We start from the raw sequence: 115,343 nt of genomic DNA on the forward strand, positions 1-115,343 counted from the left end.
TATAATGGGGAATACGATTATTATACTTCGATTAACTGGGGCTTGTTAGAACAGTTATCTTTTGCTGAAATAGGAAAAGATGATACAGAAAAGGCACAATCAGCAGAAACAGATAAGTCTGTGATAAATAATGCAATAACAGATAAGGCCCAGGAAGCAACCCAGGAAAATACACAAGAAACCAACCCAGGGGAATCGACTGGAAATTAATATACATAATAATGTGAGGTAAAAACAATGAAGGCAGTACAGATTCTGTTTGCACTTGAAAATTATGAAGAAGAAAAGCTGCAAAAGGGTATAGAGATATTAAGTATGATGGGAATAGAGGTAAATGGTGTATACAAGGCACAGTCCAGAGATGAAATTACAGAAGCTATTCTATCATATCCGGAAATAGATGTTATCATTGTTTCAGAGCAATTAAAGGGGTTTTTCACAATTAATGACTTTAGAATACTTCAGGCTGTTAACAGAATAATTATTCCTGTTATCAGCCGGTTAAAAAAAGGAAACCCGGAAGCTGTCGGTTATTATTTTAATTATAATTTTTACAACCTGTTGTTTGATGAAGAAAACCTCATGAGCGAGATTGGAGATATTATATTAAATGGCAGGACAATAGAAGAAGCAGCATTATATGCTGGTATTGGCCAGGAAGATTTAAATAAAGAACACAACCAGACAGGAGAAAGAAAGAGTATAGCAGGTTTATATACGGAGGACATTAAATTTATGGTATCCGATCCTGGTGAGAGAATACAGCCTATATTCAGCAGCAAAGCAGTATCGATAGGATTCTGTGGCACCGATTTTGACTTTGAATGTACCCTTACAGCAATTTCCGCCGCGAATTATATTGCAGCGGTTGGGTATAAGGTTGCTTTAATTGAACCGGATTTTTCGAAGGGTAATCTGTTAGATCAGTTAATACCCTGCCTGTCCGAAAATAATGCAGTCAGTTGCGGCAAAGTAGATTACTATTCCTCGTGGAATCTGGACGAGAATATAAAACCTGCCGATGTAATTATAATGGATTTTAGCGGTATGAACAGTGAGGATTCCTTGTATTTGGGTAAAATGAATAAAGTGTTCACATGTTCCGATATTATTTTATCAAAGATAAACCGTTCTGCAAAGCACCAGAATAATAGCAGCTTTAAATATTCGTTATTGTATAGGGATCATACGAAAAACAGAGCTGGAATCAAAGAAGGAGAATTTGATGTATTTAGACAATGTTCCCAAGAACTGGTTCAATTGCTTAAGGTTACATTAGCAGCATACGGAATAAAACTGGAGGATTACACCACGAACACCAGTTACAGCAGTAGAATAAAGAAAACCAATGACTTAAACAGAGCAGATTTTATTGAATACAACAGGAATATATCTCTGGTGGAACGACAGACAAAGGATAATGTTGATGACGATATGCAAGAAGAAATCGAAAATCCGGTTAGGATACCTCAGCCTGTTAAGCCAATATCGAGTCTACCAAAGCAAGTACCGAATCCGGTAATGGAAAAAAACAATGCAGAAAAGGAAAATAAATTAAGAAAACCAGAGGCATCTCAGCCGCTGCAGCAAATAAAAACAATGACTGAAAATACCCAAAATAACAGATCTTTAGATGGGAATAGGAAATATGATGCATCAGAGAGTGGGCATGATAAGGGTATGCAACATAATACAGATATGCAACATAATACAGGTTTGCAACATAATACAGGTTTACAACATAATACAGGTTTGCAATATAATACAGGTTTACAACATAATACAGGTTTGCAATATAATACGGATTTGCAACATAATACGGGTCTACAGTATAATACTGTGAATACAACTTATAAAAGCAATCCTCGGTTTGACGAAGATAAAAAAGCTCTGCAGATGCCTGAGAGTTCCATGGACAAAGGAAAAAGGGCTGGCAATAACACTGTTTATACAAATGGCAGTCCAGAAGAATATGCGGGCTACAATTATAATGAGGTTGACAGGGATAAGTATAAACGGTACCAGGATGAAGAATATCAAGATAAAGAATATCAAGATGAACGATATCAAGATGAGCGTTACGAAAATGAGCGTTACGAAGATGGACGACACGAAGATGACAACTTGGTGAAGGAAACCACCATGCTGAATTATATAGATGAAACCAGAAACAAATTCAGAAGAAAACTTACCTCAAACCAAGTGTTATGCGGAAAGGAAACTATCTTCATAACTGGTTTAAAGCATGGCTGTGGTTGTACACACACAGGAATCAGTTTTGCACACTATATAATTAAAAATTTCCCGGAGAATATCTGTATATGCCATAAGAAAGGTGCCTATGATCTGGAAAATAAAGATATAACGGAATATACCAAAGATACGGATTACGACAGTGTATTCGGTACAAACCGTTTTATAATCTATGATTGCGGTATTTTGGGTGAACTTAATGCAGATCAGTTGGTTGAATTAAAACGTTGTAATATTAAAATTATGATATGCAATGGAGATGAGAAATACCTTGGTATCTTATCGAATTTCATCAGACAGCTTGGAAATACATCAAATGAATGGATTTTTGCGTTCAACCTGGTAACTTCCAGGGAGAAGGAGATGTTGATAAGAAGAATAATGGATGGTTATAAAATTTGTTTCATACCCTTACATGATAGCGAAATTCCACCTAAAAAAGTTTCAAAAATGTGGGATTCTGTTTTAAAAAGAAATTTATTATAATACACTATTAATTTCTGGTAAATTATTTCGACGAGAATCTGTATATTAATAAAGAGTTCGACAAATATGGGAATATATTACTATTGAATATGGTGATATTTTTTGTGTATATTTTATATAGTTAATCATGTAGCTAAAAAACTAAACAAAAATTAAAAAAACTTAAACCATTATTTATTGTTTTATGTTATAATATAGATATTAATTAGTGAGTATTCTTACCAACCACACCCCAATCCTTTAATGTAGTTATCATTGGACTTACAGTATAAACAGGTAACAGCTATGATAATTAATTGACAGAATCATACACTAATGCAATTCTGATTCATAGATAACAGTATATCTATGTATAATAGCATAAAGAAAGGAGTATAATCCAATGGATAATACTGTTACAAAAATTAATTATCTGGATATGATCAGCGATAGCTTATGCGAATATGTTATTGGTAAGTTTTACAGTCAAATGACTTATAAAATTATAACAGCCTTTCTTATTAACGACAAAGCAATTATTCATACATCCAATGGTCAAACTATTATAGAACATGGGCTTGAGCCTAGTGTTAATATAATTAACAGGATGAAAGAGGTAAGCGGAAATGATACCATTGAGGACAAAGCAATAAGCATACATATTGGTGATTGGGAAATAACGGCTCTGGAAAATGAAAATGCAGTTCATATAACTCAAAAATAAAATAATGACAAAAAAGAGAATTTTAAGTTTCTCTTTTTTACTACATACAAGTGTAAATGTTAAAGCATATCATTAATGCTTAAACATTTACACTTATTTTTTATGCCAAATAACAAAATTAAACAAAGTTGTTAATTTGTTGTAGAAAATATTTACTTTTTTATCGACTTTTGTTATACTATGTTTATAAAAGGAAAAATTTATCTTTAAATTTGTCTTTTTATGAAGAAATTAAAAGGCAAATCACATCTAGAAATCTTTAAAATTCTCTGGGGGGGCTTAACAAATGAAAAGTCAGTATAGCGAAATTTGCGATGACGAAGTGGTAAATGATGTAATTAATGTTATGAGTACAGGAAGTTTAATGGAAAAATTAGACACCTTAGAGTTTGTGTCAGGTTATTTTAATAAAGACTTTAGAATGACAAAAATTCTTGTTGAAGCCGCAAGAGATGCAGAGAATCCATTACTGAGTGACAGAGCAAAAGAATTATTTGTAAAAAATATGGATAAGTTCATAACGAAATTCGTATCCGAGCAATATCCTACATTTATTGGTGCTCATTATGAAGATATGATACAGGCTGCAAGGATGGGCATTATAATCGGGCTGGAAAAATATAATCCGGAAATAGCAAAACCAACTACTTTTTTTGTGTTATATATTAAACATGAAGTCAGTCAGTACATAAACAATTATGTAAATGGTTTATCTACATATTATGCCAATGAAAAGTATAAGATAAATAAAGCCATCAGTTTATTGGAAAGCGAAAACAAAGAACCCAATGATATAAACATTTCTGAAATAACGGGCATAACTGTAGAGAATGTAAAGCAGCTTAGAAATATGATAACTTCATCATCAAATGTTGTATATGATGAGGTATTTATGAATAAAGCAGACGAACAAGATACACCGGAACAGATAGTTTTAAAAAAGGAACTTGGGGAAACAATAAACAATACAATTGAAAAGCATCTAACAGATATAGAAAAGAAAATTATTACAATGTATTATGGTCTGTCAGATAACAGTTTTAAAGATGAACAGACAAAGATATTTCCTACTAAGAAGGCATTTCGGAATATCAGCGAAACATTAGAAATACCGTATGATAAAGTACGTAAGTATCATGCCAGTGCTTTAAGAAAACTGCATATTGCAGTAAACAAGGCTAATGTGATAACGGAATTAAGTAAATCCGAAAAAATATTAAATGCCGGGTATATACCTATTATATCGGAAGAAGAGGGAAAAGAAATTATGAATTCCGATTTAACAGGGAACAACCGGATGAAAGATTAATTTTTCCTAATAAAACATATAAAAGTAATCTAAATGAAAAAAGGCTGTTGAAAGGATAACCGGAAGAACGTTATAAATAGTTTTCTGGTTAGATTACCGGAAAACAACAGCCTTTTTTACGAAGAACAACACAAATTCTATTACAAATATATGCTGTACAAAGGCAACATTAATTATGTTGCCTTTGTACAGCATATAAGCTATCTCTATATATATTGCCTATATTATTTTTATTCTTTATATACATAGAAATATCTCATAATTCACCCTGAAAATAAAGTTTATATGTCATATTGTAGGTAAAATGAGTGTTTTGTTTACAAACAAAAAAATTCGTGAAATAATTACTATTTTGTTATTAGTATGTTTGTAATTTTAAATGAATGCAATTTATGCAAAATGCTATGAACCTGCAAGAGATACAATAAATCAAAATGGGGAGATAAGATTGGATATTTTCTGGGCACACATCAACACATTTGTTACTTTTGATACAATTGATTTTACTGATAGAACGAATCAGGTTAATATCATAAATATTTAGGAGTAAAAGTATTTAATTTAATGGAACAGTTTGGAAATATTGTGTTGATATTTCACATAACGTATTGTATTATTTATTAATAACAGTATAAATTTATTTATATCGAGAGATATTTGAAATACCAAAGTTTAATGATTTTTTAAGGGAGGACTGCTTAGAGGAAATAGTACTATTATGCAAAGATGGTAAGTGTATAGTATATTAAATATATATATCCTTTAAAGAAAAAACTACTAAATATATTTTCTAAAGATAAAAATAATATGATAAAGGGGATAAACATGTATAAAAAAATAGTAAAATATTTATTAGGAGCAACATGGATTCTTTTTCTAATGTTTCAGTGTTCTAATGTTAAAGCCAATGACGAAAATATTGTAACTGACGCAGAAGGTTTTGTTATTCAAGATGATTATCTACTGGTTGATTATGTTGGAACTGCAAAAGATATCGTAATTCCGGATACGGTTTCTATCATGTTTGAAGCTTGTCTGGGATCAACTGATATAGATAGTGTAGTCATACCAAGCACTATAGAAGCAATGGATGAGTACGTATTTACACATAGTAACGTAAAGAAAGTAGTGTTTGAGGAGGGGAGTGAAATTGAAGAACTTCCAAAAGGAACATTTGATTCATGTGAGAACTTAAAGGAAGTGCAATTACCAAAAAGTCTTAAATCTATTGGAATAGAAGCATTTGCTGATACTGGTTTAATATCTATAGAGATACCTGAGGGAGTTACCATAATACAAGGAGGAGCTTTTATCGGTTCCACTTTAACGAAAATTGCTTTCCCTGATAGTCTTGAAGCAATTAATTCCTCAGTATTCTATGAATGTACACAACTAAAGGATTTACAGTTACCAAAAAATCTAAAAAAAATAGGGTATGGTGCATTTCAAGCATGTTTTAAACTGACTTCCATTGAACTTCCTGAAAGTACAACGGATATAGGTCAATATGCATTTTATATGTGTACTGGTATAAAAACTGTAAAGATAAAAGGAAATATCAAAGAATTACCAAAAGGAATATTTAGTGGATGTGAAAGTTTGAGGAGTATTACATATCCGGATAGTATCGTGAAAATAGGAGATTCGGCATTTGCAGATACTAGCTTTAAGACGTTGCCTATATCTAAGAATATAAAAACTATTGGTGTTAGTGCTTTTATTAATAATACGGTTACATCTGTTAAAATACCGGATAGCGTTGAAACTATTGAAGCTTATGCATTTTATAATTGCTCGGATTTGAAGACAGTATATGTACCTAAAAGTGTTACTTCCATAGAAAGCAGAGCATTTGGTCAGTGCTGGAACCTGGAAAAATTAACAATTATGAATCCTTTGTGTAAAGTGTATTCATATCAGAGTGATAACATGTTCTTTAAAGGCAGTAAAGCAAATATGCTGAAAAAGGTAAAGGTATACGGATATAAAGGATCTGCGACAGCGGAACTGTGTTCCTTGTATAATATAAAATTCATATCAATTGATAAAACAGAAATGGATTACCCTGAGCTTAAAAATGTAAAGGAAACTAAGATTGAAATAAAGAAAGACAGCTATTCGTTAAAAATGGGCAAAGAATTAAAGATACCATATAAAGTTATAAACGCAAATGGATACAAGGTTAAGGTTACGGGAGGTGTTGAATACTTTGATGGGTTGGGCTATGAAGTTGTCAAAGTCGTTAAAATAACTGATGATTATATACTTGTTAAAGGAGGTATATGGCCCGGGACCGTGACAATATCCATTCGAGTAGGTTTTACCTCCAAAGCGATTAAGATCAACGTAAAATAATAGAAATATTGCTAATTGGCTTCTTTGTAATGAAGCCAATTTTTTTGTCTAAAATTCAAGAAATTTACTATAGAAGTAAAAATATTAATCATATTATATATGGCAAACATGAATATAAACAAAATGTAAAGAAAGGAGGCAAACAAAATGTTTTACGATTTACGGAGAATATCTGAAGTTCTAAAGAAATCAAACAGAAAGTCAAGACATAAATTGATAATAGCAGTTGCTTTATCCATTATTAGCCTGATATTTCTGTTACTTATAACAGAAAACCACGCACAATCAAAGTCAGAATCTTATGTCCTTGGTAAACAGGGAGGAGCAGTAGTTGCAGGAACAAAAAGTGGTAATGCTTCGATTTGGCCGATAACGCATCCCGCATTTATAGTAAGTTTTTATCCGACAAAAATATCTACAGCAGAAGCGGATGGTTATGATAAAACAGTAAAAGCAATAAAATCAGTTATACCATATGCTAATTCGAATGCATTGTGGATATGCTCCAATACTTTATCGGAATATCTGGAGGATAAAGGATTTAATACAAAAAAGCAGGTATACAAGGCAAGAAGAAGCAGTCTAAATGGTTCTATGATGTTATACGGAGGAGTCAACGATCCTGAAACGACAAAAAGCATAATTGATTTTGATGCAAGCCACAGAACAAATAAGAATCCTGCCCCAAATGGGGTTTTCTATCAGAATATACTGGGGTTATATATTAAGAATAACCGTAATTTTGCAGCTCTTTCCAAAGATCCGGATTTTGCGAAATTATTAGAGAAACCTTCTGCTGCAAAGATAGACGAATCGTTAAAGGTGTGGTCATTTATAACTGATACAAATACACAAGGAACCAGTTCCACAGGCTATACTTACACTGTAGATATTAAAAAGAAAATGGAAGAATTTATGAATTACAATTCTTTCCCTAAAAGATTTCTAGTTTCTAATTGGGTAGAAGAACGTAAGACAAATTATGATACCAAGGGAATTGACAGTAATGGAAAGTTAAAAGTATACAGCATAACAGTTATTGAAGAGTTAGACTTGAGATACCTGGATCTATTAATGACACTAAATGCAATGGCTAATAACCGTACATATTGGCAGAACGGTATAAAAAGCTATATGAAGGATAACAAAGGAGCGGCCACTCTATCTATTACCCATAGTATGGTTGCGAGGCTTGAAAGTTTAAGTACAAAAGGTGGCGATGTGGAACCGGCAACCGTATTTGTCTCTAGCAATGACCTTACTCAGACGGCTTATAATGTTAAGAGTGACTTTAATTTATCAGATTTAGTTTCGTCCTTTAAAGTTGCAAATGTTGCAAATAGTAAAGTCTATAATAAAAGATTAAAAAAGGCGGTAGAATTATCAAAACCAAGTACCTATAAGAATACGGGAATCTATTCCACAGCTATAATTAGCCGTATTTTATCCGAAGAAGTAAGAAAGGTAAAGGACGGTAAGCTGGTTTGGGGCGATTCTTATAATGATGCAGAATTAATAAAACTTCTTAGATTTCAGGTAGATGAAAATTCCACTCCGTGGTATGGTACCAATTGGGCTTTGGAGCCGCCTATCGCAGGTTCCACCGTTAACTATGGGGTGAAATTGCAAACGGATTCAACGGTTTATAATACAATTAATAAGAAAACAGGGCCTTTATATGATGAGAAAACAAAAAATATTAACCTAAGAAAATATTATGAACTAAAAGATCCTAGCAAATTGCAAGATGATACAGTGCCTACAGATGATACCGTAAAAGTTCAAGTATTATTAAATGCTCTGAACATTAAAGGTGAGAAACCTGGTGAAGAATCAAGTATTAAAGAATGGGATACATTTATAAAACAAAATAATATCAGTAATTTTAGAGTTAAAATATTGCTGTACAGAGATAATGACGGTGCTAAGTTTGATACTTTAAGCGATAAAAAATATACTCAGATTCATACAGGGACTAATACCTGGTGTACCTCTAATTCCTGGGTAAAAATAACGGCTAATGATATGAAGGAATTATTAAAAGGTAAAAAGGCCATTAATCAATGGGTTGATACCTCAATTGCTTCTATGTTAGTTAGAGAAGAGGATGGTGAAAAAGCTGTTAAATATGCTGCAAGAGTATATATTCAGTACCAGGCACAGGATAAGAAATGGTATTATACAACAGGTAAGGCAGACACAGATACAGGGAATCTAGTGATAAGTAGTAAGAATACAACTCTTGCAGAGGTTAGGCAAAGCAATAATGTTTATCATAAATATAAATGGAATCCTCTTACTCCGACTCCTGAAGATTTGGACTACCCTACAGATTCCTGGTCTTCCAGGGAGCCATCGCTTGCCTATGCAGAGATTAAGGAAGGAACTATTTACAATGAGACCTTTGAGGCAATGGCAGGTGTTCCTTCAACCAGAACCTTATATTTTTCCTCAGGTGGCAATGAATTCATGGCTGACCTGCAGGTGAACTATGAGCATGATACAACAGCTACCAGAGAATATATCACTCATTACAACGGAACAGAATGCGAATATAAGGAAAATGACAAGTTAATAGGAGGTACAGGCAAGTATTCCGAAAATCTGACCTTTGTAGGAGATTCGACAGGTAAAACAATCAGTAAGTCCGTAACAGCGGAAGCTTCTCAGATTGCAACACCTGAAGGCAACAGCTCCGGCAACATTACCGTAAGCGATCATACCGGAGAAACTACTTTATGGGCAGAGTGGACAGGCAGTATAGACAATGGGACACAGGAGCCTTCCGATAACGGATCCTTTGACAAAGGAAAAGCCGGCACACCTTGTGCCGGAAAGGACTTTGATGTAGGAAAGCTTAGAACAAAAAAAGACCCCTCCACAGACTGGAAGGTCGATGCTTACAATAAAGCATTGGAACAGGCAACTAAGTGGGCAACGGATATGGAAGCCACCAACAGCAGCTATACCGTCCAGAAAATCGCCGACAGTGACGGACAGGTCAGACAGTACAAGGTGGGGAATGCCATTATTACAATTACCTTAACAGGGGGAAGTAATGGATACACTGTTACAACCCCAAGAAGCTATGGCGGCGGGACTTATTCTTCCTCCAGTGCTTCAGCAGCTTCCTTAAATAGCAATGATAAAGGAAAATTAGGCAGTGGCTGGGGGTGGAGCCCCGGTAAATTGGGCTTTGGAAGCGGTTACTCTGATTGTGGTCATGGTCACGGAGCTACAGGCTGGCATACAGCACCGATAGCAGCCGTTCCGCCTGATAAGGACGGGAACGGCGGCAGGCCTGCGGTTCCGGGTGTTGAACACACACATAACTGTGGAAGCTTTACAGATGCCGTGGATATAACCCAGGGTGCCTCTGCTACGATTAATTATACAATCAAGGTGACTTTCCAAAATGGTACCCTTACCTCAAGCAATTCCGATGGGAATGCTACAGACGTGGCAGCAACTACAAAGACCGGGCTTCCAAGCTTACCAGCACATGCTTTATGCGGCCCCTGCTGTGTCCATGATCTGCCGGCTATCGAAGATGTTTGGTCCCAGGATCTTACCTATGATACCATTAAGATAACAAAGAGTAATGTTTACAAACTTCAGAACGGTTATGTCACTGAGATGTCGGATATCACCTACGACGGAAAAGAGAACATTATTGCCGGTATAACCCAGGGTGACCCGAATATCTTTTACAACATAGCAGCCTATAATAATCCAGCCTATAACACAGACAAGAAATTGACGAATGGCTCGCAAATCGGCAGAATCAGATATTCACTGCAGGAAGCGCAAGGGGATAAGGTGTATTATGAAGAAATGTCAAGCGGAGAATATAAGAGAACAAATAAATGCGATGGTCTAGCAAAGGTACAGAGCCCAATGAACCCGGCTCCACCGGCTAAGACTGGACATGAACTGGGGTATGCCTCCGGTATATTGTATAGTAACGGCAAGACCACAGGCTTTGGAACAGCACCGGCAGTAAACATAACCACAGAAGACTTCATATCAGACAATACTGCAACGGTTGCCACACCCAAAACCGCATATGGAAATAAACTGGATTCCAGGGATCTGACAACAGAGGAATGGAAGCGCTTCTACACAAGGCGTACCCAGCCGGTAACGGCTACTGTAATCTCAGATATGCTTATCTTACAGACCTCCAGCGGAGACCAGAGTCCGGTCTATTATGAAGAAAATACCAAAGCCGTAAAAGCCCAGGAGGATTTCAATTCCTTGCAAGCTTCGGGAGATGTTAAAAAAGCTTCCACCCAGGAGCAGGTTGATGCGAAATGGAATAAGATGTGGACCAATAATGCCACTACCTTTGCAAAAGCAATAGAGACGGCGATTAATGTAGGTTCCTATAACGGGAAATATGATCAGACTTCATCTAAATATAAGGGGACAGGAGATAATGCCAGAATAGCTACAAGATTCGACAACGACATATCCGTCTTCGCATCGCCCAAGGATGAATTGGGACTGGCCCGCGTAACAAGTAACCAAACCTTTACAAGGCCTGCCTACGGCACTTCCAATATAGCCTCTCCGGGAAAGGCGCAAACGCGTATGAACCGAAAAAATGACTTGCTTCTGTACATAGATAAGATAAAGCAGGATCCGACAAATGGTAATGATGAATATATAACCGGTGATTCTTTTGTATTCTATATCCCTGTTTTGAAGTATAAGGTAGTCGGAGATACTGTAGTAACAGTACCGGAGGATGCAGGAGAAAGTAAGAATGCTGGGGACGGAGAAGAGAACGCCGATGACGGAACTGCCGATGAGGATGAGATACCGGATGCCTTTGAGGAAAAAGAAAGCGATATATTGGTAGAGGGTGGATATCATTATGGTCCAGGGCTAATCTATGAGTCGAAATATTCAGCCTACGATGATAATTCGGACTATAAAGTGAACAACTTTATTGTATTGAATGCAGTCTCTGCACAGGATGCAATGATTGTCAAATCAGAGGTTGAGGATCAGCGTACAGAAGAAGGAATTGTAAAGGATGCTATGGAAACCCTTAAGGCACTTGAGAAATGCCCGGGGACACCTGCTCTGTGTGAATACAGGGTACTAAATTGTAAGTATACATTGGATACCACAAGCCTTTCCTTTAATTTTGATAAAAAAGAAACAGAAAATGTATTTGATGATGATGCATCTGGTACAGCGGATGAATACATAACAAACAATATCGTCAATACAGACGGTGCCCATACGACTTATAAGCTGCCAGAAGGATTCTCATTGACGTCAGGTGATGAAACTTATTCCGGCTTTGGTACAGGACAATTTCTGAAAGTGGCAGGAGCAGGGACCAGCCTTAATTTCTCCTACAATGACTGCAAGATTTACATGACACCCACCTCCAGAGTCAGAATATCCGCGGATGTTTATATACCGGCCGCACCGGCATCCAATACCATGCTGTTCTCAATAGGTGGTGTGGGATTGTATCTTCCCGCAAATACCGGTTCTCCGATGTTCATAACAAGTTCAGGAGAAAAGAGGACTTCATCAGCAAATATCCTGGGACGTAAAGTCAAAGTAGTAGCTACCTTTAGTCTTGGGTCCTTATATGACTGTGAATTATCCATAGATGGTACAAAGGTCATAGCACAGATCACAACAGGACTTACGGAGGCTCAGATTGCAGCCGCTGCTATTGATGAGACCATGAGAGGTGAGGGTCTTAACATTGGTTGTTGGGAATACAATGCATCATATGCAACGAATTTCTATACAGATAATATAGTAATTACCAGATGCGGAGGTACTCTGGAACATACGGCAAGCTGTTATACTACCTATAAGAAGGCTAATCCGGTTTATCAGGATTTGTATAACGGTATACCGATAAAGAAAGTTACCACTATCGATTGGGCAGGCACCTTCAACGACGGATCCTATGGCATCATATCCAATTTCTCTAAGCACATCCACGACTCCTCCTGCCTGACCATAGGTAGTGAAGGATACCAAATTGCTTTGGCAGAAGCAAAAGCCGGTAACTGGACGTCTTTGAAGAAAGAGCTTGGAACGGAATTGTTTAATAAAGTTGTTACACAATTTAATATTAATGATACCAATATACCGGAGGGAATGCTGACCAAAACATATAATGGAAAACTGTGGGGGCGTGTATACTATCATGATTCCACAACCGGTCAATATTTTGCCGATGAAACGGAGGCTTTAAATACTAATAGTACATTCAAGTATTCCTGCTTAAATCAGATACAGAATTTAAAAACAGGTTCCAAATATGAATTTATGCTATATTATCCAGAGAACGGGCAAACCAACATATGGAAGCAGACGAACAGGCCGCAGGATGAGTTGGAAACCAATTCTGATGGTTCACAATCGGCTGCAGGATATGAAGCTGTAGCTATTCAGATGAACGATAACTTTTGGGGAGGATTGGTCAAATCCACTTCAGGTGCTTCTCTACTAGATGGTTCAACCTATCACGGAAACTGGTGGTATGCAATTGGTTCTTATGCTCCTTATGTTACGGCAACCGGTATACCGGGTGGAAACACTACAATTGTAAATAAAGTGGAATTGTGGATGGCAATTGGAACCAGCAGCGGAGTAAGTAATGTTGACAGTAACACCAGCAAGACCGCGGTTCTTGATACAGAAACAGAGAAGGTAACCCAAGTACCCACTGTCCCGTCAGGTACTGCATATAATTTTGGATATACTGGCAGTTATCAGATCTTTACGGCACCGACAGCAGGTACCTATACGTTTGAGACCTGGGGTGCGCAGGCCAGTGGTTACTATTCTGGCCTTGGCGGGTATTCAAAAGGAAATTATACACTAACCTCCGGACAGCAAGTTTATATTTATGTAGGAGGTCAGTACGGCTATAATGGCGGCGGTACTTCTACCGGTAACGGTGACAGTAATTCAACTACCTATGGTGGCGGTGCAACGGATATACGTATTGGCGGCACAGCACTAAATAACAGAGTAATTGTAGCCGGCGGAGGCGGAGGAGGTAATTACAGTGGCAGCTGGTATAACGGCACAGGTGGTAATTATGCCTCAGCATCATATTCTCTTGGTCAGGGTCAGGGTTATTCCCATGCATGTTCAAATTATGTAGGAGCTGGTGGCGGAGGATATTATGGCGGTGCGGCCAGTTACGATGGAGCATCTTACGGAGGTCAGGGGGGTTCGGGATATATTGGAGGTGTTACCAATGGAAGCATGACCTCCGGCACGAGAAGCGGTAATGGTTATGCTACAATAACTCTTTTATCCGGTGAAACAGTTACCTCCTATGATACGGTGATTACGAACAACACCATCCAAAATCCCACAGGAGTGGTAAAAGCAGGACAGACATACACCTACGGTTACACCGGTGGGGTACAGGCTATAACACTGCCTGCAGGAACCTATCAGCTGGAAGCCTTTGGTGCAGCTGGCGGTGGTAATACAGCAAGTGGAACTTCCAGGGGATCCCGTGGCGGTAAAGGCGGATATACTTCAGGAACCGTAACTTTAAAAGAAACCACGACCCTATACATCTATGTAGGAGAAAAAGGAACCACCAATACCGGTACGGCAGCCGGTGGCTGGAATGGCGGTGGAAATGCTGTCTGGGCTTCCACTACGAAAATCGGCGCTGGCGGAGGCGCCACGGACTTCCGTATAACAGCCGGTAACTGGAACGATCTTAACAGTTTAAAAAGCAGGATATTAGTTGCCGGAGGCGGCGGTGGTTCGGATGATATAGGTGAAGCATCCGGTGCTTATCACTCCAAACAGCCGGGAACTTACAGCACGCCTTTGGCAAATGATAACGATGAAACCGGAGGCGCCGGCGGAGGTATTAACGGCGGAGGAGCTGTAACCAGCGGGTATGAAGCGAATTATGGATATGGTACCCAGACAGGCGGTGGAGCTGCCGCAGCCGGAGGCGTTAACGGTGGTTTTGGCTATGGTGGTGCTAATACGAATTCTGCTGCGGATTACGGCGGTGGCGGAGGTGGCTACTATGGCGGTGCTTCCGGCGGAGGTGCTTACCAGGGTGGAGCCGGTGGAGCCTCTTATGTATCCGGTTATACCGGCTGTGACACCACTTACCGGGCAAATCAGAAGTATGCAGCCTTTACCAACGTCACACTGCAGCAGGGAGTCAGAGCAGGAAATGGGTATGCCAAGGTTACCGTCCTTGATGTTAAGACAATACCGGAAGATAATGAGCTGTTTAACTTTATTAGGGCCAACATGAATCTGATTCCTGATAAGGTAACCACAGATGGAGTGACCATCGTTAACCCTATCTGGAATTGCAAGACCAGGAACAACACCGGAATAACCTATACCGAACAGACCATCCTGACCTGTACCGAACCCCATCATTCCGGCGGTCATTATGACTATGCCAGTGATATATGCTGGGATCCCTGCGGTAACGATGAAAATCATAAGCATACAAAGCTGGAAGTAATCGATGCCAATGGTACCAAAGTACAACAGGCTACTTATATTACCCTTGATAACTTCTTCAAGATCTATTTCCCGAATGCTGGAGATTTCCAGGGAAAGGATTCTTACGGGATACTGCAGCCTTCCGTATACCGGGGAAAAGGTTATAAACAGGGAATGGATACCACGGAATGGACAAGAGAAAAGTATGTGAAGTTTGACTTTGATGTCCTGTATGAAAGAAGGGGTGTCTGGGAAAGCTATCCGGCGGGCAACTGGATCCCTTTAGAGATCATAGATGCCTCCACTACCAGAAAATATGCTTTGACCGATGGGACCAATCTTACGATTGACGGCAATACCTATGTGTTCGATAGGGCAAACGGTCTGATGCGGTGCAACGGAGGCAGTACGACCCTGATTGAAGGAAATAATATGGCGGTAATGAATGGGAAGATATTTGTATTGAACAGTGATGGTACGGTAAATGTAAGTGACCCCTGCAAGGAATACAATTTCTACTGTTTGTTGGAAAACAACGAGCATGCCTGCGTGGAGGCCCAGTTTGCCGTAGAAGGTATTAACTACGACGGGCAAAGCACAACAGAGGATCCTTATTCCGGCAATGACAGCTATGAAGAGGAGTATGACATATACTATTATGGCAATACCTATTCGACCAACAAAGACAGATTCAATGACTTCACCGCCAATCATACTGCAGCTAAAATGGCTTATCTGGATGTGATCGGGCGTATCGGAAATCTTATTGTGGAGGATTCCGATGATATGAGGTTTAGTAATTACTTTAAGAAGTCAATCGCTGAAACCAATGAGGACTGGCTGGTGCAGGGAATAATCTCACGGGTGGACAGTTCGATCTCAGAGCATTATCTGTCCTGGCACAGAAATACAGCCGGATATCCTTTGGCAGTAGACGTAAGGGGGGAACAGGTCAGTAAGGAGAAAGGGTATTATAATACCTGGGGTGCACAGGAATGGACCACCAAAGCAGAAAGCAGCGGCTTAAGCTTATCGGCGGATAAGAACTCCAAGTCGATCCTGCAGAAAGAACAGCTGAAACTTGGTTATAATGTCCTTTTCGATGTCACAACCATGGGAGACTACAACCAATACCTTCAGGTTATCCCTTATTTCTACGCGCTGAATAAAACAAGCGGTGAACTGACACCTGTGGATGTTTATATCAACAATGACGGCAATACACAGCCCATAAATTATTTCGGTCTTTATTCAGAATACATGGATGACAACGGGAATTACAAGGAGGGGTATGATACCCTTGCTGACAAGCTCTATAAGTATACCATGTATCTGAACTGGACAGATGAAGCGGCAAGGCGTAACTACACAGCAGGCGGAAAGGAAGCCAGTAATACGGATGCGGTAAGAGACTACTTCATTGAGCCGGTAAGAGACTCAGAAGGAGAGATTACCACCTACAAGTATTTGACGGTTCCCTTTGGAAATTTCTATAACCTGGGTTCACTGCAATGCCTGCAGCCGGGTGTTAGAGCCAGAACGTTTGTCGGCAGCAGCCAGATTTCAGCGATAAAAGAGCAGGCATCAAGGCTTGGAATTACCGCTAATGGTATTAACGGAGGGATAGAAACTAACTTAGACAATGAGTTTGTCAGTGAGATGTTCTATCATCAGGCACAGAGATGGCATCTCTCCATCGGAGTTCCCTCCTCTTCGACTTTTGTAGCCTACCGGGAAAAAGGAATCCACCTAGCACCGGAGGACAACTGGTATGTGGCATCTTATGTTGAAGACGGTGTGACAAAGACAAAGCAGTTTTCTAAGGCTTTTCTGACTGCTAAAGTGGCTGATAAAGAGTATGATGTAGGCACTGCCTTCCTGATTTCAGGGACAGAGTATACGATTACAAACGAATATCAGGCAGGGAAGGAATATAACGATAATGACGATTATGTCATCCTAATGACTGCAGACATCAAAGCAATCGGTGATGAATGGAACCTAAAATACAGTACAGGAAACGATAATGGCTATATAACAGTGGATGGTACTACTTATACCTTTGATGGTACGATTCCCACCTTTATCGCAGCTTATGATACGAAATCATCCCTGGTAGATATTTCAACCCAGCATACACATTAAAAATAGAAACTCCGGAGAGATGGGGATATAACACTTACAGTAGATGGTTTACAGGATAGTAGCTATTGTTAGAGAATATATCTTCTCTCTCCGGAGTTTTTTATTTAAACATAAATGTATTGGGTTTAATGCTTTATATAAAAACTATTTAGCAAACTGGTTAGCAAATAGGTGAAAGATGAAAAGTCGAACGGAAAATTTCAATTTTCATAAAAGTAAATGATTGAAGGTAGTAATAAATTTGAAAACCACATAAATCAACGTTAAAAATTTGCACAGTTAGTCATTTTAAATCACAAGCACTTTACACGTTAATAATTTACTTTTTTATAATCTAAGAAAAAATCAATAAATGGTGAATTACAACAAATGAGAAAAGGAGGAGATTATATTGGATTTACAATGGTCACACATCCGCACTTTTATCCGAATTGCTTCTAATGGTAATAAAGCATATCTGGATTTAGCTCAGCTGAACCTTAACCTGTCGGCGGCAGGAAGCTTCCTGGAGGAACTGTCATGGTAAGACAACTGGAAAGAGAAGTAATACATAAGTACACCTGGCTGGAGAGAGCCAATATTACATCAGGATATGGGGTTAATCTCCTCTTTGATTTTGCAGATCTTGATGAGCTGTGCAAGGACATTGAAGGAGAGTTGGACTCCAAATCCATAGGTGCAGGTTTTCTTTCACAAGGGCAAAGAATCGATGAGTTTGCAGAACATAGATGTTCTTTGTTAACCTATATTAATGATGTGTTGTATGACATTGATAATTACCTGGAGGATCCTCTGTATAAAGGCTTTAACGAAGCGGTGGATATTATGGCTACCATCGATATGACAGACGGAAAGACGGATAATACCCTTGGGGTTCAGAAAAATGTCACTGTAAATGGAGGAGGAAGAGGGTATGGATTTGAGGTAGAGATGCCGGAGCTCAACCTGGAGGATTTTATAGGAAGCCGTTACGAGGAAACCGAAGGCGGGTCCTATGAAAGAAGTACCTATAACCAAAAAGTTGATGACTTTGCGGATTTGTTTGCAAAAGACTATGAAGATTTGGTCAATAGTGGTAAAATAGATTCAGATGAGAAAAGCCTGCAGAAGTATCTGGATGAGCTTATCTTAAGAGAATTCACCCACAAAAAAGACGCACCGTTCTGGAAGGAATTATTGGGGCAGTTAAGTGATCTGACCATCGTGATACCCATATATGAAGCAGCAACCGGTAAAACCCTGATTACAGGAGACTATTTAACGGACACGGAAGGAACTTTTAAACTGGTATCTGCGACAGTAAGCCTGGTGACCTTAGGACAAGGTGCCCTTGCCAGTAAGGGAGGAGTGGCTTTTGCGAAACTGTTTGCGGCAGAGGTCGTATCAGAAGCTGCTGCAGGTACAACCGTTATTGTATGTGACAAAGCGGGAGTACCTTCGGCTGTGACCATTTCCTTAGCAATGCTGCTTGGTACAACAGCAGGTATGGCAGCCAATAAAGCCCTGATACCAGAAGATTTCAGTAAATGGATGACAAAAGAAGAGGCAAGCCGGTATAATCAGTATTGGTCTGATGTGCAAGGCAGACAGGGGCTTAAAGATTATAATTATTATAGTGCACTGGAAGATGGATATTATAAGGATCTTACTGTTGCGGGAAATTATAAGAACTTTGATTTTTCTGCTTTTGAGGGTTCGGGTAACTATAGTACCATTGCTCAAGATAAATTAAATAATATTAGAAGCCAAATGCCAAACAATGACCTTGCTAAACGTGGAAATATGGCAATGGCAGATGTGAAAATTGAAGGGATTAAAAGTGAATTTAGTGCCCATAGCAAAATTGATTCTATGAGTGATAAAGGTGCAGATATAGCAGATTTTTCTTTGAAAAAGTCTGAGGCTGAACGAATTTTTAAGACGTATGAACCAGCAGCGTCAAAGATCGATGGAAAGCCTTTTGACCGATTTCATGATACTGAAGCTAAAATTTTAGAGGATATTGCATCACAAATTACAGATCCAAAAATATCTGGTACAATTAATCTTTATACTGAGTTACCAGCGTGCCAAAGCTGTACAAATATAATTTTTGAATTTAGAAGGAAGTTTCCAAATATTAAACTTAATGTGTATACAAAATAGGAGGATTATATGGTATTAACTTATTATGAGATTAAAGAAGCGGTACAAGATTCATATGAAAGATTGCATATTAGAGGTGATTATAATGAGTATAATACCTTTTTTGCATCACTTAATGATTATGACCAAGCAGAAGATTTTAGTCTAACAGAGGAATGCTGTTTGTATATAAATTTTGCTATTCTTTTTATAAGAAATAATGCAAACTTTGATTTTATGAAAGAGCACTTAACTGAATTAATTAAAGAAGAGAATTTAAAAACCTACAAGGGTGAATTGAAAGAAGAATATATTAGTTTTGAAAAAGATTTGAATGAGTTAAAATCAATCCTATACAAGTAAATATATAAACCAAGCTTATTATTAAGCTATAATGTAGAAAGTGAATTAAAATTATAGAGAGAAGAAGTCAAAAAGGTAAATGTTGTGTATTGGTGAGAATAAGTTAAGGATATTTTATGCATTGAATCTGCACAGCAACTTTTTAAAATGCTTAAAAACAATCTGGTACAGCCCCTTAAAAAAGTTAGAATGGACTGTGCCAGGGTGTATTCTAAGCCTTTTTACAAAGCTATAATTTGGTCTATATATTTAAAAACCTTTACGCCATCCATGAATCCATACCCATACAGAAAAGCTTCTTCTAAAGTTTGCAGAACATAGATGTTCTTTGTTAACTTATATTAATGATGTGTTATATGACAACAGGTGAAATTGTACCTAAAATAAGGTGTGAACACTGCAGATATTTAACAGATGGAATCAATATTTTAAATCATAATTAATAAATGCAAATAGGAGGTCTAGTATGCAAAAAGTAGATTATAATGAACTTTTTACAGATACAGACGTTAACACTGGAGAAGATATGTTTTTTATGGATGATAGGTTGGAAAAACCATATTCCGGATTAGTCGTAGATTATTTTAAAGGAACACCATCTTGGGAGTTTGAAGTAAAAGACGGATACAGGACTGGAATAGAAAGAAAGTTTTACGATACAGGGGAACTAATGGAGGAAAATGAAACAGATCATAATACGATCAATGGCATGGCTAAAGAATTTTATAAAAATGGAAATATTAAAAGTATAAGTATTGTCATACGTAATATATTTATTGATAGTATATTATATAATGAATCAGGAGAAATAATTCGAAAAACTTCAATAAGCGAAAGCAATAGTAGTTTCTTTTTAGTAGAAAAGAAAATTGAAAAATACAGAGAAAAGTATCAAATAGATAACTATATCAAAAATTAAGTAGGAAATAATTATTTTTGAAAAATGTAATTTTATGAGAGAGAGAAAATGAGCAATAAAGAACTAGAGCGCTATTATAACCAAATTCAACTGAACTTAATAGATAAGGTTGTTCTGAAAGATAGTTTTAAAAAAGAGGAATTAAATAAAATATCTGGGGTTGATTTAGCTTACTGGAATGAGAACGGTATGGAATATGCTGTTTGTAGCATTGTAACGATTGATTGTAATTCCAGAGAAATAATTGAAGTAAGATCCCTATATGATAAAATCAGTGTGCCCTATATTCCGGGGTATTTATCATTTCGAGAATTACCATTAATTATTAATACGTATAAATTACTTAATCATAATACAGATTTAATAATTTTCGATGGCAACGGATATTTACATTATAGAAATATGGGGATAGCGACTCATGCCTCCTTTTATCTAAAAAAACCAACTATAGGAGTAGCCAAGAGTTATTTAAAAATCAAAAATACGAACTATATAATGCCAAAAGATGAAGATGGTGCTTATACTGATATTATTATAAATGAAAAGGTTTACGGAAGAGTACTGAGAACACATACAGGAGTTAAACCTATTTTTGTATCATGTGGAAATTGGATTTCACTTAATACTGCGACAGATCTTGTTTTTTGCTTGGTAGATAAGAACAGCAGGCAGCCGTTACCTACTCGATTGGCTGACATAGAAACAAAAAAACAAAGAGGATATATTATAAAGGCTTTACAGGGCTAGTATTAGGATAAAAAGTATTAGAGGTGTAGAATGAACTGTAGCAGTTATTGGATTTATATGTAAGATAATTATATAATATAAGTTATAGCTTTAAGCTCCTTTAAAGAGGGGGGCTACGGATTTTGTCTGATTCAAAAGAGTTATTAACAATGAACGATTCACGCCAGTTGACAGGAGTACAGGGGATGAATTAATCTGTTTACCCAAGGCGGTCAAAGATTAATAATTAGGGGTCAATGAAACCGAAGTAGTGTCCACATGAAATGTATGATGATTTACTTAATGGTGTTTATGGGAAATTTTCTGGACATACTCATCCTTTTGGGTATTCGCTTGAATCCAGTCCAGCAGATGAACCAATTTTGAAATTGCTAGGTCAAAAAAGAAGTTCCGTTTGGGGTGCTGAGGGTGATGGGTGGTTACCATTTGGACAAGAGCCTTGGTTAACTGAGGATGTTAGGCAGGAAATTAGACGTGAAGCTATGGCAAAACTATATGTGGGCAACAATAATTAAGTTTGGAGGCTAATAATGAATGAAAATTTAGTTAAAAAAGATATAAAGTGTGATTATGATATGGCTATCAAAATTGCAAAGGAGACATTTGAGAAAAAACATCCTAAAGAATTGCAACCCAAATGGTTGGAAAAATGTATGTCAATTGACGGAAACAGAGATGAATACAATAATTGGGAAGTTAAATAACATTATTGCCTAAAACAATAAAACCTAATTTTCATTGGAAATGGAGAAATGCTCTCTTATATTAGTTGAAGTTGATTCAATAACAGGAATAGAGTATATTGTTATTAATGATGGTCCTGAAGAAGCTATTGATGTTATTTTCAAGGTGGAAGTTGACCTTGCTATGAGTTTGACAAAAATACTTGTGGATACTGATCTGAACACGCTTGATGGGACTAAGTATATAGAAAAAAGATAGTATATTTGAAATGTTGATTTTATGAACAACTCATAATGGATTTTACTATTATACAACCATTTTGATAACTGTTTAGAGGCATAACGAAGCGAAACACTTGGGTGTCTACCTAAAAAGGCGTTGTGGTTTTTTGAAATGGTTAAATATGTAGATAATCAGTAAATGTTTTATCTCCAGCAAGTAGTATGAGGAGGGCTGAAATTATTAAAAATTTAGGTTTTATTTAGAAGAAATGAAAGGCAAGAGAAACTCTACTTCCGGAGAATTCTTTTGCCTTTTTCATAAGGAAAAAACTTTATATCATATAAAGGGTTTTTCAAATCTATCTGATAGAGTTAACATTATAAACAAGTAATTATTATAAACATATATCCACCCCGGACAGATATGGTTATCTAACTCTTGCTTCAGAAAGTCTATGTGACTTGAATCTCTGCAGCAGGAGTTAGATAACCTTCCCTCCGGGGTTTTGTATCATTATGTGGTTTTCTGCAATTTTTGCCTGAAATATCCCGTTATAGAGGGGAATAAAAAAATATTCTATCATATTAAAAATAAAACAACTGAAAAGGTGAGTATTTGCAATGTATAAAAAAATTCGGATTTTTCTAATAATGCTGCTTCTGGCAGTATTAATTCCAATAAAAGTGTATGCTGCCGATGCATATACCACAGATGATCTGAGAGAATTGATGGGGATGAACAGATTAACGGATGACGATTCCATGGCAGAGATCAAAGGTATTTTAAGTACCTGTTACAAGCAGAAAGAGTGGAATGAACTGGTTCTGGCACTGGGAGACATTGATGAGGTACAGTTGAAAGAGTTCAAAGAAACAGAAGATGCCTGGTATCAGGCAAAAGAGATTTTGGAAGAAGATTTTAGCAGTAATAAACCCATAGAAATTATTCTGGATGATTATGTGGAATACGAAACAGCTGCATCTCTCAGAACGGAATATACGGAAAAGAATTCTTCTGAATTATCTCTAATCGATGATACTGATATCGAAGCTAAAATTGCTTATGCCAATTCTTTACTGAGCGCTGTAAATGATTCTACCAATATTGGAGTTATCGGTAATAATATGAAATCCTTCACCAAGGATAAATTAATGGTATTAATACCTTTTGGCAAGTCCTTTTCCATTGAGAGCGGAAAGAAGCAAACCAATGACGGACTTACAGTTTCAATCCAGCAGGAACATAAGATTTATTCCCAGTTTAATGGTAGGGTAACGGCAGTTACGTCAGATTCTGTTACTGTAAGAACCGGTAATTCTATTGAAATTGAGTATACGGGTATCCAGCCAATGGTAGAAACAAAACAAAAAGTTAAACAGTATAGCACACTAGGAAAAACAAAAAATAAAACTATGACGGTCAGATTTAAGCTCAATACGGTATATTTTGATCCGCTTTTATTGTATGGCACAAGGAGCGCTGCCTGGTATGAACAATGGCAAAATGCTAATCCCGGCTGCACAATTGAAAAAAGTGATTATTCCCGTTTACTGGATAAGCTGTCAGAAAATGAATCAGTAAAGGCATCTGACCTTAATCAGGCAGGAGCTATGACAGACAAAGATGGTACTGCAGCACCAATAATAATCCAAGGTGATAACAAATACACCGATACTCCCGACAATATAATAACAGAGACGACAGAACCCGGAATTATTGTTAATGGTGAATAACGGGAGGGAGAGGAGATAATTATGAAAAGTAAATTGCATATTACCAAAAAACGAATTTTCATATTTGTTTTATTACTACTACTGCTAATCATATCAATAATTGCAATTTCACGTAAAGCGAATAAAAGTCAGGAGGTTATAAAAGAAGAAAATATGAAGGACTACATAGTTACAGAGTCGTTTACGGAAAAAAGCGGAGATGCAGCAAAAAGTTATGAGAGTCGTTATTATGCAGGAGAGAAGAAAACATATCTGATTCTTAGTGAAGAAAATAATGTTAGGACAGATACAGTCCTGGATGAAATTGAAACGGATTTTACACGGGAAATCAGTGGTTTGATTCTTGGCAGCACCTATAATCCAGACTTTAAGAATCTTGAAAAATATGCAGATGCTTCCGGATTTATCTATAAGTGCAGAATTGATGAAAGCAGGGAATTTTTAAGTAATGAAGCTTTAAGCGGAAAAATCAGATTTCTCCATGAAGCTCCGTCTTACTTTGAATGTTATATTGAAAAGGAGGATGGAAGTATAATGAGAGGTTTGCTTTTATATGACGCTGATATGAAAAAAGGAACACTTATTTACAGGCAATGTAATAGTGACATTAACATTCCTATGGTGCTGGATATGGTTACTATAGTTGAAGGCAGTGATTAATGGTAATTGGACAAGATTTAAAAATTATCTGTCATATTATTGATATAACAAAGAATTCAGAGATTTATTTTTCGTGGACAAAACAAATATTACAGGCCAATAGGAAGGAGGTATCCCGTAGATTTATTTTACGGTGATAACAGTTATGTACTCAAAGAAAAAATATTTTATAATGGCCACATTGCTTGTAGTGTTACTGGCGGCTGCAGGAGTGTTCATTATGAAAAAAAACTATGATAATATCATAGCCCGCAGGGAGGATGAAATAAACAATCTGCAGCAGCAGCTTGATGAAATTGGAGAACTGGTTGCAGTTTATCAGCTGAATACAAGTGCTAAGAGCGGGACCCAGATGCAGGATTTTCAATTTTCTATGATTGAGGTTCCGGAATATTCATTGCCTCAGAATGCAGTTATCTCATTGGAAGATATAGAAGGATACTATTATAAAATATCTTTGAGCAGCGGCACGATCGTAACTTCTGATATGCTGATGCAACAGAAATTAACAGATGATGAAAGAACCTTGGATGTGGTATTGGACGAGATACCCATTGGAATTGAAATCGGTGATTATGTGGATATCCGTATTGCCTTTCCATTGGGACAGGATTTCATTGCCATGACACATAAAGAAGTAGTGGAAATTAACGGGTCAACCTTGAAGTTAATAGTGTCTCAGCAGGATTTTTATTCTTACCAGTCCATGCAGACAGATGAAGCCTTATATTCCAGTACGAAGGCATACGGTTCTACCTATATAGAGGGTGGGGTGCAGGCAGCGGCACAGCAGTACTATCCGGTCAGTCTGGATGTTTTAAAGACTATGCTTTTAGATCCCAATATTGATACTTCCGATTACAGTGATGTTTTAAAGAGAAGAGAGCAGCTGGAAGCACAGCTGACCAGTTCTGACAAGGTGACAATTAATGAGAAAGTAACAGGCGGAAAGCAGACCCTGGCTGATAAATTTAAAGAAGCTAAAGATGACTATGATGCTTTACAGGCCCAGAAGCAGGCAGAAGCAGATTATCAGGCACAAAACCAGACTCAGGATACTGAGGACAGTTCTTCGGACAGTAACTAAAAGCTATTGCCATAAGCAGGGGTGTACATACGGATTGTCCGACGTTTTGTGCATCACCTGTTTCATTTTATTAACCAGGCAAGGGGAACTGGTCAAATCTTAGAATAAATAATTCTACGTATTGCGGCTGATAGAGTAAGTACACCAAGGATACAGACGGAGTCGGAGTAAAAGGAGAAAACAATTGTATGATTAAAATAGCTATAACGGGCAAAGCCGATAAAAGAATTTTGGCATACCCATTTATGAGAGCATGTTCAATAGCCGGTCGAACCAGTGTTATTACGGATGATATGGCTTATAAGAGATTATATGCTGGAACAGAAAATCACGGTGTAATAGAAGAAATAAAAATAAATATATTACCTCTTTTATCAGAACAAAGCCTTGCAGAGATTGAAGAGCAGGAAATAAACAGAGAGACTGAATATCTCATTTATATATCAGATACTTATTATCCCAAAGATGCAGGTCATGTTCTGATGCTTTGTGAATATAACAGTACCTTTATGGGGACCAGCATGGAAGATATCATTGAGGAGCAGGAAAATATTACTTTTGGGACACTGACTCTGACTCCCCGGAAGAATAAGTCCGTTATACCAAAGGGGGTACAGTTTCATCAGATAATCTGGAAGCCTGAGTATTCCATTTACTTATTCCAGACAGAAGAACTTCGGCAACTGCAGCCGTTAAAAGATAAACTGGTTTCTGCTTTTCTGGTTAATGCCTTTGCCGGAATACTAGATATAAAACCTGCTACCTTTTACGAATTGTTAAAAAGAAAGAGATATGCATATACGAAAAAAGATAAATGAAAGGAATACGAATCATGAATATATCGATAATTTCACCACATATTAACGGGAATGGGAATACTACTGTGGCAGCTTTATTGGCTTTTGAACTGGCATCCCGCAATAAAAGTGTCTGCCTGACGCATGTAACCAGTAAATCCGATTCCATGTTTCCATATTTGGGCTTTGAAGAGACAGATGACCAGACCAATAATCCTCTTCAGCTTATTAATCTGATAAGAGAAGGAGGGCTTAGAAGAGATGATATCGGAAATTATTGCAGAGAAGTAACAGAGAAGCTGGATTTATTCAGTCTCGATACATTTATTACTAAGAACGGGAAGGAAACAAACGTTAATCAGGAGCAGATGCAGACGGTACTTTCATTCATCTGTAGAGAATTTCCTCACGATTATGTTGTTTTTGATATAGATGAAAATGACCTTGAAAAAGAAAATGTCAAACTGGTGCTTGCCCATACGGATTGCCTGATTTTCGTGCTGACACAGTCTGTAACAGAGCTGAAAAGATTTACAGCGCAAAAGACTAAAATACAGAAACACACAGCTAATATCCCAAACCTGGTTGTTGTAAATAAATATTGCGACATTATCGGTAATCTAAAGGATACGGCAGGAATCCTTGGAATCAAACGTCCGAATAAATGGTATCAGCTGAGGTTCAATCAATGGATTCCTTACTGTGCAAACAGAGGGCAATTTAAGTATCTGGCGGAACAGATTCAAAAGAGAAACGCAGATGTTATTGAACTGGATTCTGATATTAAGCACCTGGTCAGTGGGATACAAAGTATAAAACAGGCAACCAGAGAAGAAAAAAGAAGGGTTAGGAGTTATTAAAAAGAGGAGGCATATATTATGAGTAACTTCAATCTTGGATTAGCTTCCATTATAGTCATTACACTAATACTTTTTTTTCTGTACATACGTGCGAAAGCTAAAAAACAGGTTGTGATAGAAGAAGATTTATCTACCTTTGAAGAAGTTTTAGATGCCTTAAAAGTCTATATTGTTAATCTGACAAAAGAGGATTCCATTAACAGTCAGGAATCTGATGAAGATTTAAAGCGTCTTGTTAAAAGAAAAGCCCAGAGAAAAGAAGCCTTGAAAAACTCAGTTTATGGTATCGACAGTGCAAAGCTGATGGTGAAAGAAATGATTCATACTTTTCTGGCAGAACATATGAAGCCTGAAAAAATCAGGCAGATTGTAGGACTTGATAAGGAAAGTGAACCCAATACCAATACCATGTTTGAAATCATTATGTACAAATATAAAAAACAGTATGGCAGGGATGCATTAACTAAGTGGATTCTTGAAAACAGTTTTTATAAAGAAAGACCGGCTGTTGGTATAGGTAGCGAAAACGATACCGCTTATTATATAACAAAAGCCGATTTGGAAGGAAGTTATTTTGCATTGGAGTACCATTTAACCGATGACGAAGTCACAGATATATTTACTACTCTTTTATACCAGTCATATAAAGGATTTGGTTGTATTGATACGTTGTCAGAGATGAACATCAACGGATATAATGTGGGTGTTTCTGGTTCAGTTATGGATGCTATTAATGTAAATTACGGACAGTCAGAGGAGGAAGAAGAAAATGAGGCGTTCAGTGAAGCTACAAATGCTTTATGGTTGTATTATAGAGGCTCCTACATTCACCTCCAATTCCTTGATTTCGGCTCGGAAGATGAAGTGAGACGGGTAATCCAGCTGCTGATTCGATGGAATTCACCCGGCCCGCTGTCTGCAAAACGCGGATATCTGGTAAATACCATGCAGGATAAATCACGTATTCTCGCAGTAAGACCGCCTGCAGGTGAAATGTGGGCAGCTTTTGTCCGTAAATTTACGCTGGATATTATCTCGCCGGAAGCTCTTATTATAAAGCCGGGGGTCACGGACGGTGAAATAGCAATCCGCCTCATTGAGTTTCTAATGAGAGGGCAGATAACCACTGCCGTTACCGGGCGTCAGGGCTCTGGTAAGACGACACTTATGAAAGCAATAATCGCTTATATGGATCCCCGCTATAATATCCGTGTACTGGAAATGGCACCGGAAATGTATCTTCGTGAAATTTATCCGAACAGAAATATTTATTCCGTTCAGGAAACCGATACCGTCTCAGCAGAATCTCTTCAGGATGCACTTAAAAAATCCGATTCCGCTATTACAATTATCGGAGAAGTTGCTACCGATCCGGTAGCGGCACGTATGATTCAGCTGGCAATGACCGGTTCCCTGTATACCCTGTTCTCCCACCATGCAAATGAAGCAAAGGATCTTGTACTGACTTTAAGAAATTCCCTGGTGAATGCCGGCGGCTTTGATAATATGACAACGGCTGAAAAGCAGGTAACAGATGTATTAAAAATAAATGTGCACCTGGATTTCACACCTGAGGGAAAGCGTTATATCAAACGTATAACGGAAATTACCCAATTGGATGAAGGTGTACCATATCCGGAATACAACCAGGACAAAGGAGCAGATGAATTAAAATATGATCTGGATAAGGAGTATTATACAAGACAGACCGACCGTATATCCTTTTCTACCAGAGATATCATGGTTTATGACACAGATACGGATACCTATCTGCCCAAGGAAGAATTCAGTGATGGTTTAAGGGAAAAAATCAGAGGAGCACTTTCCAAAAAGGAGCGGGAGGAATTTGACAAATTCATGGCTTATTATTGGAAGGGCGAGATTGTTGAAGATTACCATGGAGTGGCCAGAAAAGCAGCTTATGATGATACAGCCAAATTCGAGAATGCAAAAGAAGCGGAAGAGAATGCAGTTGATTTTAATTCAGCGGTTGCCTTCTTAAGCAGTCGGAGCCTGGTTGCCCAGCAATTCAATATGGGAGAATAACGGCAATGTACAATAGGAGGCAGAGAAAACAATGAAATATTTATCAGAAATAATGGCTTCTCCTGTTATGATTGCCGGATTGGTAATTTTAGTATTAACCTTTATCGCAGGGGCAGTTATATTATGGCTTGCTAAACAAAAAACAAATTATAAAAAGCAAACAAAACAGGAAGCTTTTTATTGTTGTTTGTATGAAGAATATAAAAAAATTCCTGTATTAAAGACTTACATAAGAGTAATGACGAAGAAGCTTTCCTCCATGTCTGTATATAGTAAAAATGAAGTGAAAGCTATTTTATCAAAATACCTGACAGCCACCATCGCCTGTGTTGCTGCAACAATTTCCGTTGCATTAATTATATTCAGTGATATTACCAGCGTAATTTTATGCGGGGTATTGGCATATATCCTCTTAACGACGATGCTGGAAAAACGAATGGAGAGCATTAACTACATCGTATACACGCAGTTAAAGTATGCAATGGAATCCATCCGACTTGAATATATGAGATGCAATGATGTGGTGGAATCCCTTGAGACGGCGGCTTATGGGAACCGGATAGCTAAAATAATGGAGAATATTCATAGTGTTCTTATTTCAACACATGGGGAATTAAGGCTTAAGGAGTTTTTTGAAACTACTCCCTTTAAACCCATCCAAACCCTTGCATATGTCTGCTATTCCATCAATAATACCGGGGATGAATATGATGCGGAAGGGAATTCTACCTTTATATCTACCTTGCTGATTATGAACAAGGACATTAATCAGGAATTGGAAAGACAGGATTACCAGTTTATGAAGTTTGGTAAATTGGAATATCTGACACTGATACCAATACCCTGTATCCCCTTTGTTCAGTGGTTCCTGCTAAAGTATATGCCAGGAACTTCCATTATTATAGAAGGTATGGCAGGTTATATCATCAGAATATTGATTATAGTTGCCTGCATTTATTGTTATGATTATATATCAAAAGCAAACAGCATGCATGTTGTAAAGGAAGATGACAGGATTTTATTTATTCATAATCTGTTAAAGAACAGAAAAATATATCACTTTATTAAAAACATTGCTCCCAAGAACCGGAAACGCCGGATTTTAAAACAAAAGCTTGAAAACGCCTTTTCAAAAAAATCAATTGAAGAGTTTTATGTTGAAAAACTTTTATATGCAGTTGTTATTTTTTGTTTTGTTATTTTGCTGTTTTTTAGTGCAACAATTGCCGGCAGGAACTACATGCTTCATTATACAGGTTCCTTATCGATGATATCTGATGAGAAGGAATACAAGGATAAAAACGGAGAGCCTTTGTATACCCAGGAAGAATTGCTTAAGATGGATCTGACTTACATTGGTTTAAGGGACAGAGGTAAATTTAATTTTGAACGGATGAAAGGGACTTTAAAGGAAACAGAACAGGAAGAATTGACCCAGTTAATCAGGGGAACCATGCCGGATATTAATAATTTACAGGTGGAAGATCAGAAAACAAGACTTGCTAAAAAATATGACTGGCTTCAAAAAGTTCATTTCTACTGGTATTACATCAATATCGCTTTTGTCATTGCAGTAGTTGGTTATTTTCTTCCGAATATAACTTTGAGAAAACGAAACAGCTTCCTGAAAGAAGAAGAGGAAGAGGAATTCCTGCAGCTGCAGACAATCATGACCATTTTAATGTCAATGAATTGTGATACCATGGAGGCCCTGGAGCATCTAACCCAAATTTCAACCATACATAAGGATATGCTGACCTATTGCTATCAGGGGTATGCCTCCAATCCAATCGCAGAATTGAATACAATGATTGAAAAAACACCGATTCCGGATTTTAAACGTTTTATCGAGAAGATGAAAATGACAGTAGATGAATTATCACTGAAAGAAGCCTTTATTGATTTGATACAAAACAGGGAGCATCTATGTAATACCCGTGATGAAGTACTAAAGAATAACATTGATGACCGCCGTAACAAATGCGGACAAAGGGCAAAAATGCCGTTTATGATGACACTGATTCTGCTCTTTGTATTTCCTCTGATGTATATGGGATTTACAGAAATGATGTCGGGTATCAATGAACTGCAGAATATATAAAAGAAAAAGTTGTAATTAAGTAAAATAGTGTTGAAGTTTAAAAATTAAGCTCTAAAAATCGGAGAAAAAATACAGTTTTAAAAAATCTCTATCATATTAACTATAGAATTACAAACAAAACAAACCGGCCTTAACATCAGCAGCCGGTCCGGTTATTATTACTTCCCAGGATAATAACTTATATCTGCAAAAATTAAACAAAAGAAAGGAATGATAATAATATGGCAGGAATGGGAGACGAGAGTATTGACCTATCGAAACTAGGAACGGCATTATTTGCCTTTGGTTTTGTTTTGGTAATCGGTCTTACAATTTTTACAGTTGGTAAATCTATAACAAATTCAGGTGCTGATAAGGTGACGACTCAGCTTAATACGGTGGAGCAATCGGAGTTTGAAGATTATGACCAGCAGACAGTATTGGGTACTAAGGTAAAAGCAGCATACTCAAATTTTGAGGGTAAACCATTTGCAATTATTGTGACAACTAGAAGTATGGTTGATAATAAGGATTCTGCAACAAGTTGTCCAGGTTTGGATATGACAGGTTCGAAAGTGGGAAAAGATAAGGTAAAACAAATTAATTTGGAAGGTTTGTCAGCAACTAATAGCAAAGGAGATAGTGTTGATAAATTCTGGGGTGTAAATTATAACGCCGTTCTTGAAAATGCAGATCTAGTTATGGAAAATGGAGCTTTTGTGACAAAGGGTACATTTGTAACAGAAAACAGTTCTATTCAATATTACAATCAGGTATCTAACATGCGAAAGCAGGGCCAGGGAGAATTTATACCTACAGGTGCCAAGTATATGTCTACCTTAATCAAGGACTCTACCGGTTCTACTTGCGGTGTTGTATTTGTTCAGACATCATCTAACTAAGACGCTGTGTACAAACTAAAGGATGGGTTGGGAAAGTCAGTTGTTCCCAACTCGTTTTTTTAAGGAGTGGTTGATATGACAAGAGAAACACTGGAGGAAATGATTACTATCGGTGTTGAATTTTTAACTATTGCTGTATTTTTAGTTTTTGTCGTTAACTTTGTAGGCATAAAAAATGATTTTGCCGAAGTTAAGAACAATAAGATTGTAACAGCTCATAATATCAGGCAGTACCGGGAATTTGGTAAATATGAAACCGGCTTTTCAGATATATTTGATGATGCAGCTTATAAGAGTGAGTGTCTATACGCCGATGATGTTGTGGAAGCTATAAGAAATTATAGAGATGGTAGCATTGAAGTTTATGTAGATATACCGAATGCTTCAGGGAAGCCCATTCATCTGACCAGAAAGGATGCAGAACAGAATCCTTCAAATTATACCATGGAAGCATTAATGTCAGCTGACAGAGGTATTGATTTGAATGCACTGTTTCATCCGTACCTGATTTACAACGGAGATGATGTTAAAGACCTTCAATTTTATGATAATGATTCCTCCGGAACTGTTACTGGTATTGCATTTATCAGATATTAGCGTAGTTATCAATTTAGAAAGGCACAGGTAATTATATGAGAAGAGAAGAGTTACAGGATGTTATCAGATTGGCAGTAAATATGGCAGCCATGGGTATATTCTGCATAATCCTGTTCTTCTTATCAATAACTGCCAGACATTTATATAACCGGGAAGCCTGGATAACCAATCAGGGAGAATTGCTGCGTAATGAAGCGGCAGATTATTTATTTGAACATGGTGAGAGTGTATCTGGTAATGATATTGTTGAATTCATTTTAAAGTATGATAACCAATATGATTATTATATAACGATAGATGCCAAAACATTTCCAATAACCAATGATCTATACCTTTCATATCTTCAGAACCCGGGACTGGCAGAATTTCCTACAATTTTATGGACACAGGATTATCTTGTAAATAAAGTAATGAAGGACGATATCTATGATAACTTCTTTGTTACCATTGATAAAAGTAAACTAAGGAAAATATACAGGTTTGAAGCACAATAGGAGGAAGACAGATGCAGCGTGGATTTGGATATGAAGGCATTGATGTAGTTAAAATCGGTGTAATGATGGGTTTCATTTCCATATTGCTTGTTTATGTAATTTATGGCATCAATGTTGGGAAGCAGATGGGAGACAAAGTTTATACAACGATGGCAGAAGCGGAATTAGAAACCAACAATGCCAATTTGAGATCATTGTCTTACGGCAAAGTAGTATTGCCGACTGCTGCAGTATATTCACTAACACAGTATAATTCTACGGAAATTCACGACCTGACTTGCTTTATATGTGATAATGTACATGGTAAATATGAGTTAATCAGTGACAGTCCGTGTCTGCTGGAGCATCTTCAGGGCAGGGTTAAGCTGGAAACCATATATGATGAAATGTTAGGACAGTATCATTTATTTATCTATCCCTATTCTTACACTGTAAAGTTTGATGCTAATGGCGGCAGTGGGCGTATGGCCAGTCAGGAGTTCGTCTATGATGATTATACCGACGGTAGTTCGGGTGAAGGACAGCCATTGACAAAAAACACATATTACAAACAAGGATATAATTTTGCAGGCTGGTCCATAACAAAAGGGGGAAATGCGACCTACACCAATGGACAAAAAGTGAAAAATCTTGTGTTGTTTGGAGAATTTACCTTATATGCTGTTTGGACACAATAGAAGGAGTACTGATATATGGAAAACGAAGCAATGGAAGTCCTGGATATAGGTATTCTGATGATAGTCTTAGCACTTTGTATCGTTACAGGAGTCTCTTCTACCTTTATGACCAATAAAAGAGCCTACGGATATAACGAAGCTTATATGCAGGATAAAAATACAACAATTAAGAACAATGCATATGTCTTAACTGAATACGGAGCCTTTGATGCAAGTCTTTCGAAAGCAGAGCTGATGTTGATTACCCAGATACAGGATTCCAATATGCCGGCTCCCAAGAGCCTGAAAGTGCATGGAACCCAATTTAATATTGATTATACTTATAAAGAATACCTGACAATATATGGCCAATATATGGCAGGTGCTATTCTGGACGATGATAAGGATACAAGATATATAATTACATATGAGTATGAGACAGATAATAACGGAAAAACAAAAAATTCCTTTTTTAATTTTGCAGTTTCAAATTAATTTGCAGAAAAGAATTGTCAGACAAAAAATATTTAGCAATATGGCTGCCGATATGAAATCTATAAATGGTAAAATTTAGTAAGAATAACCACCGTCACGAAGATGAAGGAGAAAGGAGGAAGATACTCGGGCTTGGAGTGTCAGATGTAAATGAAAGGTTTTTTATCAAGAATAATTTCTCTAATATTAGTGTTTTTCATGTTAATCCTTGCCCCGCTGGTGAATTCCTACTGTGTCACCGAGATGGAGAACAGAAGACAGCTATTGAATGAAGTAACAAGTTTTTTAGATGTAGTAACGGATAAAAAGTCTATAACCAATGATGACTTGAATAAATTCTATCTCAAGGTTTCATCTTATGGTATGGTACTTGATGTGCAGATTAACAGGCTTGTAAAGACCGCGACACTGGAAAAAGACGGAGTTGTTAACACCACTTATATAGCAGCTGATGATATCAGCTTGTTAAATCAAAGAGATGTGGTACAGATTAAGCTGGTAGAAAAATCGGAATCTGCATATCAGAAAATATTAAGCATATTTATCGGAGTGGATGATGAAAATTATTCCTTGACTATGGCCAAAATGGTGCACTAATAAAAAATGGAGGATACGATATGAAAAAAAACAGTTTCACTGCGAAAATAATAGGACTAATCTTATGTCTTACTATCATATTTGCGATAAGTCCGCAAAAAGTAAAGGCAGATATTTCTCCTTCTACTGAAATGCCCATTACCTATACAACCTCAGTGGATAATTTGCAGTATCCGGCAACCAACCAGTTTATAGCTTTTGTAGGTATATCGGGAGTCGGTAAAGTTGTTATCAATGAACCTACTGTCGTAAAGGCATACCTGAATTGGAAAACTGCGGAAGTCACTAATCCGGTTATCTGGTTTTCCAGAGATGTAAAAGGAATCGACCTGGTGGGATCCCAGGCAACCCTTACAACGGAAAAAAATTATCATTTAATTTTACTGGATGCCGGAACTTACTATTTCAACTATTCCTTAAAAGCAGTCAATAATAATTATTCCTATGTTGCTACTACCGTTGGTGCCTGCATTGTCGGTCAAACAGCTAATAGCACGGAGCGTGTCTACGCATCCTCAAAAATAAATCCAAATATTGTTTCCTTTAATAAAGCCGAGACCGGTTTTCTAAGCGTTACAGCTCCTATTGATTATTACCGCTTCGATATAACTGAACCAAGTATTGTAACTATTCGCTTTAATTTTAAGGATTTAAAGGATATCAATTTAAGTGGTTCTACCTGTGTATTAAAGAACTCCATGGATGCAAATATCGTAGAGCAGACTTATAATTCTCAGGGAGCAGACTATAATACCATAACGAGAGTATTGGAAAGAGGAACATATTATATTACCATGAAGGGAAGTACAACAATAACCTCTCTGGAAGTAAAAAAGACACCTTATGTTTTAGATGCCTGGAAAAATGTAACCTCACTTACAAAAGGAGATGTCAGGATAACCTTGGATATCCCCTTTGAATATTCTGAACTTTTGGTTACTAAAGGTATTGTTCCAAAAGCACAGATCAATGATTATTATACCTGGTCAACCTATAATAGCGATGTTACAAAAGCATTAACCGGGAATAGTTATTCTGCCACTTCCAATGGAACGTATACATTCCGAATACGTGATTACCTTGGGAATTATTTATTGTATGCAGTAAAAGTAACAAATATAGATAAAACCGCACCGGCAGTTTCCGGGGTTGCTAACGGAAAAACCTATAAATCTACAAAAACCATTAAGTTCAGTGATAAACAATCTGGTATTAAAAGCGCTAAATTGAATAATAAGGTGATAAAGAACGGAACGAAGATATCTGCAAAAGGATCCTACACTTTGGTAGTAACCGATAAAGTAGGAAATTCCAAAACAATAAAATTCAAAATAAAATAACAGACATCGCAGATAATAGAAATAGATACAGACATTAAATAACAGACATTGAATAACAGACATTATTTAAAAGAAATTAGAAAACAGACATCGCAGATAATAAAAATAGATACAGACATTAAATAACAGATTGAATAACAGATATTAGATAGTAGAAATTAGGTAAGAGAAATCTGATAGCAGAAAGGAGCTGTGCATCTTGAAGAACTGGCTTATGGTATTTAATTTCGTTGCATTATGCTGTCTGCTTGTTATGCTTACTACATTTTATATACAATTGGAAACTGCTACAACGGAGTATGATACGGACAGGCTGTCAAAAGCAATAGAATATTCGGGAGAAATGGCCTTTCATTATTCTCTGGCAAGCGTAAACAGTGAACTTTCCTATCAGGACATGAATCAGACAACCCTCAGTCCTAATTTGTGCTTGCCTGCCTTTGAAGAAATGATGTGCATGAATTACGATATGTCTTTATATGAAGATAATCTGAAATATATTGAAGACAGTATTGCAACGGCACTATTAGCTACAAATGACGGTTATTATATAACACTCATGTCAGAGGTCAATGAAACGGGGGAGGCACACAGCAATACATATGAATTTAACTGGTCTCCTAAACTGCCCTATACCATTAAGACCTATGATGATAATGATAAACTGGCATCTGAAATAGCTGTATGTCTGGGAACAGAAAAATGGATAAGAGTTAATGCAAATACAATGGCTTTAACAAGCGGTGTAGCTTATGCAGATATAGGCAGTATTAAAACAACCCCCAGTGAAGGCGGCGTACCGAGTCAAAGTATGTCTTTAAGCAAAGAAACGGTTTCAAGAGCTATAAATACCAGGATTACAAATGCTATTACACAGAATATTGATGCCATAGCAGAACTGAGAAGCGACAAGGATTATACGGTATATATTCCCTCTGCTCAGACCTCCAGCGGACTTAATAAAATTGACAGCCCAAGCCTGATACTGATCATGAAGGATGTAGATTTTTCAGGACAGGCCAAGGTCAGAAATGCTCAGATTTCAGGGCTTAAGATTATTAAAAAAGTACATGTAATTGGATACCTTGATGGTGATAATAAGAAAAAATACTGTTATGAATCTCAAATCGCAGACAGTAACCTGGTGCAGCTTCAGGCAATCGCATACTTTGGAAGTGTGGAGGAAGCTGCGAAAGCCGGATACACTCCGGATTACAACTATATCTTCAATAAAATTGATACTACCTATAAGACTCAATAGTGAATAATTATATAAAGCTCCGGCACTTCTCTGCATAACTGTCTGAAAAGTGAAGGAGCTTTTTGTATTTGAAAGGTTATAAGTTTTTTATCCGATTAATCGACATTATTATTTCGTTTTCTGTCATATTAAGTATATTGAAAAATAGTTGGAGGACATAACAAAAATGCATGATCTGCAAACTTTACAGAAGGATTTTAATTTACATAATTTATTAGTAGTTATTAGGCTTTTTTACGGCTATTTTGTTATCGTTGCTATCTTGGTAACAATTGTCTGGCTGGTAAGATATATTAACAGCCATGAACCGACGGGTATAAAAATTACTGAAATGTTTGATGAAAGAGGCAAAAAAAGATCCCCTTTAAATTTGAAACCTGTTTTCATAGCCATATCCATCATATTTATCCTAATTCTAATTTATTTTATATTACTGTTTGTTAATGTATAAAAAGTTTATGTTTTGTTTTGTTTTTTTTAAAACGGTTTATTAAAAAAGTACAGATGGTAAAGGAGTTTGAAATGAAGGAGAGTAATTTCAACATTTTTTTCGGCAAACTGCTGACTTTGAATTTAATTTTTTCAGTATTTTTTTATACAATAGTTTTTCTCTTTCATATAGGAGTGCTGGGAATTTTATTTGCGTTTATTCCTGTTATTTGTAAATTGCTCCTGTGGTTTTGGCGTGACAGTTATCTTAATTTTGATGACATAACCGATAAGGAAAAGCTTATATTCTCATTAAGTATCATCACTTTATTTTATGGGGTTGACGCTATTATTTGCAGTAATTTTATTCCTGCCTCTATACTTTTAATTGTTCCGCTTTTTGCAATTACCTTAAAAAAAGATATCGAAATGATTAAACTTGAGAGTATCATCACCTTCGTATTCATGGTCATTATACTGGTCAGTTCTATGTTCATAATACCTTTTAATGCAAATATATTGTTAAACCTGATGCTCTTTCTTATGGGGCTGGTTCAGATATTTATGATAATAAAGAGATATACGGAAGAGACGCTGTCCATCAGTGCAAAATCAGAGTTTTTTATGGATAAGTCTAAAAGAGATGACATGACAGGGTTATATAACAGCGGAGCCTTCTATGAAGAAGTGGAGGAAAGAACCAAATTAATGGCACCTTTCTGTATTATAATTATTAATATTGATAATTTTAAGTTCGTAAAAGATACCTATGGTCAGCCCTTTGGTGATTATGTTTTGAGAACTTTGGTCAATACAGTAAAAAAAGCCAGTCGCAATCAGGATACGGGGTTCCGGTATGGCCGTGAAGATATAGCGGTGGTTTTACCGAAAACAACTGATGACGAGGCCTTTAGAATAGCGGAAAGAGTAAGAAAAAGCTTTAGTGAGATAACTTATGAGCATAATGCCGAATGGGTCAGGACAAAGAGACCAATTACTGTCAGCATTGGGTTAATAGAGAATAATCAAAGAGGCGCTATTGCACAGGAACTGATAGAAAAATGTGACCAGGCATTATACTATTCAAAACAGCACGGGAAAAATCAAACAACTACTTATCACGAACATATGATGGAATGGGAGGATAAATTTGAAGATTTTAGAAGAAAATATCGAAATTATGAAAGATAGGAATTACGTTACCATGACACATGAAAAAATGGATGACTTGTTCTCAATTGTTGATAATATTGAATTTTCAACGTTACATTATTATCCCACAATGGAAGAAATCGAAATAATGAAATCAGATGTTCCAAAGTATTATGCATTTATTTTATGGATTCTGTCAAATCCTGCCGGACCTGAAACCATTGAGGAAGAAAAAGCAGAGAAAGAACTGAACCGAATCATAATGAAGCATACAAAATTAAAAAAGTCTAACAGCAGAAAATAGTTAAATATAGGGGGTAATAATCATGAGTGTCATGGATAGAGTAACTGAAATAAAGGACACACAGAACCATGCATATATTCTGGAATCACCGTCGTTGTTTTATTCTGTGGGATATAAAGTATTAATGGGACAGGAAAAAAACGGATTTATTAAATGCACCAAGGTTTCACACAACGGGAAGGATAAGCTGATATATGATACAGCAAGGTTTAAGACCTTGGAGACCCTTATGCCAGGTCTGAATTTTGTCGAAATGCTTCCGCTGCTGGTACAGCTTCTTGATGCAGTTATCATGGTTAAGAGCAACGGTTTTATGCAATGCGAGAATGTATTAATATCACCTGACCATATCTTTGTAGATTGTGATAATTATAATGTTAATCTGATCTACCTGCCGGTTAATCATGAATCAGACAGTATTAGTTACGGTATTTTTGAAGCAGAACTTAAAGCACATCTTTCAGTAATCCTGAATGCCTATAACAATCGAAATCCCTATATTACATCTCTCTGTGAGAATCTTGGCAATGTAGCTTTTAACACGGAAGAGATTCAGGAATACCTTAAGGATATGCAGGCAAACGGTTATACTGGACAGAAACACCGGATCGGGTTTAAGAGAAAAGATGGAATGAACTCAGGGACAGCAGACGGCAATGATATGCTTGCCGGTGTTAAAAAGCTTTTTACCTTTGGTAAAAAGAACAAATAGGACATACTCTGAGAGATACAGCATTGTTTATGAAAGAAACAGTTTTTGAAAGGAAGTCGTAAATGGCAAATATAAAAATAGTATTAGCAGATACAGATGATAAATATCTAATGCCTCTGGAACGTAAATTTATCGATGGACTGGAAGATAAAGCAGACCTTATCGTTATAACAGATCCTGGCTATCTGAAAGAATATTTTTCGGTACCACAGAGAGTGGATATATTGATAATAAATGAAGAACTATACGATGCTGAGCTGGAACGTCATAATATTGCCAGTGTATTCCTACTTACGGAACAGGAATTATTAAATAACAGTACCGGAGATGTGGATGCAAACCGGATATATAAGTATACAAGTGTCAAAGAGATATACGCTGAGATTATTGGTAAATCTTCCGCCAGATCGGAAACTTTAAACACAAAGGAAGAAACGAAAATACTTATGATGTATTCACCCATAGGAGGAATAGGAAAAACTACAGTGTCTGCCGCATTGTGTGAAGCCCTTGCTAAATATCAGAAAAAAGTATTGTTCATAGGAATTGACAGTCTGCAGACTATAGGAAGCGTTATACCTCAGCTGCCTTTTATGGAGAGCGGAACAGAAAAACTTATGATTGATAAGAGTGAATATGTCTATGAGGCTGTGAAAACAAGGATTATTAACCGAACCTTTGATATCTTACCTCCGTTTCACTTGTCACTTCCCTCATTGAACATAAAAGTGGAAGATTATGTTAATTTATTAAATAGTATCCGGGACTCCAAGGATTATGATTATATTATTGTGGATGGAGCGACTGGTTTTACAGAAGATCTATCCAGACTTATGGGGGTAGCAGACCATACGATTATCCTTGCCGGGCAGGACAAAAACGCAGTGTATAAATTAGAGTGTCTGTTACGAAATATAGACTGTTCAGATAATGACCGATTTGTTTTTGTATGTAACAAATACAGGAAGGATAGGGAAAATTTCCTGCTAAGTGGTTATATGGCGAATATCTGCAGGGTTAGTGAATACATAGAATGCTGGTCAGAGAACAACGATTCAGAAGAGAGAGTCCCGGCGAATAACCGGAGTATTCAAAAACTTGCGCTTATGTTCATCTAATGTGAAAGGAGGAGATTTTTATGAACAGTGATAGAATTACGGCAATTTTATACATACATAAAAAGAATATAAAGATTGATGTTGATTTACCGCTGGACATTACGGTGAATGAGCTGATCATAGGCTTAAATGAAGGATTTCAACTTGGGATTAACACTGGAGACCTATCGAAATGTTATCTTAAAACAGAAAATCCAATTGCTTTATTAAAGGGGAATAAATCAATAGCAGAGTATGGAATGAGAAACGGTACAACAATTAATATTACGGAATAGGGGATGTATCAGTGGATAAGCGATATAAAATTATTATATTCAGCAAGCGGATTTATAAAGAAGTCGAACTGCCGGTAGAAAGTAAAAAAATAACGCTGGGAACCTTTAAGCATAACGATATTCGTTTGGGTAAAGAGAAATTTTTTGAGGACTTTGAAATTAGATTCACTAATAACAATGGGGAGTGGATGATAAGATGTGATGAAAATATCTACATATCCTCGGATGGAGTCATGAAGCTGGTTAGCAGGGAATTATCCCATGGCGATGATTTTCTCCTAAAATATCAAAAATCCAATCAGGAAATTTTCAGAGTAAGCTTTGTAATGGATTTTGACTTTGAGAAAAGAGATTATGCAAAAGAAATAGATATCTCCTACAGCCACCAGGTAACAATAGGGGGAAATGAAAATTCCGATATTATTTTAAGAGATGAGCTGATAGGATCTGATTCTATTACACTTGTCAGGGAACAGGACAGGCTTTTAATTACAGATAATGGCACGAAATACGGATTATATGTAAATGGTTTAAAAGTAAGACAGAAATCAGAGATAAAGGATTATGATTTCTTCTCTATACTTGGTTTCAGTTTTTATTATAAGGAAGGAAAGCTGTATACCTCTTCCATGAGCAGCCTGGACATCCCATCATTGCTTTATGGCGTTAAAGGTGATGCCAAGAGTCATTTTGAGTATCCTAAATTTAACAGAAATACCAGAATTATTTCACTGATTCCGGATGAGAAGATATCAATACTGGACCCTCCCCAGCAGCCAAATAAACCCAAAAGAAATATTATTATGAAACTGGCACCAGCTTTTGCATCACTGGGATTGACGGTTGTCCTGCGTGGTGTTATGGGAGGTGGCGGTTCCTTTGTCCTGTTTAGCGTTTGCTCCATGGGGATAGGTATTATAACTTCCGTTTACGGTATGATCGATGAGGACAAGGAATATAGAAAATCTACAAAAGACAGAAAGAAAATGTACTCAGAATATATAGAAAAAAAACGTGGAGAAATTGAGGATAAGAGGAAAGAAGAGCTGCAAATCGTCAGCAGTACTTATTATTCTCTTGAAAATGAAGTGGGGTTGGTGGAGGATTTCTCCGGAGACCTCTTTAACAGAAGCTATGAGGATGAAGATTTTCTGGATGTCAGGCTGGGAATCGGTGAGTCCGAATCCATGCGACAGATAGAATATAAAAAACTTGAGAGATTTGAATCCGATGATTCCATGGCTGTGATTCCGGAGCAGATTACGGAGGAATATCGCCTGCTAAAGGATGCCCCGGTTATATTAAGGCTTACTGATTGTGGCGCAGTAGGAGTTGTTGGTGCTGAGATGTATATCAGGGAGCTGTGTAAGAATATCCTTTTAGATATTTGTATTAGACAGTATTACAGTGATGTGAAGGTATTCTTCGTTATTGAAGAAGAATATTCTAAGAATATAGAATGGATTCGTTTGCTGCCGCATCTGCAAAACGATGATCTGGGTATTCGAAATATTGTTTGCAATGAAGAAAGCAGGAATATTCTGTTTGAATATCTTTATAAAGAATTATCCAGAAGGGAAAATTCGGATACCGTCAATCCCAGGATTGTAGTATTTGTTTACAATGAAATTGGAATGAAACGTCATCCAATATCCCAGTATATAGAAAAAGCAAAAGATTTAGGTGTAACTTTTATCTTTTTCGAGGAATACAAAGAGCTGCTGCCATTAGGCTGCCAGAAAATCATTATATTAAACCGCAATGAATATCTGGGTAAGTTGATAGACAAGGCAGATTCAACGAAAGTCAATAACTTCAGATATGAATATATCAATGACAATATTGCAATGAATGCAGCTGTTAAGTTGTCACCTGTCTATTGTGAAGAGGTCAGTCTGGAAGGCTCCCTTACAAAAAATATTTCTCTGTATGAACTGCTGGGTATACTTAATGTTGATGATTTGGAGATTGATAGAAGATGGGATACCTCTGAAGTTTATAAATCCATGGCAGCGCCTTTGGGGGTTAACTCCAAAAAGGACGTTGTTTACCTGGATCTGAATGAAAAGCATCATGGACCCCATGGTCTGGTGGCCGGTACTACCGGTTCCGGTAAGAGTGAGATTTTACAGAGCTATATTTTATCCATGGCAACGCTGTTCCATCCCTATGAAGTAGGCTTTGTAATCATTGACTTTAAAGGTGGAGGTATGGTTAATCAGTTCAAGAATCTTCCCCACCTCATCGGAGCTATTACCAATATTGACGGAAGAGAGATTGATCGTTCGCTTCTTTCAATCAAAGCGGAACTCAGAAAGCGCCAGGAATTGTTTGCAGCTGCCAACGTTAATCACATAGACGCATATATTAAACTGTTTAAGAAAGGAGAAGTTCAGGTACCACTTCCCCATCTGATATTAATAGTGGATGAATTTGCCGAGCTTAAGATGGATCAGCCGGATTTTATGAAAGAGCTTATCAGTGCGGCAAGAATTGGACGAAGCCTTGGTGTTCATCTGATACTTGCTACCCAAAAACCCAGCGGTGTTGTTGATGCTCAGATCTGGTCCAATTCCAAATTTAAACTGTGTTTAAAGGTTCAGAATAAAGAGGACAGTAACGAAGTATTGAAAACACCTCTGGCGGCAGAAATCAAAGAGCCGGGACGAGCATATCTGCAGGTAGGCAATAATGAAATTTTTGAACTCTTCCAGTCCGCCTACAGCGGAGCTTCCACCAATATGGACGAGTCTGCCATGAAGAAAGAACATGTTATCTCCAGTATTTCCCTATCTGGAAAAAGGACGCCTGTTTATATCAGTAAAAAGGGAACTGCTACGAAAGAATCAGAGACGCAGTTAGAAGCTGTGGTGAATTATATACATAACTATTGTGAGAACAGACGTATAGAACAGCTCCCCGGAATATGCATGCCGCCTCTTGCAGATCTAATCGTTTATGAAGATACATTTGATAGGCAGCAGGCACTGCAGACTATTGTTAAGCTCGGTATCTATGATGATCCAAATAATCAGCAGCAGAAGGAAGTGTCCATAGATATTCAGAACGGAAATACTTTCATTCTTGGCTCTTCACAATATGGAAAGACCTGTCTGCTCCAGACAATAATACGAGGTATTGCAGATAAATACACACCTGATGAAGTATCCCTTTATATACTGGACTTCGGTTCTATGGCCTTAAGTGTTTTTGATGGACTGAATCATTTAGGAGGCATTGTATTGGCGGCCGATGATGAGAAGCTAAAGAATCTTATTAAAATGCTTAATACAGAAATAAAAGAGAGAAAAGAAAAGTTCTCGAAAATCGGTATTACCTCCTTCAGCTCTTATAAAGAGGCAGGGTATACGGATATGAACAATATCATAGTAATGGTGGATAACTTCCTGGCTTTGAAAGAGCTGTATCCGGATTATGAGGAATATATTATCAATATCTGCAGAGAAGGCAATTCCGTTGGTATAAGTATGGTTGTTACAGTAAAACAAACCAGCGGAATCAGCTATAAATACATGAGCAATTTTCCGAATCGCATCAGTCTTTACTGCAATACCGCAGATGAATATCGTGCAGTATTTGATAAGTGCCGAATTCAGCCTAAAAATGTTCCGGGCAGAGGACTTGTGGAAATCAATAAAAATATTTATGAATATCAGACTTACCTTGCATTCCAGGGTGAAAAGGAAATTGACAGAGTAGAAGGTATTAAGGAATATGTAAAGAAAATCAATGAAAGATTTGGTGATCAATATGCAAGACGTATTCCTGAAGTACCGCAGCTGTTAAATTACGAATATATCATGAAGCATCTTAAATACAACAAGCAGAATTCATACCGTGTTCCAGTGGGTATTGATTATGATTCTGTGGAATTGAATTATATTGATTTCATGAAAATGCAGCTAATAAGCATAACAGGCCGTGAAGGAAGCGGAAAAACAAACCTGGTAAAAGTTATTTTCCATTACCTCAGACAGGGAATGTTCGAATTCCCGGTAAAAGCCTATATCGTGGACGATTATCAGAAACGGCTGAGTTCCTTGAAAGCTTCCGGTATTGTTGAAAAGTATACCGTTGATTACAACGAGTTTGAACCAATACTTGAAGAAATTAACGCTGAACTGAAAGAAAGACTGGAGTTATTAATGGACAGCGGCATGGAAGCATTGCAAAATAAACCGCTGCTGTTTGCTGTGATTAAGAACAGTAATATATACAGTGCTAATGGTATCAGCAAAAATGCAATTGATATGTTAAAAGATATACTTAAAAACTACAGACAGCTTAAGGTATGCTTTTTATTTACAGATGTTGAGAACGCACCTGTTGCTTATGGTGCTTCTGAGCTTCTGAAGCTGCTGAAGGATAATAAAAATACCTTTGTGTTTGAAGACCTGTCGAATCTCAAGTTTACAGAAGTGGCAATTAATTACATTCGTCAGTACCGGAAAGAGATTGAACTTGGTGATTCTTATTTTATTACGGAAAAAGGTGTTCAAAAACAGAAAATCATATATGGAACAGATGAGGAAATTTAATAAAATATTAGCTTTAATTTAGTATGAAATGGGTACAGATAGTGCCCATTTCGGATTTTTCAACCTAAAAAGTTCGAGAAGATGTCTTCCTTGTCAGTAGCAGTATAAATAAAGTAAGAGACATACTTGAAATGGAGAATAATCATGAGTGAAAACATTATAAGGAAACTTGATACCAGTAAAATGGATGCGGCTATTCTTGCTTTTGGTGAGGGAATTAAGGAATACAACAATATAAGGTCAACCGTAAAGCAGGCAACTTCCGAATTACTTCTGCATTGGAGTGGAAAGGGAAGACAGGCTTTCGAGAAAGAATATGATGAAATCTTTTTGCAGCTTACAGATATCGAGGATATCTTAAATGAATTATATCATGCTCTGGTTGATGGTCTGAATGCATACAGAACAACTGATCAGGAGCTAAGTAAAAATCTTATAAACTAATTTTTTGCAGAGAAAGATTAATATGATGGATTCTTGAATTGGAGAGAGGAAGTTTGGCATGAGTTATTTAAGCAGCTTGGTAATTTCGTTGTCCAGCTATAATGAAAGCCTTAAAAAAGCAGAAGCAGAACTGAAAAAGCAGAAGATAAGTCTAAAGGATGTAAAAAAAATAATATCTGACTTAAGCAGCAATTTTGATTACTTTGCCGGTAGTATTACAAAAAGTACCGGATATATATCCTATGGGATCTTAGATGGAGTTAAGGGAAGCAGCAATATGACACAGCTTTCTGATGTAGTTGAAAAGGAACGGGAGCAAGATCCGGACTCAGATTCCAAGCTGTCTTCTGCAAAGTCCAGTCTGTTAAATGAAAAATCAGTTACCGAAAACAAGATTACAGAGCTGGAAGCACAAATTAACAGTTTAAAAAATCAGATAAGTACTACGGAAGCCGCAATAAGGGCTGAAGAAAGACGATTGGAAGAGGAAAGAAGAGAGGCAGAGCGCAGAGAAGAACAAAGAAGAGAAGCGGAAAGAACACGCGCTGCTGCTACCACTACAGGAAAGAAAACCGTAAATTAATACTATTTTTGCAGAGAGAAATAATAGAAGAAATTGAATTGTGTTTTTGTATTTTTCCAAGCAATATAAAACTCCATAAGATAAAGCTTTTTATTTGTAATAAGACCTTAAAATTCAACTGATATGTTTTTTTAGAAGGAAAGGGATGACAGGATATGAATGAGGTACTGGCTGTTGAATATATAAATCAGGGAAAAGTGCTGCTGGTAAGTGGAAAAAGTGAAAATTCACTGGAGTATTTCAAAAAAGCAGAGAATGAGGATCCGTTTAATCCCGAAATTTATATTGGTATGGGAATTGCGTATACCAATATGGAAGAATACGGAGAGGCTGAAGAGGCGTTTTTAAAAGCGATAAAGGTTAACAGCAAAGATGGAAAGGTTTATTTTCATCTGGGTAACATTAATTTACTGAAAGGTGAAAAGGTAAAAGGAATCCAGTATTATAACCAGGCAATTGCAAACGGATACGATGATTCACAGATATTTTATAATATGGGAATCCTGTATGAAGAAGAGGGGGATGCAATTTTAGCCCTCAGAAACTATACAAAAGCAATTAGCAAGGCACCGCTTAGAGGTGAAATACGGCTCAAAAAAGCAATGCTTTACATAAAACAGAAAAAATATTACGAAGCGGTTCAAACTCTGGATGATATGACAACGGAATGCCCTGATAATGCGGAGGGATATCATATGATAATCCGCCTGTACTCGGATATGAAAGAGTTTGATAAAGCGCATAAGGCAGTGAAGATAGCAATCGATAATTTCCCGGAGGATCCGGATTTTATTCTTGACCAGGCGAATCTTTATGCAAATCAAAACCGTTTCGAAGAAGCCTTGGAACTATTAAAGACCGAAGGAAACAGAACAGAGAGTAAAATAGACAAGCGCAGGAGTGCAATAGAGCATGCGCAGATTTATGCACTGCAGGGGAATATGCAGGGGACAATTGAAAGTTTAAAAAATGCAGTTGCAGCCTCCAATGCGAAGGTTCCGCCTGAAGCTGATCCTGAAGCGGAATACTTATTGATGAACTGTTATATCACCATGGGAGAATATGATCAGGCATTGTCCTGTGCCCGTTCACTTAAAGATATAAATACAATGGGGGATTATACCCTGCCGGCTTATTATTATGAACCTTACTGTTTGCGTATGCTAAACAGAGAAACAGAAGCAGATGAATTGTACAGGCTGGGGATTGAGAAATTACGCAAGTACTCATTACAAAATCCCAATAATCTGGATGCTTATGTATTCCGTATGCTATGCCTGAAGGACTTGAAAATGTATGAAAAGGCACTGGAGCTCTCGGATTATATTCTTAAAGTAAGAGAGGATTCAGGGGAATTGTATGCAATCCGTGGTGCGATTCTGTCCGAGATGGGTAGAGCAGAAGAGGCAGAGGAGGCGAAAGCAAAAATTCGCACCATGGAGGGTATGGCAGCATTATTAATTCAAAACAACCAGTAAGGGAAGTGAATAAATGCTAAAAATCAATGAAGAAATGCTAAATAGGACAAAGTTAACCTACCAGGAACAAGCACAGCGTATGATAGATCTGAAAGCAAAGCTGTCCGTTGCGGTGGAGGATATTAAAGATGGGTGGGATACCCAGGCAGGAGATGCATTCTTTGAAAAGTATGGGACAGAATGGGAGAAAAATATTTCTAAATATATTGAGGTAATTCAAATTATGTCAAGAAATATGCAGATAGCAGATAGTAAGTATCAGTCCGTTTATGAAACCGCTCAGAAAATAAGGTTGGAATAAAAATTTGAGCGTTTGTATAATCAATGATAAATGAAGGGAAGTGTTGCATGTCAGATTTTATATTGAATTATGAAGAGCTGGAAGCTATTGCACGTTATTCCAATGACTTGGGAAAAGAAGCATTGGAATATAGTGAAGACTTGGAAAAAACGATTGTTAATGATATAGATAATGTGACAGGAGACTCTTCCGGATATTTGCTTCAGGCAGCCGATTCTGTTAGAGATAAAATCAAAGCCTTAAGACAGAAATCCGAGACTTTTTACCATTTTTCAGAGGAGATTACAAATCTCCTTGTAATTGCAGAGAGGATGGATCAGGATGTGGCAGATGCCATTGCCGGACAAGGTGAGTATTCTCTGGAGCATCAGAAAGCTAGCAGACTTGAAGAGTGGTGGGTCAAGCTTCTAGATTTGTTAACGGATGCGAATAAAACAATATTGCTTCTATGTATTGCCTCGCTGGCAAAGCTAAAAATGAAGTTCGACTCCCTTAAAAATACAATTAAGGATTGGTATGAACGTGAATATATAAAAATGCTTGAAGTTGCAGATAAAATAAAAATGCTTAATGATTGTATCAAAATGGCACAAGGAGTAGGAATTTATTTATTAAATGTAACGGCAGCCAGATTGCTGGAATACATAGGGACGAATATTTCCGGCTTGAACAATGGTACGAAAGATGATAATGTTAATTTATTGGATATAATAAAAATCTTCTATAATCCTTTGATGGATATAAATGATTTTATGGTAGGTGCAGCAGTAGCAATAGATAATAATGCCTTTGGCGGATTATTACAGGCATTAGGTGGAGCCGCAGAACCATTTCAATTGGATAAAAAAGCATTTAACTTAGGAAAGACGGTAACAGACCTCGCCATAATGGTTGCCGGAACCGGTGCATTTATCTTTGGTGCGATGGGAGGAGCAGGAGGTGCCGCTTTGAGTTCCACCGGAGTAGGTGCTGTTGCTGGAGTACCATTAACAGCAGCAGGTGTTGCAACCATGAGCATTGGGGGAGGTATAGCTTTAAAAAGTGCTCAAAATCTGGTTAGTGATGGGCTGAATCTGATGTCTGGTGAAGGGCATGGTAGTAGTGAGGGGACGGGGAAGGTTACAAAGCCTAGTGGCTTACCTGATTCAAACGCCAAGCCAAAAGGAAATTATGCACCAAATGATACGCCTGGATATATTAGGCAAAATGAGTCAGCGGATTTACTTTCTCAAAATGGTTATAAAGTTGAAATGCTAGACGAAGTACCAGGTGGTAATGGTTATGGTGTTAAACAAACATCTAATCCAGATCTTCTTATCGAAAATAAAGTGTATGATTCTTATGCTCCAAAAGCCGAAACAAGTACGAAAACAATTGTCAGAGAATTGTCAGGTAAAACTAAAAATCAAACACCTAATATAGTACTGAACTTAGATGATTATGCTGGAAACTTTGATGAATTGATAACTGTGATTAAGCAAAAGGCAACTCCTAGTGGTGATCTAAAAAGATTAAAAGATTTAAAAATTATTAAAGATGGAAAAATTATTAATATTTTCACTGATTAAGGAGATATAATATGGAGTTTGAATTGTTGTTATTTAGTAAGAAAACTCAAAAAGATTATGCTTATTATTTAACGCATATTTTAGAAAAAAATTTAAATATTAACTTCAAATCTATTGAAGACCAAGATTCTATTAATTTATGTCTTGACTGTATGACTATATCGGTAGATTTAGAAGAAGAGGTCGGGCTAGAGGTTATTGAAGAAGATTTTAACTTTGTTGCAGATACAAGTGCACGAATTCAAGTGTTTAGTCAGTTTAGAGATCATGCTTTAGTGATACTTTTTAAGACTATAAATGAAATTGTTAAGAATACAGATTACAATTTACTCTTAATTGGAGATGGCTCAAACTTAATTTTGGAGAAAAAAAATAATAATTACTATACGTCATATCTTGATGATTACTACTATTTTAAAATTCCTTTCGAGTTACTTGGAGTTAAAATTGAAGAAATAAAAAAGTAAAAGCCATAATTAGTTTAGCGGCATAAGCCTCATAGCCAATTGACCAGCTAATGAACTGACCCCCAAAGTTTAATTTTAGTTCAAACTTTTGGGGTTAGTTTAATAATAAAGTGTGTTTTTGAGCTTGAAATACCAGGAGCCAATACCAGAGGAAAAAAGTCCATTAGTTATAATTTATGAATATTAATGGAGGTCGTTGTATGGAAGATGAATTAGAATATATCAAAAGATTAGAGACAAGTAAATATCAGATATAATATCAAAAACGGTAGATTGCAAATAATCATCGCCTTTATTATTTTCAAGAATATCTGTACCTAATTCAAGGGTTTTATTATTATCTAGATTATATAACTCAAGCAATGCTACACTAGTTTCCTCAAACCCAAAAATATCTTGTATTATTTCAATTAACTTACACAGAAAGCATTAAAATTTGATATTAATTCATCTTATGAAGTACGACCCCGGTAACGACCCCAATGCCATGAATACGACCCCGATGATCTCAACCCGTATTGCGGGCTGATGTAATTCGAACAGAGAGATTTTTGCCCCCCGGCTCTTTAACCTGCATCATTTTCGACCCCATGGTTCATCCCTGCTTTTGTAGTAAAATAGGGTGAGAATCTTATAGTTCAGGAAGTTATAAATGGTTGCGGTTGTGCGACTTGAGGAATATGAAAAAACTGGCCTATATGCGACATTTTTCTGAAAAAGCAACCGGAAGACGAACAGGAGACAATAGCAATCCAAACAGTTATCAGGGCAAAAGGAAAATCCTATGTTTTTCAAATTTTCCCAACGAGGTGTTTAAAATCAAAATTCTAATATAATACTAAATTTAGATGATTATGCTGGTGAAGTAGATGATTTAAAAATCATAAAAGATGTTAAAATTATAGATGTTTTTAATAACTGAGGTGATAAATTATGGACTGTGAATTATATATAAAAAGTAAAAATTCAAAAATGGAATATGCTATATTTCTGAAAAAGCTATTAGAACAAAAAATAGATATTACTTTAAAAGAAGATGAAGATAGTATTAGTTTATGTACATATTGCATGACTCTTATTATTGATCTTGATGAAAGGATAGGTTTGGATTTTGTAAAAGATGAATATAGTTTCAATGCAGATATATGTGTAGGAATTCAAATATTTAGAAATTATGTTTCAGAAGGAATTAGTATTGTATTTGAATTATTGAATGAAATAATTGATTCAACTTCTGATTATTTCTTGTTATTAGAGAGTAGTACTTATGTGATACTAAAAAGAGATGCACAAAGTTATTATTCTCATTTACCCAGTAATTATGAAATTAGACTCCCGTTTAATCTTTTAAATGTGGAGATTGAACATACAAATTTTTAGTATTATTTATCTAATATTTGGAATTTTAGAAAATAAGTCTTTGTGCTCATGATATTTTTAAAGTAAATTCAAAGGATAATTTGATAAAATAATAAGGCAGAACCAAGTAAAACTAAATAGGGTCTGCCTTATTTTTCATATCATTCTTAATTTTCAAGATACAGCTTAATTTACTTAACTGTCACCAAGTCTTTCACATAATCCAATACTTTTTTGTCAATTATCTGCTGCATTACATAACCAACACCTTGCTGTTCTACCTGTGCGTCATATCCGCCGGTGGAATCTTCATCAAAGTAAGCAGCATAATCATCTTTGGAAGCAGAAAGTCCTTCTTTTTCATAGATTGCCTGATACAGCAGGGTTTTCTTTGCACGGTCTTTAATAGCATCCTCTAACTTGGCATCGTATTTTGCTTCTGACATGCCAACATATTCTTCAAAGGTCGTAGTCTGGTTATAACCCATTGAGGAATATAGATTGTTCATGTAATCTACAGACATCTGATCTTCATATTTCTTGATAGATTTTAAGTGATTAAAATATTTTGCAGGATATGATTTAACAGTTGTATTCTCCAATAGATACTTTTCCAGCCAGGTATCTAAATTTTTATCATAATTTGTTTTCTTTAAATATTCTTTGTATTCAGCAGCAGTAGATGCATTTTCAGATAGATTTTCTTTTACAAATGCATCTGTAAATTCGGGTGTTACATAAATTCCATTGATTACTACTTCAAATACAGCATCTTTACCTGCAAGGTCAGCACTGGAATAATCAGCAGGGAAAGTAACATTAACGGTTACCTTATCACCTATTTTGTGGCCGATTAATTGAGTTTCAAAATCATCCACATAGCTGTTGGAACCGATTTCTAAATCAGCACCTTTTCCATCGGTATTGCCGCCGCTAAACTCTACACCATCAACAGAGCCAACATAGTCAATATTTACCTTGTCTCCATCTTTAATGGCAGCATCGGTTTCTTTTGATAACTCTTTGTGCTCCTCCAAAAGAGATTTGATATCTTTTTCAACGGATTCATCCGTATATTCTATTTCGCTTAAAGGAGCAGTTATGTTTTTATAATCAGTCAAATCTACAAGTTCATTTGCAGTCACGTCTTTTATAAGTCCATCGTCTGTTAAATATGTGCTATAATCACTGCTAGCTTTAATTTTTGTTACATTACGATAGATAGAATAGCCCAATGCACCAACAAGACCTGCGGAAATCAGTACAATTAATGAATACGAAATTACTTTACCTAAGAGTGCATTCCGTTTCACTCTCTCCACTTCTCTTTTTTTCTCCAGGCGCCTTTGCTGCCCCAAACTCATGGAAGAATTATCGATTTGCTTTTTACCCTTCATCTTAACCTCTCTTGTTATTAGTGTTTTATTATTGCAGCTGACAACTTGTCCAACTGTATATTAATACTATAAGTATAGTACATAGCCATGAAAACTGCAATTCTATTCTATACTAAAATTATGAATTATTTGTGTATTACCCTTAATATTTCAATCCTGACAAAATAGGTGTTAAGTCGCTTGCTGGGCCTGTTTTTTGAGGATGAGCGATAGGCTGCGGTATAATACTTGTCTCTTTTTTGCTCTTATTGTTGGCTGAAAGTCGTTGTTAATATATAGAAAAAGATGTAAGATTAATATGATGTAAATAAATGTTAAGTACCAATGAATTGATTATCGATTCTATTTTCTAATCAACAAATTAACATAGGATAAAACAGGTATAGAATTTACAAGATGTTTACTGTAGGGAAATGGTAGTATAAGAAATATTTGCTAACATAAGAATGTTGGCTATTTACTTTACTTAGCTTAAGCACTGATGACAGAACAAAATTAGTGTAAGAACAGTAAACGAATTGCGTATATCATCATAAGGAGGAAAAAGAATGAAAGTGTTTGCAAAACGATGTCTGGCAGTGATGTTAAGTATTATTATGGTATTTACCGTAACTCCTGCCCAAAGTTATGCAGCAGAAACTGCTGGTACCTATGTGCCTGTCAGTTCAGCAGCCGAGCTTACCAGCGGTAAGTATGTAATAATAGTAAATACCGGTTATGCCATGAGTACATATGACAGCGGTACCAAGTGGATAGGTGCTACTGCACTTAGTCCTGTAGCTGGCAAAATAGTGAACCCTGACAATACCCTGGTATGGAACCTCACGGTCTCAGGTAACAGCGTTACTTTAGCAGATGCGAATGGGATATCCATAAAACCGTTAGGTGGTAATGTAAACGGTATAGAACCAGGTGATTATAACTGGGAGACTGAATTTAATAATGGAACCTTTTCCTTTAAAGGAACTGGTGCAGATACTGTTATATTAGCAAGTAATAAAACCACCGAGAATAAATTCAGAGCATATAAAACAGGTACTGCTGCAGGCAATGCCGGTTATCCTTCTGCCTTTACACTGTACAAGCTGGATAGCAGTGTTCCTCCCGTCGATCTAAAAGCAGAAACACCCAAAGCCAGTTTGGCCTCTGGTAACATAGTTTCAGGAAGTGCCATCAGTTTAACCTGTGGTACCCCCGGATCCAGTATCTATTACACAACTGTGTCACCGTCAGCAATTTGGGTGGATTACTCAGAACCTATTACTATAAATACGGATACAACTATCTATGCACAAGCAAAAGCCGCAGGATATGAGGACAGTGATATAGCTGAATTCAATTACATACCTGTTGAAAATCCTGGAACAGATCCCACCTTATATGACCCTGTTCCGGTTATTCCTGAAGGTGCAAAATCTGTTCTGGAAGGCAGCCAGACTGCAGCCGGACAAGTAATTACTGTAGTAGGACAGCTGGTTTACCGATTCGGTAACTATGACAATGCCAATACCGTAATATTGGAAGACGTCATTGATGGAAACATTTACGCCCTTCAGGTATACGATGCCCTCGCCGGTTACAACATCGGAGATGTTGTAAAGCTGACTGGCACCACCTCCTTGTATGGAGGAGTTCCTCAGCTGCAGACCCTGACCGGGAAAGAGCTGATAACACCGGCAGCAGAAACACAGCTGATTAAAGCACAGGAATTTACTTCTATTAGTGAGTTGAAAGCTTTTAAGGATTCCCTGGTATCTGAATGGGTAGTTATCAGAGAAATCACTCTTGGTACTTATAACAGCAACGGAAGTACAACTGTAACTGATAACAGCGGAAACAGTATGCCAATCTATCGCGCTGCAACTTATCCCGTTGGTGTAGCAGCCGGTGAAAAGGTTGATCTCTATGCCTGTGTATCCAAATACACTACCACCGATCAGCTTCGTGTTGGTTCTTCTGCTGATTATGTAGTTAAAAATGACACAAAAGCACCTGTAATAACCCTGCCTGTCTTTGAAAATGCAGAACTTGGCAAGGATTATAAGGTATCTGTTAAGATTACAGATAACGTAGCGGTAGCAGCAGCAGAGCTGACCTACACAATAAATCAAACTGTCTATAAAGCAGCACTGGTACAAAATACTGCGGATAATACCACCTGGGAAGCAACAATCCCCGGAAGTCTTTTTACTTCAGAAGTATCTTCTTTTACCTTATTTGTAACAGCGAAAGATAAAGCAGGAAATGAAGCAGCCAGCAGTGTGAAATCAATATCAGTGACGGATGAACCGCAGGTCGTAAAAGTTACACCGGAACGCAATGGAAAAACCGGTGAGGAAAAGAGACCGGTAATCAGCGTAACAGCAGTAAATGTTGGAACAGCTCCGACAGCTAAGCTTACCTTAAAGGCAGGAAGCACAGTTGTATTTGACTCTGTTGCCATGAATTATGCTGACGGAACCTTTTCCTATACACCGGTACAGGACCTGGCGGATAAGGGATATACAGCTACTGTAGTGATAACCCGTGCAGACGGAAAGGCAATAACCTATGACTGGCCTTTTACGGTAGGTACACCAAAATATAATCTGTACTTTGGGCAATTGCACAGTCATACAACCTATTCTGACGGCTCCGGTACTTTAGACGATGCTCTTAATTATATCAATAAGATTAACAAGAGCGACAATGTTGATTTTACCGCTTTCACAGATCATTCCAACTATTTTGATACCAAAACAGAAGTTAACCCGGAGGCTTCTCTGTATAACAAGAGTTTAATGACAGCGGGCAGTCAGACTCTGTGGAATGAGTACAAGGGTAAGATTGCTGAATTCAATGCTGCTGCGGAGAACAGAGGAGTTATTGCCCTTGGCGGCTTTGAAATGACCTGGTCAGGCGGACCTGGACATATCAACACCTGGAACACGGAGGGGATTGTAAGCCGTAATAACACAACCCTTAACAATAAGACCAACGATGCCGGTATGAAAGCGTATTATACATTATTAAGCCAGCCGGAAGGAGCGGCTTCTGTCAGTCAGTTCAACCATCCTGGCACGACCTTTGGTACCTTTAGTGATTTTGCTTATTGGGATCCGGAACTTGATTCCCGTATTACTTTGGTGGAAGTAGGAAACGGAGAAGGAGCTATTGGCAGCGGCGGATATTTCCCTTCATACAATTACTACACCATGGCTCTTGATAAAGGCTGGCATGTAGCCCCTACCAATAACCAGGATAACCACAAAGGTAAATGGGGGAATGCAAACGATGCAAGAGATGTTATCATAACAGATAACTTCACGGAACAGGGCATTTATGATGCCTTAAAAGATCGTAAGGTTTATGCAACAGAAGATAAGAACCTTGAGATAACCTACACAGTAAATGATGAATTTATGGGCAGCATCATTAAGGAAGTACCAGAAAACCTAAATTTAAAAGTATTATTAAACGATGCCGATGATGAGATTCAGAAAGCGGAAGTCATTGCAAATAGCGGAAGAGTGGTTTATTCCTGGGATGTAAATGCAATGAGCAAGGAATTAAATGTAACCCTGAAACCGGACTATAGCTATTATTACATCAGAGTGAAAGAAAAGGATGGGGATATTGCCGTAACAGCACCAGTTTGGGTGGGCAGTACGAAACTGCTTGGCATCTCGAATGTAGAAAGCAGTACAAATACACCGGTTACCGGCGAGAAAATGACGGTTAAGACCACACTGTTTAACAGTGAAGCTTCCGACGCAGCAATTAAGTCCCTGACCTATAAATTAGACGGAGCAGTAATTGACCAGATAAACAATGCCGGTACTGTTGCAAAAGGAACAAATACGGCAGTCAATTATGATTTTACGCCTGTGAAAGCAAAGGTACAGACCTTAACTGTTGAAGCAGTATTAACGGTGGGAGACCAGGACTATTCCTTTACAAAGGACCTCAGTCTGGATATCAGAGATGCTGATAAGCTGGTTTACATAGGAATCGACGGAAGTCACTACAACGAATATGTAGCAGGAAACTACAAGGATTCCATGGGTAACTTCAGCCGTCTTGCGGCACAAAGTGATGTAAGATGTGTTATTTTAAATACCAGTGAGGAATTGATTTTAGCAGCAAAGAATGTAAACGGTAAATTTAAGATGATAATACTCACTGCACCCAGTCGCCGTAACGGTACTTCTTTAAGAGAACCTTATGCAGTATATTCAGATGCAGAAATCGCAGCACTCAAAGGATTCGCAGAAGCCGGCGGAAGCCTGGTGCTGTGCGGATGGTCTGACCTTTATGAGAATTATAAGGCCTTCCCGGCGGAAGATCATATGGCAGCGCAGCAGAACAAGCTGCTGGCGGCAATCGGAGCAACACTTCGTATTAGTGACGACGGTGCTTATGACGATGTACTCAACGCAGGCGGAAGCGAAGCAAATAAAGCCAGATTATATCTGAGCACGTATAACTGGGCAAATCCATTGACCAAAGGCATTGTATATGATAAAGAGCATCCCAATGACAATCTTTACTCTCAGCTGTTCAGCCAATACGGTGGAGCTACAATTTATGCGGTAGATCAGGAGGGAAATCCCACTTCTGTATTACCGTCTAATATATCACCGGTTGTATACGGACACAGCACTACTTATTCAAAGAATTGTGATAATGATAGCCTGGGCGGAAACATACCGAAATATGAGTATGCGAAGGATGATAACCGTCTGATGGTGCTGGCAGCAGAAACAGTCACTCATTCAAACGGAAGCCAGTCAATGGTAATTGTAGACGGTGCAGCTTTTATGAGTAATTTTGAAATCCAGGCTACGGTTTCAGATACCAATGCGGAATTAAATTATTCAAATTATACAATCTTAGAAAATTTAATTCAATTCGTAAACCCTATTCAGATAGATTCTATTGCAGAGGTTCAGAAGGAAGCAGAAGAAGGGGTAAAATTTACAGTAGAAGGAATCGTTACCTCCAATGCTTCCGGTTTTGATAAGGCTACCGCTTTCTTTGACTGTATCTATCTGCAGGATGGAACTGCCGGTATTAATGCTTTCCCGGTATCAGGAGACTATAAAGTCGGTCAGAAGGTTCGTATAACCGGAACAACCTCCTCCTACAACGGGGAGAGGCAGTTAAATGTAAGCAGTATCTCTTTGTTGGACAGTAATATCCAGACCTTAGAACCAAAAGCTGTAACCGCTGAACAGGTAAATAACCAAACCTACCTTGGAAGTCTTGTAAAGCTTACCGGAAAGATAACCAAAGTTGAACTTGCTAATGGGGCTGTCCAGACGATCCTTGTCAGGGATAATGCCGGAAACACTGCAAGAATCTTCATCGATGGCTATATTACAACTGGCAAGGAAATCAATAATTTAGAAGTGGGCAATAGTATAACTGCAGTTGGCCTGTCATCATATGATAATACCTTTGATGGTCTTCCGGCACGTATCCGTATCAGAGACAGGGCAGATATTGTGTGTACCAGAGAAACGGTAATAACACCGACACCTGATCCTGTAACGCCAACACCAACACCGGTTACCCCTACTCCGATAAAACCTTCACCGGAGAAGGAGACAAAGATTGTACTTGATAATCCGGTAACGAAAATAACTGCTGGTAAAGCAACCATCAAATTAGAAGCCAGTGAAAAAGCATTGCAAGAAGCAGTAAAAAGCGGCAGTTCTAATATAAAGCTTTCCTTAGGGAAAGAAGTATTTAAGGATGTCCAGGAAGACGGCAAGGTTACAAAAGGTGTAGCAATTGAATTAACTATTCCTTCTGTAAAAGATGCAGCTGTAAAAACCATCGTATTAAGTCCCGAAGCTTTATTATTTGTAAAAGAATCCGGGCAGGCTCTTACTGTCAAGGTAACAAATGGAGAGGCAAGGAGTTACACCATAAGTATTCCTGCTTCTGAGCTTAAGAAAGTAACGATGGCCTCTAAGGAGTTAAATTTGGCTGTTACAGTGGTAAAAAATACAAAAGCAGCTGTAAAGTCAGCAGGAATCTTATCCATAGGAACAGAAGGGAACTTAGCCGCCGGCATGATTGTTACAGTACCTGTTGAAGAGGTTATTTCCTTAAAGGCAGGTAAAAAGGTATATATTTATTATAAGAATACCAAGACCGGCTTATTGGAGGAAGTACCCAACAATCCAAAGACCATTGGGAAGAATGGTACACTTAAGTTATCCTCACTAAGCGGTGGAGATTATGTTATCTGTACAGAGCAGGTAAAGGATGCCGTTAAGTTGGTTGACAGGATTACTGTAACTGTAAAGACTTCCGTTACCAAGGGAAATAAACTGAATATCAAAGTGACCCTTCCGAAGGAATTAAGCAAGGTTACGGCATTTGCATACGGTGATCCCCTTGGACAGGAAGAAGCAAAAATAACCTACAAGGTAAGTAATAAGGATATTGCTGCTGTATCCGGAAGCGGTGTCATTACTGCCAGGAAAAAAGGTACTGTTAAGGTTACAGTTACCGTTACCTTAGAGAATGGACAGAAGAAGAGCTTCAGCAAAAATATTACAGTAAAATAGTACGAAATACTGAATATTTCACATTTTCAATTTGGGCAGCTATGCAAGCAGGCTTCTGGTTTTGCATTAGTAATAAGATTAGTGATATAAACTTTATTTAACAAAGGTGGGGTGCTGCATTTTCGTGCAGCCCCTTTCCTTGGCTAGATATAGATTTAATCAATAACAGATATAATTGATAATGATGCCGGGAAAACAGCATCATGTTAGAGAGTGCAAAATACAAACGGCACTTTCCAACATCCTGATTTATACGTGTGCCAAGGCACACAGATGGGAGTTTATATGATAAAGAACCTGAAGATAAAGATTATAACTGCAGTGGTAATGCTGTTACTATTTATCAGTGCAGCAATCCTTTTAAATCAACCGGCTCCGGACGATGTACTGTCCTCTGCGCAAAAAAGAATATTTGCGGTTGCAAAGGTTACGGACATTCTAAGTGACAATGCAGCACCGGACAGCTGGACGGAAGGCAGGCGTATAGGTGAACAGAACCTGGAGGTTACTGTGCTTACAGGCAAGTATAAAGGAAAGGTGCTGGAAGCTGTTAATTATGTGAATGCCTACTTCAATGTTGATGCCAAGCTTGGAACACGTGTGATCGTCCGGCTGGACTTTAATGATGCCGGGGAATTGTATGTCCTATCGATTCCCAACTATGACAGAAGCAGTGTTCTGATTATAGCACTCCTTGCTTTTGCCTTACTCATGGTACTGGTAGGAGGTAAGCAGGGAGCAAGGGCTTTATTCGGATTGTTGTTTACTTTGATTAATCTGTGGTATATATTGATTCCTCTGGTTCTAAAAGGTGTATCTCCGATTATGGCAACAATATTGATTGCTGCCTATACCAGTGCCGGAGCCTTGCTGATGCTGACGGGCTTTACGAAGAAGACTCTGTGTGCTTTCTTAGGCTGTGTTGGTGGGGTAATAGCAGCCGGAGTCTTTGCCTGGCTGGTAACTCTTATGACACCAATAAACGGATTTAATATGTCAGAAGCGGAAGAAATGGTCATACGAGCTTCTGATTCACCCCTTCAGATCAGCGGTCTGCTGATAAGCGGTTTACTTCTGGCTGCTCTGGGGGCGTTAATGGATACGTCCATGTCCATCGTATCTGCACTTCATGAGGTATATGAACAGAACCCGGCCATCTCTAAAAAACAGATTTTCAAATCTGGTATGAATATAGGAAGGGATGCTATGGGAACTATGGCAAATACCCTGATACTTGCATTTGTGGGGTCAGCCTTTAATCTCATGATATTATTTCAGATTTATGAGTATCCGATGATCCAGATACTAAACAGTGATATGATCGTAATTGAAATTTTACAGGGGATTGCCGGCTCGGTAGGTATAATAGCTACAACACCTTTTGTCTCAGCATTATGTGCAGCTATATTTAAGTGGAACAGGAAAGAAGAAACAGTAAAGGGCAAAGATCATAGAATGAAAAAGCAGTTAGCAGAGAATTAATTGTCTTAAATAAAGTACTGTTATTGGAATCTGGAATTAATTGTATTAAATTAAGTACTGGAAGCAAACCGGACATTGCCTGACCAGAAAAAGCCAGATTGCCCTTGAAAAAGTAGGTAGTTCCGGAGGAGCTTTTGCTTTTTACATATAGAGTAAAAAAGTATTATAAGTTTATTAGTGATTACATTGTTAATTTCAGGTATAATAGTATTAACAATAAATTACTGCTGTCGATACTATTAAGGCAACGCAGTAACATAATACAATATAAGACTAAAACCTAATATATTGGAGGAAATAAGCCTGTTGATTATCAAGAAATTTAATAAGCTAAATAATCATATTACCGAGGAAATAAGAGAAATTGAGAGAGTCTGTAAAGAATATGATAAATTAAATGGTGATTTATTCCTGGATACATCATTGAATTTTAATCAGGAAATAGAAGGAAATATTCTGCTTTATGAGGATAAACAATTAGTCAGTCTCATAATCATGTTTATACCAACATCCGAGGAGGCTGAGCTTTCAGCTTATACTTTGCCTGAATATAGGCAAAGGGGTTATTTTAAAAGGCTTCTTACAGAAGCAATGGAAGAAATTAAGAAATATAAAATAAGGGATTTAATATTTGTATGCGAACCGCAGTCGAAAGATGGTATTGAAGCAATTAAAAGATTAAAAGTTGAAATGGATTTTACGGAGTATTTTTTAAGACTCAAGAACTATTCAGAAAATAGAGAGTTATCAAAGAACAGGTTATTAAAGCTTTATAAAGCAGAACCGGAAGATAAAGAGAACCTCATCAGTTTAAGTCAGGACATATTTGAGGATTCATACGAAGATGCTAAAAATATTATAACCAGGTCGTTTGAAGCTGATAACAGGTTGCAGTATATTGCAAAATTGGATGAGGTGCTTGTTGGTATGGGTGCTGTCAGCTTTGAAAATGAGGAAGCTTCTATAAGTGGATTAGGGATTTCGCCGCAATATCAAGGGAAAGGTTTCGGGCAGGATTTGCTTAATTTAATCCTCAGTGAATTAAAGCGGGATGGCACAGAAAATATTACAATTGAGGTGGACAGTAATAATGAAGTAGCTTTTAATCTATATAAAAAATGTGGATTTGAAGTAGTTGCCTCCTTCAACTATTATAGAAAAAGAATCTAACAGGTTATCTTATTATAAAAACAGATGGGAGAATAAGATATGGGAAATACAGATATATTTGATATGATGGCAACAGGCTATGATACTCCTGAAAGAATCAGAATTGCTAAAATAATTTCAAATGCTGTACGTGAAAACCTGGACGATGCTGATAATAAGAAAGCCATAGACTTTGGATGCGGAACAGGACTTGTTGGCTTAAACCTGTTAAAGGATTTTAAATCCGTACTTTTTCTGGATTCTTCACCTAATATGATTGAGCAGATAAATCAGAAGATTAAAAAATTCAATATAACCAATGCAGATACCTTATGCTTTGATCTTGAAAAAGAAAGCATTACCAATACACGCGCGGATTATATTATTCTGGCACAGGTGCTGCTTCATATTATGGATATAGAGCCAGTTTTAGCAGGATTATATGATATGCTCAATGACGAAGGTCATATTATCATTGCTGATTTTGTTAAAAATGATGCAGTAGTCTCTGATATTGTTCATAATGGCTTTGTTCAAGAGGAGCTTATTGAGCTTATGACGAGAATAGGATTCAAAGATATCAAGTTTAAACCATTTTATACAGGAAGTAAAATCTTCATGAATCAAGATGCAACCTTATTTATTCTGGATTCACAGAAGAAGGAATGTCCCGATGTATAAAAATGTAATTTATCAGGTTTGGGACATTAGATTCTGATATTCTCTCAATAGGAAGGAGAATACGTATGGAATTTCTGGTAAATATATCTTTAACTATTCTTCCCTTGATGAAGGAATGGCTTATTTTGCCGGTTATGAACTGTGACTTCCTCAAGCAAAACAGGTCAGATGATATCTCTGGCAGCCTATAGAATATCTCAGAAATTGATTGGATTTAATTAGTATATCTAAATAAATAGCTTCAAGTACTTAATCATATATCAAGTACTTGAAGCTGCTTTCTTTAAGAAGCATATACAGTAAGAAATCAATCAAAACTGCATTGCAAAGTACAATTGTATTAATTTTATCTTATGCTATAATAACAGTATGAGTGAGATATTAATTGGGAAGTATAAAGGTAATAAATCAGGGTTAGCTAAAGAAAATTCATCTAAAGGAGTATTATTATGTTAGGTCATTATTTAATGTTTAACAGAAACTGTGAAGAGGCGTTGAAAGCCTACGAAAAAGCTTTTGACACAAAAGCAGCTCATATACAAAAGTACGGAGATATGCCTCCTAATCCTGCCTTCCCAATTGAAGAAAATGATTTGAACCTTATTCTGCATTCACGTCTTGTAATCGAAGGCGTAGAAGTTATGTGTGCTGATAGCAGACAAACTCCTGACGCGGGAAGCAATATGTATATCTCATTAACTACCAGTAATGATGAACTGGTAAAACGTGCATGGGATACGTTGAAGGACGGCGGAAAAGTATCTATGGAACTCACCCCTTCCTTTTTTGCCAGACTTCATGGCAATTTACAGGACAAGTTCGGCGTTAACTGGATGTTTACGCTGGAGTAATATATTAATCAAGTAGTTTTAGCAAAGGTTACAAACTGACAAATGTATAGCATGGAAAGTTTTATAGCGCTCATTAATTATATAGTTTCGAACCAACAGCTTCCTTGACAAAACTGTCATCGGAAGCTGTTATGCTTTTATATGATACCTGCCAAAAAGAAATAAGTAAAAAGAGCTGTAGTGAGAAACATTAAAAATAAAGTTTATAAGTTTGTTAGAACTGTCAAATGAAAAATTGAAAGTAAATGCCATAAGTTTCATACAACTTGCAACCGGTAATGATGTTGGTTTGATGTATAATTCAATGATTTACCTTGGATTTTACCTTTTTATGCAGATATATTTAGTTTATAATTAGGCATAAAATGACTAAAAGAAAAATGAAATTTAAGTTGATATTGTCTGGAATATTTGTTATAAACTAATTAAAGCTACAGAAATAATACATCCTCTATTTGTAGAATAATTAAAAAGGAGTTAAAAAAATGGCAATTCAATATCTTGAAAAAGAGCGAATCTTCAAGCTGGACACGAAAAATACCACATATATGTTCGGTACTACGGTTGAAGGATATGTTGGTCATATCTATTATGGAAAACGTCTGCAGCATGCAGGAGGCAGTTATCTGTTAAGAACAGAAGAAAATCCCTTTACACCCAGTGTAAGGAAGAGAGAAAAGGCTTCTTTTTTTGATTTCTTCCCTATGGAGTATCCTACCGGCGGAGTGGGAGATTACCGTGAAAGCTGCCTGAATATACGAAATGAAGAGGGACGTATGGGATGTGAGATCCTTTATACTTCTCATGAAATATTAAAAGGCAAGCCAGAAATGAAAGGTCTGCCAGGTTCTTTTGGCAGTGAGCAGGAGGTAGAAACTCTTGAACTTACCTGTACAGACGCAATTTTAGGTGTAAAGGTAATCCTTTCCTATTCTGCATTTTATGAAAATGATATTATCACCAGAAGTGTAAAGGTTGTAAATGAAGGGAAACAGAAGCTGAAACTGGAGAAAATCTATAGTGCCTGCCTGGATATGGATAATCAGGAATATCAGATGTTAAGCCTTCATGGTTCCTGGGCAAGAGAACGCCACATTCAGAAGAATCCGGTAGCTTATGGTAAGCAGCTGGTTTCTTCCGCAAAGGGTGAGTCAGGACATCAGGAGCACCCCTTTATAGCACTTTTAACTCCCGGGACAACTCAGGAGCAGGGAGAAGTCTATGGAATGCATTTCGTTTATTCCGGTAATTTTATCGGACAGGTTGAACGTTCTCAATTCGATGCTGTGCGTATGGTAATGGGAATCAATCAGGAAGAATTCAGCTGGAACCTTACACCCGGTACCGCATTCCAGGCGCCGGAGGTCGTTCTGGTGTATTCCGATAAAGGCCTTGGCAAGATGACACGTTCTCTTCATGATTTCTATCGTGAACACATGATCCGCAGTCCTTACAGAAATAAGAAACGCCCCATCCTGATTAATAACTGGGAAGCAACCTACTTTGATTTTAATACGGATAAATTACTTGCAATCGCCGCGGAAGCGAAAAAAGCCGGCATTGAAATGTTAGTCATGGATGATGGCTGGTTTGGTGAGCGTAATAGCGATAACTGCTCTTTGGGAGATTGGGTGGTGAATGAAAAGAAGATTACCGGAGGCTTAAAAGACCTGGTAGACCGCGTCAATGAGTTAGGCCTTCAGTTTGGTATCTGGTTTGAACCGGAGATGATTTCACCCAACTCAGACCTTTACAGAAAACATCCCGAATGGGCAATACACATTGAAGGACGGGAAGCTACTCAAAGCAGGGAACAATATGTACTGGATCTTTCCAATCCGGAGGTGGTTGATTATGCTTATGAATGTGTTGCGAAAATACTGAGAAGTGCCAATATCGCTTATGTTAAATGGGATATGAATCGTCAATTAACGGATCTGGGAAGCATTTATCTTGATAAAGCTTCTCAGCAGGAATTATTCCATCGCTATACCCTTGGTGTATATCAGCTGCAGGAACGTCTGGTAACAGAGTTCCCTAATCTGCTTCTGGAGAATTGTTCCGGCGGAGGTGCCAGATTTGATCCCGGTATGCTTTATTACAGCCCGCAGATCTGGTGCTCTGATGATACAGATGCTGTAGAACGACTGATGATACAGGAAGGTACTGCCCTTATTTATCCGCTTTCAGCCATAGGCGCTCACGTCAGTGACTGCCCCAATCACTCTGTAGGCAGAGTAACTCCTTTTGAAACAAGAGGACATGTAGCCTTAGCCGGAACCTTTGGTTATGAGCTGGATATTACAAAGATACCTCAGGAAGACAGAGAGATGATACCAAAGCAGGTAGAGATGTATCATAAGTTCCATGAACTGGTAAGAGAAGGGGATTATTACCGTATCGCTTCTTATGGAGACAATCACTATTTTGATTGTTATGAAGTGGTTTCCAAAGATAAGAAGGAAGCACTTGTTACCTATGTGCAGGTACGCGGAATTCCTAACAGCCATAGCCGGAAGATTAAATTACAGGGCTTGGATGAGACAGCGTCCTACCGTCTGGAAGGAACTGATCAGGAATATCATGGTGAATTGCTTGTAAATAGCGGATTCCTGGTAAAAGATATGTGGGGAGATGCCGTTAGCCGTCTGTACCATTTTGTAAAAATTGATGGATTAGAATAAAAGCTTGTTTAGTTGAGAAATCCCACTGTAAAGTGGGATTTCTCATTTCACATATCTTAGTAGTAAATCTATAATATTCTCCACTTATTGTATTACTGAATTGAAAAGTTATTTGCTGCCGTCTTATAGATATTTCCGCAAATTTTAATTTAATCAGGTTCTTCAAAAGCATATCTCAATCTAGTCTCCTCTGAAAAAAGAGTACATAAGATTTCCATTTTTAAATAATACTACAGAAAAGCTTAAAATGAAGTATTAAATTATTATGAGAGATATTTTTAATTGATCCAAATTATCTGGGGTATCTAATTATGGTCTGTTTTAAAAACGTATTTTTTACATTCTTAATAACACAAACTTGACAGAAAGCATTGAATATATTATTATTCTCTTACAGACCGACAGTCAGTCGGTAAAAGGAGATACAAACATGAGAGTAGTAAAAGAAGCAAATGAACGTAGAAACGAAATACTTGACGCTGCTGATGAACTTTTTGGTAAGAAGGGCTTTGATGGTACAAGTACAAATGACATTTTGGAAAAAGTAGGAATTGCCAGGGGGACATTATACTATCATTTCAAATCAAAAGAAGATATTATGGATGCCTTAATAGAGAGATACAATACAGGGCTTTTAGAATCTGCAAAGATGGCGGCCTTAGATAAGAGTATTCCTGTCTATGAGCGTATAATCCGTGTCGTAATGGCGCTGAACATTAGTGGCAGCAGCAGCGGCGAGATCATGGAACATATTCATAAACCTCAGAATGCATTGATGCATCAGAAAATTCAAAGAGTAATAAACAACAATGTACCGCCGATTTTAGCGGAGATTATACGGGAAGGAATAGAGCAAGGGCTGTTCAATACGCCATATCCCCAGGAATGTATGGAGATGATGGTGATATATCTGAATACCCTCTTTGATAATGATATCATTGACATGACAGAGGAAGAACGTAGTACACGAATTCAAGCCTTTGCCTTTCATGCAGAAAGACTGCTGGGAGCAAAAAGTGGAAGTCTAATGGAAGTAATGGGTATGTTTGAACGTTAATTGGAGTCAGGAATAAACGACGTTCAAACCACAATTATTTATCCTTAAGAAGGGAGGAAATTATGTATTACAAAATTGTCCGTAACGACATAGGCAAAAGTAAATGGATTACGCTTATTACCCTGCTATTTGTTACAGCTGCCGCCCTGCTGGTATCCCTGGCAGCTGTACTTCTCATTAATTTATCAGGAGCTATAGATACATTGATGACCCAAGCCAAAACACCGCATTTTATGCAGATGCATTCCGGTGATATTGATTCGGACCGCCTTTTAGCTTTTGCAGAGGAGAACAGTAATGTAGAGGAATTTCAAGTCCTGGAGTTTCTGAATATAGATACTTCAAAGATTGTCATTGATGGAAAGGCTCTTACAGGCAGTGTCCAGGATAATGGCTTTATGGTACAAAGCAAAAATTTTGATTTTCTTCTTGATCTGGAAGGAGAGGTGATAAAGGTATCTGACGGAGAGGTATATGTTCCCATAAGTTACTTAAAAGATGGCACAGCAGATACAGGAAGTATTATAAAAGTTGGTAATGAGGAATTTATCATAGCCGGGTTTCTCAGGGATTCACAAATGAATTCTTTACTGGCCTCCTCCAAGAGGTTCCTGGTAAGTGAAAATGACTATAGTAAAATAAAAGAAGCCGGCAGTATAGAGTATCTTATCGAATTCAGACTAAAGGACAGGTCAATGCTTAGCGCTTTTCAGAATGCTTATACCTCAGCAGGCCTTGAAGCAAACGGTCCGACCATAACATATCCTCTTTTTAAAATGCTCAATGGGATATCGGATGGAATTATGATTGCGGTAATTCTTCTTGTAAGTGTGCTTGTGGTAGCGATAGCATTTATGTGCATCCGGTTTACCCTTCTTGCTAAAATTGAAGACGACTACCGTGAGATAGGTGTTATGAAAGCAATTGGACTGCCGGTTACCGATATTAAGAAGATATACCTGGCTAAGTACGCAGCCGTTGCAGCAGCAGGATGTCTTCTGGGAAGTGCCTTATCCTTTCTTTTTCAGGGGATTCTTTTGGAAAATATCAGGCTTTATATGGGAGAAAGCAACAATTCGTCTCTTGCCATAGTTTTTGGAATAATAGCAGTAATACTGGTATATCTGATAATTCTTTTATATGTAAACCGTGTCTTAAGACAATTTCGGAAAATATCTGCTGCACAGGCTATTCGTTTTGGTATATCACAAGATAAATCCTTGGTTTCGAATCATTTTTGCTTAAGTAAGAATAAGCTTCTAACCACTAATGTCTTTCTTGGTATGAAAGATGTTCTTTCGAGGAAGAAGCTTTATGCCACAATGCTTGCAGTACTAATAATATCTGTCTTTATAATTATTGTCCCACAGAACCTGTTTCACACCATTTCCTCAGATAGTTTTATCGGATATATGGGGATAGGAAGCTATGATATGCGTATTGACCTGCAGCAGACAGAGGATATTTTGGGAAAAGCACAGGAAATTGAAAAAGCCATGGAAAGTGACAACACAATAACCAGGTATACAGTTTTTGTAACAAAAAACTTTAAGCTTAAGAGTTCCGATGGAACACAGGAAAATATTAAGATTGAATTAGGGGACCATTCGGTATTTCCGGTAGAATATTCCCATGGAAGAGCTCCTCTTTCAAAGGATGAAATTGCTCTGTCAGTGCTTAATGCTGATGAACTTGGTAAAAAGACGGGAGATATCTTAACCCTGGTTTCTTCCGGTAAGGAGACAAACCTAAAGGTAAGTGGAATTTATTCGGATATAACCAATGGCGGGAAGACAGCAAAGGCTGTATTTCCTGACGATTCTCAGGATGTCATGTGGTATGTTATCAGTGCCGGCTTTTCAGATAAAACCATTACAAAGAGTAAAGTGGCAGAGTACGGAAGGGAATTTTCCTATGCTAAAGTTACAGGAGTGGACGAGTTTATCAACCAGACCTTTGGCATGACAATAAATGCAGTAGGTAAGGCTTCCAATGCCGCAGCTATCATAGCTATACTTATTACTTTACTGACTACACTGCTGTTTATGAAGATGCTTGTGGTTAAGGACAGATACTCCATAGCTGTTATGAAGGTATTTGGCTATACCGATGTGGATATCAGGCAGCAATATATTGCCCGCTCCGGGTTCATCTTAATTATTGGAATTGTACTTGGCACCCTGTTTGCGAATACACTTGGGGAAATACTTGCCGGAGCAGGCATATCATCCTTTGGGGTGTCCTCCTTTGAATTTGCAGTTAATCCGTTTTCAGCTTATCTGTTAAGTCCCATAATGATGACAGCCACAGTAATTTTGGCAACCCTCCTGGGAGTCAGAAAAGCTGGAGAACTCATAATATCCGAGCATATAAAGGAGTAGCCTATGAAGAAGATTATAATCGGTGAAGATATCGTAAAAGCTTATAATGAAGGTGATGAAAAGCATACAGTACTAAAGCAGGTTTCTGTTGAGATAAAGGAAAATGAGTTTGTTGCAATTATGGGACCGTCCGGTTCAGGAAAATCAACCCTGATGTTTGCTCTCAGTGGCATGGACAGTATTGACAGTGGTAAGGTGATTTTAGAGGACAAAGAATTATCAACCCTTAAGGATAACGAGCTTTCTGAAATACGAAGAACAAAAATGGGATTTATATTTCAGCAGCCGACTATGCTGAAAAATCTTAACCTGCTTGACAATATCCTGCTGCCCTCCATGGTAGATCATAATAAAAAGGTGAAGGAATATAGTGAAAAAGCCAAATCACTTATGAAAAAGGTTGGTATAGCAGAACTTGAAAAGCGGGATATTACACAGGTTTCAGGCGGTCAGCTGCAACGAGCAGGAATATGCCGGGCGCTTATGAATGACCCGGAGATTATTTTTGGAGATGAGCCTACCGGTGCTCTTAATTCGAAATCCGCCCTGGAGATTATGGATATATTAGCAAAAATCAATGCGGACGGTACAGCCATACTTCTCGTAACTCATGACGTGAAAATAGCAGCCCAAACAGAGCGAATAATATTTATGAGTGACGGGAAAGTCATATCGGAGTTGAAATCATCGAAATATAACGGTAAGGAAATAGAGGCAAGAATTAATAGAATCACAGAAAAGATGAGAGAAATAGGCATTTAATAGATTCACAGAAAAGGTGAGAGAGTGGTATTTAGAGTACTGTTTCTAAGAAGACATGTATTCTTATATGAATAGATAAAAGTATATAGTAAATTTAGCAGGTATATAGTAAACCAATAGGTATAAAGTAAATCCAGCAGGTTACTTGACAACATTAGAAATTAGACTTATATTATATATATCATATAGAATTAGTATGTTTTAAATGAAAGAGGGTATTCTTATGGCTATTGATTTATCTTGCCCGATATCCGGAGAAAAGCGTGACAATACCACGGTTCGGTTCGTTGCGGGTTTTGTTTTTGCTTTTACCGGGTTGGCATTACTGGCAGCAGTACTGATTTCAGCGCGGACAGCTGCTGTAATAACCGGAATTTTAGCACTTGATTTTATTATGCGAGGACTATTTAGACCGAAATACAGCCCGTTTGCAACTCTTGCCAGGGGGATTGTATCCGGCTTGAATCTTCCAAGAAAGATGGTTGATAGTGCTCCTAAAGTATTTGCAGCCCGGATAGGAGTGTTATTTTCTGTGACAGCTACCATTTTGTATGCGGGAAATATGCTTTTTGCAGGAAGTGTAGTATTGGTTGTATTATTGCTATGTGCAGCATTGGAATCCTTTTTCAGCTTTTGTCTGGGGTGCTGGATGTATTCCTTATTGCCCAGGAGAGTAGGAAATGTTTTAGCAAAAGAGTATATGAAATAATATACAAATTAATAATGCAGTTAAGGCCATATAACTTATATCCAGGAAAGAAGAGGAAATTGTTATGAGTGAAGTATTAAAGAACATAAAAGCAAGAAGAAGTGTACGTAAATTTAGTGAAGAGCAGATACCGCAGGAGAAGTTAGAGGATATTCTGACTGCCGGATTATATGCGCCCAGCGGACGTAATTCCCAGAACTGGCAGTTAACAGTAGTTCAGGGAGAAGGGAAGCTTGAGTTACTAAGAGCGGCTGTGGGTAAAGCCTTAGGTCAGCCTGATTATAAGCGATTTTATGATGCACCAACCTTGATTCTTGTAAGTACACCAAAGGATTATCCCCTTGGTGCATTTGATTCATCCGTTGTATTGGAAAATATTTTCCTTGAAGCAACTGACCTTGGAATCGGTTCTGTCTGGATTCATCAACTGGCTGGTCTGTCTGACAATCCAGATTTACGCGAAGCTTTAACACAGTTGAAAGTACCGGAAGACCATGTGACCTGGGGAAGTGCAGCTCTAGGATTTCCAGCAGTCGAAGTACCTGGTGACAGAGTGAATAAAGGGGTAGTTGTGTATTCTTAATACTGGAACATAATGAATTCTATACCTTTTGCAAATACAAAATGCCATTACCTTAAGGGACAGTATAAATAGATTAAACAGTAAATATAAATTAAGTAATAAGTATAAATAAAATAGGATGTATTTGAGACGCAGGAGCATAAAACCTACGTCTCTTTATTTTTATAAACATTAGATACAAGTGCGAAGCTATATTTTCTGTTTTAACTTTAATAAGATGTGTAGAGGTCAGTTATTGTTATGAACTACAACTGTGCATTTTCCTCACCGGGAGCAATTTCTATGTTAGTAATCAGATTATCGCATAAAGAGAAGAAGTAATAAAACAACTGGGGGCTGCTGGGGAATTTTCCACTGGTTAAAGAGGTCACAATAATTATTCCATGCTTGTCTTCCATATTTATCACTTTTGATTCCAATTGAAATTCGTCATTGGTATTTCCACGCCAATCCTTTATAGATGCAAGCCCATATATATGATTATCTTCTCCTATATCATGAATATGTGCATCTTCTGCCAGGCAATCGTTGAGGATTGCATGGTTGTTGTTATTTAATGAATTCATATAAAGTGCAACAGGTGTTGGTAGTTTAGTTAACATGATAATGACTCCTTTTTTAGAACATAATATCATTTAAAAGCAGACTACTGTATGTCATATTATAAGAATTATGTTACGTGAGGGTCAAAGAGTATGTAAATCAGGGATAGGGATATTTATTGGAGTAGCCGGAAGTATTGTGATTTCTGGAAGCATTATAGAAAGCTCTCAGTCCAATATACGAATGAATAGTTCAGGAATGTGGGAAGAGAGAACGTGGATATGGTTATAGAATAAATTCAATCAACATACGAGGCTTTCATTACAAAGCAGAAATGATAGTACAAATAGCTGTCAGCAAATACACTAGTCAATAATTAGTTAGACAGGTGAATTTACTGGCAGCTATTTGCATTAAGCTAACGATTATAAAAAGCACAGGATACCAGGTGATCATTTACCATCCCAATTGATTGCATAAATGCATAGATGGTTGTAGTACCAACAAACTTAAAGCCTCTTTTTTTCAAATCCTTGCTGATTGAATCTGAGACCGGGCTGCTTGAAGGAACTTCTTCAATACGATTCCAGGAATTGATAATAGGTTTGTTATCTACAAATGCCCATAAATAATTGTCTAAAGAACCAAATTCCTCAAGGAGTTTAAAGTACGCTTTCGCATTATTAATAGCAGCATTAACTTTCTGGCGGTTTCTAATAATTCCATCATTTTGTAATAGCATCTCAACCTTTGCTTCTTTATACGCTGCAAGGATTTCCGGATCGAAATCATCAAATGCTTCGCAAAGAGTATTCATTTTTGTAAGGATTGTTGACCAACTTAAACCAGCCTGCTTACCTTCAAGAATTAATAATTTAAAGAGTTTTTTATCATCATGTACAGGGATACCCCATTCTTTATCATGGTAATCCTGCTCCAATTTGCTCTTAACAGCCCAGTCACATCTTTTTATTTCCAGTGTCATTATCGTCTCCTAATGTGCAGTTATTTTAGTGAAAATGAAGTTGTAATATATTTATTTTGATACTAAAAGTCTTTAAAGTTTTTTTTTATTAAATGGCGCACTGTGTATTTACTTTACCATAGAGTGTTGTTTTGAGCAAGTTTCTGAGAAAATCAAACATCCGTATTTACCGCAAGCTTGTGAGCGGTAAGTACGGATATGAAGTATGATATGTTCTTTATGTCAGACGAAACCTTGTAAATATCCCAAGATTATAAGATGAAAGCCTGGTGTGAATTATAGAAATACAAAATTCACACCCTGATTTGTGGCAGTGCCACATCTGCAAGCAGATGCGACATGCAATGGGAGCTGGTATGAATAACGAATCGTAATCCTGAAACTATAAAATTAAGAAAAATATAACTATTAGTTATTGTAAAAGGAAAAGAGTTACTAATAGTAGTAAAAATTTAATATTATATGACGATATGTACATTGTTCTTAGCATAAGCTATAATGTTCTAAAAGGAGGTGCAGTATGGACGAGATTGATATTCAGATTATAAAACTGCTTGAGGAAAACGGAAGGCTGACACATGAAGAAATAAGTAAGCGCCTTCATATTTCACGGCCGTCAGTCCACAATAAAGTAGCCAGACTGGAAGATAAAAATATCATAAAAGGGTATCGAAGCATAATTGATTGGAACAAGCTGGAAGAGAAGGTAAAAGCCATTATTATGGTAAAGATCAAATGCATTAATTTTAAAGAAGTTGCTGCCAGGATTATCTCACTTGATGTTCCCGGAGTTACCATCGAAGAAGCACAACGGCTTGCCGGAGAATGGTGTATGATGATGAAAGTCAGAGTAGCAGATCCTCAGGATATCACAAACCTAATTGATGAAATGGTCAAAATTCCTGAAGTACAGGAAACTTCCACAACCCTGATACTCACCACAATTCTGGAAGATGGTCTGAAAGATAAAGGGTATGAGAAAGAGGAAGGAGACCAAATGATATGAAACAGCAGGGTATAGATTTCAGCGCAGGAGCAAAAAAGAATAAGTCATTAATAATTATGTTAGCATTGGTGTGTGTATATATATTTTGGGGTGGTACCTACCTTGGGATGAAATTTGCAGTGGAAACAATGCCACCGTTTTTGATGGCAGGTATACGTTTCAGCATAGCCGGATGGATACTTTACATTGTATACCGATTAAAAGGAGAAAAACGACCATCCTTAGAAGAGTGGAAAAATGCTGGAATAGTCGGCTCCTTGTTATTACTTGGCGGCAACGGCGTTGTTGCCTGGGCAGAACAGCAGGTGCCTTCCTCCATCGCCTCGGTACTGGTTGCTACGGTACCGCTGTGGATTACGGCTTTCAGCTACATAAGCGGAGCGAAAAAACCCAGCGCAGGCTCAATTATAGGAATCCTACTGGGTTTATGCGGTATAGGTGCTCTTGTCTGGAATTCTAACGGAATGGCTTCGCAGTCAGCTGACCCAGGAGGAATTTTGGCATTACTCTTTGCTTCAATTTCATGGTCAGCCGGCTCCATGTATTCCAGAAAAGCCAAGTTACCTTCAGCACCGTTGTTATCCACAGGTGTGCAAATGATTGTAGGAGGTATTCTACTTTTGATTGCTGCTGCTTTCCATGGCGATTATCGTGGATTTGATCCGTCAGTAATATCAACTCAATCCTGGATTGCACTTGGATATCTGGTTATTTTCGGTTCACTGATAGGTTATACTGCATATATATGGTTGCTCAAAAATGCAGAACCCTCCGTTGTATCAACATATGCATTTGTAAACCCCATTGTTGCGGTCTTTTTAGGATGGCTTCTAGCTGATGAAAAAATTGGTATAAATGCATTTATAGCTGTGTTTTTTATTATAGCAGCGGTTGTGATTATAACACTGTTTCGCGATAAGGGAATTGGAAAAGACGGAAAGGTTGCAAGTAAAAAAGAAATTAATAATATTAATAAAGAGAGATTATAACTATTAGATTGTCGTTATATTTACTAGAAAAATCTCTTATTAGCAATATATTATTAATGACTCGACTTATTATTGATTTATAATTAATCACAATATTATGTTTATTATTGAGGCAAAGTACTATGTTGTACTTTGTCTTTTCTAATTCTCTCGTTGAGTATCCAAGGGAAGAACGCTAATGGACTCCAGAGCTTCATTATCCAGTATATAATAACACATAATGCTTTGATCAACAGCCTCTTTTTCTGTGTTTTGACAAAGAACATATTTGTAAACGTAAGTTCTCATTCATTACAAACACTTCCAATAATCCTTCAAATACTCCTTCAAATACTCCTGTATTTTTACAACTGAACTATGAATAAAACAAAGATTCTAATCCATTTTCTCAGATTTTTATATAATAGAGGTTAAAATACTACAGTAATGTTAAATTTCTACTGTTGTTCAAATATTTGGCAATAGATATAATGAAACATATAAATGAGAGATAAAAATATACATAATAACTAATGCAATAATCAAAAATCAATTAGTGCATTAAACTAATTTTAAAATATTACAATAAATAATATTACTATTGAAAAATATTTAGATATATTTTAACATTTACAATCCCAACCAAAATATTAATTAACACTCTAATACATAGTGATTTATACACTCGCAACCAGTCCGCAGGATTGATTTTCCAAGTTAATAATGGGGTTAGACCGTTATTAAATAAATCAGAAATTTAGGAGGGATTCAGTATGAGAAAGGGTAAAAAGATTATTTGTATTATGTTGACAGCACTTTTGCTGCTGCCAGCAAGTTTGACAAGTTATGCAGCTACGAATGTGGAAACTACGTCAAACTCTCAAAATTTTGCCAGTTATTATGTGGATAATAACGGCAGTGACAGTAACAAGGGCAGCAAAAAGGCTCCATTTAAGACGATTCAGAAAGCCCAGGAGGCGGTACGCAGTCTAATCAGCAGCGGTAAGCTGCCCAGCGGAGGTGCCAAAGTTTATCTTAGAGAAGGCACCTATTATCTTTATGATTCCCTGGTTTTTGGTCCGGAGGATTCCGGCTCTGAAAAGGGTAAGATTACTTACACAGCCTACCCGGGAGAGGAGGTAAGCTTATCCGGCAGCAAACCCATTGAACAAAGCTGGTTCAGGCCAATTCAGGAAGAAGAAAAGGTACGGATAATTGACCAGGAGGCAGCAGGTAAAGTACTGGTTGCAGATTTAAGAGGGAATGATATCACAGAATACGGAGTATTAAATACCAGAGGTTACCATTATTTTAACAAAGGACAATACATGGCTGCTGAACTCATTGTTAATGGTGAAAATCAGACTCTGGCACGCTATCCCAATGAGGGGACTATTCCCGTGGATAATAAATACCTTCTGCCGGAGGAAATGTCCTTTAAGTATGATATAGACAGACCCTCCAGCTGGGCAAATGCAACAGATGCCTGGATATGCGGTACTCTATCCATTAATTATGAAAATAACTATTATCCAATTGAGAGCATTAACACCACTGAGAAAAAAATCAAGCTAAAGGAAGGCAAAATAAAGACCTATTACACAAATGGCTGGTATTTTGCAGAAAACCTGCTGGAAGAATTAGATGAGACAGGTGAATATTACATAGACAGAGAAGAAGGTAAGCTCTACTATCTGCCACCGGCGGACTTCAGTACAAAAAGCTATAAGATTGAGTTATCTACCATAGGTAAACCTATTTTTTATTTCAACGGAGCTAAGAATATTTCAGTTACCAATATGACCATTGAAGGCGGCAGAGGTTACGCAGCTCTGGGCACCACCAAAGATTATCAGATGATGACCTATGGTGAGTTCTTAATAAAGAACAATGTAACGAATCCCATAACCTTTGACCCTACATCTACTCATTTCCTAAGACTTGCCTCACCTTCTAACTATCCGGAAGCCCAGGTCTTTCCGGGACATATCTGGGATGGTTTTCTGGATGACGGTACGGGGGTTGAGGGAATTGAATTCACTAATTGTCTGATCCGAAACTTCGGACAAGGCGGACTGATCTTTCGGGGGACCAAAATCAAACTGGAGAATAATGAGATTAAGAACATAGGTGGAACCGGTGTTTTTATGTCCGGTGGTGACTATGAGACTCTGACCTCAAGTGAGAATACGATTATCAGCAACACCATTCACAGAGTCGGTTATCAGCATAAGGCATACAACCCGGCAATCGCTTTACAGGGGGTGGGAGGAAGAGTAGCCTATAATGATGTATTTGACGGACCTCACTGTATTATTAACTTTGGCGGGAATGATCATATTTTTGAATACAATAAAATTCATGATGCAGTAAAGGAGTGCCTGGATATGGATGCCATCTATACCAGAAATGAAATCAGCCCTCAGCAGAGAGGTTCCGTATTCAGGAACAATTATATCTACAATCTCGGTATTTTTCCGGTGGGTCAATACACCAAGCAATTCAACGTATGTGGTATAAGAACGGATAATAACGGCCATGCCCTGCAAATTTATAATAATATCTTTGCAAACATCGGTTCTGACAGAGCCAATAATGTGGTGGCAGTCAGAGCCCAGGGAACCCGCAATACTATTAAGGGAAATCTGTTTTTAGACTGTTCTGCCACCTACTGGGGATTTGATAACTACAAACCGGAGATGGCCTGGAATACCGCTGATGCAGAAACCCTAAGAAGACTTGAGCTTGTAAAGACCTATGCAGCCAATCCGGTTTATGCAGCCAAATATCCGGAACTTTTGACCTTTGATCAGGAGTTCTATGCAGCTGTTGCAACGAATACCTTTGAGGAAAATTTAACAGTAAATATTAAATTTCCTTTAAGCCCTATAAATGGTGCAATTCTTCCAAGCGGAGCCAGGGGAGCACAGCAGCTTATGCTGGGAACTAATAATAAAGCTCTAACGGAAGATCCGGGGTTTATTGGCTACAGCAGTGGAAATTATGAGCTTAATGGGGGACTTGAGTTACTCAATCAGATGCCGTCCTATAAGAATCACAATATGAAGGAATTTGGTCCCCAGGAGCTTTCAGCAAGGGCTATTATTGAGAATCTGAAGGATTATGTCAATAATCTCGATATTAATAATGTATCCAAAGAACTGTTACTTAAGAGCCTGGGAAAGGTAACAGATGCACTAAGCAAAGAACAGTATAAACAGGCACTGTTACATATGGCAGCTTTTCTTGCCCAGGCGAAACTGCAATCCCCTTGGATAATTAATGAGGCCCAGTTTGATTATATTCTGGTTGAAAGCGTGGATATCTGCAAGGCAGTCTTTGCCATGGCGGAAAATAATTCAGAAAGTGGCAATAGTGTTAATAAGATTAAACAGATATTAAATTTTTTCAAGAGTTTTTCTGACGGAAACGATAAATCAGGTAAATACAAGGAGCTGGTAGAAAAAATAAATGAATTGGCAGAACTGGTTCAATAGTGTAGAGTTTCACCAGTTAAGTCACTAAGTGTATATTGTATCAGCCGAAAGAATCATAGACTGTGTGTTGATAAAAGTCGATAAAATAACTGGGGCTTATATACGCATGGATTTAATATCAGAAAATATGAGGCAGTGAAGTAAAGCCCATGGGTAGAAGCCGTATCTGAAAATAGAATTCATTACAGGAGGTAAGCTGTGAATAAGAGAAAAGGCTGTATGTTCTTCATTGTAATCATGCTGATTAATATGTTTACGTTTAACCTGAGTGGGGGAAGCGCAAAAGCAGCTTCCGTATATTATGTTTCTACGACAGGGAACGACATCACTGGAACCGGTACACTGTCAAATCCTTGGAAAACAATACAAAAGGCAGCAGATACCATGACTGCTGGCGATACCTGTATCATACGAGGGGGGACCTACCGGGAAACGGTAACCCTGAATACTTCCGGGTCGTCTGCCAATCCCATAAACTTTAAGGCTTATACAGGTGAGATTGTAACTGTTTCCGGTGCAGAGCCTGTTACTGGCTGGGTAAATTACTCCGGCTCTGTCTATTATGCACCTATGACTGGTTCCCTTGGATCAAAAGACCAGATATTTGTTAATAAGAAAATGCAATTTGAAGCCAGATGGCCAAATTCAGCAGCACTTGACCCTTTAAATTCAACCTTTGCAACGGTTGACTCCGGTTCTGCCACAACAATTTACGATGCGGACTTAACACAGGCAGCCGGTTATTGGGTTGGTAAAACGGTTTGGTGTGTTCCGGGAACCGGATATAAATCTTATAAAAGTACTATCACCAGCTCAGCTGCCGGTTCTATTACCTTTGATGCAATGGGTATTGCAGCGGCAGCCGGCAACAGCTATTATATCACCGGTAATCTTAAGGAGCTTGACAGTGCGGGTGAATGGTATTATGACAGCAGTACGAGCAGGCTTTATTTATGGGCACCCGGAGGAGTTAATCCAAATACACTGACAGTAGAAGCAAAGAAACGGACCTATGCATTTGATTTGAGTTCCCGCTCTTACATAAACATTACCGGAATTAACATCTTTGCCTCCAGTATTAGAATGTCAGCCTCTAATTACTGCAAAGTGTCTGGTATGACTGCGGAATATATCAGCCACGATTCCGATGTTACCAGCCAATACAGTACCGGAATTTTTATGTCCGGCACCAACAATGAGCTCAGGAACAGTACCTTGACCTACAGCTCCGGTAATCTGGTAAGTATACAAGGTACAGGAAATAAGGTAATAAATAACCTTATCCATGAGGCGGACTATTCAGCAGCAGATATCCCCGCAATCTATTTACTGGGGTCAGACCATCTGATCAGTCATAATACAGTATATAATGCCGGGCGTCATCTGATATTTATGCCAACCCAAAACAGCCGTATACAGTATAATAATCTGTATAATGCGGGAAAGCTGACAAGGGACTGTGGAATACTCTATGAATTTGCCTGGGATGGGCAAGGGACGGTAATACATCATAATTATATCCATGATAATCTGGCAAAGAATTATTCCGGTACCGGTATCTATCTGGATAATGGCAGCAAGGGTTATATTGTGCATCATAATGTAGTATGGGGAAACTATACGGGAATCAGATTGAACACCCCCAGTAATTTTAACCTGATTTATAATAATACCACTTACAGTAACGGTAATGTGGGATATTGGGGAAGTAATTTTCAGACGGATATGTATGGGGACAGAATTTTCAACAACATCTTTACTACTGCCTTTACACTGCCGGGGACTCATATAGAAGGGAATAATATTACCTCGGGAACCAATCCCTTATTTGTTGATACTGCATCCTATAACTTCAGGCTGCAGGCAGCTTCTCCGGCTATTAATAAAGGTGTTGTAATACCAGGAATTACGGATGGTTATATCGGATCGGCACCGGATATTGGAGCTTATGAATATGGCGGAACCGACTGGACAGCAGGACATAATTTTACCTCGCCCCCGGAACCGGTTTTTGAAAACTATAGTGTGCTTTATGATAATATCGTTAAGCAGTCAGGGTTTGAGAACGGAATAATCTCACCCTGGGTAACAACTCATTCAGGTACTGCAGCAAGTGTATCAAATGCAAGAAGCTGCTCAAAATGTGTGAGGCTGGGAGCCGGTGAAGATGGTATCAAGCAGGTTCTTACAGGATTAAGCCCAAATACCAGCTATATCTGTACCGCCTGGGTTAAGGCAGAGACGGGAGGGCAGATTCAGATTGGTGTTACCGGTTTTGGAGGAACGGATGTGACCGCGACCTCGGTGAGTACCTCCTGGACGATGATAAGTATTCCTTTTACAACCGGAGCAGGTGTTACCAGTGCAACGGTGTATGCCTATAAGCCATCCGGCGGGGCATATGTCTATGTAGATGATTTTGGGGTAGTGGAGCAATAGAAGTATGTAGCGAAATAGCCGTTAGTATCTATGTAACGGCTATTTTGTGCTGAATTTATTATGGAACGAACTGCTCTGTGACAGATAGGACTGTATTACCTCGTACTTTAATCCAAAAGGGAGTTCTTCTGGGGACATCATCACTGCTATATAAAAATTGCCTGAATTCTTCTTTATCAGTTGTTGTATATTTTTTATCATCCCCTTCTTTTACAAATAAATTACCAAGATCAAAAAAAGTAAACTCAGTCTCATTATTAATCTCAAAATAAGAAAGCTCCTCTGACTCATTATAAATATAGTATCCGTTTGGCATATATTCATCGGTCAGGTTCAGTTCTTTCATACGTTCTTTATCTTCAAAAGTTATAAACTCAAATTCATCCAGCGCAAGAGTTTCGTTATTGAAAGAAATATACCCGCTATACAGCTTTTCTTCTTCCTTTGAATCTTTATTAATTAGAAAAAAGGCAACTAAGCTGCCGATTAAACCGATAAATATAGCTATAAATAGAAAAGCAGCAGCTCGGTTTTTTCTGTGCTTCATGATTCGAATGTTTATAGATCTGATTTTCATAATTTTTCTCCCCCCTGTAATAAGCTGATATTCTGCTGTTATTATTTTACATTGTGCGCTTGTGTAATAAAACTGTCAAGAAGAAGGAATAATTTATCTTTTTATTATAACTTTAACAATATGTTCTCATTTTTCCGCTTAGAAAATGGAAGCTTTACTAAGCACTATTTTTTATAGCATTATATAACTAAATTCTTATATTGTTATCTGCTTGATAATACGTTAACCTATCAATACTTTATATAGTATAAGCTCAGAAATAATTTAGAACTGCAATTATTGATTTGGAAAGAGGATAAGCATATGGCAAAGTTTAAAACAGCTGCAATATTCAGTGATCACATGGTATTGCAAAGAGATAAAAATATCTGTATATTTGGGCAGGGTGAAAATAATAAGACAGTAGTGGTGACTTTCAATGGTAATACCTATGAAACAAAGGTAAAAGCAGAGAGCTGGTCTTTGCTGCTGCCGCCTATGAAAGCTGGTACGGGATATGAATTGAACGTTCGTTGTGAGAATGAGGTAAGACATTTTGTAAATGTTGCTATCGGTGAAGTCTGGCTGGCTGGCGGTCAATCCAATATGGAATATGAGCTTTCAAATTGTAAAGGCGGACAGGAAATGCTTAAGAAGGATATAGGTTCCAATGTAAGATATTTCTATTCCAATAAAATGTCCTATATCGATGAAGGGTTCTATGAAAATGAAGCCAAGACCAGCTGGGCAGAATTCAGTGAAGAAAATGCAAAGCAATGGTCGGCTGTGGGATATATCTTTGCAAAGAAACTGGCGGAGGAACTAAATGTTACTGTAGGCGTAATTGGCTGTAACTGGGGTGGGACTTCAGCAACCTGTTGGATGAGTGAAGAGGCTGTCAGAGAAGATGCTGAACTGAATACTTATTGGGAGGAATATTATAAGGAGACAGAAGGTAAGACAGAAGAACTGCAAATAAAGGAATTTAAGGAATATGAGGATTACCATGAGAAATGGGATAAGGAATGTACAAGATTATATTCCGAAGACACTGAAATGACCTGGGAAAAAGTTCAGGAAATACTGGGACCCTGTCTGTGGCCGGGACCAAAGAGCTGTATGAATCCCTTTAGACCCAGTGGTTTATACCATACTATCCTGAAACGACTTGTACCATACACCTTAAGGGGATTTATCTATTATCAGGGGGAATCGGACGACCACAAACCAGATATGTATCAGAAATTACTGACACGTCTCATTAAACAATGGAGATCGGATTGGAGGGATCAGACTCTGCCCTTTTTGCTGGTTCAGCTTCCAATGCATCGCTATAAGGATACACAGGATTTTAAGAACTGGTGCCTGATTCGTGAGGCACAGATGAATACTTTCCAAACGGTTAAGAATACGGGGATTGCCGTAACCCTGGATTGTGGTGAATTTAATGAGATACACCCTAAGGATAAGAAGCTGGTAGGAGAACGTCTTGCACAGCAGGCACTTTATCATGTTTTTCATAAAAGCAGTGAGAAAGAAGCCTTTGGTCCTGTTTATCGTTCTTTTGAGTATCTGGAAGGCGGTATTGAGCTGAGTTTTGATTATGCACAGGAGGGTTTTGAAGTAAGAGGTGAATATAATGGTTTTGAGATTGCAGATGATGAGCTGAATTATCAGCCTGCACAATACGAAATAAGAGATTCAAAAATATTTGTCTATTCCAATCAGATTGTAAAGCCGGAGGCGGTTCGCTATTGCTGGACAAATTACAGTGAAGTAGCGCTTTTTGGAAAGAATGGAATTCCATTGGCACCCTTTCGGACCAGGTCGTAAATAAATACTCAATAGCTCCGCCTTTTTGGCTTTCGTTTTAAGAGGTTGGTTTTATTTTACCAGAGTAAAATCAAAACTATCGGCAAGGGCTTCCAGGTCGGAGGCTGTGATCTTGCCGTCATCATCAAGAAATCCACTTTCTGTACCAGCCAGTACATTAACGGTTATAAAGGAGTCTCCCAAATCAGCGATAATTAAGGATTTACCCGGGCTGATGGCGAGACTTACCGTTTGCTGGCTGGCAGTCTTATAGTTCCATTCCTGGTAATCCGCAATATTGCCAATATTTAAGAAAACATCACTAAAGGTTCCTTTTTTATAATTTTCGAACTGGTAGCTAATAACCAGCCCGTTGTCCAAGGCTGCCTCACCGTCAAAATGAAAGGTGCCATCTTCGTAAATATAAGAACTGTAGGCAGTATTGGAAGTTCCCAGGAAATTACCTGTGCCTGCTTTTTGTATCAATTCCTCACTGTCTGTAAGTACGGAAAGGGAGGTGTGCAGGCGAAGGCCGTACTTTTGCAGGATTTCCTCCAATCTGTCAGCCATTTCCTGGGTATACACCAGGTAAAGGTCATATTTGGAATCAAGACCCGTAGGACCATTGCCCACCTCGTTTAACAAGGCACCTTCCTGGTCATAGCTTTGTGTAAAACTGAGCCATTCGGCACTGGCTTTGCTTTCATTGCTGTCAGAAAAGCCCTGCAGTGATATATAGTCCTCTTTGGCAACCTGAGGTGCTTTTGTGGTACTGGTATCTGGAGAACTGTCTGGGGTATTCTCAGGATCAGTATCATTTATGTTTCCGTTATCTTCCGGTTTAAGGCTGGAGTTGTTTCCTATAATCATATCCTTTAGACCGAACATATTAGCAGCATACACAGAGGTTGAAGCAATGGCTATAATGCTGACAGAAGCTGCGGCAATAACTATGTTTCTGAGATGTTTCCTCTTGGTTTTCATAATTTTATAATCCTCCATATTTAAATTTTGTGATGAATGTATTTGAGAAAATGTATCTTTATAGAAGTTCTTATCATTCATATATCCAAACCTCCTTTAACTGGTCTCGTGCACGAGAAAGTCTGGTGGTAACAGAAGTAACAGTTATTTTTAGTAACCGGGCAATTTCTTTGGTGGACAGTTCTTCATAATAATACAGATACAGGACAGTGCGGTATTTTTCCGGCAGCTCCATGACTGCCTGATAGAGGTCTTCCTGCTCGCTACGTTCAAATACAGCTACTGGCACAGTGACCTGGTCCAAGGCAACATTCTTTGTCTTCCAGGAACTCCTTAGCAGGTTTTTGCAGGTATTTATAGTAACCCGTATTAACCAGTATCTGACGTGGTCATCTGTAGCGAAATGCTTAGTCGTTACATATAATTTCATAAAAACCTCTTGCACAACATCCTCCGCATCATAGGTGTTACCCAGATAACTCAATGAAATACGAAAAACAGTATCTTTATGTTTTTCTGCATGCACAAGAAAAATATTGTGCTCCAACAAAAACCACCTCCTGTATTTTGAAAGCTTTCACCTATAATACACTTTAATTGCATCCTTTGTCACAAAATAAAAAATAAAAAATTTTAGTTTCTTCTTTTTGAAGTGTTATCAGAGAGGCATTTAGAGGAGAATCGTTAACAAATGTTAAAATAATATGAACATTAACAAAATATATGTTGTTGCTTTGCATGTGATTATGATATAATCTCAATAACAGAATGAGTTTACATGGAATGAAGATTTGTAATAAATGAAAGGGTTATATTGGATGAAACGAGCAAAAATACAAGATATAGCTGATTTACTGGATATATCTAGAGTAACCGTATGGAAGGTGTTTAATAACAAAGAGGGTGTCTCGGAGGACATGAAACGAAAAGTTTTGGAATGCGCCGCTGAATTAAACTACCAGCCATCAAAACTTCAGGAGGCAGGCATAGCTATTCCATTAAAGAAGCAGACATTAGTTTCCGTAGTGGTATCCAGGCCGGAAACTTCAGCTTTCTGGGTGAAGATAATCCACCAGCTTGCAGAAGAATTTTCAAACAGCGGTATTGGTTTGATGTATACATATCTGCCGGCACATCTGACAGATGGGTATGTGCTGCCGCAATCCTTAACAGATGGTAGTATTCAGGGAATCATTATTATGAATGTCTATGATGAGGCTATGCTGAATCTGCTTAACGAACTGGCAATACCAAAGGTGTTTCTCGATATTGTTACGGGAATGACCACGGAATCCTTAAAAGGGGATCTGCTGCTTTTAGAAGGAAGGGACAGTATCAAAGAAATTGTAACCTCCTTGATTAAGAAAGGACATGAACGTATAGGGTTTATTGGTGATATCCAGTATGCGAAGACCAATATGGAGCGATACGAAGGGTATGTGTCAGCCATGTATCAGTCTGGGAAGTCTATCGACCCGAATATCTGCTATACCGGTAACATGACTTTAAACACCTATGTCAGCGCCATAGAGGAATTTATGAACGGGATCACCCAGGTGCCGGATGCATTTGTATGCGTGAATGACCATGCTGCCAATATACTTGTTCAATATCTGGAGAGCCATGGATATAAGGTACCGGAAGATGTGGCGGTATCCGGTTATGATGATAATAATGAATTCAATTACACAAAGAATCTGACCACCGTACAGGTTAATAATTCTCAAATCGGCAAACGCCTGGCAAAGCAATTGCTGTACAGAATTGACAACCCAGATGACCCCTATGAAGTTACTTATGTGAGGACAAAAGTAATCTATAGAAACTCAACGGGTATATAAAATGACTGCCTGGTTAAGAAGATATTTATAACCAAAGGAAGAAATAAGTAAAAAAAAATTTAATAATAATATAAAAAAGAGCCTTTAAAGAGTACAAAAATGACAAATTAGTATTCTTTTTAAGGCTCTTTTTTGTGTAAAATTATTTGACATCCGAATAATATCGTGTTATTATGATGTTAAAATGTTGCTTTAAATGTTAATAATGTTAAATTTACTTGTACAGATATTCCGGAAAGAGGTTGCGATGAAGAAAACTGAATGGCAAGATCCAACATTTCTGCAAAAAGGCAGAGAAAAAGAAAGAGCTTATTTTATTCCCTATCATAATCTGGATACAGCTTTACGAGATGTTAAGGAGCAATCCAGCTCTTACAGGTTATTAAATGGTACCTGGGATTTTAAGTATTTCGATACATATTATGAGATGACAGAGGTAATTGAACAATGGGGCAGCATTCCGGTACCTTCAAGCTGGCAGATGCTGGGGTTTGATAAACCCTATTATACCAATATTAATTATCCTCATCCTGTTGACCCGCCTTATGTACCTGATGACAATCCCTGCGGTGTATATAGAAAAGTCTTTGAAATAGAAGAGAGCTGGCAGGAAAAAGAAGTGTATATGATTCTGGAAGGTGTTAATTCCTGTTTCTATCTGTCTGTTAACGGACAGGAAATCGGCTACAGCCAGTGCAGTCATATGCCTGCAGAATTTCGTATAACCCCCTGTTTAAAACAGGGAGAGAATGAAGTGATAATAAAGGTTCTTAAATGGTGTGATGGCAGCTATCTGGAAGATCAGGATTTCTTCCGTTTGTCAGGGATATTTAGAGATGTATATTTATTAGCAAGAGAAAAGGTGCATATACAGGATATTCAAATAGAAAGTGATCTCCAAAAGGTTACAGCTAGTATAGATGTTTTAAAGGAGGATAAGCAGCAGGAAATGATGGTATGGAGCAGTATATACCATAAGGATATCCTTATAGAAAAAAAGCAGGTGATAAACGGACAGGTTACCTTTGTTATGGATTCACCAAAGCTTTGGACAGCTGAGACTCCTAACCTGTACACCCTTGTATTTCAGCTGCAGGAGGAATATATACCGGTTCAGGTTGGATTTCGAACCATAGAGGTCTCAAAGAGCGGGGAGCTGCTTATTAACGGAACTTCTGTTAAGTTAAAAGGTGTAAATCACCATGATACCCATCCTGAAAAGGGGCATGTAATGTCTCTTGAAGATATCCATAAAGATCTGATTGCCATGAAGCGTTTGAATATCAATACCATACGTACCTCTCATTATCCGCCTGCTTCGGAATTCCTAAAGCTGTGTAATCAATATGGGTTTTATGTGGTGGACGAAGCGGATTTAGAAATGCATGGTTTTGCTACGAAGACAACCGGTTGTGAATATAAGGCCTATGCAAAGGACTGGCTTACGGATGATCCTTTGTGGGAAGAGGCCTTACTGGAAAGAATAAAAAGAATGGTCGAACGGGATAAGAATCATCCCTGTGTAATTATGTGGTCCTTGGGAAATGAATCCGGTTATGGAAGTCATTATAACAAAATGTGCCAGTGGATCAAGAGCAGGGATAAGGTACGGCTCATACATTATGAAAGAGCAAATATGGTAGACAATCCTTCCTGTGTAGATGTTGTCAGCTATATGTATATGAGTGTGGAGACTCTGGAAGAAGAGGGGGCTGACAAAAAAGATACACGCCCTTATTTTCTGTGTGAATATTCTCATGCCATGGGAAATGGTCCGGGAGATGTAAAAGATTATGTTGATACATTTTACCGATATCCCAGACTGATTGGCGGCTGTATCTGGGAGTGGGCAGATCATGCAGTACTTAGAGAGGGTAAGTATTATTACGGGGGAGATTTTGGAGAGACTACTCATGACGGAAACTTTTGTGTAGATGGATTGGTTTTTGCAGACCGAACCTTTAAGGCAGGTTCATTAGAGGCAAAAGCAGCTTATCAATATATGAAAGCGGAACTGCTTGATGGCAGCTGCGGTGAACTTACCATAACCAATCTTCATGATTTTACTGATTTAAAGGAGTTTGGCCTGAACTGGGAACTGATGACAGATGGCGAAATAATAACCAGGGGTGAGATGGTAGTGGAGCTAAAACCCCATGAATCTAAGCTTTTATACTTGGATTATAAACTGCCGGATAGCTGTAAAATGGGTTGTTTTTTGAACCTTTCTTTAATTACCCGCAAGGATTCTCCTTGGGCAATGGCAGGTTATGAAACTGCCATGGTACAGTTTCCCATATCCAAGGTACAGATAAAGGATTGGTTTTACAACAAAACATTATCAGAAGCAAAGGCTTCCGTTAACGAACTTAAGTTGAAGGAAGGAAAAGATACTTTAACAGTCTTTTGCGATTCCGATATTGAGTACAGCTTTGATAAACATAAAGGAACCTTATCTGGTATCAGGGTCAAAGGCGAGGAATTGTTTAAAGAAGCTGCAAAGCTTACCGCCTGGAGAGCACCTACAGATAACGATAGATATATTAAGCATAAATGGGGACTCTTCTCTGATTATTACAGTGGTTGGAATATAAATCATCTATTTCATAAGTGCTACCGTATGGACTGGAAGAAGGCTGATGAAGACCAGGTTGAGATTTCTGTAAGCGGAAGTCTTGCAGGAGTGGCAAGAGAACCATTTGCAAGATATGAAGCCAGTTACAGGATAGATACGAAGGGATATCTGACAATTGAACTGAAGGCTAAAATTCACGAAGAGTGTATTTGGCTGCCAAGATTTGGTTATGAATTTATTCTTCCGGAAGGAATGGAGCAGATAGATTACTTTGGCATGGGACCCTATGAGAATTACAGGGATATGTGCCATCATGTAAAGACAGGATTATATCATTCCACAGTGGCTAAAGAATATTTTCCTTACATAATGCCTCAGGAACATGGCAATCACACGGGAGTAAAGTATCTGAAAGTTTATAAGGATAATGGAGCTGGGCTTGAGTTTTATTCTGAAAAAGGCTTTGAGTGTAATGTATCCCGGTATGATTCTGAACAGTTAACAGAAGCTGGTCACAGCCACGAACTGGTACCCAAGAGCCAGACAATAGTCAGAGTGGATTATAAAGTCAGCGGAATAGGCTCCCATAGCTGCGGACCTGAATTGCTGGAAAAATACAGGCTTAATGAAAAGTCCTTTCAGCATAGATTTTGTCTCCGTGCTTCTCATATATCATAAAAAAGTTGAAAAACAGTAAAGCTTAAGCACAGCAAGAATAACAATAAAGTGAAAAGTGCACAAGCAGAGAACTGAAAAATATTTTAAACATAAATTAATAAGTGATAGAAAACCTGGTGTAAAAACCGGGTTTTTTCAAATAAGCATAAACAAAAGGAGAATGGATTAATGAAATCATTGATGGAAAAATTAATATCGGTTGTACCCAGTGAAAATCAGTTAAATTGGCAGAAGCTTGAATATACAGCTTTCTTTCACTATGGAATGAACAGTTTTACAGACCGGGAGTGGGGGACAGGAAAAGAGGATACCTTCCTTTTTTCTCCGAAGAACCTTGATACGGATCAATGGTGTGAAGTGCTTAAAGAGGCAGAGATAAAAGCCTGCATCATTACTGCCAAGCATCATGACGGATTCTGTCTCTGGAATACTGCGTATACCAGGCATTCAGTTATGCATACCCCCTTCGGGCGGGATATTGTAGCAGAGCTCTCTGCCTCCTGCGAAAGGTACGGTATCAAACTGGGAGTATATTTGTCTCCCTGGGATATGCATGAATCGACTTATGGCAGCGGAGATAGGTATAACGATTTCTTCTGCGGACAGCTGACGGAGCTTTTAACCCAATACGGTAAAATTTACAGTGTATGGTTTGACGGAGCTTGTGGTGAAGGGCCAAACGGCAAGAGACAGGAGTATGACTGGAAACGCTATTATGCATTGATCCGGAGATTACAGCCGGAAGCAGTTATTGCAGTATGTGGTCCGGATGTGCGTTGGTGCGGAAACGAAGCCGGAGATTGCAGAGAATCAGAATGGAGTGTAGTACCTGCAGAAGTTTTCTCACAGTCGGACATTATGGAGAACTCACAAAAGGCAGATAATGAAGAATTCCGTAAGCAGGGGTTGGATCAGCAAACGAAAGATCTTGGCAGCCGGGAAGTGGTAAGCAAGGCAGAAAGTCTGATCTGGTATCCGGCAGAAGTAAATGTATCCATCCGGCCAGGATGGTTTTATCATAAAGCAGAAGATCAGCAGGTGAAGTCGTTTAAGGCTCTTAAACATATTTACCTTAATTCTGTTGGCGGTAACGGTGTCTTTCTGTTGAATATACCGCCCCACAAAGATGGCTTTATCACCAGGTTTGATGAAGAAAGATTAGTGGAATTAGGTGACTTCATCCGAAGTAATTTTCAAAATAATTATGCGGAACAGGCTGTCATAAAGGCAACAGAAACAGAAGGGCAACATGAAATTTCCAATGTACTGAAAGAGGATGAAACCTATTGGAAAGCTGTTGATTATTGTAACTCCTGTGAAATTATAATTAACCTGAAAGAAGCGAAAAAGATTCATTATGTAGTTCTTCAGGAACAGATTAGGATGAGCCAGAGGGTAGAGCGTTTTGAAATTTGGGCAGATACCAAAGAGGAGTCAGGGCTTCTGGTGTATAGCGGAACTACCATTGGATATAAAAAAATTTGTGAGCTGACACCGGTGGAAGTTATAACCTTAAGAGTTGTTTTTAAAGAATTCCGAGTGGCTCCTGTTATTCGGTATATTGGTTTGTACTAAAAGAGAAATCTTGAGTTACATAAATCCGTATATGTTAACTTAAATTAACATTTTATAATATTATGTTTGAAATGTTGTCAATAGAATATATATTAGTAAAAATAATATAATTACTATTTCTATTAAATTGATTAGTCAAAAAACATACAATATGGCATTTTAAAGAAGTAATTTTGTTTATAATTTTTAAAAACATATTGACAGCAGAAAAAACCCATGTTAAAATTATGTTAATCTTTTGTGAAATACGTTAATATTGATGTTAAGTAAAGAAGCATCATAAGAACATTTACTTATATTGATTAATGATATGATATTAACATTTTATGGTAGTTGTTAAGTTTTATTGGTTAATTTTGTTACATAATTGCAGAATGAGAAAGGCAGAGGTGTTAGCATGAAAAAAGCTTCGGGGAAGAAAAAAACAAAAAGAGGACGCTGGACGAAAGATGACTCGCAGTTATCCTTGCTGGCTTTACCTACCTTTGTATGGTATGTATTGTTTAGCTATTTGCCTATGTTTGGTGTGATAATTGCGTTTAAGAATTATAGAATTTTTCCCGGTAAAGGATTTCTATATAATCTGATACATAGTGATTGGTCCGGTTTCGGAAATTTTGTGTACATGTTTAAATCAAACAGTTTTGCATTATTACTTCGTAACACGATTCTTTACAATGTGGTATTCGTTATATTGGGTATCCTGATACCGGTTACTTTGGCGATTATGCTCAGTCTGATACACGGAAAGGTCAAGTCTAAGATTTATCAGACCTGTATGTTCTTTCCCCATTTCTTATCCTGGGTTGTTGTAAGTTATTTCGTATTTTCCTTTCTCAGTGCTGATAAAGGTATTTTCAATCAGATATTGGAGAGCTTGGGAAGAGAACCTGTTCAGTGGTATATGGAAGCAAAATACTGGCCTTTTATTCTAATCTTCATGAAGATGTGGAAAGGAGTCGGTTATGGAACAGTAGTTTATCTGGCTTGTATAACAGGCGTTGATACTACTTATTACGAAGCGGCTGTTATAGATGGAGCGACGAAATGGAAGCAGGTAAAATATATTACCATTCCCTTTTTAAAACCTATCATAATCATGATGTTTATTTTAAGTATCGGCGGTATCTTCAGTTCTGACTTCGGATTATTTTATCAGGTTACAAGAGGAATACCGGCTTCCCTTTATAATGTTTCCTCTACAATTGATACCTATATATACAATGCAATCAGATCTAATTCACCAATTGGCATGACATCCGCAACTTCACTCCTGCAATCTGTTGCCTGCTGCTTAACAATATTGTTTGCGAACTGGATCGTTAAAAAGGTAGATGACGAATATGCAATCATATAACTTATCAGGTGGTATTTTACCGCCATGTTAACTAACTAATATAGAGGATGGTGAAGATAGATGTTCGGAAAAAATAAAGAAGAAGAATCAGATTATAAATTAAACAGAATCTCAAAACCTACTAATTTTATATTTAATATCATATTCGTAATTGGAGCAGCAGTTGCAATTATCCCTTTTCTATTCGTAATTATGATATCAGTATCCTCCAAGCAATCCATTGCCAAATGGGGTTACAGGTTCATCCCAAAGGAGTTTTCCCTGGACGCATATATGTTCCTGTGGAATGAAAAGGATACCATATTCAATGCTTTCGGAATTTCATTGCTGGTTACCATATTAGGTACCATAATAGGTCTGATACTGACCTCCTCCATGGGGTATGTCTTATCCAGAGCTGAGTATAAGTTAAAAGGATTTCTTACCTGGGTAGTTTTCATCCCTATGATTTTTGGTGGCGGTATGGTGGCATCCTATGTAGTGAATCTGAATCTCCTCCATTTAAAGGATTCCATCTGGGCATTGATACTTCCGCTGGCGGTATCCTCCTATAATGTAGTCATATGTAAGACTTTCTTTAAAACAAGTATTCCGGATTCCATTGTAGAAGCTGCCAAAATTGATGGTGCCAATCAGCTGAGTATTTATACAAGAGTAATCTTACCTATCTCGAAGCCACTGCTGGCTACAATTGGTCTGTTTTTGAGCTTTGGCTATTGGAATGACTGGTTTCAGTCCTCCCTTTACATAAACAAAAGCAATTTAATGTCATTACAGGCTATTTTAAATAACATTCAAAAAAATGTTGAATTTCTTGCCACCAACCCATCGGCAGGACTCTCGATTCAGGAATATAAGAATTTGATGCCTACAGAATCTGCGAGAATGGCAATTGCAGTACTAATTGTTGTTCCCATAGCCTGTGCTTATCCGTTTTTTCAGCGGTATTTTGTCTCAGGCTTAACCATTGGTTCTGTAAAAGGCTGATTGAACTGATAAAAAGGATAAACCCAAACGATTAGTTGTTAATATTGAATGAAATTACCCAAATAACTGCGATTTATTAAAAGTATTATACTTTAATAAATAAATAAATATCAAAACAATAGGAGGTATTTTATGAAAAGAAAGATTGCTTTGTTATTATCTTTCGTGCTGATCCTTAGTACAATTTTTGCAGGATGCTCTAAGAACACAAAGGATAACACGAAAAACACTGGCAGCCAGGGAACAACCAATGGAGCTGCAACGACAACACCGGCAGATAGTAATGATAACGCATCCAAGGATGAGGTAGTAACCTTGAAATGGATTGCCGTTGGTAGTGGTATGCCTGACAATTATGAAGCATGGTTAGCACAGATTAATCCATATCTTGAAGAAAAAATTGGGGTTAATATCGATATGGAAGTTGTTTCTTGGGGTGACTGGGGGAACAGAAGAAATATTCTTGTTAACTCAGGTGAATATTTTGATATTCTCTTTACAGATGGCAGCAATTTCGCCAGCGATGTTGCTTTAGGTGCGTATTATGATATCAAGGATATCGTAAAAACAAGCTCACCTGAGCTGTACAGCTATATCCCTGAAGATTACTGGAGTGCAGTATCCATCAACGGAAATGTTTATGGTGTTCCTACCTATAAGGATTCCTCCATGTCCAATTATATTGTATGGGATAAGGCAATGGCTGATAAATACAGCATAGATTATAAGAATATCCATACACTGGAAGCTCTTACGGAACCTTTAAAGAAAATCACAGAAGGCGAAGGTCTTGCAGCCTTTCCGATGGACCAGAATGGACTTAGTATGATCTTAAGTTTATATGATTCCATGGGTCTTGGAATTCCTGCAGTCGGAGTAAAGTTTGATGATGAGAGCCGTACAGTAGTAAATGTTTTAGAGCAGGCAGATGTAATGTCTCAGCTGAAAATCTTAAATGAGTGGTACAAAGCAGGAATTATCAATCCTGATGCACCTTCTACTTCTGAAACACCTACATACAAAGCAGTAAGCGTAGCTCAGGGATGGCCTTCAGCAGCAAAAACTACCTGGGGACCTAATATGGGCGTAGAAGCAGAAGCTATTCAGATAAATGATACTATCGTTTCCAATGAAACAGTTCGCGGTTCTGTGAATGCAATCTACTCCGGTTCTAAATATCCTGAAAAGTGTCTGGAGTTCTTACAGCTTGTTAATCTGGATACAAAGGTTCGAGATGCCTTTTATTTCGGTGTTGAAGGAGAGAACTTCAAATACACAGATGACGGCAAGATTGAAAGACTTAACACTGACTGGAAGATGGCAGGTTATACACAGGGTACCTTCTTTACCGTATCACAGCTGACAACAGATGAATTCAATCAGTGGGATGAAGTAAAAGCCTTAAATGAGAATGCAAAACCTTCTGTACTCTTAGGCTTTAACGTAGATTACTCCAAGATTCAGAATGAACTTGCAAACTGCAGAGAAGTTTATAATAAATATAAGAGTGAATTATTAACAGGGGCTACAAATCCTGAAGAGACAGTTGCTAAGATTACAAAGGAATTAAAAGCTGGTGGTCTTGATACTATTCTTACGGAAGTACAGAATCAGATTAATGCTTATTATAAATAGTGTTATTGGATATATGGTGGTAGAAGTTTAGTTTTTTGGCAAGGGGACGGCAAACTGCAGAAAACAGATAGAACTCATGCTTCGATTACAAGGCATAAGAAGTCCTAATTCTCTGGAATTTTTGTGCTGGACATCGTATCAAACAGATAACTCGCTGCGCTCAAACAATCTGTTTGATACGATAGCACAAAATTTCCAGAGAAAAGGACTTCTAATGCCTCTCCATAGGCGCATTCGTTCTTTCTGTTTTCTGCAATTTGCCTGTACTCGAAGAGATATTAATGCTTTGGACACTTTGAGCAATTAGTGATTAGCTTATGAAAAAAAAGCAGTAAAAATTAATCAGTAAGAAATGATAAATATCAAGTAATGAAAATCCGTAAGTTATGGAAATTACTAAGAATCTATAAGTAGTTAAAATAGCAAGTACTGAAAATCAGCAAGTAATGTAAATTAGTAAGTACTGAAAATCAGTAAGTAAAAAACAGTAAGTAATGAGAAATTACAAGTAAAAAATCAATCAGTAACGAAAAGCAAAAACTAGAGAAAATAAATAAAAATTGATAAGTAAAAAGAAATTAATAAATATAAAGAAAGTCAATCAATGTTCAAAATATTAAACGAGCTGTTACAAAATGCAGGCAGAAAGTTCGCGTAGAGGTTTTGCAATAGCTCGTTTAATGTACTGTTAGAGAAAAATACAACACTTAAATTGGAAATAAATTGGATTATCTGCTCCTGAAAGTAAGCCAATTTTATCATAAATCAAAGAGAGAATGCCAGGCAGCAGCAGTGCATTGACGAATAACATAATGGAGGATAAAAGATGAGTAAAATTATTGGAGGGTCATATAATAATCTTCCTTGGCAGGATAAACCGGAAGGGTACAATAATCCGGTCTGGCGTTATGATGCAAACCCTATTATCGGAAGGGATGCAATACCCACCTCGAACAGTATTTTTAACAGTGCGGTAGTGCCTTTTGAGGAGGGGTTTGCAGGAATATTTCGGTGTGACAGCAAGGCTGTGACCATGGATATCTATGCAGGGTTCAGTAAAGACGGCATCAGCTGGGACATACAGCCGGAGCCCATTGAATTTACAGGAGAAGATGAGGAAATTACGGAAAAGGTTTACCGTTATGACCCAAGAGTTTGTTACATAGAAGATCGTTATTATATAACCTGGTGCAACGGATACCACGGTCCCACCATAGGAGTTGCATATACCTTTGATTTTAAAAATTTTGTCCAATTGGAAAATGCATTCCTGCCCTTTAATAGAAACGGTGTGTTATTTCCTAAGAAAATAGGTGATAAATATGCAATGCTCAGCCGTCCCAGTGATAATGGACATACACCCTTTGGCGATATCTATTACAGTCAGAGCAAGGATCTGGAGTATTGGGGACATCACCGTTATGTGATGGGAACCTGTGATTTTGAGGAGTCCGGCTGGCAGTCCACCAAGATAGGGGCAGGAGCTACTCCCATAGAAACAGACGAAGGCTGGCTTCTTATTTATCATGGGGTTCTGGCGACCTGTAACGGTTTTGTATATCGTATAGGCTGTGCATTGCTGGATCTTGACCAACCCTGGAAGGTAAAGAAGAGAACCATGAATTATATCCTTGCCCCTGATGAATTATATGAAAGAACCGGTGATGTACCTAATGTGGTATTTCCCTGTGCAGCCTTGACTGATGCAGATACCGGAAGAATTGCGATTTATTATGGCTGCGCAGATACAGTAGTGGGCTTGGCTTTTACGACAGTGGATGATTTAATGGCAGCCATGAAAGAAGTATAAACTTATTTATCTTTCTGGTTGTAAAATAGCTTCGATGATTTATGAACATTTAAATAGCTTCGATTTATGAACATTTAAAATAGCTAGATTTATAAACATTTAAAAGGGTTTCAATTTATGAACATTTGAGGAAAGTAAGGTATAATAATCTATTTCAACTTATAGAAATCCTGTATAATGAAACAGGGATATAAAGGAAGAATTATTGACCGGGGTATAGGAATAATTGCTTGTAAAAGCAATATGTAACTGTACCCTGAGTAGAAAGAGGTGTCTATGGTATTTCTGGATAAGAGAATTCGTGTTATCTGTGATGAATTAAAAAAGCTTTCAGTTGTACAAAAAGTTACCGTCGATAACTGGAAATTCAAAAAAGGAAATTATATATTTCCGGAGGATGCGGACAAAGCTGAAGCCCTATGGGAGCAATTCGACTGCAGAACCATGCACTGGTATGGTCCTGATGAACATTACTGGTTTCGCAGTGAATTTACAGTACCCCCTTCCATGGAGGGCAAAGCGGTATGGATGAATGTAAGAACTCAGATCGAGGAATGGGATGATGGAAAAAATCCGCAATTCCTGCTATTTGTTGACGATGTGGCAACTCAGGGGATAGATATGAATCACCGAAGAGTCCTTTTGACAAAGAAAGCAGTGGCCGGTCAGACCTATCGCCTGGATCTGCAGTCTTATACAGGAACACTTCACAGCGAATTTAACCTGATAGTTGAAATGCTTGAGATCGATCCTAAAATCGAAAAGCTTTATTATGATATAGAGGTACCTTTAAGTTCTTTTTCCCGAATGGAGAAAGACGATAAGGTAAGAAAAGACATTGAAGCAGTATTAAATAACTGCATTAATTTTCTGGACCTTAGAATTCCCTATACAAAGGAATTTTATGAGTCTTTAACAGCTGCTGATACCTATCTTGAGAAAGCTCTGTATGAGGACATGGCAGGTTATGAAGATGTAATTGCAACCTGCATCGGGCATACGCATATTGATGTTGCCTGGTGGTGGACGGTTGAACAGACCAGAGAAAAGGTTGGAAGAAGCTTCGCTACTGTGCTTAAGCTGATGGAGGAATACCCGAATTATAAATTCATGTCCAGCCAGCCCCAGCTATACTATTTCCTGAAGGAAAGATATCCGGAACTTTATGAGAGACTGAAAGAACGGGTAAAAGAAGGCAGATGGGAACCAGAAGGCGGTATGTGGGTTGAAGCGGATTGTAATCTTACTTCCGGAGAATCCTTAGTACGTCAGTTTATGCACGGAAAGAAATTCTTTAAAGAGGAATTTGGTGTCGATAACAGAATACTCTGGCTGCCGGACGTATTCGGCTATTCCGGAGCATTGCCACAAATTATGAAGAAGTCCGGAATTGATTACTTTATGACCACTAAGCTGGCCTGGAATCAATTTAACAAGATACCCAATGATACCTTGAACTGGAAAGGTATTGACGGAACAAAGATTTTTACCCATTTTATATCTACCCTTGGAGTAGGGCAGAGCACCAATGAATTTTTTACCACCTATAACGGTATGCTTCATCCTGATGCCATTATGGGCGGTTGGACCCGATATCAGAACAAGGAAATTAACAATGATATTCTGATATCCTATGGATATGGTGATGGCGGCGGCGGTCCCACCAGGGAAATGTTAGAGACCTCTCTTCGTATGGAAAAAGGGGTAAGAGGTATACCCAAAGTACGTCAGGAGTTCTCCCGAACCTATTTTGATGAGTTATACGACAGAGTAAAGGATAACAAAAGGCTGCCGGAATGGGAAGGAGAATTCTATTTTGAATACCATAGGGGAACTTACACCTCCATGGCAAGGAACAAACGCTCGAATCGTAAGAGCGAGCTGATGTTAATGGATCTGGAACTGCTCGCTGTTATGGCGTTGAAGGAGAATATTCCATATCCCGCAGAAGAAATTGATGCAATGTGGAAAAAAGTGCTGCTAAATCAGTTCCATGATATATTACCAGGTTCCAGTATTAAAGAGGTATACGAAGTTACAAAGCAGGAATATGCTGAAATAGCAGATACAGCCGGCTCTATTATTCGTAACTGCCTGGAGGCTTTAACGGGTGTAGGAGAAGGCGTGACCATCTACAATACCCTGGGTTTTGTAAGGGATGATATTGTAAATCTTGGAACTATTGAGGGGAAGGCCCTTAAGGATGAAGCTGGTAATATTTATCCGGTTCAAAGCACCGGTGATGGCACAGTTGCTTATGTTAAAGGATTACCTGCTAAAGGCAGTAAGACCTTTGAAGTAATAAGCGAAAAAGTAAGTAAAGCATCCTTTAAGCTGGCGGGTAATCTCCTTGAAACACCTTTCTATATCATTGAACTGGATGAACAAGGATTATTTACTTCCATCTATGATAAAGACAATGACAGAGAGGTATTACAGAAAGGTCAGCAGGCAAATCTGTTCCGTATTTATGAAGATAAGCCTATTTATTATGATAACTGGGATATTGATATCTTCTATACGGAAAAATTCTGGGATATAACCGGAATAACCCGCATGGAATGGACGGAGCTCGGCGAAGTTCGCGTTACCTTGGAAATTGACAGAAAGGTCAGCAATTCAGTCATAAAGCAGAAGATATATTTCTATGCCGACAGCAGAAGGATTGATTTCAATACCTACGTAGACTGGAAAGAGCATCAGCATCTTCTGAAAGTACATTTCCCTGTAAATATTCACTCTGATGAAGCTTCTTTTGATATTCAGTTTGGTAATCTTACGAGAAAGGTACATAGCAACACCAGTTGGGATATGGCCAGATTTGAAAGCTGCGGTCATAAGTGGATCGATCTGTCAGAAGGACATTATGGTGTCAGTTTGCTAAATGACTGCAAGTACGGTCACTCAGTCAAGGACGGCAACATGGCTGTCACCCTGATTAAATCCGGTATTGAACCTAATCCTGCAACAGATCAGGAAGAACATTACTTTACTTACGCAATCTATCCCCATGCTGAAGGCTGGAGAGCGGCAGGCACCGTAAGAGAAGCTGGCAGCTTAAATCAGCCGGCTTATGCGGTAAAAGGTGGTGTTCCCGGTGATTTTAACTCCTTCGCCTCCATTGATAAATCGAATGTTATGCTTGAAACTGTAAAACAGGCTGAAGCTGGTGACGGTATAGTACTGCGTATCTATGAATTTGAAAATGCCCTGACAAAAGCAAAAGTAACCCTTGAAAGAGCAGCAGACATTGTATCTGTTGAAGAGTGCAATCTGCTGGAGGAAGTAATTGCAGCAGTACCCAGATTAGAAGAAGGTTTTGCCTTTGAGATAAAACCATATGAGATAAAGACCTACAAAATTAAATTCAAATAATTGTAAATTTGTATTTCCTCATAACCAAAAATATTGCATAATAAACTTAAAGGAAAGAAGAAGCTGCCCCGCTTCTTCTTTCTGCAGCGTTTAATATATTAGTGATAAGGGGGTTGACCTTATCCGGAGATGATAATATCTTAGAAATTAATTTTTATTGATTGCTATTTCAGTGCATTCTGATTGACAGAACGCACTGGCCTGAGTGCAGTGGAGAACATATTTGTAACAAGAAAGGTGGGTGTTTATGAATATTATACCAAGACCCCAAGTGGTCGTAACGGGAAATGAGCATTTTGTTTTATCCTATCAGGTAAGAATTATAATTGATGCTGCCTGTGGCAGCGAAGTGTATACATATGCAAAGCTTTTGGGGAAGGATATACAGTTAAAGCTTGGCTATAACCTTTCCATCACAAAAGGGGAGGCTGATACCAACTGTATTTACCTGACACAGGCTGCAGCTATGAAATCAGAAGAGTACAAGTTGACCATTGACGCAGATGGTATACAAATCTATGGAGGGAGCAGTGCCGGAATACTTTATGGAATACAGACCTTAAGACAGGTCATTGCTATGGAAGGAGCGGTATTGCCATATTTGAGCATTGAAGATTACCCGGACATACCAAACAGGGGTTATTATTTTGATGTAACAAGAGGAAGAATCCCTACCCTTGCCTATTTAAAGAAGCTGGTAGAAAAACTCAGCTATTATAAAATAAATCAACTGCAGCTTTATGTGGAACATAGTTTTTTGTTTAAGGATTTAAGTGAGGTGTGGAGGGATGATACCCCTCTGACCGGTGAAGATATTCTGGAACTGGATGCCTATTGCAGGCAATATCATGTAGAGTTGATTCCTTCCCTATCAAGCTTTGGACATTTATATAAACTGCTGAGTTCTAAGACCTATGCTTCTCTTTGTGAGCTTGAAGATTCAGATAAGCAGCCCTTTTCATTTGATGACAGGATGGACCATCATACGGTGGATGTAACGAATACAGGCAGTATCCAGTTGATCAAGCAGCTTATTGAGGAATACCTGCCTTTATTTTCTTCCAGATATTTCAATATCTGCGCTGATGAGACCTTTGATTTAGGTAAAGGAAGATCAAAAAAACTGGCTGACCAGGCAGGTGTTAACAGCATGTATATTCAGTATGTCAGAGAATTATGCGAATACCTTGTTGATAAAGGGAAAATACCCATGTTCTGGGGAGATATTGTCAAAGGCTTTCCGGAGGCAATAAAAGAGCTGCCCAAAGAAACTATCTGCCTTAACTGGGGATATTCCAGATGTGAAGGAGAAGAGTCTGCCAAAGTACTTGCAAAAGCGGGAGCTGTTCAATATCTGTGCCCGGGAGTTGCAGGCTGGAATCAGTTTATTAATTTCATTGACGCTTCCTATGAGAATATCAGCAGAATGTGTTCCTATGCTTATAAATATCATGCAATAGGTGTTTTAAATACGGACTGGGGTGACTTTGGGCATATTAATCATCCGGAATTCAGTATAGCAGGTATCATATTTGGAGCAGCATTTTCCTGGAATCATCTGATTCCGGACAAAGATGAAATTAAGGCTCAGATATCCGGTCTTGAGTTTGAAGACAGTTCTCTTTCTTTTGTACATAATGCGGCAATACTTTCAGAAAACAGCGTGTTTGACTGGTTACATGCTGTCCGTTACATGGAAATGGAAAGTAAGGGAAAAAGTGAAGAGGAGAAGGAGCATTTCCTGACATCAGTGGATTTTAGCGATGTGAAAGCGACCAATGATACCATCAAGCAAGGTATCCTTCACTTGTACAGGAATCTGAAACATCTTGATACTACAAAAAGAGATCAGGTTAAACCTTATATTGTTGCGGCAGAAGGTATGGTGCTGTTCAATACCATCGGTGCTACTCTTTGTAAAGAGCTTTACGGTGTGGACAGTGAAGCTGCCGAGAATTCAAAGACTTTGGCTGAACAATTGGAGCATTGGTTCTATGCTTATAAGGAAGTGTGGAGAACTGTAAGCCGTGAATCAGAGCTATACCGTATACAAAATGTAATCCTTTGGTATGCTGATAAACTGAGAGAAAATTAGAGATTAATAAAAAGAGTGGTATTCTGCGTCGTGATTTTGGGAAACATAGCCCGCTATACCTCCCAAATCCTCTTTGTCTACTGCAAAGCGGAATGTTCAGTTTGGCACAAGCAGTTTTCAAACATGTCCCAGGAAGAGTGAAAGAAAATTATTAATAGAAAGGCTGCCACGTTAAGATTCTTTCACTCCTTATTATTTGTGGCAATATCGCAGTTTGGCCTGCGATATGCAATGGGTATAAAATATGAAATATTTATATCAGGACAGTAACCTTTCTCCAAGAGAACGTGCAAGGGATTTACTATCTCATATGACAGTACGGGAAAAGGCAGGTCAGCTTAACCAGCATTTATACGGATTTCAGGTATATGAACGAAGGGAAAATGAAGTTGAATTAAGCAGAGAACTCATAGAGGAAGTAGAGTACTATGGAGGTTTGGGTGTACTCTATGGACTTTACCGGGCAGATCCCTGGTCGGGTAAAACCTATGAGAACGGCTTAACCGGAGTTCTGGCCCCCAAGACCTATAATAAGATTCAAAAATTTGTCCTGGAACATTCAAGACTTGGTATACCCATGTTATTGAGTACAGAATGCCCTCACGGACATCAGGCTCTTGACGGATATCTTCTGCCGGTTAACTTAAATGCAGGAGCAGCCTTTCACCCGGAGCTTGTAAGGAAGGCATATGAGGTCTGCGGCAGCCAGTTAAAGGATATGGGAGTTCACCTGGCACTTATTTCTGTACTGGATGTTTTAAGAGATCCCAGATGGGGTAGAAGTGAAGAATGTTACAGCGAAGATCCGTATCTTTCCGGAGAGCTTGCAAAAGCTGCTGTTACGGGAATTCAAAGTACAGGTATAGCCGCAGTGGCAAAGCATTTCTGTGCCCAGGGAGAAGGGACTGGAGGTATCAATGCCAGTGCCGCAAGGATAGGAGAAAGGGAACTAAGAGAAATCCATCTTCCTTCTGCAAAAGCCTGCTGTCAGGCTGGGGTACAGGGAATTATGGCAGCATATAATGAAATAGACGGTATCCCTTGTCATAGTAATAAAAAGCTGCTGACAGGAATCCTTAGGGAAGAGATGGGGTTTGACGGTATAGTCATGGCAGACGGACTGGCCATTGACCGATTGGATGTCATGACAGGGAATAATGCCCGTTCAGCTGCCATAGCGTTAAAGGCAGGAGTGGATGTCAGCTTGTGGGATGAAGGCTTTACAAGACTTGAAGAGGCTTATGATAATGGCTTTCTGTCAATGGAAGAACTTGACAGAGCAGTCTTTCGGGTATTGAAGCTTAAATTCGAACTGGGGCTCTTTGAAAATCCGTACATTGAAGAAAAAGATATCTCAAAATTATATTCTCACAAGAACCATCCGGAAGCACTTCAATTGGCAAGAGAATCTGTGTGCCTGTTAAAGAACGAGGACAATATTCTTCCCCTTGATAGAAAGAATATAGGTTCTATTGCAGTAATCGGACCCAATGCTGATGAGATCTATCATCAACTGGGTGATTATACACCCCCGGTACGGGAGGGAGAAGGAATTACTGTATTAAAAGGGATTAAAGAATTCCTAAAGAACCACGGAGACGATATAACCGTTAGGTTTTCAAAGGGTTGTGGTTTAATCAGGAAAGAGGAAGACTATATTGAAGAGGCGGTTCAGTTAGCAAAGGCTTGCGATTATACAATACTTGTTCTGGGTGGATCCTCCAGCAGGTTTTCCAAGGTTGAATTTGATGCAAACGGTGCAGCAAAATTAGGTGAAAGCCTGGATATGGACTGTGGTGAAGGAATCGATTCGGCAGTATTAAGCCTGCCAGGTCTGCAGGACAGGCTGACAGAAGCAATAGCGCAAACAGGAAAACCAATTATCACTGTCCTGGTTCAGGGCCGTCCTTATGCCATACCGGAGGTAAACAGGTATTCCAAGGCACTGCTATGTGCCTTTTATCCGGGAATAGCAGGTGGGCAGGCGATAGCAGAGGTACTTTTTGGAGAGACCTGTCCTTCGGGGCATCTTCCAGTATCTTTGCCAAGGCATGTGGGACAGCTGCCGGTTTATTATAATTATAAAGACTCCTATAATGCCATGAATTATTCGAATATACCAGATAAAGCACTTTATTCCTTTGGCTATGGTTTATCCTATACAACATTTCATTACAGCAACATAAAGCTTAAGTATCAGTATGCAATAGATTGCGGTGGAGCAGACAACTGTCTAAAGGATAAGAAGCAGATAGAATGCTCAGATAGTGAAAGTATAGGACTGACGCTTAATGATATGAAAAAGGGCTGCATAGAAGTGGAAGTTAATATAACCAACAACGGTAATTATGACGGTTATGCACTGATACTGCTTTTTATAAAGGATCTGCAGTCCAGTGTCATAAGGCGCGTAAAAGAACTGAAAGGCTTTACAAAGGTCTGGGTTAATAAGGGAGAAACAAAAAGAGCTGTCTTACAGCTGGATGAAGAAAAGCTCTCAAGCTGGAATGAGTTTATGGAGTTTACAATGGAGGCAGGAGATATTCAACTGATGCTATCGGATGGCTGTCAGACTTTCTGGCAGGGGAAGGTTATATTATCAGAATAGCAGGCAAGAAATAAATTCATCAAAGTGCAGTATTTGTATAAGAATACTTAGGGATTTTCAATTAAGAAAGCAAAGAGCTGCTGTAAAAAAATTAAAGAATAAAAGTATAACCGTATGGCTTTCTGTATATATACCTGAAAGCCATACGGTTTCTTCAAGGTTATCTTTGCACTTACTAAAGCTTTCTATTGTAATATTTCTTAGGTTTTAATTTGCTTCCATTAATAATGGTCATATTTGTTCATAAAATACAAATATAATGGGGCAAAATATTAGAACATATCATTGATTTTCGTTACGATATCATCGTAGGTCTGGCCCGTAGCTATTGCATAAACGGAAAGGAGAAAAACGATCAGGGTAACGATAAGGTAAACAGGGCGAAAAGTAAATCCGCTGCCGTTATTTTTGTGTCTAAGGTATAAAAACAGATTAACAGCTAAATACCCTAAAGTAATAAAGCACACAATATAAGTAATTATCTGAGGTGTCATAATTTCCTCCTTTGTTAAGTTAACCCAAAGCGGCTGCGAAGTGCCTGGTACTCCTTGGGCTGGCTATAGTTAAGCTGATACTCTGAGGCACTTGGCAGTACATCGGCTACTGTCTGTACAGAAAATAGTTGTTTCCCGGTCTCGTCATGGAAAAGATAATTTGTCCCTACTGAGCCATAGGGGATAGCTTTAATCTGGCTTAGGGGATATTCTCCTACAAGCTGAATTTCCTTCTCTTCCGGAAGGTAGCTGTAAACTATAATAGGACTGTTATTAACATCAAATACCAGAACATAGGAATAATAAGTAGTTTTGTTCAGAAGAAAGCTTGTTTGCCTGGTGAAATGGCCGTTGACAAACAGTCTGTCTGACAGATTGATGCTTTCTAATTCCAGGAGTTTCCTGATTTCTTCTTTCAACTCGGAATTATGTTCCTCCATTAATCCGCTTTCCTGATATTTCTTCATAGATACTTTATAATAGATTGTGTAACCTGCTACGAATACAATTATTAATAAAAACCACCACATTACTATCAACTCCTTTATTGTTTTTTCAGTGTTCAGAAATCACATCCATGAGTAAGCTCTGCAGCTGCAGGGAAATTATAACAATATTATATAATATTATTAGCCGAAAATCAATACAAAATATAATTGAAATAAATTAAATTTAGAACAACTTAATTTGAAAATAAATCTGAAATATTCCTGAATATTACTATTAATCTTTTATCTAATATAAATCATCTGAAAAAAGGGGTACCTATGAACGAAACATTTCATAGGTACCCCTTTGGGGTTAAATATTAGTATGGATCTTGAACTTCTGTTAATCTACTATTTGTGTAGTTTTGTAATTAATCAGCTCTTGAATATGAAGCTACTTATAGTTTGGCTTTGGTGTAATATGGCTGAAGTGTTTGAAGAATATATAGTAGATGGGAAGAAGCTTGACAATAAAATTAGGTTGAAATCTGGCAGAAAAAATGAAAATAACAATTGAAAAGGCCTGTACGTTTCCTGTAGAATAAATATCATAACAACTAAAGGAAGGTATATTATGGGAAAACTGATCTATGATAAAGAGGAGATACTTGGTGCAATTGATAAAATAGTTGAGCGAACCAAACGAATGGACATGTCCTGGGACTGGCCATGTGGAGTTGCATATTACGGGTTGGCTACAGCCTATGAAACTACAGGAAATAAAGAGTATATAGAATTTCTGAAAGAACGAATTGATGAATTAATAGACATTGGACTTCCCACCTGGACAGTTAATACCTGTGCTATGGGACATTGCCTTATTACCTTGTATCAGGAGTATGGCGAAGAGAAATATATGGACCTTATTAAATCAAAGGTGGAGTATTTAAGCCACAAAGCCCTGCGCTTTGGCGATAATGTACTTCAGCATACGGTATCCAGCAAGAATGATTTTCCGGAACAATGCTGGGCTGATACTTTATTTATGGCAGCATATTTCCTGTTAAGAGTAGGAGTAATGGAAAAGGAGGAAGCACTGATAGAGGATGCCCTGAATCAGTATTACTGGCACATACAGTATCTGCAGGATGAGAACAGCGGATTATGGTATCATGGGTATAACAATATAAAGAAAGACCATATGTCAGGTTTTTATTGGGGAAGGGCTAACTGCTGGGCAGCCTATACCATGAGCCGGGTAGGTAAAATTCTGTCGGAATGTTACCTATATCCGAAATATCTTGAGATAGTTGGAAGTCTTAATGAGCAATTATCCGCTCTTAAGCTGCTTCAGACAGAACAGGGACTCTGGAGGACGATTCTAAACGATGAAGAAACCTATGAAGAATTATCTGCCTCTGCCGGTATAGCTGCTGCTATGATCTGGAAAGGGAATCCTCTTCATATTAAACATATACAAAGAGCCTTACAGGGAGTACTTAAGAACATCGCTCCCGATGGCCGATTGATGAATGTATCCGGTGGAACTGCAGTTATGAAGGATAGAGAAGGTTATCAGAATATCTCTGTAAAATGGATTCAGGGCTGGGGACAAGGGCTGGGACTGGCATTCTTAAGTGCAGTACTTATGTCTGACAGTATTTTAGGAGATGGAGCGCTGTAACCAAATCCTGTTCAGGAGGAGTATATTTTGAAAAGCCATATATAATCGGTATTGCCGGTAGCAGCGCCAGCGGTAAATCTACCTTAAGTGATGAATTGGGGTTTAAGTTTTGATGAGATCTCAGAAGTTTATCTGGATTTGGTTCGGTATCGACATGACGAATATGTTGAACCAACCAAATGGAGGGCAGATTTAATAATAAACGGTTCAAATCCCTCTGAGAAAGCTGTTAAAATGATTCTGAGTTATGTACTCGGCGAGACAGAGTTAAAGGAATAAACCTAAGTTTCTGTTCCACACTGTATAAAATGATTGATTGTATTAATAAGAATTCCTAAAACAACAAATATCCATGTAATAACAACATAATACAATTCCTTTTATTATTTATCTGATATATTCTACTGATTGTAATGTAAACATAAAAGCAGCAGAAAGGATAATAATATGGAAAAGATGCTGGGATTTAACCCGCCCATGGGATGGAATTCCTGGAATACGTTTACCTGGGATATTAACGAAGAATTAATACGGGATGTGGCAGACTGTATGGTTAGAGATGGGTATCGTGATGCAGGATATGAGTATATTGTAATTGATGATTGCTGGAGTCTGAAAGAGAGGGATACAGAGGGAAGACTTGTTCCTGATCCTAAAAAGTTTCCAGGGGGAATGAAGGCATTAGCTGATTATATACATGAGAAGGGTTTGAAATTTGGCATGTACTCTTGCGCCGGAACACATACCTGTGCAGGGTTTCCGGGAAGCTTTGAACATGAGTTTCAGGATGCAGAAACCTTTGCTTCCTGGGGAGTGGACTTTTTAAAGTATGATTATTGCTTTAAGCCCCGCCATATGTCGGGAGAACTCCTTTACAAGCGAATGAGCCTGGCACTTAAGAATTGCAACAGAGACATCTTATTTTCTGCCTGCAACTGGGGATTCGATAATGTGTATCAATGGATTAGAGAATCCGGTGCACATATGTACAGGTCTACGGAAGATATCAGGGATAATTGGGAATCCATAAAGAAAATAGCTGTCAGCCAGTTGGATAAAGAATGCTTTACGAGTACCTTTTGCCATAATGACATGGATATGCTGACTGTAGGTATGTATGGGGGCAGTAACAGCAGCTTTATTGGGAGTGTCGGCGGATGTACTGATCAGGAATATAAGACACATTTTTCCCTTTGGAGTATGATGGGGTCTCCTCTGATGATTGGCTGCGATATTCGCAATACCAGCCAGATTACAAAAGATATTCTACAGAACCCAGAGATTATCCGTATTAATCAGGATGCAGAGTCAAGAGGAGCATATCGGCTTCAGGCGGAACCCCAATGGTTTAATGCAGAGGAATGTTTTATTTTGGTCAAGGTGCTGACAGACGGAGATATAGCCATAGGCCTCTTTAATCTGAGTGATGGACAGAAGGAACTCGCTGTACAATTTTGGGACATGGGGATACCTTCAGCAAGCAATAAGGCATTGTCTTTATTTGATTGCTGGAACCATAAAGAACTTGGAATTTACAAGGAACGATTTGCGGCAGTCGTTCCGGCACATGACTGCTTAGTAGTACGTGCAAAGCTGGTGTGATTATGTCTGAATGGAACTACTGTAAAGACTGCGGAGTAAAACTCTCAGAGGATGAAAAAGCAATTTGCTTTAAGCTGATTTCAAGAACAACTTCAGTATTCTATTGCATCGATTGTCTTTCTGTTAAGTTATCCTGTAGCAGTGAAGCAATAAAAAGCCGGATTCAATATTATAGAGAATCCGGCAATTGCGTGCTATTCCGATGAGGATAAACAGTTTTGGTTCAATATTCGTTCAATTCTATACTGTGTTGGCGTTGCACCGGTTATGCGTTTGAAGATTTTGGAAAAATACAGGGGATCAGCATAACCTACAGAATAAGCTACAATCTTTATCTCGAGATCAGAATGATAAAGCAGCTCACAAGCCTTTTTGATTCGGTAAGCAGTAAGATATTGATGCACCGATTGATTAGTTGCTTGTTTAAACAATCGAAAAAGATAAGTGCGGTCAATATTTACATGCTGAATTATATCTGAAATCATTAACTCAGTTCTCCAGTAGTTTGATTTTATAAAATGTTTTGTAGCTTTGACATAATCAAAAGTTACGGAGGACTGATTTTTAGGAAAGTACTCTATATAATAGGAAAGTAATAAACGAAGTCTTGCACTGCCGCGCTCAATTTCAAAACGATTTATTCGGTAGGCTTCAGGAATATGGTATAGATTTCTCCACTCTATGGGGCATTCAGGTGAAAGGGGTTGTGTTACCGGACACTTAACAGATAAAGTGGTTAAATCTATTAATTCCTTTACCTCATCCCCTCGAAACTCCACCCAGACATATTCCCACGGATCCTGTTCCTCTGGATAATAATACACCTCGGTATCCGGAAAAATTAGAAAGCTTTCTCCTGCCTGCAATTGGTGACAGACCTTGTTCACCATATAATATCCTTTGCCGGAAATTATATAATGAAATGCATATAAATCACGAACACCCGGACCCCAACGATGTAAATCAGCTGGCTTATATCCAAAACCGACACAACGTAATGAATCAAATGAGAAGGTATTTACGTCTCTCATAAGAGCTCCTTTTCAATAGAGTAATAATCATATAGAAATAAAAATGTAATGATAACTTATTTTATCATCTGTCAGGCTGTTTCGCAATGAAAAGGCTTAGCAGTCTGCTCTAAATTCCTGGAAATCTCGTAAGAGTTTGAGTGGGAACTTATTTCCAATAATCATAGAATACGATGTCCTCTAACTCCTTTATTTTCTTGTCACAGGGTGCCTCTGCGGCATATCCTGCGGGAAGCAGGTATAAACAGGTAATATGTTCCGGAAGCTGCAAAACCCTGTTAGCTTCTGCGATATCCAGAAAACCTACTATGCAGGCGGAAAGGCCATGGGCTGTTCCGGTTAGAATAATATGCTCTGCACCGATTAAAGGGGCAGCATTTTCAAACAAGGTAGTTCTGGCTTTTCTATCCGGATATTCACATAAATACTCTATAAAGTCATTGTTAAAACGTAGCTTGTTTACTAAAAGTCCAAAATCCCCATCTGTTTGTTCAGCAATATCCCAGCTTAAATCGGCACAACAGGCAAATACAACAGGAGCTTGTGCAATCCACATCTGATTTCCGGCTGCTCTTGCAAGCTTCTCTTTTATCTCCGTAGCTTGTATTACTCCGTAGTAAGTACTCTGTGAATTGCCGGGTGAAGGTGCCAGTCTTGCAGCTTCCAGCATTTCTTTCAGAATGTCTTCTGGTATGGCAGTAGTTTTATAGCTGCGGGCAGATCTTCTTGTCTTTATAATAGTACTTAATTCCATTGCATTACCTCCTTTGTGGCTGCCGCACATATTACTTTACTTTCTGGATTATAATCGGCCCCTGCTATATCTCCGTATAAAGCTATATTATAAAAGCCAGCAGTATTTAAATCCCTTCTAAGTTCCTCTTCTGTAAAGATGTGATCCCAGATATTATAGCATTCCATGTTATCTTTTGTAATGATAACAGTCTGATTAAGCCTGGTATTATCTTCAGGATAGATAGAATGGGAGCTGATACATACATGGGGTTTGGCACTCCAGAAGCCACTTTCCTGCTGGAACCAATCCCGGGATTCGGATTTCCCTTCATATGCTTTGGGAGCAGTTACATCAAGAATGAATTTACCCCCTGGTTTCAATGCTTTAAATATTCTCTTTAATAATTCTTTTCGATTATTCTCAGACATAACGCAAAAATCACAATATATAAGTGTTATGACATCAAATTCCTCCTGGAAGGATAACTCCAGATAATCCTGATAGATATAAGTGATATCGGAGCCATTCTGCAATGCACTGCTGCGGGCATAAGCTATTGAACGGTGTGAGTAGTCTATCCCGGTCACTCCATACCCGTTCTTACAAAATCTTTCCGCATATAGTCCAGGACCGCAGCCCAGATCAAGTAACTTCGTATATTGTAAAGGAGGTGCTATCTGTGTAATCCAGTCCACTGATCTTGTTATAAAAGCGTGATTTCTGGAAGCGGCATCCCAACTGGGATCAAGATGGGCTTTTAGCATTTCGTTGGAAATATGCTCATCGTCCCAGAATTTTGCAGTACTTGGTTCGTATAGCTCAGGTTTCTTTGAGAGTAGGTCTATTAATTTTTGATACATAAGAATTCCTTTCGTGAATATCAGATCTTCGATTTGATATATCTTAATGTGCATTTGAAAAAGCGTCTTTTGTTTTTAGTCTAAATTACCATGGTTCTATTCTGTGATAACATGAAAAAAGCTGTGGAATTATCCACAGCTTTCTGGTATTTGAAATAGGTGCGTGGATGGAAGAATGAAAATCATATTTTGGACAAAGAAAATAAACTGCTGCAAAACAGTCTGTTTTTCTTATTCGGTTATGATTTTATTCGTCTTTTCCACGTTCTCACTTATATTACTGATTATGCAATATCAAGTGTGCCGGATTGCGTCACCTCTTAAATTCATGTTATCACGTCAATAGGATAGCATAGATTTTTTGCTCCGTCAATATTAGGAAAATAATAAGTAATAGTTTATTATGAAGAGATAAATAAGATAGACATCTGGTGAAATTATTTGATTTGGTATATAATGTAAAATGTTTGAAAATAATTAACCCAAAAATAATTAATGCAAAAATAATTAATGCAAAAATAGTAATACGAAAGTAAATGTCATTATATGATACTCCAATATTTATAAATCATCATTATAACTTTGCAGTACTGGCGGTTTACTGCAAAGTGAATTCTCTGCTTATATGTTATATTTAAAACGAGGTGATACAATGGAATGGCTTGATAAAATGAATAGTGCAATTGACTATATTGAAGCACATATAGGTGAAAAGATTGATTATAAAAAAGTGGCACGGATAGCCTGTTGTTCTTTGTCTGGATTTCAACGGCTGTTTACCTTTGCAACGGATATAACATTATCGGAATATGTCCGATGCAGAAGAATGGCATTATCAGCTCGTGAGCTAACTGAGAGTAATGAAAAAGTCATCAATATTGCATTAAAATATGGTTATGAGTCACCGGCTGCTTTTTCACGTGCATTTCAAGCTTTTCACGGGCTCCGCCCCCACCGGCGTGCGAAAAACAGGCATTTATTCTGATTATCCCAAGATCTCACTTCAGATTAAAATAAATGGAGGAAATTTATGTATGAGCACGAAACCATTAGTAAAAATTGAAGAACATGGACATGAGCGGATTGTCCAATTTTTTGTGAATTGTCAGGCGCCGGAGGAAGTTGCGTGGACCCAGATGAGAAACTGGTGTGTTAAGAATTTAAGTGATTTTACTGCACGAAGGTATATCGGTTGTGCTCCCAAAGGGCATCATCCTGACGGTGAAGAGCACCATACTGGAGAAGAGGAAGGTAAGCATGAATACCTTTCCTGTATGTTTTTGCTTGAGGAAGAAGGAGGCCATAAGAAGTTTAAAGGTGCTGATGTCTGTGATGCACCGAAAGGTTTATTTCTTGTCGGTGATGTAGCTCTTAATGAATTCGACGAAAAGGGATTACTTGATATAGGTGCATCAATGATGAAAGCTTATGAGATAATGATGGAATTCATCAAAGATACACCGGAGTATGAATTTGAATTACAAGTTAGGCCTTACTACGAAGAGCATGTATTTTCAAAGGAGTGGTTTCAGTCAGGAGGTGAACCGTCAGGCTTTAAATTATGGCTGCCTATAAAAAAATTGAAATAGAATATAGGTATACAGTTAAGTGACGATAAGACTTATATTGACTTAATCATATTATCGAAATTATAAGGCTGCTACCAGATAATTTAAATAATAATGTGCCTGTTCCTTGGAACAGGTATTTTCTTTTAGGAAACTCCACTCCAATA

General features: G+C 37.9%; 85 protein-coding genes (2 of these 85 running past the window's edge). 73 read left to right on the forward strand and 12 right to left on the reverse strand.

Going from position 1 to position 115,343, the window contains the following annotated elements:
• The 42 genes from BR73_RS0110900 to BR73_RS0111100 form a co-directional block, all read left to right on the forward strand.
• On the forward strand, positions 1-210 hold the final stretch of the coding sequence (locus BR73_RS0110900; protein ID WP_033165544.1) for a hypothetical protein. 690 nt of this gene lie to the left of the window's left edge; the window shows 210 of its 900 coding nt (coding positions 691-900); its start codon lies beyond the left edge, outside the window; its stop codon occupies positions 208-210.
• A 27-nt stretch (positions 211-237) separates the two neighbouring features.
• The gene (locus tag BR73_RS0110905; protein ID WP_033165545.1) at positions 238-2,739 is read left to right on the forward strand and encodes a hypothetical protein; all 2,502 of its coding nucleotides are present in this window, start codon (positions 238-240) and stop codon (positions 2,737-2,739) included.
• 382 nt (positions 2,740-3,121) lie between these two features.
• A complete protein-coding gene (locus BR73_RS0110910; RefSeq protein ID WP_033165546.1) occupies positions 3,122-3,442 on the forward strand; it encodes a hypothetical protein in 321 nt (106 codons plus the stop codon).
• 286 nt (positions 3,443-3,728) lie between these two features.
• Positions 3,729-4,751 (forward strand): sigma-70 family RNA polymerase sigma factor, encoded by a 1,023-nt coding sequence (locus BR73_RS0110915; RefSeq protein WP_033165547.1) that lies wholly within the window; start codon positions 3,729-3,731, stop codon positions 4,749-4,751.
• Between the two features lie 825 nt (positions 4,752-5,576).
• Positions 5,577-7,106: a leucine-rich repeat domain-containing protein gene (locus BR73_RS0110920; protein WP_033165548.1), complete on the forward strand. Its 1,530-nt coding sequence runs from the start codon at positions 5,577-5,579 to the stop codon at positions 7,104-7,106.
• 147 nt (positions 7,107-7,253) lie between these two features.
• Positions 7,254-17,738 carry a glycine rich domain-containing protein gene (locus BR73_RS0110925; RefSeq protein WP_033165549.1) on the forward strand — a complete coding sequence of 3,495 codons (10,485 nt, stop codon included), beginning with the start codon at positions 7,254-7,256 and terminating at the stop codon, positions 17,736-17,738.
• Between the two features lie 391 nt (positions 17,739-18,129).
• Positions 18,130-18,264, forward strand: coding sequence for a hypothetical protein (locus tag BR73_RS29630; protein WP_278248528.1), 135 nt, complete (start codon positions 18,130-18,132; stop codon positions 18,262-18,264).
• Positions 18,258-19,883, forward strand: coding sequence for a deaminase domain-containing protein (locus tag BR73_RS28290; protein ID WP_081848616.1), 1,626 nt, complete (start codon positions 18,258-18,260; stop codon positions 19,881-19,883). Before BR73_RS29630 ends, BR73_RS28290 begins: the two co-directional genes overlap by 7 nt.
• Before the next feature lie 9 nt (positions 19,884-19,892).
• A complete protein-coding gene (locus BR73_RS0110935; RefSeq protein WP_033165550.1) occupies positions 19,893-20,225 on the forward strand; it encodes a hypothetical protein in 333 nt (110 codons plus the stop codon).
• Between the two features lie 466 nt (positions 20,226-20,691).
• On the forward strand, positions 20,692-21,144 hold the full coding sequence (locus tag BR73_RS0110940; RefSeq protein ID WP_033165551.1) for a hypothetical protein: 453 nt from the start codon (positions 20,692-20,694) through the stop codon (positions 21,142-21,144).
• A gap of 48 nt (positions 21,145-21,192) precedes the next feature.
• Positions 21,193-21,891 carry an endonuclease V gene (locus BR73_RS0110945; RefSeq protein WP_033165552.1) on the forward strand — a complete coding sequence of 233 codons (699 nt, stop codon included), beginning with the start codon at positions 21,193-21,195 and terminating at the stop codon, positions 21,889-21,891.
• Between the two features lie 263 nt (positions 21,892-22,154).
• A complete protein-coding gene (locus BR73_RS0110950; protein ID WP_033165553.1) occupies positions 22,155-22,406 on the forward strand; it encodes a hypothetical protein in 252 nt (83 codons plus the stop codon).
• A 15-nt stretch (positions 22,407-22,421) separates the two neighbouring features.
• On the forward strand, positions 22,422-22,595 hold the full coding sequence (locus BR73_RS28735; protein ID WP_156034688.1) for a hypothetical protein: 174 nt from the start codon (positions 22,422-22,424) through the stop codon (positions 22,593-22,595).
• 34 nt (positions 22,596-22,629) lie between these two features.
• Positions 22,630-22,833: a hypothetical protein gene (locus BR73_RS0110955; RefSeq protein ID WP_033165554.1), complete on the forward strand. Its 204-nt coding sequence runs from the start codon at positions 22,630-22,632 to the stop codon at positions 22,831-22,833.
• A 584-nt stretch (positions 22,834-23,417) separates the two neighbouring features.
• Positions 23,418-24,530, forward strand: coding sequence for a hypothetical protein (locus tag BR73_RS0110960; protein ID WP_033165555.1), 1,113 nt, complete (start codon positions 23,418-23,420; stop codon positions 24,528-24,530).
• A 21-nt stretch (positions 24,531-24,551) separates the two neighbouring features.
• A complete protein-coding gene (locus BR73_RS0110965; protein WP_033165556.1) occupies positions 24,552-25,190 on the forward strand; it encodes a hypothetical protein in 639 nt (212 codons plus the stop codon).
• Between the two features lie 220 nt (positions 25,191-25,410).
• Complete coding sequence (locus BR73_RS0110970) at positions 25,411-26,277, forward strand: SAF domain-containing protein (RefSeq protein ID WP_156034690.1); 867 nt, start codon at positions 25,411-25,413, stop codon at positions 26,275-26,277.
• A gap of 188 nt (positions 26,278-26,465) precedes the next feature.
• Complete coding sequence (locus BR73_RS0110975) at positions 26,466-27,095, forward strand: hypothetical protein (protein ID WP_033165558.1); 630 nt, start codon at positions 26,466-26,468, stop codon at positions 27,093-27,095.
• 14 nt (positions 27,096-27,109) lie between these two features.
• A complete protein-coding gene (locus BR73_RS0110980) occupies positions 27,110-27,934 on the forward strand; it encodes a hypothetical protein (protein ID WP_033165559.1) in 825 nt (274 codons plus the stop codon).
• An 18-nt stretch (positions 27,935-27,952) separates the two neighbouring features.
• A complete protein-coding gene (locus BR73_RS0110985) occupies positions 27,953-29,980 on the forward strand; it encodes an ATPase, T2SS/T4P/T4SS family (protein ID WP_051685135.1) in 2,028 nt (675 codons plus the stop codon).
• Between the two features lie 31 nt (positions 29,981-30,011).
• Positions 30,012-32,081, forward strand: coding sequence for a hypothetical protein (locus BR73_RS0110990; RefSeq protein WP_033165560.1), 2,070 nt, complete (start codon positions 30,012-30,014; stop codon positions 32,079-32,081).
• Positions 32,082-32,302: 221 nt separating this feature from the next.
• Positions 32,303-32,962 (forward strand): hypothetical protein, encoded by a 660-nt coding sequence (locus tag BR73_RS0110995; RefSeq protein WP_033165561.1) that lies wholly within the window; start codon positions 32,303-32,305, stop codon positions 32,960-32,962.
• A 75-nt stretch (positions 32,963-33,037) separates the two neighbouring features.
• Positions 33,038-33,559: a hypothetical protein gene (locus BR73_RS0111000; protein ID WP_033165562.1), complete on the forward strand. Its 522-nt coding sequence runs from the start codon at positions 33,038-33,040 to the stop codon at positions 33,557-33,559.
• Positions 33,560-33,594: 35 nt separating this feature from the next.
• On the forward strand, positions 33,595-34,053 hold the full coding sequence (locus tag BR73_RS0111005) for a hypothetical protein (protein WP_033165563.1): 459 nt from the start codon (positions 33,595-33,597) through the stop codon (positions 34,051-34,053).
• 11 nt (positions 34,054-34,064) lie between these two features.
• Positions 34,065-34,730: an InlB B-repeat-containing protein gene (locus tag BR73_RS0111010; protein ID WP_033165564.1), complete on the forward strand. Its 666-nt coding sequence runs from the start codon at positions 34,065-34,067 to the stop codon at positions 34,728-34,730.
• Positions 34,731-34,745: 15 nt separating this feature from the next.
• Positions 34,746-35,204 carry a hypothetical protein gene (locus BR73_RS0111015; protein WP_033165565.1) on the forward strand — a complete coding sequence of 153 codons (459 nt, stop codon included), beginning with the start codon at positions 34,746-34,748 and terminating at the stop codon, positions 35,202-35,204.
• 264 nt (positions 35,205-35,468) lie between these two features.
• Positions 35,469-35,801, forward strand: a complete 333-nt coding sequence (locus BR73_RS0111020; protein ID WP_156034692.1) for a hypothetical protein — start codon at positions 35,469-35,471, stop codon at positions 35,799-35,801.
• Between the two features lie 20 nt (positions 35,802-35,821).
• Entirely contained in the window at positions 35,822-37,141 is a 1,320-nt protein-coding gene (locus BR73_RS0111025) for a hypothetical protein (protein ID WP_033165567.1), read from the forward strand.
• A gap of 199 nt (positions 37,142-37,340) precedes the next feature.
• Positions 37,341-38,402: a hypothetical protein gene (locus BR73_RS0111030; protein ID WP_033165568.1), complete on the forward strand. Its 1,062-nt coding sequence runs from the start codon at positions 37,341-37,343 to the stop codon at positions 38,400-38,402.
• 522 nt (positions 38,403-38,924) lie between these two features.
• Positions 38,925-40,022 carry a GGDEF domain-containing protein gene (locus BR73_RS27370; protein WP_051685136.1) on the forward strand — a complete coding sequence of 366 codons (1,098 nt, stop codon included), beginning with the start codon at positions 38,925-38,927 and terminating at the stop codon, positions 40,020-40,022.
• Entirely contained in the window at positions 39,982-40,287 is a 306-nt protein-coding gene (locus BR73_RS0111045; protein ID WP_033165570.1) for a hypothetical protein, read from the forward strand. The genes BR73_RS27370 and BR73_RS0111045 overlap by 41 nt, the downstream gene beginning before the upstream one ends.
• Positions 40,288-40,309: 22 nt before the next feature.
• On the forward strand, positions 40,310-40,999 hold the full coding sequence (locus tag BR73_RS0111050) for a DUF6382 domain-containing protein (protein WP_033165571.1): 690 nt from the start codon (positions 40,310-40,312) through the stop codon (positions 40,997-40,999).
• Positions 41,000-41,061: 62 nt separating this feature from the next.
• A complete protein-coding gene (locus BR73_RS0111055; protein WP_033165572.1) occupies positions 41,062-42,117 on the forward strand; it encodes an AAA family ATPase in 1,056 nt (351 codons plus the stop codon).
• Between the two features lie 20 nt (positions 42,118-42,137).
• Positions 42,138-42,392 carry an EsaB/YukD family protein gene (locus BR73_RS0111060; protein WP_033165573.1) on the forward strand — a complete coding sequence of 85 codons (255 nt, stop codon included), beginning with the start codon at positions 42,138-42,140 and terminating at the stop codon, positions 42,390-42,392.
• A gap of 11 nt (positions 42,393-42,403) precedes the next feature.
• Positions 42,404-46,951 carry a type VII secretion protein EssC gene (gene essC, locus BR73_RS27375; protein ID WP_051685137.1) on the forward strand — a complete coding sequence of 1,516 codons (4,548 nt, stop codon included), beginning with the start codon at positions 42,404-42,406 and terminating at the stop codon, positions 46,949-46,951.
• A 144-nt stretch (positions 46,952-47,095) separates the two neighbouring features.
• Entirely contained in the window at positions 47,096-47,395 is a 300-nt protein-coding gene (locus BR73_RS0111070) for a WXG100 family type VII secretion target (RefSeq protein WP_033165574.1), read from the forward strand.
• A gap of 58 nt (positions 47,396-47,453) precedes the next feature.
• Positions 47,454-47,978, forward strand: coding sequence for a hypothetical protein (locus BR73_RS0111075; protein ID WP_033165575.1), 525 nt, complete (start codon positions 47,454-47,456; stop codon positions 47,976-47,978).
• 155 nt (positions 47,979-48,133) lie between these two features.
• The gene (locus BR73_RS0111080) at positions 48,134-49,456 is read left to right on the forward strand and encodes a tetratricopeptide repeat protein (RefSeq protein WP_033165576.1); all 1,323 of its coding nucleotides are present in this window, start codon (positions 48,134-48,136) and stop codon (positions 49,454-49,456) included.
• 13 nt (positions 49,457-49,469) lie between these two features.
• Positions 49,470-49,757 carry a WXG100 family type VII secretion target gene (locus tag BR73_RS0111085; RefSeq protein WP_033165577.1) on the forward strand — a complete coding sequence of 96 codons (288 nt, stop codon included), beginning with the start codon at positions 49,470-49,472 and terminating at the stop codon, positions 49,755-49,757.
• Between the two features lie 47 nt (positions 49,758-49,804).
• Positions 49,805-51,325 carry a hypothetical protein gene (locus tag BR73_RS27380; RefSeq protein ID WP_051685138.1) on the forward strand — a complete coding sequence of 507 codons (1,521 nt, stop codon included), beginning with the start codon at positions 49,805-49,807 and terminating at the stop codon, positions 51,323-51,325.
• A gap of 11 nt (positions 51,326-51,336) precedes the next feature.
• Positions 51,337-51,792 (forward strand): hypothetical protein, encoded by a 456-nt coding sequence (locus tag BR73_RS0111095; protein ID WP_033165578.1) that lies wholly within the window; start codon positions 51,337-51,339, stop codon positions 51,790-51,792.
• A 933-nt stretch (positions 51,793-52,725) separates the two neighbouring features.
• Positions 52,726-53,172 (forward strand): hypothetical protein, encoded by a 447-nt coding sequence (locus BR73_RS0111100; RefSeq protein WP_033165579.1) that lies wholly within the window; start codon positions 52,726-52,728, stop codon positions 53,170-53,172.
• A gap of 170 nt (positions 53,173-53,342) precedes the next feature.
• On the opposite strand, the gene BR73_RS27385 is transcribed toward BR73_RS0111100, so the two are convergent.
• A complete protein-coding gene (locus BR73_RS27385) occupies positions 53,343-54,548 on the reverse strand; it encodes an FKBP-type peptidyl-prolyl cis-trans isomerase (protein WP_051685139.1) in 1,206 nt (401 codons plus the stop codon).
• Positions 54,549-55,096: 548 nt separating this feature from the next.
• Here BR73_RS27385 and BR73_RS0111110 point away from each other — a divergent pair.
• The 11 genes from BR73_RS0111110 to BR73_RS0111160 all read left to right on the forward strand — a co-directional run bounded on the left by BR73_RS0111110 (position 55,097) and on the right by BR73_RS0111160 (position 73,447).
• Positions 55,097-61,108 carry a chitobiase/beta-hexosaminidase C-terminal domain-containing protein gene (locus BR73_RS0111110; protein ID WP_033165580.1) on the forward strand — a complete coding sequence of 2,004 codons (6,012 nt, stop codon included), beginning with the start codon at positions 55,097-55,099 and terminating at the stop codon, positions 61,106-61,108.
• Positions 61,109-61,393: 285 nt separating this feature from the next.
• Entirely contained in the window at positions 61,394-62,590 is a 1,197-nt protein-coding gene (locus tag BR73_RS0111115; protein ID WP_033165581.1) for a YibE/F family protein, read from the forward strand.
• Positions 62,591-62,896: 306 nt separating this feature from the next.
• Positions 62,897-63,760, forward strand: a complete 864-nt coding sequence (locus BR73_RS0111120) for a GNAT family N-acetyltransferase (RefSeq protein ID WP_033165582.1) — start codon at positions 62,897-62,899, stop codon at positions 63,758-63,760.
• A gap of 39 nt (positions 63,761-63,799) precedes the next feature.
• Complete coding sequence (locus BR73_RS0111125; RefSeq protein WP_033165583.1) at positions 63,800-64,420, forward strand: class I SAM-dependent methyltransferase; 621 nt, start codon at positions 63,800-63,802, stop codon at positions 64,418-64,420.
• Positions 64,421-64,869: 449 nt separating this feature from the next.
• Positions 64,870-65,271 carry a VOC family protein gene (locus BR73_RS0111130; RefSeq protein WP_033165584.1) on the forward strand — a complete coding sequence of 134 codons (402 nt, stop codon included), beginning with the start codon at positions 64,870-64,872 and terminating at the stop codon, positions 65,269-65,271.
• Positions 65,272-65,756: 485 nt separating this feature from the next.
• A complete protein-coding gene (locus BR73_RS0111135; protein ID WP_033165585.1) occupies positions 65,757-67,955 on the forward strand; it encodes an alpha-galactosidase in 2,199 nt (732 codons plus the stop codon).
• A 430-nt stretch (positions 67,956-68,385) separates the two neighbouring features.
• Positions 68,386-69,012: a TetR/AcrR family transcriptional regulator gene (locus tag BR73_RS0111140; protein WP_033165586.1), complete on the forward strand. Its 627-nt coding sequence runs from the start codon at positions 68,386-68,388 to the stop codon at positions 69,010-69,012.
• A gap of 62 nt (positions 69,013-69,074) precedes the next feature.
• Complete coding sequence (locus tag BR73_RS0111145; RefSeq protein WP_033165587.1) at positions 69,075-71,393, forward strand: ABC transporter permease; 2,319 nt, start codon at positions 69,075-69,077, stop codon at positions 71,391-71,393.
• Positions 71,394-71,396: 3 nt separating this feature from the next.
• A complete protein-coding gene (locus BR73_RS0111150) occupies positions 71,397-72,155 on the forward strand; it encodes an ABC transporter ATP-binding protein (RefSeq protein ID WP_033165588.1) in 759 nt (252 codons plus the stop codon).
• Between the two features lie 223 nt (positions 72,156-72,378).
• Positions 72,379-72,864, forward strand: a complete 486-nt coding sequence (locus BR73_RS0111155) for a DUF4395 domain-containing protein (protein WP_051685140.1) — start codon at positions 72,379-72,381, stop codon at positions 72,862-72,864.
• Positions 72,865-72,928: 64 nt separating this feature from the next.
• Complete coding sequence (locus tag BR73_RS0111160) at positions 72,929-73,447, forward strand: nitroreductase (protein ID WP_033165589.1); 519 nt, start codon at positions 72,929-72,931, stop codon at positions 73,445-73,447.
• Positions 73,448-73,692: 245 nt separating this feature from the next.
• Here the strand turns inward: BR73_RS0111160 and BR73_RS0111165 are convergent, their stop codons facing one another.
• Complete coding sequence (locus BR73_RS0111165) at positions 73,693-74,049, reverse strand: hypothetical protein (protein WP_033165590.1); 357 nt, start codon at positions 74,047-74,049, stop codon at positions 73,693-73,695.
• Positions 74,050-74,408: 359 nt separating this feature from the next.
• On the reverse strand, positions 74,409-74,975 hold the full coding sequence (locus BR73_RS0111170; protein ID WP_033165591.1) for a DNA-3-methyladenine glycosylase I: 567 nt from the start codon (positions 74,973-74,975) through the stop codon (positions 74,409-74,411).
• Positions 74,976-75,495: 520 nt separating this feature from the next.
• On the opposite strand from BR73_RS0111170, the gene BR73_RS0111175 reads away from it, so the two are divergent.
• The 4 genes from BR73_RS0111175 (at position 75,496) to BR73_RS0111190 (ending at position 82,885) form a co-directional block, all read left to right on the forward strand.
• Positions 75,496-75,981, forward strand: a complete 486-nt coding sequence (locus BR73_RS0111175) for a winged helix-turn-helix transcriptional regulator (RefSeq protein ID WP_051685141.1) — start codon at positions 75,496-75,498, stop codon at positions 75,979-75,981.
• On the forward strand, positions 75,978-76,970 hold the full coding sequence (gene yedA / locus BR73_RS0111180) for a drug/metabolite exporter YedA (RefSeq protein ID WP_081848620.1): 993 nt from the start codon (positions 75,978-75,980) through the stop codon (positions 76,968-76,970). The genes BR73_RS0111175 and yedA overlap by 4 nt, the downstream gene beginning before the upstream one ends.
• A gap of 752 nt (positions 76,971-77,722) precedes the next feature.
• Positions 77,723-80,446: a right-handed parallel beta-helix repeat-containing protein gene (locus BR73_RS0111185; RefSeq protein ID WP_033165592.1), complete on the forward strand. Its 2,724-nt coding sequence runs from the start codon at positions 77,723-77,725 to the stop codon at positions 80,444-80,446.
• Positions 80,447-80,644: 198 nt separating this feature from the next.
• Positions 80,645-82,885 carry a right-handed parallel beta-helix repeat-containing protein gene (locus BR73_RS0111190; protein ID WP_033165593.1) on the forward strand — a complete coding sequence of 747 codons (2,241 nt, stop codon included), beginning with the start codon at positions 80,645-80,647 and terminating at the stop codon, positions 82,883-82,885.
• 58 nt (positions 82,886-82,943) lie between these two features.
• Here BR73_RS0111190 and BR73_RS0111195 read toward each other — a convergent pair whose 3' ends face one another.
• A complete protein-coding gene (locus tag BR73_RS0111195; RefSeq protein WP_033165594.1) occupies positions 82,944-83,462 on the reverse strand; it encodes a hypothetical protein in 519 nt (172 codons plus the stop codon).
• A gap of 303 nt (positions 83,463-83,765) precedes the next feature.
• On the opposite strand from BR73_RS0111195, the gene BR73_RS0111200 reads away from it, so the two are divergent.
• A complete protein-coding gene (locus tag BR73_RS0111200) occupies positions 83,766-85,274 on the forward strand; it encodes a sialate O-acetylesterase (RefSeq protein ID WP_033165595.1) in 1,509 nt (502 codons plus the stop codon).
• A 51-nt stretch (positions 85,275-85,325) separates the two neighbouring features.
• Here the strand turns inward: BR73_RS0111200 and BR73_RS0111205 are convergent, their stop codons facing one another.
• Positions 85,326-86,318, reverse strand: a complete 993-nt coding sequence (locus tag BR73_RS0111205; RefSeq protein ID WP_051685142.1) for a hypothetical protein — start codon at positions 86,316-86,318, stop codon at positions 85,326-85,328.
• On the reverse strand, positions 86,311-86,784 hold the full coding sequence (locus BR73_RS0111210; RefSeq protein ID WP_033167338.1) for an RNA polymerase sigma factor: 474 nt from the start codon (positions 86,782-86,784) through the stop codon (positions 86,311-86,313). The genes BR73_RS0111205 and BR73_RS0111210 overlap by 8 nt, the downstream gene beginning before the upstream one ends.
• Positions 86,785-87,055: 271 nt before the next feature.
• On the opposite strand from BR73_RS0111210, the gene BR73_RS0111215 reads away from it, so the two are divergent.
• The 10 genes from BR73_RS0111215 (at position 87,056) to BR73_RS0111260 (ending at position 106,773) form a co-directional block, all read left to right on the forward strand.
• On the forward strand, positions 87,056-88,078 hold the full coding sequence (locus tag BR73_RS0111215) for a LacI family DNA-binding transcriptional regulator (protein ID WP_033165596.1): 1,023 nt from the start codon (positions 87,056-87,058) through the stop codon (positions 88,076-88,078).
• A gap of 247 nt (positions 88,079-88,325) precedes the next feature.
• Entirely contained in the window at positions 88,326-91,331 is a 3,006-nt protein-coding gene (locus BR73_RS0111220) for a glycoside hydrolase family 2 TIM barrel-domain containing protein (protein ID WP_033165597.1), read from the forward strand.
• Between the two features lie 168 nt (positions 91,332-91,499).
• Positions 91,500-92,906, forward strand: a complete 1,407-nt coding sequence (locus BR73_RS0111225; RefSeq protein WP_033165598.1) for an alpha-L-fucosidase — start codon at positions 91,500-91,502, stop codon at positions 92,904-92,906.
• 397 nt (positions 92,907-93,303) lie between these two features.
• A complete protein-coding gene (locus BR73_RS0111230; RefSeq protein ID WP_033165599.1) occupies positions 93,304-94,263 on the forward strand; it encodes an ABC transporter permease subunit in 960 nt (319 codons plus the stop codon).
• A gap of 60 nt (positions 94,264-94,323) precedes the next feature.
• Complete coding sequence (locus BR73_RS0111235) at positions 94,324-95,250, forward strand: carbohydrate ABC transporter permease (RefSeq protein ID WP_033165600.1); 927 nt, start codon at positions 94,324-94,326, stop codon at positions 95,248-95,250.
• A 132-nt stretch (positions 95,251-95,382) separates the two neighbouring features.
• On the forward strand, positions 95,383-96,885 hold the full coding sequence (locus tag BR73_RS0111240) for an ABC transporter substrate-binding protein (RefSeq protein WP_033165601.1): 1,503 nt from the start codon (positions 95,383-95,385) through the stop codon (positions 96,883-96,885).
• Positions 96,886-97,711: 826 nt separating this feature from the next.
• Positions 97,712-98,695 carry a glycoside hydrolase family 130 protein gene (locus BR73_RS0111245; protein WP_033165602.1) on the forward strand — a complete coding sequence of 328 codons (984 nt, stop codon included), beginning with the start codon at positions 97,712-97,714 and terminating at the stop codon, positions 98,693-98,695.
• Positions 98,696-98,971: 276 nt separating this feature from the next.
• Entirely contained in the window at positions 98,972-102,070 is a 3,099-nt protein-coding gene (locus tag BR73_RS0111250) for an alpha-mannosidase (RefSeq protein ID WP_033165603.1), read from the forward strand.
• 247 nt (positions 102,071-102,317) lie between these two features.
• Positions 102,318-104,165 carry a glycoside hydrolase family 20 zincin-like fold domain-containing protein gene (locus tag BR73_RS0111255; RefSeq protein WP_033165604.1) on the forward strand — a complete coding sequence of 616 codons (1,848 nt, stop codon included), beginning with the start codon at positions 102,318-102,320 and terminating at the stop codon, positions 104,163-104,165.
• Between the two features lie 244 nt (positions 104,166-104,409).
• Positions 104,410-106,773, forward strand: coding sequence for a glycoside hydrolase family 3 N-terminal domain-containing protein (locus BR73_RS0111260; protein WP_033165605.1), 2,364 nt, complete (start codon positions 104,410-104,412; stop codon positions 106,771-106,773).
• A gap of 272 nt (positions 106,774-107,045) precedes the next feature.
• Here the strand turns inward: BR73_RS0111260 and BR73_RS0111265 are convergent, their stop codons facing one another.
• Together BR73_RS0111265 and BR73_RS0111270 are read right to left on the reverse strand one after the other, a co-directional pair.
• On the reverse strand, positions 107,046-107,267 hold the full coding sequence (locus BR73_RS0111265; RefSeq protein ID WP_033165606.1) for a hypothetical protein: 222 nt from the start codon (positions 107,265-107,267) through the stop codon (positions 107,046-107,048).
• 14 nt (positions 107,268-107,281) lie between these two features.
• Positions 107,282-107,797: a hypothetical protein gene (locus BR73_RS0111270; protein WP_033165607.1), complete on the reverse strand. Its 516-nt coding sequence runs from the start codon at positions 107,795-107,797 to the stop codon at positions 107,282-107,284.
• 532 nt (positions 107,798-108,329) lie between these two features.
• Between BR73_RS0111270 and BR73_RS0111280 the strand changes: the two genes are divergently transcribed.
• The 3 genes from BR73_RS0111280 to BR73_RS0111290 all read left to right on the forward strand — a co-directional run bounded on the left by BR73_RS0111280 (position 108,330) and on the right by BR73_RS0111290 (position 110,981).
• Positions 108,330-109,379, forward strand: coding sequence for a glycoside hydrolase family 88 protein (locus BR73_RS0111280; protein WP_033165609.1), 1,050 nt, complete (start codon positions 108,330-108,332; stop codon positions 109,377-109,379).
• A gap of 87 nt (positions 109,380-109,466) precedes the next feature.
• The gene (locus tag BR73_RS0111285; protein ID WP_156034696.1) at positions 109,467-109,658 is read left to right on the forward strand and encodes a hypothetical protein; all 192 of its coding nucleotides are present in this window, start codon (positions 109,467-109,469) and stop codon (positions 109,656-109,658) included.
• 168 nt (positions 109,659-109,826) lie between these two features.
• Entirely contained in the window at positions 109,827-110,981 is a 1,155-nt protein-coding gene (locus tag BR73_RS0111290; RefSeq protein ID WP_033165611.1) for a glycoside hydrolase family 27 protein, read from the forward strand.
• Between the two features lie 194 nt (positions 110,982-111,175).
• Here the strand turns inward: BR73_RS0111290 and BR73_RS0111295 are convergent, their stop codons facing one another.
• The 3 genes from BR73_RS0111295 to BR73_RS0111305 all read right to left on the reverse strand — a co-directional run bounded on the left by BR73_RS0111295 (position 111,176) and on the right by BR73_RS0111305 (position 113,608).
• Positions 111,176-112,012, reverse strand: coding sequence for an AraC family transcriptional regulator (locus BR73_RS0111295; RefSeq protein ID WP_033165612.1), 837 nt, complete (start codon positions 112,010-112,012; stop codon positions 111,176-111,178).
• Positions 112,013-112,160: 148 nt separating this feature from the next.
• A complete protein-coding gene (locus BR73_RS27390; protein WP_051685143.1) occupies positions 112,161-112,766 on the reverse strand; it encodes a nitroreductase family protein in 606 nt (201 codons plus the stop codon).
• Positions 112,757-113,608 (reverse strand): class I SAM-dependent methyltransferase, encoded by an 852-nt coding sequence (locus BR73_RS0111305; protein WP_033165613.1) that lies wholly within the window; start codon positions 113,606-113,608, stop codon positions 112,757-112,759. Before BR73_RS0111305 ends, BR73_RS27390 begins: the two co-directional genes overlap by 10 nt.
• Before the next feature lie 652 nt (positions 113,609-114,260).
• On the opposite strand from BR73_RS0111305, the gene BR73_RS26775 reads away from it, so the two are divergent.
• Together BR73_RS26775 and BR73_RS27395 are read left to right on the forward strand one after the other, a co-directional pair.
• Complete coding sequence (locus BR73_RS26775; RefSeq protein ID WP_051685144.1) at positions 114,261-114,593, forward strand: AraC family transcriptional regulator; 333 nt, start codon at positions 114,261-114,263, stop codon at positions 114,591-114,593.
• Positions 114,594-114,642: 49 nt separating this feature from the next.
• Positions 114,643-115,197, forward strand: a complete 555-nt coding sequence (locus BR73_RS27395) for a hypothetical protein (protein WP_051685145.1) — start codon at positions 114,643-114,645, stop codon at positions 115,195-115,197.
• A 60-nt stretch (positions 115,198-115,257) separates the two neighbouring features.
• Here the strand turns inward: BR73_RS27395 and BR73_RS0111315 are convergent, their stop codons facing one another.
• Positions 115,258-115,343: the 3' portion of a TetR/AcrR family transcriptional regulator gene (locus BR73_RS0111315; RefSeq protein WP_033165614.1), read on the reverse strand. It continues 484 nt past the right edge of the window; only the last 86 of its 570 coding nucleotides appear in the window; its start codon lies off the right edge, out of view; it ends in the stop codon at positions 115,258-115,260.

The sequence above is a fragment of the Clostridium sp. KNHs205 genome (genome assembly GCF_000702945.1).
Taxonomy (GTDB): Bacteria; Bacillota; Clostridia; order Lachnospirales; family Lachnospiraceae; genus Anaerocolumna.

Bases quoted from the DNA above. Each gene is read 5' to 3' on its own strand.
- BR73_RS0111075 (WP_033165575.1), top strand. From the start codon at position 47,454: ATGAGTTATTTAAGCAGCTTGGTAATTTCGTTGTCCAGCTATAATGAA.
- BR73_RS0111115 (WP_033165581.1), top strand. From the start codon at position 61,394: ATGATAAAGAACCTGAAGATAAAGATTATAACTGCAGTGGTAATGCTG.
- BR73_RS27380 (WP_051685138.1), top strand. From the start codon at position 49,805: ATGTCAGATTTTATATTGAATTATGAAGAGCTGGAAGCTATTGCACGT.
- BR73_RS0111280 (WP_033165609.1), top strand. From the start codon at position 108,330: ATGGGAAAACTGATCTATGATAAAGAGGAGATACTTGGTGCAATTGAT.
- BR73_RS0111155 (WP_051685140.1), top strand. From the start codon at position 72,379: ATGGCTATTGATTTATCTTGCCCGATATCCGGAGAAAAGCGTGACAAT.
- BR73_RS0111095 (WP_033165578.1), top strand. From the start codon at position 51,337: ATGGAGTTTGAATTGTTGTTATTTAGTAAGAAAACTCAAAAAGATTAT.
- BR73_RS0110950 (WP_033165553.1), top strand. From the start codon at position 22,155: ATGTATGATGATTTACTTAATGGTGTTTATGGGAAATTTTCTGGACAT.
- BR73_RS0111250 (WP_033165603.1), top strand. From the start codon at position 98,972: ATGGTATTTCTGGATAAGAGAATTCGTGTTATCTGTGATGAATTAAAA.
- BR73_RS0111140 (WP_033165586.1), top strand. From the start codon at position 68,386: ATGAGAGTAGTAAAAGAAGCAAATGAACGTAGAAACGAAATACTTGAC.
- BR73_RS0111050 (WP_033165571.1), top strand. From the start codon at position 40,310: ATGAGTGTCATGGATAGAGTAACTGAAATAAAGGACACACAGAACCAT.
- BR73_RS0110985 (WP_051685135.1), top strand. From the start codon at position 27,953: ATGAGTAACTTCAATCTTGGATTAGCTTCCATTATAGTCATTACACTA.
- BR73_RS0110935 (WP_033165550.1), top strand. From the start codon at position 19,893: ATGGTATTAACTTATTATGAGATTAAAGAAGCGGTACAAGATTCATAT.
- BR73_RS0111265 (WP_033165606.1), bottom strand. From the start codon at position 107,267: ATGACACCTCAGATAATTACTTATATTGTGTGCTTTATTACTTTAGGG.
- yedA (WP_081848620.1), top strand. From the start codon at position 75,978: ATGAAACAGCAGGGTATAGATTTCAGCGCAGGAGCAAAAAAGAATAAG.
- BR73_RS0111000 (WP_033165562.1), top strand. From the start codon at position 33,038: ATGACAAGAGAAACACTGGAGGAAATGATTACTATCGGTGTTGAATTT.
- BR73_RS28735 (WP_156034688.1), top strand. From the start codon at position 22,422: ATGAATGAAAATTTAGTTAAAAAAGATATAAAGTGTGATTATGATATG.
- BR73_RS27385 (WP_051685139.1), bottom strand. From the start codon at position 54,548: ATGAAGGGTAAAAAGCAAATCGATAATTCTTCCATGAGTTTGGGGCAG.
- BR73_RS0110940 (WP_033165551.1), top strand. From the start codon at position 20,692: ATGCAAAAAGTAGATTATAATGAACTTTTTACAGATACAGACGTTAAC.
- BR73_RS0111085 (WP_033165577.1), top strand. From the start codon at position 49,470: ATGCTAAAAATCAATGAAGAAATGCTAAATAGGACAAAGTTAACCTAC.
- BR73_RS0111125 (WP_033165583.1), top strand. From the start codon at position 63,800: ATGGGAAATACAGATATATTTGATATGATGGCAACAGGCTATGATACT.
- BR73_RS0111245 (WP_033165602.1), top strand. From the start codon at position 97,712: ATGAGTAAAATTATTGGAGGGTCATATAATAATCTTCCTTGGCAGGAT.
- BR73_RS0111205 (WP_051685142.1), bottom strand. From the start codon at position 86,318: ATGAATGATAAGAACTTCTATAAAGATACATTTTCTCAAATACATTCA.
- BR73_RS0111240 (WP_033165601.1), top strand. From the start codon at position 95,383: ATGAAAAGAAAGATTGCTTTGTTATTATCTTTCGTGCTGATCCTTAGT.
- BR73_RS0111220 (WP_033165597.1), top strand. From the start codon at position 88,326: ATGAAGAAAACTGAATGGCAAGATCCAACATTTCTGCAAAAAGGCAGA.
- BR73_RS0110905 (WP_033165545.1), top strand. From the start codon at position 238: ATGAAGGCAGTACAGATTCTGTTTGCACTTGAAAATTATGAAGAAGAA.
- BR73_RS0110970 (WP_156034690.1), top strand. From the start codon at position 25,411: ATGAAAAAAAACTATGATAATATCATAGCCCGCAGGGAGGATGAAATA.
- BR73_RS0111100 (WP_033165579.1), top strand. From the start codon at position 52,726: ATGGACTGTGAATTATATATAAAAAGTAAAAATTCAAAAATGGAATAT.
- BR73_RS0111270 (WP_033165607.1), bottom strand. From the start codon at position 107,797: ATGTGGTGGTTTTTATTAATAATTGTATTCGTAGCAGGTTACACAATC.
- BR73_RS0110925 (WP_033165549.1), top strand. From the start codon at position 7,254: ATGTTTTACGATTTACGGAGAATATCTGAAGTTCTAAAGAAATCAAAC.
- BR73_RS0110945 (WP_033165552.1), top strand. From the start codon at position 21,193: ATGAGCAATAAAGAACTAGAGCGCTATTATAACCAAATTCAACTGAAC.
- BR73_RS0111160 (WP_033165589.1), top strand. From the start codon at position 72,929: ATGAGTGAAGTATTAAAGAACATAAAAGCAAGAAGAAGTGTACGTAAA.
- BR73_RS0111080 (WP_033165576.1), top strand. From the start codon at position 48,134: ATGAATGAGGTACTGGCTGTTGAATATATAAATCAGGGAAAAGTGCTG.
- BR73_RS0110990 (WP_033165560.1), top strand. From the start codon at position 30,012: ATGAAATATTTATCAGAAATAATGGCTTCTCCTGTTATGATTGCCGGA.
- BR73_RS0111015 (WP_033165565.1), top strand. From the start codon at position 34,746: ATGGAAAACGAAGCAATGGAAGTCCTGGATATAGGTATTCTGATGATA.
- BR73_RS0110915 (WP_033165547.1), top strand. From the start codon at position 3,729: ATGAAAAGTCAGTATAGCGAAATTTGCGATGACGAAGTGGTAAATGAT.
- BR73_RS0111215 (WP_033165596.1), top strand. From the start codon at position 87,056: ATGAAACGAGCAAAAATACAAGATATAGCTGATTTACTGGATATATCT.
- BR73_RS27395 (WP_051685145.1), top strand. From the start codon at position 114,643: ATGAGCACGAAACCATTAGTAAAAATTGAAGAACATGGACATGAGCGG.
- BR73_RS0111055 (WP_033165572.1), top strand. From the start codon at position 41,062: ATGGCAAATATAAAAATAGTATTAGCAGATACAGATGATAAATATCTA.
- BR73_RS28290 (WP_081848616.1), top strand. From the start codon at position 18,258: ATGGTAAGACAACTGGAAAGAGAAGTAATACATAAGTACACCTGGCTG.
- BR73_RS0111165 (WP_033165590.1), bottom strand. From the start codon at position 74,049: ATGTTAACTAAACTACCAACACCTGTTGCACTTTATATGAATTCATTA.
- BR73_RS0111195 (WP_033165594.1), bottom strand. From the start codon at position 83,462: ATGAAAATCAGATCTATAAACATTCGAATCATGAAGCACAGAAAAAAC.
- BR73_RS27390 (WP_051685143.1), bottom strand. From the start codon at position 112,766: ATGGAATTAAGTACTATTATAAAGACAAGAAGATCTGCCCGCAGCTAT.
- BR73_RS0111260 (WP_033165605.1), top strand. From the start codon at position 104,410: ATGAAATATTTATATCAGGACAGTAACCTTTCTCCAAGAGAACGTGCA.
- BR73_RS0111025 (WP_033165567.1), top strand. From the start codon at position 35,822: ATGAAAAAAAACAGTTTCACTGCGAAAATAATAGGACTAATCTTATGT.
- BR73_RS0111005 (WP_033165563.1), top strand. From the start codon at position 33,595: ATGAGAAGAGAAGAGTTACAGGATGTTATCAGATTGGCAGTAAATATG.
- BR73_RS0111305 (WP_033165613.1), bottom strand. From the start codon at position 113,608: ATGTATCAAAAATTAATAGACCTACTCTCAAAGAAACCTGAGCTATAC.
- BR73_RS0111070 (WP_033165574.1), top strand. From the start codon at position 47,096: ATGAGTGAAAACATTATAAGGAAACTTGATACCAGTAAAATGGATGCG.
- BR73_RS0110980 (WP_033165559.1), top strand. From the start codon at position 27,110: ATGAATATATCGATAATTTCACCACATATTAACGGGAATGGGAATACT.
- BR73_RS0111145 (WP_033165587.1), top strand. From the start codon at position 69,075: ATGTATTACAAAATTGTCCGTAACGACATAGGCAAAAGTAAATGGATT.
- BR73_RS0111175 (WP_051685141.1), top strand. From the start codon at position 75,496: ATGGACGAGATTGATATTCAGATTATAAAACTGCTTGAGGAAAACGGA.
- BR73_RS0110910 (WP_033165546.1), top strand. From the start codon at position 3,122: ATGGATAATACTGTTACAAAAATTAATTATCTGGATATGATCAGCGAT.
- BR73_RS0111200 (WP_033165595.1), top strand. From the start codon at position 83,766: ATGGCAAAGTTTAAAACAGCTGCAATATTCAGTGATCACATGGTATTG.
- BR73_RS0111185 (WP_033165592.1), top strand. From the start codon at position 77,723: ATGAGAAAGGGTAAAAAGATTATTTGTATTATGTTGACAGCACTTTTG.
- BR73_RS0111255 (WP_033165604.1), top strand. From the start codon at position 102,318: ATGAATATTATACCAAGACCCCAAGTGGTCGTAACGGGAAATGAGCAT.
- BR73_RS0110975 (WP_033165558.1), top strand. From the start codon at position 26,466: ATGATTAAAATAGCTATAACGGGCAAAGCCGATAAAAGAATTTTGGCA.
- BR73_RS0110960 (WP_033165555.1), top strand. From the start codon at position 23,418: ATGTATAAAAAAATTCGGATTTTTCTAATAATGCTGCTTCTGGCAGTA.
- BR73_RS27370 (WP_051685136.1), top strand. From the start codon at position 38,925: ATGAAGGAGAGTAATTTCAACATTTTTTTCGGCAAACTGCTGACTTTG.
- BR73_RS0111110 (WP_033165580.1), top strand. From the start codon at position 55,097: ATGAAAGTGTTTGCAAAACGATGTCTGGCAGTGATGTTAAGTATTATT.
- BR73_RS0111290 (WP_033165611.1), top strand. From the start codon at position 109,827: ATGGAAAAGATGCTGGGATTTAACCCGCCCATGGGATGGAATTCCTGG.
- BR73_RS0111235 (WP_033165600.1), top strand. From the start codon at position 94,324: ATGTTCGGAAAAAATAAAGAAGAAGAATCAGATTATAAATTAAACAGA.
- BR73_RS0111170 (WP_033165591.1), bottom strand. From the start codon at position 74,975: ATGACACTGGAAATAAAAAGATGTGACTGGGCTGTTAAGAGCAAATTG.
- BR73_RS0110995 (WP_033165561.1), top strand. From the start codon at position 32,303: ATGGCAGGAATGGGAGACGAGAGTATTGACCTATCGAAACTAGGAACG.
- BR73_RS26775 (WP_051685144.1), top strand. From the start codon at position 114,261: ATGGAATGGCTTGATAAAATGAATAGTGCAATTGACTATATTGAAGCA.
- BR73_RS0111130 (WP_033165584.1), top strand. From the start codon at position 64,870: ATGTTAGGTCATTATTTAATGTTTAACAGAAACTGTGAAGAGGCGTTG.
- BR73_RS0110920 (WP_033165548.1), top strand. From the start codon at position 5,577: ATGTATAAAAAAATAGTAAAATATTTATTAGGAGCAACATGGATTCTT.
- BR73_RS0111295 (WP_033165612.1), bottom strand. From the start codon at position 112,012: ATGAGAGACGTAAATACCTTCTCATTTGATTCATTACGTTGTGTCGGT.
- BR73_RS0111150 (WP_033165588.1), top strand. From the start codon at position 71,397: ATGAAGAAGATTATAATCGGTGAAGATATCGTAAAAGCTTATAATGAA.
- BR73_RS0111225 (WP_033165598.1), top strand. From the start codon at position 91,500: ATGAAATCATTGATGGAAAAATTAATATCGGTTGTACCCAGTGAAAAT.
- BR73_RS0111060 (WP_033165573.1), top strand. From the start codon at position 42,138: ATGAACAGTGATAGAATTACGGCAATTTTATACATACATAAAAAGAAT.
- BR73_RS0111135 (WP_033165585.1), top strand. From the start codon at position 65,757: ATGGCAATTCAATATCTTGAAAAAGAGCGAATCTTCAAGCTGGACACG.
- BR73_RS0111230 (WP_033165599.1), top strand. From the start codon at position 93,304: ATGAAAAAAGCTTCGGGGAAGAAAAAAACAAAAAGAGGACGCTGGACG.
- BR73_RS0111010 (WP_033165564.1), top strand. From the start codon at position 34,065: ATGCAGCGTGGATTTGGATATGAAGGCATTGATGTAGTTAAAATCGGT.
- BR73_RS0110965 (WP_033165556.1), top strand. From the start codon at position 24,552: ATGAAAAGTAAATTGCATATTACCAAAAAACGAATTTTCATATTTGTT.